Origin of the sequence: Streptomyces sp. NPDC001890, from assembly GCF_042891445.1 — a bacterium.
Lineage (GTDB): Bacteria > Actinomycetota > Actinomycetes > Streptomycetales > Streptomycetaceae > Streptomyces.
The window spans coordinates 57,672-172,139 of the sequence record NZ_JBIATE010000014.1; the positions used below are offsets into that span (position 1 = coordinate 57,672).

Sequence of the window (114,468 nt, forward strand, 5' to 3'; positions counted from 1 at the left end):
TTCCCCGGCATGCTCGCCAACGTCATCTCGGGCAGGATCGCCAACCGGCTCGATCTCGGCGGTGCCAACTACACCGTCGACGCCGCCTGCGCCTCGTCACTGGCAGCGGTGGACGTCGCCTGCAAGGAGCTGACCGGCGGCACCTCCGACGTGGTGCTGTGCGGCGGCGCCGACCTGCACAACGGCATCAACGACTACGTCCTGTTCTCCTCCGTGCACGCCCTGTCCCCCACCGGCCGCTCACGTGCCTTCGACGGCTCGGCGGACGGCATCGCGCTCGGCGAGGGCATAGCCTGCGTCGTCCTCAAGCGGCTCGCCGACGCCGAGCGGGACGGCGACCGGATCTACGGCGTCGTCAAGGGCCTGGGCTCCTCCAGCGACGGCCGCGCGCTCGGTCTGACCGCGCCCGGGCCCGAGGGCCAGCGCTCGGCGCTGGAACGCGCCTATCGCAACGCCGGCGTCTCACCGGCGGACGTCGGTCTCGTCGAGGCGCACGGCACCGGGACGGTCGTCGGTGACCGCACCGAACTGCGCATCCTCAGCGAGGTGTTCACCGAGTCCGGGGCGGAACCGGGCGGCTGCGCACTCGGCTCGGTGAAGTCGCAGATCGGCCACACCAAGTGCGCCGCCGGTCTCGCCGGAATGATCAAAACGCTGCTGGCCCTGTACACCGGCGTCCGGCCGCCCACCCTGCACGTCGACGATCCCAACCCGGCCTGGGAAGCGGACAGCAGCCCCTTCGCCTTCCACACCGAGGCCCGGCCATGGGCGGCGCCCGCGCAGGAACGGATCGCCGGAGTGAGCGCGTTCGGCTTCGGCGGGACCAACTTCCACGTGGTGCTGGCCGCCCACGCCGGCGGCGTACCGCCCGTGCGGGGACTGGACGTCTGGCCCGCCGAACTGTTCGTGTTCCGCGGCCGGGACGAGGCCGCGACCCGCCGGGCGATGGAGGAGCTCCTCACCATCGCCCAGCCCCAGGGCCGGCCGTGGCGGCTACAGGACGTCGCGCTGAGCGCGGCCCGGCGGGCGGACGCGAGCGGGGACCCGGCCCGGGTCGCCATCGTGGCGACGGACGTGGACGACCTGGTCGAGAAGGTGCGGCAGATCCTGGCCGATCCCACCGCGCACACCCCGGCACGCGGCATCCACCGGGCCGGCACCGGCGACCCGGACGGCGCCAAGGTGGCCTTCCTCTTCCCCGGCCAGGGCAGCCAGCGCACCGGCATGCTGGCCGACCTGTTCGTCGCCTTCCCCGAGCTGCGCCCCTATCTGGAACTCGCCCGCGCCCACGCCGACACCCTGTATCCGCCCGCAGCCTTCGACGACACCGTACGAGAGAGGCAGCGGGCCGCGCTGACCGACACCCGCGTGGCACAGCCCGCCCTCGGCGTCACGGGACTCGCCGCGCACGCCGTGCTCACCGCGGCCGGCGTGCAGCCGGACATGGCCGCCGGACACAGCTACGGCGAGCTGGTGGCCCTGTGCGCGGCCGGCGCGATGACCCCCGAGACGCTGCTGGAACTGAGTACGGAGCGAGCCGCGGCGATCCTTCGGGCCGCGCGGTCCGCCCAGGGAGACGGGGAAGATCCCGGCACCATGGCCGCGGTCTCGGCCGGCGCCGAGGACGTGGCGCAGGCGCTCAGGGCGGCGTCCGCCCCGGACAGTGTTGTCGTCGCCAACCGCAACTCGCCCGGCCAGACGGTGATCTCGGGACCGACGGAGGCCGTCACCGAGGCCGTCCGGCTGCTGCGCGAGGCCGGCCACGGTGCCAAGCGCATCCCCGTGGCCTGCGCCTTCCACAGCCCGCTGGTCGCCGCCGCCTGTGACCGGTTCGCCGAGGCGCTCGCGGCCCGGCCGGTGCACGCGCCCGAATTCCCGGTGTGGTCCAACCGCACGGCCACCCCGTACGCCGCCGACGGTGACGCGGTGCGGGCCGGACTCGCCGCCCAGATCGGTGCCCCGGTCGCCTTCGCCGAGCAGATCGAGGCGATGTACGAGGCCGGGGCACGCATCTTCGTCGAAGCCGGCCCCGGCTCGGTCCTGACCCGGCTGGTCGGGCAGATCCTCGGCGACCGCCCGCACCGCACGGTGGCCTGCGAACCACGGCCGGGCAGCGGCCTGCGCGGCTGGCTCGACGCCCTGGCCGAGCTCGCCGTCGCGGGGCTGCCGGTGCGCGCCGGGTGGCTGCTGCGCGGCCGGAACGCGGTGGACGCGGCACGGACCCCGGCGCCGAAGGTCCCCGGATGGACGGTCGACGGACAACTGGTCCGCACCGCCGACGGCGCCCTCCTCACCGGTGCGCTCGCACCGGCCCGACGAGTCACACAGACCCTGGAGACGACTGTGACGACGAACTCCCCGCACGGCGCACCGTCCGACCAGGACACCCTCATCTCCGAATTCCTGCGCACCAGCCGCGAGATGATCGCCGCCCAACGGGACGTGCTGCTCACCTACCTCGGATCCGCCCCGGGCGCGCGGCCCGCCCCGTCCCCGACGGCCCCGCAGGTGATCCAGGCCGTGCCGCAACTCGCCCCGGCGCAGCCGCCGATGAAGGACCCGGAGCGGGACGCACCGTCCACCGCCATGGAGCCGGCGGCCGCGCAGCACGCCGGGGCGGCCGATGTCCAGCGGCTCGTGCTGGAGATCATCAGCGAGCGCACCGGCTATCCCGTGGACATGATCGAGCCCGACCTCGACCTGGAGGCGGACCTCAGCATCGACTCCATCAAGCGGGCGGAGATCGCGGGCGAACTGGCCCGGCGCCTGGGTGCCGGGGCCGGTACCGACCTCGCCGCGCTGGACGACGACGCGCTGGAGGAGCTGGCGAAGGCGCGGACGGCCGCCGCGGTGACCGACTGGCTGACCGCCCGGATGAGCGGACCGGCCGAGCGGACCGGCGCCCCGGCGGCGGTGGAGCCCGGACCGGACGCGGCGGTGGAACCCGGACCGGACGGGATCACCGTCGAGCCGCCCGGACGGCACCTCCTGCGCCCGGTCCTCCTCGACGAGCGGGACGACGCCGGCACCGACCCGTCGTCCGTTCTCGCGGGCACCCGCTGGATCCTGCTCGGCGACACCCCCGAGGTCGCCGCCCGCCTGGCGTCCCACGGCGCCGAAGTCTCCGCTCGGGCGCAGGACCACGTACTGACGGAGACCGACGGCCCGGTGGACGGCGTGCTGTGGTCAGGGGCGCTCGCGGGCACCGACGACACGCCCCTGCTGCCCGCCTCGTTCCCCGTGCTGAAGGCCGCCCTGGCACGCGCCCCGCGCTGGCTGCTGGCCGTCCGGCCCGCCGACGGCGAGGCGCCCGACCCCCGGACCGCTGGGCTGCGGGGCCTGTTCCGGACCGCGGCGCACGAGTTTCCACGGACGGTGGCCCGGATCGTCGAGGTCGCCGACTCCGCACCGCCCGCGCTCGCGGACGCCGTGATCGCCGAGACCGTCGCGTCGGACCGGACACCGGTCGTGCTGCGGACGGCGGCAGGCCGGCACGGCTTCGAACTGGTGGCGGCGCCGCTCGGCGTGCTCGGCAGCACGGGCGCCGGACCGGCCGGGGCGGGCGCCCCGGAAGCCACCGCCCTCGGCCTGGACCAGGACTCGGTGGTACTGCTGGCAGGAGGGGCACGAGGTATCACCGCACAGTTCGCCGCCGTGCTCGCCGGCGCCGCCCGCTGCCGCCTGGAACTCCTCGGCCGTACGCCCGCCCCGGACGGTCCGGAGGCCCCGGACACCGCGTCCGCGCGTACCCCGGCCGAGCTGCGCGCCGCGCTCGCCGCCCGCGGCGGAATGAAGCCGGCCGAGATCAACCGCTCCGCCGAACTGCTGCTCGCCCAGCGGGAGATCACGTCCACCCTGACCGAGATCACCGCATCGGGCGGCCGGGCCCGCTACCGGTCGGTCGACTTCCGCGAGCCGGACGCGGTACTGCAGGCGGTGAAGGAGATCCATGCCGAGCACGGCCGGCTCGACGGCGTGGTGCACGCGGCCGGGGTGATCGAGGACCGGCTCATCGCCGAGAAGAGCACGGAGTCCTTCCGACGCGTCTACGCGACCAAGGCGACCGGCGCCGACGCCCTGCTCACCGCATTGGAGGAACTGCCCGCACCGCCCGCGTTCACCGTGCTGTTCGGCTCGATCTCGGCCGTCCTGGGCAATCGCGGCCAGGTGGACTACGCGGCCGCCAACGACGCGCTGGAGACCCTCGGCGCGGCCTTCGCCGCCCGCACCGGACGACGCGCGGTGACCGTGCACTGGGGCCCCTGGGCGCCCTCGGCCGGTCACAGCGGCATGATCGGGGCCGAGCTGGCCCGGGAGTACGCCCGCCGCGGCATCCGGCTCATCGACCCGGAGGAGGGGACCGCGGCGCTGCTGCGGGAGCTCGCCTGGGGCGAGGAGTCCGCCACCGCCGTCGTCTACACCGCCTCGGGCTGGTGACGGTCGTGACGGCGCCGCCCCGACACGGTCGTGGCACGCAGGCCATGGCCGCACGACAAGTGCCGGTGGCCATCGTCGGGATGGCGGTGCTGCTGCCGGGCGCCGCGGACCTGGACGCCTACTGGCGCAACCTGCGCGACGGCGTGGACGCGATCGGCGCGGTACCGGAAGGGCGTTGGGACGCCGAGTACTACCACCCGGGCACCGCCTCCGACCCGGCCGTCGCGCACCGGGTCTACGCCCGCCGGGGCGGGTTCGTGGACGGACTCGCGCAGGTGGAGGTCACCCGGTTCGGGATCATGCCGAACTCGGTGGCCGGTACCGAGCCCGACCAGCTCATCGCCCTGCACGTGGCCTCGGCCGCCCTCGACGACGCGGGGGGCACGGACCGCCTCCCCGACCGGGGACGGGTCGGCATCGTCCTGGGCAGGGGCGGCTATCTCACGCCCGGCCTCGTCCGGCTCGACCAGCGGGTCCGCACGGCCGGCCAACTGGTCCGCACCCTGGCGGAGTTGCTCCCGGACCTGACGGGGGACCAACTCGCAGGAGTGCGCCAGGCATTCACCGAGCGTCTCGGCCCGGACAGTCCCGAGTCCGCGATCGGGCTGGTGCCCAATCTCGCCGCCTCCCGGGTCGCCAACCGGCTCGATCTGCGCGGCCCCGCGTACACGGTGGACGCCGCCTGCGCCTCCTCACTGGTCGCCGTGGACCAGGCCGTGGGCGAACTCGCCTCCGGACGGTGCGACGTGATGCTCGCCGGCGGCGTCCACCACTGCCACGACATCACGCTGTGGAGCGTCTTCTCCCAGCTGCGCGCGCTCTCCCCGAGCCAGCGCATCCGGCCCTTCCACCGGGACGCCGACGGCATCCTGATCGGCGAGGGGACGGGCGTCGTCGTCCTCAAGCGGCTGACCGACGCCGAGCGTGCCGGAGACCGGATCTACGCAGTGGTCCGGGGCACCGGAGTGGCGAGCGACGGACGGGCGGCCGGTCTCATGAACCCCGAGCCCGGTGGTCAGGCGCAGGCGGTGCGGCAGGCATGGCGGGCGGCCGGACTCGACCCCGCCGAGCCGGGCTCGGTCGGCCTGCTGGAGGCGCACGGCACCGCGACCCCGGCAGGCGACAGCGCCGAACTCACCACGCTCGCCGAGGTGTTCGGCCCCGGAGACGGTGACGCGGTGCTGGGATCGGTCAAGTCGATGATCGGGCATGCCATGCCGGCCGCCGGAGTCGCCGGACTAGTCAAGGCCGCACTCGCCCTCCACCACCGCACACTCCTTCCGACCCTGCACTGCGAGGAACCGCACCCCGCCCTGGCCCGCACCCGGTTCCGTACCCTGGAGAAGGCCGCCGACTGGGAGACCACCGCGCGCGGGCCCGTGCGCCGGGCCGCCGTCAACGCGTTCGGCTTCGGCGGGATCAACGCGCACGTGGTGCTGGAGGAGGCCCCGGGCGACCACGGGTTCCGCGCGAGCGCACCGGCCCGGCCGGTCGCCGAGGTCACCGAGCCCGAGCATGTCCTGCTGCTCGCCGCCGACTCCCCGGCACACCTCGCCGCCCTGCTCGACGCCGACGACGACACCGTACGGGCGGCCGGTCTCGCACCCGGCCACCCGCACCCGGAGGCGGGCCCCGCCCGTCTCGGCATCGTCGGACCGAACGCCAAACGGCTCGCGCTGGCCCGCCGCGCGATCGCCCGGCAGCGGGGCTGGCACGGACGCAGCGACGTCTGGTTCCGGCCCAGCCCCCTCCTGGGCGCCGGCCACGGCCGACTGGCCTTCCTGTTCCCGGGCCTGGAGGGCGAGTTCACCCCGCAGGTCGACGACGTCGCCGCCCATTTCGGTCTGCCTGCCCCCACGGTCGACGGAAACCGGACCGCAGACGTGGGCCGGCACGGTTTCGGCGTGGTCGCCGTCGGCCGCCTCCTCGACGCGGCGCTGCGCCGCAGCGGGATCGTGCCGGACGCGGTCGCCGGACACAGCGTCGGCGAGTGGACGGCCATGGCGGCGGCCGGGTTGTACGCCGGGGACGAGGTCGACGCGTTCATGGCCGCCTTCGACCCCGACTCGGTGACGGTCCCCGGACTCGCCTTCGGTGCGATCGGCGCCGCCGCCGAGCACGTCCTGGCCGCCCTGCGCGACGAGGGAGGCAACCGGGCGGGCCTGGTCCTCTCCCACGACAACGCCCCCGGTCAGTCGATGGTGTGCGGTCCGCAGGCGGCGGTCGAGGACTTCGTACGGGCACGTCGCGCCCAGGGCGTCCTCAGCCAGGTCCTGCCGTTCCGCTCGGGCTTCCACACGCCGATGCTTCGCCCCCACATCGGACGGATCGAGGAGGCCGCCCGCCGGTTCCGGCTGCATCCGCCGCACACCCCGCTCTGGTCGGGCACGACCGCCGCGCCGTTCCCCGAGGACGAGGCGGGGATCCGGGCTCTCTTCGTCCGGCATCTGCTGGAACCCGTGCGGTTCCGGCAGCTGACCGAGGCCCTGGACGCGGCCGGCCACCAGGTGTTCGTCCAGGTCGGCCCGGGTCAGCTCGGCTCCCTGGTGAGCGACACCCTGGGCGGTCGCGACCACCTGGTGGTCGCCGCCAACTCACCCCACCGCACCGGCCTCGCCCAGTTGCGCCGGGTGGCCACCGCGTTGTGGACGGCGGGCGCGACGGTGGCGCCCTCCTTACGCCCCGTCGAAGCGGCGACCACACGTCGACGGCCGTCGGTGCGGCTGGACTTGAGCGGTGCTCTGGTGTCCCTCCCGGCCCAGCGGCTCCCCGAACTGCGCGCCGGGCTGCGGGCGTCCTCGCGTGCGGCGGCCCCGGCCGGCCCGTCGCCGCTGGACGCCCTCGCCGAGAGCTCCCCGGTGGCCGCCGAACTGAGCGCCCTGCTGAGCGAGACCGCGGACACGGCCCTCGCCCTCATGTCCGCGCGGACGGGGACACCTGCGTCCGACCCGTCCGCCGGGCCGCGGTACACCACCGTCCGTGTCTCGCCCGACACCATGCCCTACCTCCTGGACCACTGCTTCTTCCCCCAGCGGCCCGGCTGGCCCGAAGTCGCCGACCGGTGGCCGGTCGTCCCGGCCACGACGATCGTGCAGCACATCGTGGACGCCGCGCGGGAGACGGTCCCCGGCGGGCTGCCGGTCGCCGTGCACGGCGCGCGGTTCGAGGAGTGGCTCACCGCCACCCCGGCCGTCGACGTGCCCGTGACCGTGGAGCCGAAGGGACCGGGCCTTCGCGCCGTCTCCTTCGGCCCGCGGGCCCGCGCCACGGTGGAGCTGGCCGCCGCGTACCCCACCCCGTCCCCGGCCCCATGGGCCACCGATCCCGGCACCGAGCACGCCCCCGACCACACCGCTGCCCAGCTCTACACCGAGCGCTGGATGTTCCACGGTCCGGCCTTCCAGGGCGTCAGCGAACTCATCGCGATCGGCGACCGCCATGTGCGCGGACGCCTCACCACCCCTTCCGCGCCCGGCGCGCTGCTGGACAACGTCGGCCAGCTTCTCGGCTACTGGATCATGGCGACCCGTTCCGAGCGCACCGTCGTGTTCCCGGTCGGGATGCGGGAGATGCGGTTCTACGGGCCGCATCCGGCGCCGGGCACCGAGGTGGAATGCCTGGTGCGCGTCACCTCGCTCACCGACGCCTCTCTGGAGGCCGACGTACAGCTGAGGGCCGGGGACACCGTGTGGGCGGAGCTGTACGGCTGGCAGGACCGCCGCTTCGACAACGACCCGCAGACCCGTCCCGTCGAGCGCTTCCCGGAACGCAACACCCTGTCCGAGCCGCGCCCCGGCGGCTGGCGGCTGCTGCACGAGCGGTGGCCGGACCTGGCGTCCCGGGAGCTGATCATGCGCAACTCCCTGGGCGGTGCGGAGCGCGCGGAGTACGCGCACCACGCGCCGCGCGGGCGCCGGCAGTGGCTGCTCGGGCGCATCGCGGTCAAGGACGCGGTGCGGCAGTGGCTGTGGGACCACGGCGAAGGCCCCGTCTTCCCGGCGGAACTGCGGGTGCACAACGACGAAACGGGCCGTCCGTACGTCACCGGCGTGCACGGACGGACCCTGCCCCCGCTGGACGTCTCGCTGGCCCACTGCGCGGAGGCAGCCGTCGCGATCGTCCGGCCGCACCGGACCGGCCCCGGCCCCGGCATCGACATCGAGGAGGTCACCGATCGCACCCCGCAGGCCCTCGCCGCCGCCCTCGACGCGGACGAGCTGCGGCTGCTGCGCCGCCTGTCGGCCGGCACCGGCGAGAGCGAGGCCCTGTGGTTCACCCGCTTCTGGGCTGCCAAGGAGTCCGTCGCCAAGGCGGAGGGCACCGGATTCGGCGGCCGTCCGCGGGACTTCACCGTGCTCGACGCGACCCCGGCCGGCGACCGGATGGCCGTCGCGGGCCGCCTGGAAGGCGCCTACACCGTGCACTGCGTGCCGGCCACCAACCCGCCCCGGCTGCCGGAGCGCGCGTACGCGGTGGCATGGACGACGGGAAACCCGACCGCTAAGGAGTACGACGTCCGATGAATGCTCCCACCCCCCACACCCCTGTCACCGCTGACGAGGAGTCCGTACTCGCCGACCTCACCGGCATGCTGGCGCGGCTCCTGGAGGACGAGTACGGCCTGGACGACGTCGAGATCGGCATGAGGACGACCTTCAACCGTGACCTGGAGCTGGAGAGCATCGACCTCGTCACCCTGGCCGGGCTGCTCCAGGAGCGGTACGGAGACCGGGTCAACTTCGCGGAGTTCCTGGCCGGTATGGAGTTCGACGAGATCATCGAACTGACCGTCGGACGGCTGGTCGAGTACGTCGTGACCAGCCTGAAGGCCGGGGAGGCGAGCTGAGCCATGGTGATGGTCGACACCGGCGCCGTCCGGTTGCACGTCCAGCGGATCGGTCCCCGGGAGGGCCGGCCGGCCACCGCCACCGTAGTGCTGGTGCACGGTCTGCTCACCGACAGCCTGGCCAGCTACTACTTCACCGTCGCACCCGCGTTCGCGGCCGCCGGTCTCGATGTCGTCATGTACGACCTGCGCGGCCACGGGCGCAGCGAACGCCCCGCCGAGGGCTACACGGTCGAGCACAACATCGACGACCTGGAGGCGCTGCTCGACCGGCTGGCGTTGACCGGTCCGGTGCATCTGGTCGGCAACTCCTTCGGCGGCACGATCGCTTTCGGCTTCGCGGCCCGGTGCCCCGAGCGGACGGCGAGCGTCAGCCTCATCGAGTCCGAACCTGCCACCGCCGCCTGGGCCGAGAAGCTGGGAGACATCCTGGACCGCGTCGTCACCCAGCTCGCCCACAACGAGCCCGACGCGATCGCCTGGATCAACACCCACCGCGGGCACAACACCGCGCGCCTGGCCAAGGGCGCGGCCCGACTGGCCCGCGACACCACCCTCGGCCGGGACATCCCGGCCAGCCGCGTCCTGACGGCCGGCCAGATCGCGGCAGTGCGCTGTCCGGTGCTCGGCCTGTACGGCGGCGACTCCGATCTCGCCGAACTCGCTCCCTGGCTCGCGTCGACGCTTCCGGACTGCCGGACCGTGGTGATCCCGGGGCACGAGCACTCGGTCCTGGTGGAGGACTCCGGGACGGTCGGCCGGCACATCCTGGCACGCGTCGAGGAGGCCGGCCGCACCGCCGGGCGGGTGGCGGCGGAGGTGGCCGGGTGAGCCGCTTCCTCTTCGTCGTCCCGCCCCTGGTCGGGCACATCAACCCGACCGTCGGTGTCGCCGCCGAACTCGTCGCGGCAGGACACGCGGTGGCCTGGGTGTGTCCCGATCCGGCGCTGGTCGGCCGGCTCGCGGGCCCCGGGGCCGGGCCCGTCATGGCGTGCGCCGGGGCACCCCGGGGCGAGCGGCCGACCGGGCTGCGCGGTCCGGAGGCGCTGAAGTTCCTCTGGGAACGGTATCTGCTGCCACTGGCCGAGTCGATGGCCCCGGGGGTCCGGGCCGCCGTGGAAGCGTTCCGGCCGGACGTCGTCGTCGCCGACCAGCAGGCATTCGCGGGTGCGCTGACCGCGGAACGGCTGGGCCTGCCGTGGGCGACCTCGGCGACCACGTCGGCCGAGTTCACCGACCCCCTCGCCGGGCTTCCCAAGGTCGCCCAGTGGCTGCGGCAGCGGCTGGCCGTGCTCAGGGAGGCCGTCGGGGACCCGGCGGGCACGGCCGACCCCCGCTTCTCACCGCATCTCGTCCTCGCTTTCAGCACACCGGAACTGGCGGGTTCGGCGCACGACGGGATCTGCTGGGTCGGTCCGTCGATCACGGCGCGTCCTCCCTCCGCCGGCTTCCCGTGGGAACGGCTCGACGCCGGCCGCACCACCGTCCTGGTCACCCTGGGCACGGCGAACACCGACGCCGGCGGCCGCTTCCTCGACGTGTGCCGGAGCGCGCTGCGCGAGCGGGCCGACCGGGTACAGGCGGTGATCGTCGATCCTGGTGGCGTGCTCCCGCCGCGGGACGGCGACAAGGATGTGCTGATCGTGCCCTCCGTGCCGCAACTCGCCCTCCTGGAAAGGGGGGTTGGCGCAGTCGTCTGCCATGCCGGCCACAACAGTGTGTGCGAGGCCCTGTGGCACGGGGTTCCCCTCGTGGTGGCTCCCATCCGAGATGACCAGCCGGTGGTGGCCGGACAGGTCGTGGACGCCGGAGCAGGGGTACGGGTGCGGTTCGGGCGGGTCACCGTCCAGAAACTGGCCTCGGCGGTCGACTCCGTCCTGGACGACACCGCATACCGCGACGGGGCCCACCGGATCCGTGCGGCGTTCCGTTCCGCGGGCGGGGCCCGTGCCGCCGCGCGCCACCTCGGTGATCTCGCCGTGCGCCGGACGAGCAGTGCCGCGGCCCGGGAAGGCTCCGCCACATCCACCCGGGCGGCCACGACTGCGACCGACACTCTCACGCACCGCGAATCAGCCGGTGCGACCCCACGACGTACGGGAACAGCCAGGGAGTCCAGATGAGCGAAGACACCGAGTCCGCTGACCGGATCGCCCGGCTGCGGCCCGCCTATCAGGCGGACATCGCGGCCGGCTGGGAGCGCTTCTTCGAGCCGCGCCGCACCGACTGCCCATGGTGCGGCGCACAGGAGCTGACCACCCGGCTGCGCACCACCGACCTGCTCCAGCACAAGCCGGGCCGTTTCGTTCTCGACCGCTGCGAGGGCTGCGGTCACACCTTCCAGAACCCTCGGCTCAACGCGCAGGGACTGGACTTCTACTACCGGGACTTCTACGACGGGCTCGGCGAGAAGCAACTCGGTGACACCTTCGGGGGCCGTACCAAGATGTACCGGGGGCGTGCGGAGTCGATGCTGCCGTACGACTCCGCCCCGAAGCGATGGCTGGACGTCGGGACCGGACACGGCCACTTCTGCGCGGCCGCGCGGGCGGTGCTGCCCCACACCGTGTTCGACGGGCTCGACTTCACCGACGGCGTCGAACTGGCCGAGCGGGAGGGCCGGGTGGACCGTGGCCACCGGGGCAGTTTTCCCGACCTCGCACCCGAACTGGTCAGCCACTACGACGTGGTGAGCATGTTCCACTACCTGGAGCACAGCACCGAGCCCGAGCGTGAACTGCGCGCCGCACGGGAGACGGTACGGCCCGGCGGGCATCTCCTCATCGAGGTGCCGGACCCCGAGAGCCGCTACGGGAGGCTGCTGGGCCGTTGGTGGCTGCCCTGGCTCCAGCCCCAGCACCTGCACTTCGTCCCGGTGGCCAATCTGCGGGAACGGCTCACGGAAATGGGCTTCACCGTGGTCGCCGAACAGCATGCCGAGCCGCACGACCCGGTCGACCTGCTGGCCGCCGTGTGGCTGGTGCTGAACCATGTGGCCCCGCGCGACGATGCGCCGTGGCTGCCCGAGCCACCGAGCCGGCTGCGCCGCCTGCTGCGCGGGGCGCTGCTGGTCGCGGGCATTCCGGCGCTGGTGGTGGGCACCCTGCTCGACCGGTTCGCGGTGCGGCCGCTGTCGTACCGGCTCCGGGTGTCGAACGCGTACCGGATCGTGGCCCGGCGCGACTGACGGGCAAGGCGAGGTGCCGCCCGGCGCCGGCTGCTCGGCGCGGGTTCCCCGCGCCATCGGCTCCGGGCAGCAGGCCCGCATCAGGGCCGGGCGTCAAACGGCCTGCGGGGCGACGGCCATGTTCTGGCCGGCCACGATGCGCCAGCCGTCCGCCTGCTCGGCGATCACGTAGAGCGTCGCCCCCCACGGACCGTCGACAGGATTGCCTGTGCTGTCGGTGGGCGCCTGCACCACGTTCACCGCGATCACGTCGGGGGCTATCTCCAACATCTTGACCACGTCGTACCGGGCGAAGGAGTCGCGCAGGAAGCTCTTCAGCGCCGGAGCGCTGAACTCGGCGATGGCTTCCCTGCCGTCAAGACGCGTGCCCCTCGCGTTGGTCCAGGAGGCGTGTTCGGTGTACTGCTCGCCCAGCGCAACCGGGTCCTTCGCGTTGAAGGCCCTCTCCAGGCGCTTCACCACACCGGTCACCGCACTCCGGGTCTCCGGTGAAATCGTCCCCACGACAAGAATGTCGATCGTCATGACAGTGCCCTTCTTCGTGCCGAATCGCTGAGGTGGTGGCTGCGAACGCCGCCGTCGTCCACCCCACGACATCAACCGCGATCGAGGTCAAGCCCGGCGATCAGCCTTCCGGGCACTGCTGTTCGGGCAGGTGATAGACGGCGAGGGCCGCGGTGTCGTCGTGGAGGTGGTTGCCGCTGTAGCCGAGGAGATCCTGGTGCAGGCGGTCGAGGAGTTCCCGGGGCTGGAGAGGGCCCCAGGACTGGACACGCCGGCGCAGGGGGTAGAAGGCTCCGGTGCGGTCGCGTGCTTCGGTGACGCCGTCGGTGTAGAGCAGCAACTGGTCGCCCGGACCGAACGGGTACTCATCGACCCGGTAGGCCTCTGTGAGGTGCATGCCCAGGTTGAGGGGCGGTGCGGGGTCGGCCGTCTCCAGTTCGGTGACGCCGTCGGAGCGGATGAGGAGGGGTGGGGGGTGGCCGCAGTTGACGATGCGGACCACGGGACGGCTGGGGATCTCCGCGAAGACAGCGGTGACGAAGCGCTCGCCCACGTCGCTTCCGGCCAGGTGGGCGGCCCTGCGATTCATGCTGGTCTCCGCCCGGCGGGCAACGGCGGCGAGGTCGGGTTCGTCGTGGGCGGCCTCGCGGAACGCGCCGAGGAGAGTGGCGGCCGTCTCGACGGCGGGGAGTCCCTTGCCGCGGACGTCGCCGATGACGATGCGCAGTCCGTACGTGGTGGGGACGGCCTCGTACAGGTCACCGCCGATGCGTGCTTCCGCAGCGGCGGACAGGTAGAGGTCTTCCACCAGAAGTGGGCCGATGCGGTGCGGGACCGGGCTCAGCAGGACATGCTGCGCGATCTCGGCCACGAAGCGCACGTTGGCGAGGGTGCGTTCCCGGCGCACGCGGTGGGCAGCCAGGAATGTTCCGAGGACGCCGACCACGGCGGTGCTCAGGTAGGTGGCCACGTAGTGGCGCTCCCACATGTAGCTCACCTGGCGGCCCGCGCAGCAAGGGGTGCCGGCCAGGACTCCTTCGAGGGCGATCGTGAACACGGTGATGCCGACGACGACAGCGGGGCCGTGGGCGAAGGCTGCGATCACGGGAAGGGCGATGAGCAGGAAGCTCACCGGCCACTGCACGGGCGTGAGGGGTTCGAGCACCAGGATGCCCGCGACATAGCAGGCCGGCAGCCACCGCATCCACGCGGGCGCGGGCGGCACCTGCGGGCCCCCACCGTCGGGCGGCGTCGCCCGGCCACTCGCCGCCCCGGGGCGGCCCGGCCACCTCACTGCTCATCCCGTCGCGGAGCGAGCGGCACGAGCGCGGACGCCGTCCAGCCGGAGGACGAAGCCGCCGTACGCGCCCGCATGTGGGCGTTGCTCCTGTCGGCTCCACTCGAACAGCCTGTACACGCGGGACTCCTGGCACCTGAGGTGGGCAAGACGTCCATCCTGCGGCCCCGCAACGTTCCGGGCCGACCATTGCTCCAGCCAATGGCATGTCAGGCCCTTCGCGCGGGGGCCTCCGCGCCCTTCGTCGAGCCCGAGGTGATCACGCGGCGGTTGCCTCGGGCAGGCGTGTTTCCCAGAAGGTGCCATTGAGGCAGGGCGCCGTATGCGTGGGCTGCCGGCCGTGCTGCCCGGTCGGCTGGTCGCCCGCTTCTGGGAGGCAGGTCCCTCCGGCCGGACCCGTTCGGGCCTGTCACGGCCTGCTGACATGGTTGAACTGCCCTGTGCCGACGAGGAGATGGACGTGCACACGTCTTGACTGGTGGCCGCTGCCGCACGCACCGTTGCGGGGCAGTTCCTTCCAAGGGGGGTACGTGAACAGCAAGTGGCTCGGTGCGTGTACGGGGCTGGCCCTCTTCGCCGTGGTGGGCGCCCTGCCGGCGCCCGCTTCCTCCGAGCCTCGGCCGGGGCCGACGCATGCCCTGCCGCTGGGCGCCGCCGGCTTGGCCGAGACCCGTAGCACGCGGACGTTGCAGCCCGGTGTCACTCTCACGCGGATCGTGCGCGGTGCCGACGCCCCGGCGCTCGCGTGGACGGTCGAGGTCTCCATACCCGGCGGCGTCACCTCGCCGGACCCCGACGCGCCGCCTACGGCGCTGAAGGACCGGGCGAGCGCCGACGAGCTGGCTGCTGACCTGAAGGAGGACGGTTTCGATGCCCGGGTCGAGGAGGTCACGACTCCGGCGGTCGCCGACTACGCCGGTGGAACGCTGGGATGGCGGGTCCGGGTCGGGCGGTTCGACTCGCAGTCCGCCGGGATGTCGGAGCGCACCAGGCTGAGAGGTGGCGGGTACGCAGGGTCCGTCGTGTACACCGGCTGGGACGGAAGCCCGGCGGACCGTGGCCCGTGGCGGATCGACGTGCTCACCATCGACCCGGCCCGGTTCCGCGGCGGGCTCAAGGCATCGTACGGTTCCGATCTGGAAAACCGCGAGAAGACCAGCGAGCTGGCAGTCGCTGCCGGTGCGACCGCGGCGGTCAACGGCGGGTTCTTCGTCCTCGACCCGAACGCCGGAGCCCCGGGCGATCCGGCCGGCATCGGCGTCTACGACGGCCGGCTGCTGAGCGAGCCGGTGAACGGGCGCCCCGGCCTGGTGATGCGAGACTCCGGCCGGCACAGCGCGGTTGCCCGGCTCAGCTGGAAGGGACGGGTGGTCGGCCGGGACGCGTCACAACCCCTGGACGGCGTCGACCGCGTACCGGGCTTGATCAGGAACTGTGGCGGCACCGCCGACGACGATCCGACCTCGCTGCCCCTGCACGACGTGACCTGCACCGACCGCGACGAACTCGTGGCGTTCACGGCGGATTACGGACGGCGGACACCACAGGGCGACGGCCTGGAGGCCGTACTGGACGCCCGTGGACGGGTCCTCGAACTCCGCTCACCGCGTGGCGGACCGCTACCGGCCGGTGGCAGCTCCGTGCAGGCGACCGGCACACGCGTCGCCGAGCTGGCCGACCTGACGCAGGTCGGCCGACCTCTGCGCATGGAGGGGACGTTGCGGGACGGCAGCGGTCGCAAGGTCTCCCCGTCACCGGCCACCAGCATCCTCAACGGCGGTCCCGAACTGGTCCGCGACGGGCGGCTGCATGTCACGCCTGCCACCGACGGAATGGTGCAGCCCGGCAACGCGAGCTTCTACTACGGCTGGGTGCACAAGCGCAATCCACGCACGCTCGCCGGGGTGGACACCGCCGGCAGGACCGTGTTCGTCACTGCCGACGGACGCAGCACGGCTGCGCTCGGGCTGAGCATTCCCGAGAGCGCCGCCGTGGCCAGGGCACTCGGCCTGCGCGACGCGGTCAATCTCGACGGCGGCGGGTCGACCACGATGGTGGCCGACGGAGAAGTGATCAACACGCCGTCCGACGCGACCGGTGAACGCCCCGTCGGGGACGCACTGTTGATCCTGCCGGAGCGAGGCTGACCCGGCTCGAACCGAGAACACCGGAGCCAGATACCACCGACCGACGGGAGCCGCCATGACCGCCATCCCGCTCCACCGATTCCGCCTCCTGCTCGTCCTTCTCACGCTGCTGTCGGCCCTCGCATCGACTCCGCCGGCGCACGCCACCGCGTCGACGGTGTCACCTGCCTGGCAGGCCGGTGGGCCGGGTGTCCCGCCCCGGGGTGCGGAGGTCGTCGCGGTCACCCGGGTCGCCGACCGGCAGGTCGACCTGTCCGTGCGTTCACCGGCCCTCGGAGGGCGGACGGTGAATGTACGTCTGCTCACGCCCGATGGCTGGGACCCGGGCGACCGGAGCCGGCACTGGCCGACGCTCTGGCTGCTGCACGGCTGCTGCGGGGACTACACGTCGTGGACCGCTCGGACCGACATCGCCCGGACCGACAGCCTGCGTGACGTCCTCGTGGTCATGCCGGAGGCCGGCTGGAACGGCTGGTACAGCGACTGGTGGAACTACGGCCGGGGCGGTGATCCGGCGTGGGAGACCTTCCACACCAAGGAACTTCGCCTGCTCCTCGAGCACGGCTGGGGGGCGAGCGGGAACCGCGTCGTGGCGGGACTTTCGATGGGCGGCCAGGGAGCTCTGCTGTATGCCGCCCGGCACCCCGGAATGTTCAAGGCGGTCGCGGCCTACTCCGGTTCCGTGCACCCTTTGCTCAACGACGAGTCCACCAACCGCATCATGGGGTTCTTCGCCGGTCAGGGCAACGACCCGCTGAGGGTCTGGGGCGACCCCGTCGCACAACGTGACGTCTGGGCGGCCCACGATCCGTTCCACCTGACCACACGCCTCAGGTCGATCCCCGTCTACCTTTCGTGCGGTGACGGCACCACCGGCCCCTTGGACCCGCCGGGCAGCACGAGCGCACTCGAGGCGGATTTCAACCGGCAGAACCAGGCCCTCGCGAGCGAACTCGAACGCACGGGCGCGAAACATGTCACGACCAACTTCTACGGACCGGGGACCCACGGCTGGCCGTACTGGCAGCGTGAGTTGCACTCCTCGCTACCGATGCTGCTCCAGGCCATGAGGACCGACGGCTGAACGGCCGGGCGCCGACAGCACGGATCACACCCCGGGCCGGAGCCTGTGAGGTTCGGCCCGGCCTCAGCCCGCGGAGCGGCCGGACATCCCGGCGCTCGTGTACACGCGGCTCGCGAACTCGGCGATCTGTTCGTCGCTCAGATTCTTCGCAAGATTCGCCTCCGTGATCATGCCGATCAAACGGTGGCCGCCCTGCACGTCGATCACCGGCAACCGCTTGATCTGGTGTTCCTCCATCGTTCTCAGGACATCGCTCGCGTCCGCCTGGGCATCGATCCAGTGCACCTTGGCCATGAGTGATCCGGCCTGCACGGTCGCCGGGTCGATACCCTCGGCGCAACACTTGACGACGATGTCACGGTCGGTGATCAAGCCTGTGAGCCTGTTGTTGTCGCCGCAGATGGGCAGGCAACCGACGTTCAGATCGCGCATCATCTTTGCCGCGTCGAACAGCGACTGGTGTGCGCCGACGCACTGCACGCCGGCGGACATGATGTCTCGCGCTCGCAGTTTCGCACCCATGTCTTCCTCCCGTTCCGACTGTGTTGCCTCCTCCGTCATCGATCACAACACGAATGACCCAGCACCGCTCCTCAAAAGCGTCGGCGATACAGGGATCCCGAGCGTTGCGCCCGGCCGACGGCCCTACCGTGTTGTCGGCGGAGGGGCGGCGACCCAGGAATGGGCGGTCTCCTTGTCGGAGTCGAGCACGTTCTCACCGTAGAGATCCTGCAGCCAGTTGGTCTGGTAGATGGTGTCGAGATAGCGCTCGCCGAGGTCCGGGGCGACGGCCACTGCGGTGAGTTCGCTCGCGTCGTTCCGGGTCAACCACTCCGTTGCGCCACTGATCACCGTGCCGGTGGAGCCGCCGAACAGGAATCCGCGCCTGGCCAGCCGATGGCAGGCACGTATGGTGTCCGCCTCCTCGACAAGGATGACCTCGTCGACATAGGACTCGTCGAGCAGCGGCGGGCGCATGCTCATGCCCAGGCCGGGAATCATCCGGGGTCCCGGCGAACCGCCGAAGGACACCGAGCCGACGCTGTCCACCGCGATGATCTGCACCGGCCGGTGCCATCCCCGGAAGTAGCGCGCGCAGCCCATCAGGGTCCCGGTGGTGCCGGCTCCGACGAACAGCACGTCCAGCCGCGGGAACTGCCGGGCGACCTCCGGCGCGGTCGTACGGTAGTGCGCCTTCCAGTTGCTCGGATTGGTGTACTGGCTGAGCCACACATATCGGTCGTCGGAGGCGCACAGCTCGCGGAGGTAGTCGAGCCGCGCGCCGAGAAAGCCGGAGTCCGGTCGCGGTTCGGCGAGCACGTGCACCTTGCTGCCCAACGCCTCCATCATCATTCTGTTCGACAGATTGCCGCGGGAGTCCGTCACGCACAGGAACTGGTAGCCCTTGCTCGCCGCAATCACGCTCAGCGCCACGCCGAGGTTTCCGGACGAGGACTCGACCAGGATCGATTCCGGTGTCAGGATTCCGTCGCGCTCAGCAGCTTCCACCATCGCGGTCGCGGCCTTCAGCTTGATCGAGCCGGCGAAGTTGAAGCCCTCACACTTCAGGAAGAGCGAATGTCCGAAGATCGACTGGAGGTCGACATAGAGATCCTCTTCGTTGAAGCCGTAGGGAGTGGATATGACGGGCACCATGGTCTCCTCTGTCTGGAGCAGAGCAGTTTCGGAGTCATCCGGCAGGGGGCGGGCTCCTCGCCGGAGCGGGCGAGACCCTGTCGCCGACCGGCGGGACGGGGCCCTGCCTCAGCGGCCGCTGTCTCGTGCGTCAGGAGCTGCTGCGACGTGACCGGTGTTCTCTTCCGGGATCAGCCTCGAAGGAGCCCTCCTGCGCTCTCGGCCGGCTCATCCGTACCGGCTCATTTCGTGGAAGAAGTCGTCGACGACGTGCAACTCTCCGGAGCGGGCCACTTCGGTGTACACGTACTTGCCCACCGCCAGGTCGAGCACCCCGAGGCCGAAGGGCGAGAACACCACCGGCCGGTCGGCCGGCACCTTTACCCGTCCGGCCATCACGTCGTCCAATGTGCCGTGAAGGAAGTCCCGGTTGCCCGTGAGCTGCTCGGCCAGATGCGGGGACGTGTCGGCCTTGAGGCAGTGCTCGACGTCATCGACGATGTTGGTCGAGGCGAGCAGGATCTCCGGCGCGAGGTCGCGCAGCGACACATGCAGCACCAGCGGATTGTGCGCGAACCATGACAGATCGCTGACGTGCGGTTGACCGGCGACCGTGGCGAAGACGACCAGGTCGCTGTTCCGGATCAACTGCTCGGCGCTGTCGTGCACGGTGATCCGGCCGACGGTGTTCGACTGCTCCAGGTAGCAGCGGAAGCCTGCCGCGCTCTCGGCGGACAGGTCGTGTACGCCGACCTCGTCGAACGACCAGCCGGTACCGGCCAGGAAGCTGTGGATGTAGCGGGCGATCAAACCCACCCCGAAGAACCCGACACGCGTCGGTCGCGGCCGGTCGCGGCTGAGCCAGTCGGCCGCTGAGGCCGCCGACGCGGCCGTCCGGGTGGCGCTGATGATCGAACTCTCCAGACAGGCGAACGGGTAGCCCGTGTCGGGGTCGTTGAGGATCAGCACCGCCGATGCCCTTGGGATGCCTGCCGTCACATTGCCCGGGAAGCTGGAGATCCACTTCAGGCCGTCCACCCGTGCCTTTCCGCCGATCGAGGCGGGCAGCGCGATGATCCGGGAGGACGGACGGTCGGGGAACCGGAGGAAGTACGACGGCGGGTTCACCGAATCACCGGCGCCGTGCAACCGGTAGGTGGCCTCGACCAGCTCCGTGATCCGCTTCTCGCATCCGTGCAGCGTGCGCTGGACCTGGGCACCGGAGATCACCGCGAACGGTGGAGCGGTGGTCGGTGCGACCGCTACGGGCCCTCTCGCGCCGGAATCGACAGTGGTCATCGCGTGGTCACCTCCACGGTCGGCGAGCAGTCGTCCAGACGCACCGGATCGGCCATGGCGACGAGCACCTCACGCGGCCCCTCGAAGGGCTCCCTGCTGTGTGCGGTGCGGATGTTGTCGACGACCATCAGGTCGCCGGCCTGCCACGATTCGCGTACGGTGTTCGCCTCGTAGACGCTGTTGATCAGCTGTACGACGTCCTCGCCGATCGGGTCGCCGTTGCCGTAGCGGGTGTTGAACGGCAGCCCGTCGGCGCCGTAGACGTCCACCAGGTACTCGTGCACCTCGGGGGCCATCGTCCACTGGTTGAGGAACGCGATCTGGTTGAACCAGCAGCGTCGGCCGGTGACCGGGTGGCGCACCACGGCGCTGCGGTGCTGCCTGGTACGCAGTCCACCGTCGGGCTGCCACTCGAACGTGATCGCGTTCGCGCGGCAGTAGCGCTCGACGGCACTCCGGTCCTCGGTGCCGAAGGCCTCGGCGACGGACGCGCCGATCTCGTCGTTGTAGCTGCGGGTGAGCAGCCAGCCCTCGCGCTCGAACCGCTCGGTCAACTCGGCGGGCAGCGCGTCGAGCACGGTCGGTGAGTCGGCCACCGCGGTCGCCCCGCCGTCGGTGGGCGCGCTGAGACAGGCGAACATCATCAGGCCGGGGAACTCAAGCGTGTAGCTCAGTTCGTGATGCATGCACATGGGCTGGTTCGGCGGCCACTTCGATGAGGAGTACACCCCGCCGGAGTAGGCCCGCCGGGGCGCGAAGGCCTCCTGCTCGGTCATCAGACCGGTGGCCAGCTTCGCGAAGACGGCCGCGGTCTCGGCCGCGTCACGCAGCCCGAGGCCACGCACCAGGACCGAACCGTGTTCGGCGACGGCTGCGCGCAGCGTCTCCCGGTGCTCGGCCGCCCAGGCCGGTGCGTCACCGGTGACCTCGGCCCTCAGCCGCGGGGGTCTGCCGGATTCCAGTTCCACGTCGACCAGCGAAGTCGTGGATGTGGACGACATCTCGATCTCCTTTCAATTGCTGTTCAGGAAGCAGCGAACAACTCGGCGGACTGCAGAACAGCCTTGGCTGCCTCGGCCGGACGGGTACGCAGGAAGTAGTGGCCGCCGTCGGCGAGCTCGTGCAGGTCGACCTGTTCCGCCAGGAGCTGCCAGTCGAGGTACCGGCGCGGGTACTCCGCCGTGATCGGGTCGTCCGAGGCGACGACCACGGTGACCGGCACGGACAGCTTCTGCGCGGGCGGGCTCTCCAGGGCATCGATGAAGTAGCGGTGAGCGGCCACGCAGTCGTGCCGGTAGGCGGCACCGACCTGCTCGGCGTGCTGTGGACCCAGCTCACCGAGTGCGCTGCCGCCGCCCGTGCTCAGGTCCGTGGAGATCTCGGCGTCGCACCGCCCTGTCAGCTCGGCGACGGTGGCGCGCCGCTCGTCGGCGTCACCGAGCAGCTGCGCGCCGAGGAACACCCGTCGTACGTCCACCCCGTGCTCCCGCAGCTTTCTGGCAGTTTCCACGGCCAACGCGGCTCCCGAGGAGTGGCCCCACAGCAGGACCCTGGTCAGACCACGTCCGGAGATCTCGTCGACGACCTGCTCGACCACCTGCGTCATCGGCGCGAGCGGCTCGCTCTCGGCGGCCACGTCGTGACCGGGCAGCTCGACGGCGTAGACCGCCGGTCCACCGTCCGGAAGTGCCCTGGCCATCGGTTGGAAGTTCACCGCGTTGCCGCCGGCGGGGGGGAAGCACACCAGGGCCGTGGTCTGCGGACCGTCCGATGCCGACAGCGGCTGAAGCAGCCCGGCACGCCGCCCGGCCCTGCCGTCGACCAGCCCGGCCAGATCGGCGAGGACCGGGTGACGGGTGACATCCTTGAGGGACACCGCGCGGCCCAGGACGATGGCCAGCTTCACTGCCGACAGCGACGTACCGCCCCGGTCGAAGAAGTGGTCCCGCCGCCCGATCTGGTCCTGCGGGATGCCGAGCACCTTCGCCCATGCGGCCGCCAGCTGCTTCTCGGCCGGCGATTGCGGCGCGCGGAAGTCGTCCCGGACGACATCGAGCTCTCCGGCGAGTGCCTGCAGAGTCCTTCTGTCGATCTTGCTGTTGGCCGTCAGCGGCAGAGTCTCCCGCCAGTGAAAGGCGGACGGGACCATGTACGCGGGCAGCGACTCACCGAGCCGGTCCAGCACCACGTCCACCTCAAGTGGCTGCTCACCGGAGTAGAACGCCACCAGGTGCTTGCTCTGGTCGGCCCGCTCGGTGACCACGACCGCACCGTCACGAACACCGGGCACCTGCAACAAGGCGTTCTCGATCTCACCGATCTCGATCCGGAAGCCACGGATCTTCACCTGGGTGTCGCGGCGGCCGAGGAACTCCAGCTTCCCCCCGGGCGCCCAGCGGCCGTAGTCGCCGCCCCGGTAGAGCCGGGCGCCCTCACGGTGCGGATCGGCCAGGTAGGCCTGCCGGGTGAGCTCGGGGTCGTTGACGTACCCGCGGCCGACGCAGACGCCGGAGAAGACGATCAGACCGGGGGCTCCGAGCGGCACCGGGATCAGGTGCTCGTCGACGACGTAGACGTGCACGTTGTTGACCGCGGAACCCAGCAGGACCCGGTCTCCGTCGGGCGCGCGGTCCATGACCTCGTGGTTGGTGTCGTCCGAGGTCTCGGTCAGCCCGTAGGCGTTGACCAGCTTGATCCCGGGCTGGGCGGCGAACCAGCGCTGCACGAGCTCCTTCTTCAGGGCCTCGCCCGTGACCGACACGCACCGCAGGTCCGGAAGCTCGCGGGGGTGCTGATTCAGCCAGGACACCACCACGTCCAGATAGGCGGGTACGACCTGGAGGACGGCGACCCGTCCGTCGATGATCCTGTCGACGAACCGCTCGATGTTCAGGATCACTTCCTGCTCCACCAGCAGGGTCCGTCCCCCGACCAGGAGCGCGGACATCAGCTGCCAGAGCGAGATGTCGAAGCATTGGGGTGCGGTCTGGGCGACCACCTGTCCCTCGCTGATCTCCAGGTCGTCGATCTTGGCGTAGAGGTGGTTCAGCATGCCCGCGTGCTCGCACATCGCGCCCTTGGGCGCACCTGTGGAGCCGGAGGTGAAGTAGATGTAGGCGAGCTGGTCCGGTGCGACGTGGACGGCCAGATCACCGTCGGCATGGTCTTCCTCGTAGGCTGCGCCGACGAAGAGCTTCTGGACTTCGGGCAGTGGGCCGAGGGCCTGGTCGAGTGTGGCGGTGCTGCCGGGCTCGGTCAGCACCAGCTCGCACGCGGCACGGGAGAGCATGGTCGCGAGCCGGTCGGCCGGGAAATGCGGCTCGATGGGCAGGTACACGCCGCCGGCCTTGAAGACCGCGAGGACGGCGACCATCCAGTCGAGGTTGCGCTCGGTCACCACCGCGACAACGCCCTCGGGGCGCAGCCCCCGCGCCAGCAGGGCTCGTCCCACCCGGTTGGCGCGCGCGTTGAGTTCCCGGTACGTCAGTCGCTGCTCCCCGTGCACCGCGGCGACGGCGTCCGGGTGTGACGCCACTTGCTGCTCGAACAGTTCGTGGAACCGGAGGTTGGGCAGTTCCCGGTGCGGACCGGCGAGTTCTTCGAGCTGGAAGTGGAGTTCCTCGGGGGAGAGCAGGCTCTGCCGCTCGTGCTCCGCGTCCGGATCGGCGGCGATCAACGCGAGTGCGGTGAGGTGGTAACCGGCGATCCTGACGGCGCAGTCCTCGTCGAGTGCGTCGGTGCGATACCGCAGCCGCAGGGCAAGGCGGCCGCCGCGTCGCGCGAACCCCACCCGCAGCACGGTGTCACCGGTGACTTCGCCGCCCATGCCGTGCGGATCGAGAACGACCTCCATCGACGGCTCGGCCAGGCCCAGTTCGCACCTGAGCTCATCGACCGGGAAGTCCTGGTGCGACAGCAGATCCGACGCGACCCGATGCGCGTCCAGCAGCAGCGTCCGCCACGAGCCGGGCTCGGTCGTCAGCCGGCAGAGCAGCGGCCGGCCGCCCCCCGCACCGATATATCCGGTCGCGACCTCGTGCTCGCCGGAGAGCGCGGCGAGTACCTTGGCGTGTGCTGCCAGCAGTACCGAGTCGAGCGGCACCGCCAGGTCCCCGGCCAGCCGGCCCAACGCCGCCACGACGTCGTCCGGGACCGGCGCCTCGTGTTCGCCGACGCCCTTCACCGGATTGAGCGTCCACCGCGGGATTTCGGTGAGTCCACCGGCGACGAGCACATCGCGCCAGAATTCCCGGTCGGCCTTCACTTGCGTTCCCATCTGGCCGTCTCTCTCCATTCGCCTCAGCTACCGTGCTTTGCCGCGCCGACAAGGGCCGAGCTGCTACTCCTTCCGCGTCAGCGCCTCGGGCTGATGGGGGGCGTCTCGCATCTCCGCGGCGGGGTTTCCTCCCCAGCGTGCGTGCGGGGGGACCTCCTCGCCCTTCATCAGGAAGGAGTCGGGTGCGAGCACCGCGTCGGCGCCCATCGTCACGCCGTAGTGGACGTGGGCTCCCACACCGACGGTGCAGCCGGCACCGAGGGTGCTGCGATCGGACTTGAAGGTGCCGTCCTCCTGCGAGTGGCACTGGATCTTGCTTCCGGCATTGAGCGTGCAGTCGTCTCCGACGGTGGTGAGCGTCCGCTCCGTCATGTAGCAGCCGTCGTCGAATACTCTGCTGCCGATCCGAACCCCCAGCATGCGCCAGATCACGTTCTTGAATGGCGTTCCGTTGAAGATGTTGAGGTAGGTGTCCGGCACCTTCCAGAGGCGCTCGTGCCACCAGAAGTAGGGCTCGTAGATGGAGCACACCTGCGGTTGCAGCCTACGGAATGCCGCGATGCCGCGCTCCACCAGTACGAAGTAGACAGCGGTGAATCCGAGACTGAACACCAGGAACGCGGCGATCATCACATGCCCGAAGGCGTCGTACAGTTCGGCGTTCGCCAGGCCGAAAACCGTGAGCACGAAGAGGTGCAGCCACCGCACGAGGAGGAAGAAGATCATCGAGCGGATGTTGTAGCGGTTCTTCGCAGCGAGGCTGCGGCGCAACTCGTCGCCGGTGCGCAGATGGTCGAACCGGGAATCGCGCTCGACCGACCGGGGAATCTCGAAGCACGGCGAGCCGAGCAGTCCCACCCCCTCGCGCACCTCGCCTTCGAGCGGAACCATCACCTTCGTCGCGAGGAGACAGTTCTCACCCGTTCTGGCCCCCGAGGGATAGGCGATGTTGTTCCCGAGGAAGTTGTTTGAGCCGATCGAGGCCCGGGACACCCGGAAGGACGTGCTCGAATAGTCGGCGTTGACGACGGAGAGCCCGTCGGCGACCATCGTCCCGCTCCCGACCGAGCACAGAAACGGGGTTTCGTGCTGCACTTCTGTGCCGAAGTTCGACCCGGTCTGCTCGACCCGGGACAAGTCGTATCCGATGCCGCGCAAATAGTGGACGATGTAGGAGCTGTCACCGAACAGCCATGTGAAGAACTTGATGTTGGTCATGCGCCCGATCGCCCGGTGCACCGAGTAGTGAAACCCGTACAGCGGATAGACCTTGTTCGGCTTGACGACCAGGTTCAGCAGGCGCGGAACGGTGAACATCACTGCCAGGCCCACGACGACGAAGCCGAAGAACAGCAGCAGGGAAAGTACCAGCGCGTCGATGTAGAGATCCGGCGACGTGAGCCCTTCCGTGCCCGGCTCCAGCCGGTCGTGCAGCGCCGGAACGAGGGCAACCAGCATGTACACGCCCCCGACGGCCAGTGGCACGTAGAGGAAGAACAACTGAAGCACGGTGACGAGACCGAAGCCGATCCGGCGCAGCGTGCCGCATTCGGCCGGCTCGATCCTCAGGTAGTCGTGCTGTGTGGGCTGTGCCGGGGACCCGTGCCAGCGCTGACCGCCCGGGACCGTTTGGCCGCTGTACAGCGTGGACGTGTGGCCGAGTTGAGCCCCGTCGCCCATCGACACGTCGATGTCGAGCACGGTCTTCTCGCCGATGAACACGTCCCGGCCCAGGGTGACCCGGCCGGTCTGGATACGGCCGGCGTGCGCCCGGTAGCAGAGGAAGAACGAGTCCTTGCGGATCACCGTGCCGGCGCCGACGGTGAGCAGGTCGGGGCAGACCGGAACGTTGCGGGAGAGGATCGTGACCCCTTTGCCGATCCGTGCGCCCAGCGCCCGCAGGTACAGCACGTACAAGGGGTTGCCGACGAAGAAGATCATCGGGTTGGCGTGGATCAGCACCTTGACGGTCCAGAAGCGCAGATAGGTCAGACCCCAGACCGGGAACTCGCATGGTTTGAACCGACCGATGAGGAGCCATTTGGCCGCGACGGGGAAGGTGCACAGAGCGACGAAGCCGACGCCTCCGAAGACGAACGAGCGCAGATAGACATCGATCACACCCGATCCGGCGGAGACCCATGCATAGCCCCGGTCGGCGACAAGTCCGGCGAGGAAGGAGTACCCCAGGAAAAGCAGGAACTGCAGGATTCCGCAGAGGGTGTAACGCACCGTGCGGGCCGGCGCCACCACCGCGGTCGGCACCGGGATCGACGGCTCGACGGGCGCGGCATTCGCGAGCCCCGTCGCCAGGCTCCGGATCGTCGGGTGCCGGTAGATGTCCTTGATCGACGCCGAGGGGAGGTCCGCCCGCTTCCTGACTCGTGCGCAGAAATGGGCCATGACCAATGAGTTGGCGCCGAGGTCATCGAAGAAGTGGCTGTCGACAGACACCCGTTCGACGCACATGACCTCAGCCAGCACTCCGGCGAGGTTCTTCTCGATGCCGGTCTCCGGGCCGTTGTACTTGCGCGTATCGACTGCGGATTCACCCGGCCCGGGAGTCAGGACGTCGAGGGGTTTGTCCTCCATGCGAGCTCCTTGAGGAACTGTTCGAGCGCCGCTCTCCTTGCGGTCGGCGCCCTGTACTCGCGTTTTCGATGGCCGGAGCGAGTGGTCCGGAAGCCACGGCATCGGGATCTGTTCTCCACATCCCGATCCGCTGCCACAGTCTTAGCCGTTCATCATCGGGCTGCCACTCGAACTCGCTCGCTTCGCTGCGGCCCGGGGCATCGCAGCTGTGAGGCGGTGGAGCGACGTCCGTGCGCTTCGCAGTGGTCGCACGGTGGCACACACGGCCGCAACCGTCCGATGCCACTCAATCAGCGAGATGCGCTCGCCCGCCAGCGGAGTGATCGTGGTCATGCTCCGCGATCACTCACCCTTTGGTGTCATGACGAAGTGAACGTGCCGGGCGGACCGCAGTCCGACGAACCGCCGCTGTGGCCACACGTACCGTCCACGTACCAGCGTTGTCCGACGGCATGCTGCGCGAGCAGATCGGCCGGTTCGGCATTGCGCCGGACGGCCGACTGCTCCGAGGCGAGACCGATGGCCATGTCGGCACCGCCGGTCACGGCAGAACGTGGGTGCGGGCGTGCGAGGGCGGACCACACCCATCGTCTGATCGGGATTCCGCGAGGCAGCGGGGGAGACCGTGAGGAGTCACCGGCGAGGGCTCAGTACTCCAGCAGGGGACTCGAACAGGGATTCGAGATGAAGGTGCCGGGACTGTCCCGGGGATACACGCACCGTGGGCCGAGCATCCGATCATTGTGGCGCGGCAGGTCTCTCCGGGGACCGGAACCGGAACCAGGACCGGAACCGGGAGCGGCCGGTTCGGCAGTGAGGGTTCATCGGGTGGGCGCCGGCCGCTGGTGCGCCAGGGCCCGCGCCACCAGAGCGGCGGGCTCGGGGCGCGCCTGCAATGCCTTCAGGATCAGCAGCCACCACCGGTGCAGCCGGCCGGGGAGGTCCTCGTGCTCCGTCATCTCCTCGGTGAGGTCGTACAGCCCGAAGAAGGCGCACACCAAGGTCGTGGCGGTACTCGACGGCTCGACCTCGTGGGCCAGTTCGCCCTGGGCGCCGGCCTCGGCCAGAAGGCGCGTGACAGCACTCGTCCAGGCGGCGAAGGGAGTGGGTATGGCGACGTCGATGGTGCGGCGCTCAGCCCACAGACGCGCGCCGGCCCGGGCCATGACGTCGTCGCGCAACGCATCGGCGATGTCGAAGCTGAGGGCGATCAGCTTCTCCAGTGGGGGGATCCCGGGGGCGGCGTAGCGGTCGGCCAGCAACGGCCAGGATGCGAACTGTTCCCGCACGACCGCCAGCGCGAGTCTCTCCTTGCTCGAGTAGTGGAAGTAGACGGCTCCGCTGGTGCGCCCCGAAAGTTCGCTGATCTCATTGATGCTGGTCCGTGCATACCCCTGTTCAACGAAAAGGTGTGCTGCGGCTTCCAGTAGAGACCTTCGGGTCGCGCGCGCCCTGTCCTGCATGCGTGTTCCACTTTCGCTCGTCTGTACCTATTTTTTTAATCCGGGAAAGTCGTGCGCCGTGGCGCATTGAAGGCGCCCCGTGCCGTTAATGCGTGGAGATTATTATTGTTCTTGGGCTGTAAGTAGGCGTCGTCAATGGCGGAAATTCGCGCTTCGCCGGTGTTGTCGAGCGCGGTCACCGGTCTCCGGGGTTCGGTGTCTTCGACCAACTCAACTGTATTTCAACGGTGTTGGAGGAGAGGGAAGCCTCGTTCGCCGGTTGCTGACTGTCGCGCGCGCTTCGCGAGTACTTGGAAATGAGCGTGCCGTCAAACACTCGAAATGATGATTGCGTGCGTTCGATCGGAAAATTATCGTAGTCATCACGATGTTTTTCGGGTCATCCGGAGAGACCGGACGATGTCCATCGCCGGCGGGCCCGGAGGCGAAGCATCGGCCTTCACGCGTGGTCGATCGGGGCTCGTTCGACAGCGCACCTTCTGCGGCCGAGCAAGCCTCTCCGCAGTCCCCTGCTTCTTACTGCGAGCACTGGCGACGCGGGACGGCGCGCTCTTCGAGAACGGCAGGCAAATGACATCTCGTCGCATCTTCACTTGGTCCCCGGCTGCCATCGTCTTCGACTGTGACGGAACCCTGGTGGATACCGAACGGCACTGGCAGGACGCGCGCATCCGCGTCTTCGGAGAGTTCGGGCTGAAGCCCCGCCCCGGCTTCGCCGAGCGGGCGAAGGGCGTGCACTACACCGAGTGCGGCAGCCTCATGGCCGGAGAGGCCGGGAAGCCCCAGCTCGCCGACGACATGACGCACTCTCTCCTGAGACACTTCATGGCGCTCGTCGCCGAAGACCCCGTGACCATGCCGGGTGCGGTGGCACTGGTCCGCCTCGCCGCCCGCAATCTCCCGCTCGCGGTCGCCAGCAACTGCCCATTGGAGGTGGTCGAGTCCAGCCTCGCCCGAGTCGGCCTGCTCGGCTGCTTCGCCCATGTCGTCGTCGCGGGTGACGGACTGCTGCCGAAACCCCATCCCGACGTCTACGCCACCGCGGTCCGTCTGTGCGGCGTGCGGCCGGAGGACGCGATGGCTGTGGAGGACTCGGTCACCGGCGTCGAGTCGGCCCGGAGAGCAGGCATGCGCGTGCTCGGCGTAGGACCTCGGCCGGCCGGGGAGGGTGCTGAGCGGGCCGACCTGTGGCTGCGCACTCTGGCTGATCCGGAGCTCCAGGCATGGGCCCATACCTGGGCGGATGGGACCGCCGCCTGAGGGCTGTCCCTTAGTCGGCACGCCAGGGCGGCTTTCAGGAGGATGCGGCCGGCGCCGCGCAGGATGTGCTCGGTGACTTCCACCGTTCGGTCCGCGCCTGGTCCGAAGCCCCCGAGAGGTCGGATGGTGATGCGCGGCACCCCCCGGGTGCGCGGGGTGACTCCTGTGCAGGGTTGCCTGGAGGGCAACGAAGCCTCCAGGCAACCGAGTTCACCCTCTAGAAGAACCCAAGCCTCTTCGGGCTGTACGAACAAAGAATGTTCTTCGTCTGCTGGTAGTGCTCCAGCATCATCTTGTGGTTCTCGCGGCCGATCCCGGACTGCTTGTAGCCGCCGAAGGCCGCGTGTGCCGGGTACGCGTGGTAGCAGTTCGTCCAGACCCGGCCCGCCTGGATGGCGCGGCCCGCCCGGTACGCGGTGTTCATGTCGCGGGTCCATACGCCGGCCCCGAGACCGTACAGCGTGTCGTTCGCGGTCCCGATCGCGTCGTCGAAGTCGGAGAAGGACGTGACCGCCACGACCGGACCGAAGATCTCCTCCTGGAAGACCCGCATCCGGTTGTCGCCCTCGAAGATGGTGGGCTGGATGTAGAAACCGCCCGCGAGCTCCCCGTCGTACTCGATCCGCTCACCGCCCGTGAGGACCTTCGCGCCCTCCTGCCGGCCGATGTCCAGGTAGGAGAGGATCTTCTTCAGCTGCTCGTCGGAGGCCTGTGCGCCGATCATCGTGTCCGTGTCCAGCGGGTGTCCGGGCACGATCAGTTCGGTGCGGGCGATGCCCGCTTCCAGGAACTCGCCGTACACCCCGCGCTGGATGAGGGCTCGCGACGGACAGGTGCAGACCTCGCCCTGGTTGAGGGCGAACATGGTGAAGCCTTCGAGGGCCTTGTCACGGAAGTCGTCGTCCGCGTTCCACACGTCGTCGAAGAAGATGTTGGGCGACTTGCCGCCGAGCTCCAGGGTCACCGGCCTGAGGTTCTCGGAGGCGTACTGCATGATCAGCCGCCCCGTCGTGGTCTCACCGGTGAAGGCGACCTTCGCGACCCGCGGGCTGGAGGCGAGGGGCTTGCCGGCCTCTGTTCCGAAGCCGTTCACGATGTTGACGACGCCGGGCGGCAACAGGTCGGCGACCAGCTTCAGCCATACGTGGATGGAGGCCGGGGTCTGTTCGGCCGGCTTCAGGACCACCGCGTTGCCGGCCGCGAGCGCCGGGGCCAGCTTCCAGGTGGCCATCAGGATCGGGAAGTTCCACGGGATGATCTGTGCGACGACGCCGAGCGGCTCATGGAAGTGGTACGCGACCGTGTCCTCGTCGATCTCGCTCAGCGAACCCTCCTGGGCGCGCAACGCACCGGCGAAGTAGCGGAAGTGGTCGATGGCGAGGGGAATGTCGGCGGCCAGCGTCTCGCGCACCGGCTTGCCGTTGTCCCAGCTCTCGGCGACCGCGAGCTCCTCCAGATGGGCCTCCATCCGGTCGGCGATCCGGTTGAGCACCCCCGCGCGGTCGCCGGCCGCCGTGGCTCCCCAGGCCGGCGCCGCGGCGTGTGCCGCGTCCAGGGCCAGTTCGACGTCCTCGGCCGTGCCACGGGCGATCTCGGTGAAGGAGCGGCCGTCGACCGGGCTGGGGTTCTCGAAGTACTGACCACGGACGGGCGGTACGTAGGCGCCGCCGATCCAGTGGTCGTAGCGGGACTCGTACGAGACGATGGCGCCCTCGGCACCCGGCGCGGCGTAACGGGTCATCTCTGCGGCCTCCCGGTCCGGTGCCGCCCGCCATCGGGCGGCCCTCGGCGCGAGGGTAGGCAGCGGTACGTTGCAACCCCGTTGCACAGGGTGCGCGCGGCAGCGGCTACCGCTGCTCGGCGTCCAGCGCCCGGACCCTGGCGAGCAGGGCCGGGCGCTGTCCGGCGGGAACGGCCGCGGCCAGTGCCTCCCACACCGGGAGGTCGTCCTCGCCCCAAGGGCTGTACGCCCAGTCGGCCAGCAGCCCCGGGTCCCGGCGTGCGATGAGTGCCGCCCGCACCTGCTCGTCGAGCCGGCGCCGCAGCCGGACGACGGAAGGCGCCCGCGAGCCCGGCAGCAGCGGGCCCGCGTACGCCGCGAGCGCCGCGGCCACCGCCCCCGACGCCAGTCGGCGCGCCACCGTGTCGAAATCGGCGTCGACCGGGACCGAGAGCCGGTACGGGCGGGAGAGGAGCAGCTCCGGACCGAGCAGCCGCCGCAGCCTGGAGAGTTCGGCCCGCAGCGTCACCGGGGTCACCGACTCGTCCTCGTACAGCTCGACGAGGAGTTCGTCGCCGCCCAGGCCCTCGGGGCGGCGGGCCAGCGTCGCCAGGATCTCGCTGTGTCGTCTGCTGAGCCGGATCCTGCGGCCCCCCGCCACCAGCAGCGCCTCGTCCCGGCCGAGTGCGCTGAGTCGCACGGTCCCGGCGGCCGGTGCGGGGGCGAGCAGTGCGAGGTGCGACTCGGCGGCGCGGGCCACCGCCTGTACGAACGCCAGGCTGTGCGGATGGGCGAGCCGGTCCCCGCCGGTGATGTCCACGGCACCCAGTACCCGTCCGGTGTGCGGGTCGTGCAGCGGTGCCGCCGCGCAGGTCCACTGCTGGACCGGCCGCAGGAAGTGCTCGGCGGCGAAGACCTGCACGGGGCGGTCCACGGCAATGGCCGTACCCGGCGCGTTCGTCCCGGCCGCCGACTCGGACCAGCGGGCGCCCTCCACGAAGTTCATCCGGCCCGCGGCCCGCCGGGTCACCGCGGGGCCTTCGACCCACAACAGCCTGCCGTGCGCGTCGCACACGGCGAGGAGATGCTCCCCGTCCGTCGCGTAGGCGCCCATCAGTTCACGGATCACCGGCATGGCCCGGGCCAGCGGATGGCCGTCCCGGTACGGTCCGAGGTCGTCCGGGCCCAGCTCGACCAGGGCCGCACCGTCCGGGCTGACCCTGGCCCGCGCCGAACGCCGCCACGACTCACCGACGACCGGTCGGACCGGCCGCTCCAGCCGGCCCGCCGAGGTGAACACCTCGTGTGCGCGGCGCAGCTGGCCGATCCGCGCACCCGGGTCCGTACCGGCGGCCAGCGCCACCCAGGGATCCGTCAACTCACCCTCCCGTCCAGGGGCTTCCCGCGCACCCATCGTCGTCGCAGCGGGCCGTTGCGACAACCGCGATGGGGCGAGCGATCGGACCGGGTGGCGAAGGCGGGTCAGCTCGCCGAGTACAGATTGACGAGCCGGATGTACCGCACCCAGTCCCAGTTGGGGCCGGGATCGGTGTGGTCGGTGCCGGGGACCTGGGCGTGGGCGAGGATGTGCGCGCGGTCCTTGGGGATGTTGTAGCGGTCGCAGACCGAAGCCGTCAGCAGCGCGGACTTCTCGTACATGGCGTTGGTGAAGTACGAGGGCTGGTCCACCCAGCCCTCGTGCTCGATCCCGATGCTGCGCGTGTTGTAGTCCCAGTTGCCCGCGTGCCAGGCGATGTTCTTCTCCCGGACGCACTGGGCGACATAGCCGTCGGCCGAGCGCACCAGATAGTGCGCGGAGACCTGCTTCGCCGGATTCTGGAAGATCCCGATCGTGTCCGGGTACGTCTCCTGTGTCACATGGATGATCACGTACTGGACCGGATAGGCCGAAGGGCGGCTCGACGCCGTGTAGTTGGACGTGGAGGCGGGCGTCCAGTGGGCGAGCGGATAGTCCGTGTCGCCCGCCGTCGTGACGGCCATGGCGCGGGTGGAGGCCGGGATCAGGGCGGCGGCCGCCGTCGCGGCGGCGCCCTGGAGGATCCTTCTACGATGCATGAACACTCCTGTGTGTGGGGGGGGCGGGGATGTGAGGAAGAACGGGGACGGGAGGGCGGGTGGTCAGGGGCTGGCCAGCAGGGTCGCGGTCTCCCGCAGATGGCGGTGGAGGCCGCGATGGGGGTCGCCCGCCGGCAGCCATTCCTTGCGGATCTTCGCCACGCAGGTGTAGTTGGTGTCGCACACATTGGCCAGCGGCGCCTCACCGGCCTGGCTGACCAGCTGGTAGGCGTCGAGTTCGGACAGGCCGTAGTCGCGCGCGAGCCACTGCACCAGGTCCAACTGGGAGATCCGGAAGGCGTCTTCGAGCGGGCGGGCGGAGCCGGTCGACATCAGATGGGTGTCGGACTCGATGCGCGGCCACGGCGTCGTGACGCCCTTCAGCAGCTCGACGAGCACCACCGTGTTCATCGCGCACTCCACGGCGACCCCACAGGTCTCGCCCTCGCCCTGACGGGCATGGCCGTCGCCCAGGCTGAGCAGCGCCCCTTCGACGTTGACGCCCAGGTAGCAGGTGACGCCCGCCCGCATCTCGGGCGTGTCCATGTTCCCGCCGTGCGCGTCCGGCACCAGCGCGGACCGTACCTCCAGGTTGGCCGGGGCCACCCCGACCGTGCCGTGCATCGGATCCATCGGCAGTTCCACCTGGATGTCGCTGTCCCGGGCGCTGAACAGACAGGTGCGGCGCGCCCGGTCGAGCTGCCACATCCACACCACCTCGGGCAGCGGCGCCTGCAAGGACGCGGTGGTGTGGGTGGAGGTGAGCGCCCCGAAGAGCGGAACGGTTGTCGAAGCAGCCCAGTCCCTGGCGGGTTCGACGGAGACGAAGTGCACCGCGACGGTGTCGCCGGGCTCCGCGCCCACCACGTGGAAGGGGCCGGTCTGCGGGTTCAGGAAGGGGAACTCGCAGACCTCGGAGACCAGGTCCTTCTCGGAGCGGACCCGCCCGGCGAAGCAGTCCTCCGTGTACACGTCGAGGAACGTCCCCGGCTCGATGCGGGCGACCGGAGCCGCTCCGCCGAAGGTCCAGGCATACTCGCCCTCCTCGGGGCGGACGGTCAGGATACGGGGGTCGCTCATGTCTGCACTGCTCCTGTCTCTGCATCTGCCCTGGCTCCCGCGGGTGGCGCCGGGGTGTCGTCGAGATGGATCCGTCCGGTCCGTGCCACCCGCTCCGGATGCCTGCGCAGCAGCACCACGAGGACAACGATCCCGATCAGCATCCAGACACCGACGACCGGACCGGCGTACGAGACGGGCGCACTGAGTTCGGAGACGAAGTCGAACGCCGGGATCCCGGCGGCCGTCAGCAGGGCGGGGACGAACGCCGCGATGCCCAGCACCGGGAACAGGAGATGGAGGACGGGGTTGAACGCGTCGCGACGCCTTCGCAGGAAGTATCCGGTGCAGGACAGATTCACGACGATGTACACACCGATGATCACCGTGACGATCACGGTGGCCAGCAGCGCGAACGCGGTCACCGGGTCATAGGCGAACCCCAGTCCGAGCGCCGCGCCGACCGCGATCACGAACTGCACGGCCACGCCGACGACGGGGGAGCGGAACCGTGGATGGAGCCTCGCGAACGCCTGCGGGAACACGCCGATACGGCCGAGGGCGAACGCCGTCCGGGTCGACACGTTGGCACACGCGTTGGCGTTGGCCACGGTCGAGTTGACCACGGCGAGGAAGAGCAGTACCCAGAACAGCCCGAACGAGGCGCGGGCCACACCTTCCCACGAGGCCGCCCCCGATCCGCCGAAACCGGCGAACCGGTCGGGCCCGAAGTACACCGACATCGCATACGTGGTCAGGACGTACACCAGGCCGATGGAGAGCGCCGCACCGAGCACCGCACGCCGCATGGTGCGCCGGGGGTCCCGGGTCTCCTCGGCGAGCGGCGCCGCCGCCTCGAAGCCCGCGAAGGCGAGCACGGTGTAGACCGAACCGGCGAAGATCCCGCTGATGCCGCCGTATCCGTCGGCGGTGTGCGAAGTGCCGAACACCGAAAGGGTGTTGTCCGCACCGGCCTGCCCGATGAGGAGCACGGCGAAGGCGACGAAGACGAGCACCTCGAAGATGCCGAGCACGGTGCCGAACCGGGCGGAGGCCCGTACGCCGGAATACCCGGCGAGCGCGATGATCAACGCGCCGAGCAGCGACCACGGCCACCACAGGTCCGCCGGGTAGGACGACCATTCCTGGTGCAGCGTCCCCGCCGTCGTGAAGCCGAGCTGGAGCAGCAGCAGCGCGGGGACCAGCGCTTCGACGAAGACGTAGCCCCAGCCGACGAGGAACCCGATGGCCGGGTGCAGCCCCTGCGCGGAGTAGGTGGCGACGGAACCGGCGGCCGGCAGCCGACGGGCCAGCTCGGCGACGCACGAGGCGGTGAACAGGCAGGCGACCAGGGCCACCAGCACGGACAGCGGGAGGCTGCCGCCCGCGAAAGCGGCCCCGGCCGGAATCGACGCGGTGATGGCCGCGGCGGGTGCCATCGCCGTGACGCTCTGGAAGAGGACCTCGCGCAGCCCGATGGCGTCGCGCAGGAGCCCGCTGTCCGATTCCCCCGACATTCCGCGGCCCCCTTGGTGTCCGATGACCGGAAGGTGGTGTCCGATGTACGGCCGAGTGTCTCGCGCGCCCTACCGTACGGGCGCCGCGCGGGTGGCGAAAGACGGCGGGGCGGAAATGGCCTCTGTGGACCGGGGGGAGCGCCGGAATCCACGTCGATGTCGGTACGGGCGCGGCCACTTGGGATCAGTGGCCGCGCCGGAAGAGGATGTGAGGGCGAAGTCCCTTGCGGGCGGGCCGGGTTGACGATTCCGGCTCTCGGTAGACAGGTGCTGCGGAGTGCCGGGGCGCGGGTCAGCCGTGCAGCGGGCGGGCCAGCTCCAGTTCCGTCACCGACGTCTCGATGCCGCTGTCGACCAGCCGGCCGTTCGCGTCGAACGCCTCGGCACCGTCGGTCATCCCGAAGTCGTTGTCGTTGATGAGCACGAGCGTGTCCCGGCCCGTCACCGCGACGCCTTCGATCTTCCCGGGCACGCCCGGGACCTTGCCCAGGTCGACGACCAGGCTCTTGGGGAGCACCGGCACACCCGATGCCGAGGGGTCGGTGAGTTCCTCGTACGAGGGGGACGTCGTCGGGTCGTCCCAGGCGGATCCCAGGATTCCGGAGCCGTGCGGGAGCGTCACCCGGTGCAGCCGGGCCGCCTTGTCCGTGCGCTCCTCGATCAGCAGCTCGTGCCGGCCGAGCGCGACGACCGAGGAGATCTTCAGCTCGGAGGTGTCGTCCTCGCCCGGGTCCACGACATCCACCGCGTCGAACCGGTAGGCGTATTCCGCGGTGACCGCGCGCTTCTTCGTCGAGAAGCGCAGCAGCCGCACATTGCGCGAGACCTCGCCCGCGTCCTGGCCCGGCAGCGAGAGCGGGCTCTGCACAGCGAGCACCAGATCGCCGCCCGGGAGGAGGGCCAGCCCCTCGAAACCGCGGTTGATCCTGCGGTGCAGAAGCACGCCGGGCAGCGCCTCCACCACCGGATAGTCGGTGCCCGTCAGGCCGAGGCCCTCCGGCACGTAGCGGGCGAGCACCCGGCCGCGCGCGGACACATGCACCAGGGAGGGGCCGTACTCGTCGACGAGCCAGAAGCTGCCGTCGGCGGCCCGGACGATGCCCTCGGTGTCCAGACCGTTCGGGTCGTACCCGAGCGGCGTCCTCGCGTCGTAGGTGTACGGGGCCTCGTCACGGCCCGGCTGGTTCGGCAGACCCGTGACCGCGGCTCCGGACCGGGTGGTGATCGGGATGGCCCGGAGGACCTGGACGCGCTTCCCGCTGACCCGCACCTTGACGATCGCCGGGTCGAACCCCGGAACCGGGAAGGTGCGCCGCTTCTTCCCGTCGACCTTGATCTGCCCGTTGGGCCCGCGGTCGGTGACGGTCCAGAACTCGCCCCGGCGGCCCGCCGGAAAGATGTCGCTGCCGATGCCGCCGAGCCGCACCCCGCGGTCGTCCGTGACCGTCCCCGGCAGCAGCCCGTTGCTGAAGCCGGCCAGTGGAACGTCGCCGAGCACGGCGGTGCCGGTGACGCGTGCCGTGCGCTCCGGACGCTGGTGCCGGTCCTGCGCGCCGGTTGCCGTTCCGGTCGCGATCACCGTACCGAGCAGGGCGAGCGGCAGGCCGACGGCCAGGGAACGACGGACAACGCGCGCGGACATGGGGCCTCCTGGTGCATGGGCAGCTCTGACGGCCGTCAGGTTCCGTCCTCGCCCTCAACACGCGGTGACATCCAGTTGAACGCACGGGCAGAACGCGGCGACGGGAGGGGGAGGGGGCGGAACGGAGCACCGGTCGCCCCGCCCCCGTTCTGCTTTCGCCTCGCTCGGTCCCGCCCGTTGCCTCGCGCGGTCCCGCCCGTTGCCGATCAGCCTCGCCCGTTGCCGATCGGCCTCGCCGGCCGTACGAGCGGGGCTCAGTCCTCCGAGACGCCCGAGCCGGCCAGCGCGGCCGCCGGGTCGTCGTCCGCCGGACCGGCCGGGACCCAGCGCCCGCCCTCCTTGCGGTACGGCCACCAGCGCCCGTCGCGTCCGTACCGGAGCTGCGCGCCACCCTCCACCGCGGTCCAGCGATTGCCCGCAGACCGCAGCCGGGGCCGCTCGCCCTCCTCCCACGCCTCGGCGAGCCGGGCCCGCGCCCTGGCCAGATGCTCCGGATCGGGTGTCCACTCCTCTTCGAGCACGGCCAGCGCCGCCGCCCCGCCGTACCGCCAGGCCCGCACCGCCGCGTCGAGCTCCGCCCCTCGCCGCCCCGAACCGGCCGCCAGCCGATTCACGATCCAGGGCTCGGGCCGGGCCTCCGCGGCCAGCCGCAAGGCATCCTGATGCGCGGTCAGCCCGAGCGGCAGCGGCTGCTGTTCATGGCCGGGCGAGAGCGCGTCGGCCAGCATCCGGTGGGCGCGTGCCGCAGCGTCCGTCGCCAGCATCTCCAGTGCCGCCGGATCGATACCGGCCTGCGGTTCGGTCTCCGCGTCCAGGGACGGCGCCGATCCCGGTTCCGCGGGCAGCGGAGGGGGATCGGGCAACGGGGGCAGGATGTCCCGGGCGGCGAACGCCTCGTCCGCCCGTACACCCCATTCGTCGGCCTTCGCCGCCGCGGTCTCCGTCCCGTCGGCCGGACCGGACACCCCGTGCCCCTCGGCGCGGGCCGCTATCCGCACCTGGAGCTCGTCCAGCAGCCGCCGCTCACCGCGCCCCCGCATCAGCAGCAGAACGAACGGGTCCTGATCCAGGAGCCGCGCCACCTGGTAGCACAGCGCAGCCGTGTGCGGACAGTGGTCCCACGCGTCACAGGTGCACTCCGGGTCCAGATCGCCGATCCCCGGCAGCAGCTCCACCCCGGCCGCCGCCGCGTCCTCCACCAGGTGCGGCGGCATCTCCCGGTCCAGCAGCGCCGCGATGTGCCCGGCCCGCTCGACGGCCATTTCGAGGAACCGCTCCCAGTCCGCCTCGGTCAACTCCTGGAGCAGTACGTCGCTGCGGTACGTGGACGAGTCCCCGTCGCGGACCACCGCGGTGATCCGGCCGGGCCGCACGGAGACCGCACCGACCCGGCCCTCGCGGGCGAACCTGCGCCCCTTCTTCAGCTGCTGGCCGTCCAGCGCGGTGTCCTCCAGGGCCTTCAGCCATGCCTGGCCCCACCAGGACCGTGCGAAACCGCGGCCGTGCGCGGGAGGGAGGGCGGCGAAGGTCCGTTCCTGACTCGGAGCGGCTTGGCCCCGGCCGTCGCTCTCGTACTCGCCGCCGTCGTAGCGGTCGCTGCCGTACTCGTGTCCGTCGCTCATCGTGCGCCCCCTCGCAACTCCACCAGATCGGCCAGTTCCGCATCGGTCAGTTCGGTCAGCGCTGCCTCGCCGGAGCCGAGCACCGCGTCCGCGAGCCCCTGCTTGCGGGCCAGCATGCCGGCGATCCGGTCCTCGATGGTGCCCTCGGCGATCAGCCGGTGCACCTGCACCGGCTGGGTCTGGCCGATCCGGTACGCGCGGTCGGTGGCCTGGGCCTCGACCGCCGGGTTCCACCAGCGGTCGAAGTGCACGACATGACCGGCCCGGGTGAGATTGAGCCCCGTGCCGGCCGCCTTCAACGACAGCAGGAAGACCGGGGCCTCGCCCGCCTGGAAGCGGTTGACCATTGCCTCGCGCTCCGCGACGGGCGTCCCGCCGTGCAGGAACTGCGTGCGCACCCCACGTGCCGCCAGGTGCTCTTCGAGCAGCCGGGCCATCTGCACGTACTGGGTGAACACCAGCACGCTCGCCTCCTCCGCCAGGATCGTGTCGAGCAGCTCGTCCAGCAGCTCGACCTTTCCCGAACGGTCCGCGATCCGGGGCTCGTTCTCCTTCAGATACTGCGCCGGGTGGTTGCAGATCTGCTTCAGCGCCGTCAGCAGCTTGACGACGAGACCGCGTCGGGCGAAGCCGTCGGCGCCGGAGATGGCTTCCAGCGTCTCGCGCACCACCGCTTCGTACAGCCCGGTCTGTTCCGCCGTCAGGGACACCGTGCGGTCCGTCTCGGTCTTCGGCGGCAGCTCCGGTGCGATGCCCGGATCGGATTTGCGCCGTCGCAGCAGGAACGGCCGCACCAGAGCCGCGAGCCGCTCGGCAGCCGCCGGATCCCCGCCTTCCGCGGTCCGCGCGTAGCGGGTACGGAAGGTGCTGAGCCGGCCCAGCAGACCCGGCGTCGTCCAGTCGAGGATCGCCCACAGCTCGGAGAGGTTGTTCTCCACCGGAGTGCCGGTGAGCGCCACCCTGGCCCGTCCGCCGATCGTCCGCAGCTGCTTGGCCGTCGCCGAGTACGGGTTCTTCACGTGCTGGGCCTCGTCGGCGACCACCAGACCCCACCGGATCCCGGCGAGCTTCGCCGCGTCGAGCCGCATGGTGCCGTACGTGGTGAGCACGAACTCGCCGTCGGCCGGCTCGGCGAGGCTGCGCGATCCGCCGTGGAAGCGGCGCACCGGCGTACCCGGCGCGAACTTCTCGATCTCCCGCTGCCAGTTCCCCATGAGGGAGGTCGGGCAGACCACCAGCGTCGGCCCGACGGCCGATTCGATGCTCTGGCGGTGCAGATGCAGCGCGATCAGCGTGATGGTCTTGCCGAGCCCCATGTCGTCGGCGAGGCAGCCGCCGAGACCGAGCGAGGTCATGGTGTGCAACCAGTTCAGACCGCGCAGCTGATAGTCGCGCAAGGTGGCGTCGAGCGCCTCGGGCGGGCCGACCGGCTGCGGCTCGCCCTGCTGCCCGGCCGCCTCCGGGTCGGCCAGCCGACGGCGCAACTGCTCCAGCCAGCCGGTGGCCCGGACCTCGACCCGCCGGCCGTCGACCTCGGTGGAACCGGTCAGGACCGCGCCCAGCGCATCGATCGGTGTGACCTTGCGGTCCCGGGTCTCACGGGCCCGCCGGGCCTCCTCGGGGTCGATCAGCACCCACTGGTCCCGCAACCGCACCACCGGCCGATTGGCCTCGGCAAGGCGGTCCAGCTCGGCGCGGCTGAGCCTCTGGTCACCCAGCGCGAACCACCAGTCGAACGCCAGCAGCGCATCGGCCGACAGGAGCGGCGGGGCCTCGGAGCCGGTACGGGCGACCCCCTCGCGCTCCTCGTCGTTCTCCTCGCCGTCGGGCGGACCGATCACCGCGCGGGCGGTGAGTTTGCGGGCCAGCTCCTTGGGCCAGTGCACCTGGACCCCGGTTGCGGCCAGTGCCCGTCCGGCCGGGCCGAGGAGTTCGGCGAGTTCGTCGTCGTCCGGCTCGACGGAGTCGGGCACCGCGGCGGACAACAGCGGAGACAGCGGTGGCCAGGCACGGGCCGCCCGGCGCAGCGCCGGCAGGACGTCCATCCGGGCACGCGGCCCGAACGCCGCGGCGGTGTCCGCGCCGCCCGCCCAGACCTCGGCCGCGTCGGCGACCAGTGTCGGATCGCTGACACTGTGGACCTGGAGGACCGCCCGGAAGGAGGGACCGGCGGACGGCTCGCCGTCCTTGTCCGGAGCGGTGAGCCCGGACGCCTCCACCCGCAGCGAGAGCCGGACACCCGCGTCGTGCCCGGCCGCGACGTCGGTGACCCAGGCCCGATGGCCGGGCAGATGCTGCGGTTCATCGACGGTGAAGGCCCGGCCGCCGCCTGCGATCGACGCGGCGGGAGTGCGGGGCAGGCCGTCCGCCACCGCGTCGAGGAACGCGCGCAGCAGCCGCTCGGGCTCGGGCAGCAGTACGGGCTCCGCGGCCCCGTCGAGCGGCACCGCGTGGGCGAGGGGTGGCATCGAGGCGGCGAGCGTGCGGATCCGTGACTGGTCCTCCGCGGTCAGCGGACCGGCCCGCCAGGCATCGTGATCCGTGGCGCTGAGCCCCGGCAGCAGCAGGCCCCGGGCGGCGAGTTGGAGTGCGAGGAGGGCGGCCGCACCCCAGAAGGCCGCCGCGTCGGAGGCATGCGCAGAGGAGCGTGCGCGCGTCAGCACGGGCAGCGCGTCGCGGACCGGAAGCAACCGTGCCGGTACAACGTACACTCGCGCGTCGGCGCCGACGACGGCCAGTTCCTCCACGGATCCGGGACCGTCGGGCGGGCTGCTGCCGTCCGGGTACCAGAAGGCGAAGCGGCCGGTACGGGAGGGATCCCCGGGCAGGAAGACCACGGAGCAGGCGGAGAGTGCGGAGATCTCGGTGAGCGTTGCCGCAGGGAGTCTTTGCACAGTGATGCCGAATTCCTCAAATTTGACTAGTGGGGGTCGGGTCGCCGAGGGTACCCCACCGGTGCCATGGGTCGTGAGCGGATTCTTCGTGATCCAGGACACATCTTGATCCGCCGGGGCGCCGGGCCGTGCGTGAGCCAGGGGGCATGGTGCACCCCTGGGTGTGGTCAGCACCCCCGTCGGGGGAGGGGGTATACCCCCGGAGATCCCGGGTGGTGGCGCCATGGTTGCCGGACACCCGGCCGCCCTACGTTTCTACAGGTCAGCGCAGCTTTCCAGAGACCGGAGACGTCATGCCCCAGGCCACAGCCACCGCAGCGGAGGGTACCCGTGACGGTGCGGACAGCGCGGGAGGTGCCGCCGGAGCCGCAGCCGGAGCGCGAGTCGGAGTTGGAACCGGAACCGGAACCGTTCCGGTTCAGGGAAGCGACTTCGCGCCCCTGCTGCGGGCCGTGAAGGGGCAGGGCCTCCTGGAGCGGCGAACCGGGTGGTACGCCGCAGGCATCGTCGTCAATCTGGTCGCCCTGGGCGCCGTGATCACCGGCATGGTCCTCCTCGGCGACACCTGGTGGACCCTGCTCCTCGCGCTGCCGCTCGCGATCTTCTGGTCGCGCACCGCGTTCGTCGGGCACGACGCCGGGCACGCCCAGATAACCGGCGGCCGCGGCGCGGGCCGGGCCATCGGTCTCGTGCACGCCAACCTGCTGCTCGGCATGAACGAGGCGTGGTGGAACGACAAGCACGTACGCCATCACGCCAATCCCAACCACATCGACAAGGACCCGGACGTCGGCGTCGGCGCCCTCGTCTGGACGCAGAAGCAGGCGGCCCAGCGTGAGGGCTTCGCCCGCTGGCTCACCCGGAACCAGGCCCGGCTCTTCTTCCCGATGCTGCTCCTGGAAGGCATCGCGCTGAAGATCTCCGGATTCCAGTACCTGCGAAAGCAGCCCGCCCGGGAACGAGCCCTCTCGGCGCTGCTCCTGGTCGCCCACCTGGGCCTCTACGCAACGCTGCTGCTCACCGTGATGTCCCCGGGCAAGGCCATCGCCTTCGCGCTCGTCCACCACGCGCTGTTCGGGCTCCACCTGGGCATGGCCTTCGCTCCGAACCACAAGGGAATGGAGATGCCGGACCCCGACGGCGAACGCTGGGGCCACCTCCAGCGCCAGGTCCTCACCTCGCGGAACGTACGCGGCGGCATCCTCACCGACTGGTTCCTCGGCGGGCTCAACTACCAGATCGAGCACCACCTCTTCCCGAGCATGCCCCGGCCGCACCTGCGCCTGGCGCAGCCCATGGTGCGCGCCCACTGCGCATCACTGGGGATGCCGTACGCGGAGACCGGACTGATCGAGTCCTATCGGCAGGCACTGCACCACATGCATGAGGTCGGCGAGCCCCTGAGATGAGTTCTTGACCTGCTGGAACCGATGGGCCCGGACACGCGTTCTCACAACAGGAGCGGCTCCGGGCCGCGAAGGAGGCGTGGGCGATGTCGAACAGCGCGAAGATCGCCATCGGGGGAGTGGTCGTAGCGGTCATCCTGATGCCGTTCATCGGCTTCTGGCTGTCGTTGCTCGTCCTGATCGGAGTTCCGGCCGTTGCGTATCTGCTGCTGGACCCCAGTCAGCGACGCAGGCTCCGCAGGATCACCCGCAAGGAAATAGGCCGCTGAGGCGGCAGGGCACCGAGGGGTCCGACCGTCGGTGCCCCTGCCGAGCCCGCGGAACGGATCTCAGGCCGGCCGTACCGCGAGCGCGTCCAGAGCTTTCAGGAGCCCCGGCAGTTCGGGACCGCGCCCGACCGGCAGCACCTCTCCCGGCTCCTCGTCCAGCAGGATGAACGCGATGTCGTCGGTCCGGGCGACGAGGGACCAGCCGGGGCCGTCGGCGCGCAGCATCCGTGCGTCGCCCGTGGCGAAGGAGGACCTGACACGGCCGGGTGGCGGCGGGGTGTCGACGTAGGCGTGTGCCTCGGCGAGCGCCCGCCGCACACCGGGGTGCACTCCCGAAGGTGCTTGCGTGGGTGGGCTCGCGGCACTGTCGTCGGGCCCGCCGCTCCCGGATCCGGATTCGGCGCCCACCTCACCCTGAACCTCTGCTTCAGGGTGAGGGTCGGGTTCGGATCCGGACCTGGACCCGGGTTCGGATCCGGACTCGGACCCGGCCTCGGCGGCGGCCTCGGCTCCAGGCGTGGCTCCGGTCGTGCCCTCGCTCCCGGTCCCCGCCTCGGCCCTCGGGCTCTCCGCGCCCGGCGGGCTGGTGAAGGCGGTCTCGTCATCGATCTGCTCGCGCCACGCGCTCCACCGGTGCGCTATCTCGTCCGCGCCCATACGTCGCTGGGCCGGTCCCCACGACTCGGTGTCGGGCGGGGCCAGCGGCGCCGGCTCGGTGCCCTCGGCCTCCGGATCCGGCAGCGGATCGTGCGGCGCGGCCACGCCCGGAGCGGCGACCGCCACCGGGAGAGGCCAGCCCGGCAGCGCGCAGACCACCGAACGGTCGTCGGGAGAGAGGTCGTACTCCATGCCGCAGTCCCAGGCCGCGATCGCGACGGCCACCAGCGATACGTCATCGACGACCACGGTCCACCGCGCGCCACTGCCGTCCTGGCCGAGAACCAGCCCGTATCCCTCGGCGTACGGTTCGAGGGCGAGCGTCGCGCATGCGGCCGGGTAGTCGTCGGCGAGGACGCTCGGGAACTGCGCCGGTGTCAGCAGCACGGCGGTCAGCACATACAGCGCGTCGTCGTCGGCGACCGTGTCGTTCGGCGCAGTCACGGCGCTCTCCTCGTCCGTCGTCGTTGTCCGTCGGCGCACCTTAACGAGTGAGTAACCCACTCGTCGAGGCCCTGACAAGGCAGGATGTCGGGCCCGCGCGCGGCCGGACGGCGCCCGTCATTGCACGGGCAGCCCCAGCAGGGTTCGGGCCACGGTCTCGGGCGATTCGCCGCGCTCGCGGGCCAGCGCGATGACGGCTCGGCAGGCCAGTTCACTGACGCCGAAGGAGAGCGCCTCGGGTGACACCCAGCCACTCGCCTCGTCGATCCGTGGCTGATCCTCCTCCACGGATGCCGAGACGAAGGTGGCGGCCGCCTCGAAGAGGTTGTGCTGCTTGCGCCGGTCCTCCTTGGAGGGCGCTGCGGGCCGGTCCTCCTTCCGGTCGGAGGTGACGACCTTCCGCAGGCTGCCGATTATGTCGATCATGGGGACCGCCTTCCCGAGGAACTCTGAGTGCGTGACATGCCGTACCTGTTTGCGGTGTTCCCCGTCGACGTAGGGTTGGACCTTCGGCGCCGATACAAGGGGGCAGTGCGGTGAAGCGGTACGACCGACTGAGGGAGATCCAGCGTCTCGATCCGGAGCGGGACTTCCTTCGAATCTACCGGATCACGGCCACCTACGAGTTTCCCTGGGACATCACCAGAGCGCTCGAACTGGCCCTGTACCGCACCTATGCCGTACCCAGTATCGGCCGACTCCTCGCTCGGACCGCCGAGCTGACCGACCGTTCGCAGAAGCGGTACGACGACACCGCGCTGCTCCTCGACACCGTTCTGGAACACGGCTTCGAGAGCGATGCGGGGCGTACGGCACTCCGCCGGATCAACCAGATGCACCGCAGCTACGACATCAGCAACGACGACATGCGTTATGTGCTGTGCACCTTCGTCGTCACCCCGAAGCGCTGGCTCGACTCCTACGGCTGGCGCCGGCTCTCCGATCACGAACTGCGGGCGTTCGCCGCCTACTACCGGGTCCTGGGCGCGCACATGGGCATCAAGGAACTGCCGCAGACGTACGAGGAGTTCGAGCGCACCCTCGACGCCTACGAGGCCGAACACTTCGGCTGGGACGAAGGGGGACGCAGCGTCTCCGACGCCACGCTGGACCTGATGAGCTCCTGGTACCCGCGCCCGCTGGCCCCCGTCGCGCGGAAGTTCGCCCTCGCGCTGCTCGACGACTCCCTGCTGCGCGCCTTCCGGTACGAACGCCCCGGCGCAGCGGCCCGCAAGCTCACGCACGGTGCGCTGCGGCTGAGGGCGCGCGCGGTGCGTCTCCTGTCGCCGCGTTCCACCCCGCACTACGCCCGGCAGAACCCGGAGATCAAGGGATATCCGGACGGCTACGAGGTCTCCGGGCTGGGGACGTTCCCGGTCCCGGGCGTCGGAGGCTGCCCGATCCCGCACAACCGGCGTTCCGACGCGCCGGTGGAGTGAACCGCCCGTACGGCCTTCTCCAGCATCGCCAACGTCAGGTCCACGCCCACGACCGTGCCCCGCGGCCCGACCGCCGCCCGCAGGGCGGGAAGCGCCCGTCCCGTGCCGCAGCCGGCGTCGAGCACCGCGTCGCCCGGGTGCAGCGAGAGGGCGCCGACGGCCGCGTCGTAGGCGGGCCCGTCGTCCGGGAAGCGGGCGTCCCAGCCCGCCGCGCGGGCTGCGAAGAACTCCTGGACGTGTGTGTGGTCATCGGTCATACAGACATGATCGCGTAGTTGCCGATGGAGCGAAACGGAGCGAAACGTCGGGAAATGAGGTGGGTGTTCGAGCTCTGGCCGATCGTTCGGCAACCTCTCTCTGTCATATTCCGGCAGTTTCGAAATGCGCCCCTGGCGCGCGCCTCCATCGCGGCTAGCGTCCCCGGTCCATGGGACACCTGGACCACGCCTCCTTCGGCTGGCTGACACCCGCGCTGTCGTACGTCATGGCGTGCGTCGGCGCGGCTCTCGGCCTGAGCTGCACCGTGCGCGCTCTCGACTCGACCGGCCGTTCGCGCCGCAACTGGCTGATCACGGCTGCGTCCGCCATCGGCTCGGGCATCTGGACCATGCACTTCGTCGCGATGCTCGGATTCGGAGTGAGCGGAACGGACATCCGCTACGACGTACCCTTGACCCTCCTCAGTCTGCTCGGCGCCATGGTGGTGGTCGGCGGCGGTGTCTTCGCCGTCGGCTACGGCCGCGACCGGACCAGGGCACTGCTGCTCGGCGGGCTCGCCACCGGACTCGGCGTCGCCAGCATGCACTACCTCGGCATGGCGGCACTTCGTCTGCACGGCACGGTCCACTACGACCCGCTGCGGGTCGCGCTCTCCGTCGCCATCGCGGTCGCGGCGGCGACCGCGGCGCTGTGGGCCGCACTCAACATCAAGTCGTCCCGGGCCGTCGCGCCGGCCTCCCTCGTCATGGGCGCCGCGGTCAGCAGCATGCACTACACCGGAATGTTCGCGGTCTCCGTACGGGTCGCACCCTCCGGGGAGGGCCTGCCCGGCGCCACCACCATGCAGTTCATCTTCCCCCTGGCCGTAGGACTCGGCTCGTACCTCTTCCTGACCTCGGCATTCGTCGCACTTTCTCCGACCGCCGGGGAGCGCGCCGCCTACGCCTTCGCCGAACGCACCGAAACACCCGCTGACCCGGACCCCATCACTGCCCCACAGGGCTTCACCGGGCGCGGCGCCACCTTCCGGTCACGGCGCGGCGGCCTCGGGGCCCCTGAAAACTCGCCCGCATCCCGGCCCGTCTCCAGCCCTTGGGACCGGCGTACCACCCGCCCCTGAAATCGGCGTACCGCCCGCCCCTGGAACCGGCGTCATCCGTCGCCCGGAAACCGCGACACACCCAGCACCCACACTCGGAACGAGGAGGCCATGCGCCCACCCCGCACGACCCCGGAACCCGGTGAGCCGGCCACTGCCCAGCCACCGCGAGGCCGCCGCGCACACGCGGGCCCACCGGCCGACGAGAGCACCGAGCACGACCTGCGGCCGCTGCGGACACCGGCCCCGCCCGCGCCGCGAGACCGGTGGACCCTGCGCCCCAGGACCGTACGCGCGAAGATCATCTCGTTGCTGATGGTGCCCGTGGTCTCGCTGCTCGCCCTGTGGGGATTCGCCACCGTCACCACCGCCCAGGACGTGGCACGCCTGCGCCGGCTGGAGCAGGTCGACGACGAGGTCCGGGCCCCCATCTCCACCGCGGTCGCGGCGCTCCAGAGCGAACGCCGGGAAGCCGTGCTCCAGAGCGCCGCGCCCAGCAGCGCCCAGGCCGCACTGCTGGAACGCCGGGTCCGACGCACCGACCAGGCACTCGCAGCCCTGAGGCTCGACAGCGGCCACACCATCGCCGACACCGGCAACGTCCCGTCCGAGGTCGCCGACCGGCTCGACGGCTTCCTCGGCCTCACCCGGAACCTGCGCACCGTTGGACGAGCCGACGGACAGGCCGACGGCGCCGCGAGCGACGCGAGCGCCGTGTACGACCGGTACACCGAAGCCGTCGCCGCGGCCCTGGGAGTCTCCGGCGCACTCACCGCGGTCCAGGACGACGCCGGCGGCTCCGACGCCCGCGTGCCGCTCGAACTGGCGCGCGCCGACGAGATGCTGGCCCGTGAGGACGCCCTGCTGACCGCCGCCGCCCGCACCGGAACGCTCAAGGGCACCCAACTGCGCCTGTTCACCGGCGCGGTGGAGACCCGCAGAAACCTCACCGAGACCGCGGGAACGGACCTCCCCGCCCCCGAACGCGCCGCCTGGCAGCGCCTCACCACAGGCCCCGCCCACCGGCAGGTCCGGGCCGCCGAGGACAAGGTGCTCGCCGCATCCGCCGGACGCGGGGCCGCGCGGGCCGTACCGGCCGACGACTGGGAACGGGCGGTCGAACGAGTCCGGACCGAGGCCCGCACCCTTCAGATCACCGCCGCCCAGAACACCGCAGGTCGCTCGACCCCGCTCGCCCGAGGACTGTTCACCCCGTCCGGAGCCGCCGTCCTGTTCGGCTGCGTAGCCGTCACGGCCTCCCTGGTGATCTCTGTACGCATCGGCCGGGCGCTCGTCGTCGAACTCGTCGGCCTCCGCAACGGCGCCCTGGAGATCGCCCGCCGCAAGCTGCCCCGGGCCATGCAACGACTGCGCTCAGGTCAGGAGCTCGACATCGGCGCCGAGGCCCCGCAGGGCCCGGCCGCCCACGACGAGATCGCCCAGGTCGCCGAGGCCCTCGGCACGGTGCACCGGGCGGCCCTCGGCGCAGCCGTCGAACGGGCCGAACTCGCCGACGGCATCTCCGGAGTCTTCGTCAACCTGGCCCGGCGCAGCCAGGTGCTGGTCCACCGCCAGCTCAACCTGCTCGACACCATGGAACGCCGCGCCGACGACCCCGACGAGCTGAGCGATCTCTTCCGGCTGGACCACCTCACCACCAGGATGAGGCGGCACGCCGAGAGCCTGATCATCCTGTCCGGCGCGGCACCGGGGCGCGCCTGGCGGATGCCCGTACCGCTGACCGACGTCGTACGGGCCGCCGTGTCCGAGATCGAGGACTACGCCCGGACCGAGATACGGCAGCTTCCCGACGCCGCCGTGCAGGGCACAGCCGTGGCCGACCTCACCCATCTGCTCGCCGAACTCATCGAGAACGCCGCACAGTTCTCACCGCCCCACACCAAGGTACGCATCAGCGGCGAACCCGTGGGCAACGGCTACGCCCTGGAGATCGAGGACCGAGGTCTCGGCATGGGCGAGGAACTGCTCGGCGTGGCGAACCGACGCATCGAGCAGGCCGAGGCGCTCGATCTCTTCGACAGCGACCGGCTCGGACTCTTCGTCGTCAGCAGGCTCGCCGTGCGGCACCACATCAAGGTCCAGTTGCGTACGTCCGCGTACGGCGGCACGACCGCGGTGGTGCTGCTGCCCACCGCACTGCTGCAGAGCGCGCTGCCGCCCGCCGGGCGCCCGCCCGCCGGAGACCCGGACGCCGAGCGGAACGCCATGGGCCGACGCGAAGACGCCCACGACCGTCCGCCCTTCGGTCCCGGCACAGGCTCCCCCACGAGCCCTGGCGCCCGTGCCGCCCGGCCGACGACCACCGCCTTTCCACCACCGGCGCATGCACCCGCGCTCGACGCCGCTCGCGATCCGGGGTCCCTCTCCGGCCCCGCCACCGCCACCGTCACCGCGCTGCGCAGCCGTCCTGGTCGAGCGGACCAGCCCTCCGGTGCCCTGTCCCGCACGGAACCGCCGCCCGACGAGGACACGCTGCCGCGCCGGGTACGGCAGGCCAGTCTCGTTCCGCAGCTCCGCGAAGAACCCCGTCCCGGCGAACCACCGCCCGGCGAGGACCCTGACGGCATCGTCCGGCCTCCGCGCCTCACCCCCGAGCAGGCCAGGGAGCGGATGACCGCCTACCGCAACGGGTGGTTGCGCGGCGGCGGAACGGTTCCCGGCACGTCCGCGCCCCGGCCCGATGCCACAGACCCGCGTCCACGCACCGAAGGAGACCCTGAATGATCGCGAACGAGAGGGGCACCGGGCGCCATGCCTCCGGCGAACTCGACTGGCTGCTGGACGACCTGGTGAACCGGGTCGGCGAGGTCCGGCACGCTGTCGTGCTCTCCAACGACGGCCTTGCCGTGGGCGCCTCCAACGCGCTCAGCCGGGAGGACGCCGATCATCTCGCCGCGGTGGCCTCCGGATTCCACAGCCTCGCCAAGGGCGCGGGTCGCCACTTCGAGGCCGGGGACGTACGACAGACCATGGTCGAGATGGACGAGGGTTTCCTGTTCGTGGCGGCGGCCGGCGACGGATCGTGCCTCGCCGTGCTCAGTACGGCCTTCGCCGATATCGGCCTGGTCGCCTACGAGATGGCCCGGCTCGTCAAACGCGTCGGCGAGCATCTCCGTACCCCGGCGCGGTTCGCCGCACCCCCGCCGACGGCCGGCTGAGCGGGCGGAGGAGGCCGTGCCCATGAACGATGACGGCCCGGGAGACACCCCGCTGCTTCAGGGATCCTGCCTGCTTCCGGGCAGCCAGTGGTACGACGCCGAGGCCGGCCCACTGGTGCGTCCGTACGCGGTGACGGGCGGCCGGACCGAACCGGGCCCCAGCGGGGTGCGGTTCGACCTGATCGCGCTCGTCACCCTCGACGACAACGCACCGACCGACCCACCGGAGGGGCGCCATCTCGGCCCCGAACACCGGGCCCTGCTCACGCTCTGCCGGTCGCGAACCCAGTCCGTCGCGGAACTCTCGGCCGATGCGGACCTTCCCGTGGGCGTCGTCCGCGTACTCCTCGGCGACCTGCTGGAAGCGGGCCGCGTACGCGTCAGCCGTCCCGTTCCGCCCGCGCAGTTGCCCGACGAGCACATCCTGCGTGAGGTGATCAACGGCTTGCGGGCCCTGTAGAAGCGCACCGAGCCGCCGGGTCGCCGAGCGGGCGGGCCGCACGGGCCCTGCCACCCGCTCCGGCGGAGGGGGAGCAGAGCCCGTGCCCGTTGTACGCGGGGTTTCGCCCGGGTCAGACGTTGACGCCGTAGTCGGAAGCGATGCCGGCCAGGCCCGAGGCGTAACCCTGGCCGACCGCGCGGAACTTCCACTCCGCACCGTGCCGGTACAGCTCGCCGAAGACCATGGCGGTCTCCGTCGACGCGTCCTCACTGAGGTCGTAACGGGCCAGCTCGACGCCGTTCGCCCGGTTCACCACGCGGATGAACGCGTTGCGGACCTGGCCGAAGCTCTGCCCACGGCTCTGCGCGTCATGTATGGAGACCGGAAAGACGATCTTGGCCACGTCCGACGGGACGGCCGACAGGTCCACATTGATGGACTCGTCGTCGCCGTCGCCCTCACCGGTCAGGTTGTCGCCGGTGTGCTGGACCGAACCGTCCGGGCTCGTCAGGTTGTTGTAGAAGACGAAGTGCAGATCGGAGAGGACCTTGCCCGCGTCCGAGCACAGCAGCGCGCTCGCGTCCAGGTCGTGGTCCGCGCCCGTCGTCGTCCGTACGTCCCAGCCCAGGCCGACCGTCACTGCGGTCAGGCCGGGTGCCTCCTTCGACAAGGAGACGTTGCCGCCCTTGGCCAGGGTCACACCCATGAACATCCTCCATTGATCCAGTGGTCCAGCGGTTCGGCGAACGGCGCTGCTGCGGCCGCCCCCTGGTCAACGACGGCGCCGTGACCATGGTTCCCTCGCTTGCGCAAGCCTTGAAGTGAACGTCCGCGTGACGTGCCGTACGTTGGTGGCTCGGTGCCCTAGGCGGGTGGGTCGGCACGGGGTACCTGTACATCGGTCTCCTTCATGGCCTTCGCCTCACTCTTCAGGATCCGCATGGATTTTCCCAGGGCTCGGGCCGCGTCCGGCAGCTTCTTCGAACCGAACAGGACGATCACCACGATCGCCAGGATCAACAGATGCCAGGGTTCGAGGCCGTTGCGCAACATGTATGTCCCGCCCTTCCTTTCGGTGTTCTGGCCGGAGTTTTCGCCCGGAGTTCGCGGACAGTGCTTCAAGCTGGCTGTAGGCAGGTCCGATGATCCGCCCGGACATCAATACTTGCTACATTGCGCAACTGTACAACCATGGGGTGGTGGAGCACGTCTTCCCCCATGGGAACCGGACGGACGGGGTGGCCGATGACGGGAAGTCGTAATGCGGGAGCGGGCAGGGGAAGGGCCGCCCGCCTGCGCCGGACAGCCGTGTTCGGGCTGTCGTTCCTCGTCCTGCTGGTCGCGGGCGTCGGGTGGGGCTACCTCAAACTCGGCGGCAGCATCGACACCTTCAGCGCGGACGGCATCTCCGACGACCGGCCGCCCGGTTCCTCACAGGGGCAGAACGTCCTGGTCATCGGATCGGACTCGCGCTCGGGCGACAACAGCGGACTCGGCGGCGGCACCGGCGCCGTGGGGCGCTCGGACACCGCGTTCCTCCTCCATGTGTACGGCGACCACGAGCACGCGGTCGCCGTGTCCATTCCGCGTGATGCGCTGGTCGACATCCCGGCCTGCAAGGGGCCCGGCGGCCAGTGGACCGCCCCCCAGCACGACGTGATGTTCAACGGGGCGTTCTCGGTGGGGGAGACGGCCGAAGGGAACCCGGCCTGCACCCAGAACACCGTCGAACACCTCACCGGCCTGCGCGTCGACCACACCGTCGTCATCGACTTCGCCGGATTCTCCGCGCTGACCTCGGCCGTCGGCGGCGTCCCGGTCTGTTTGCCCCAGGACATCTACCAGCGCGACCTCAGCCCGAAGCGCACCACCCGAGGGGAAAAAATCTTCACGAAGGGCCCGCAGACCGTCTCCGGTCAGCAGGCACTCGACTACGTCCGGCTGCGGCACGGCATCGGCGACGGCTCGGACATAGGGCGTATCAAACGGCAGCAGGCCTTCGTCGCCTCCCTCATCAAGAGGGTCAAGTCCCGGGGAATGAACCCCACCACGCTCCTTCCCCTGGCCAACGCGGCCACCGACGCGATGACCGTCGACCCCGGGCTCGGATCGGCCGACCGGCTGCTGTCGTTCGCCCTGTCGATGAAGAAGGTCGACCTGCACAACACCAAGTTCGTGACCGTGCCCTGGCGTTACGAGGGGGCCCGCGTCGCGATCGTCGAGCCGGACGCGGACGCGCTCTGGGCCGCGCTCAAGGCCGACCGCACGGTCGACGGCAGGGACGCCAGCGGCAAGGGACCGGGCAGGTCCTCGGACAGGGGCGACGGGAAGGACAGCCGCCCGGCGTCGCCTGCGGCGGACGCTCCGGTCTCCGGCAAGGGAATCAGCGTCGCCGTCTACAACGGAACCACGGTCCAGGGACTCGCCGCCCAGGCTGCCGAGTTCCTGCGCTCCCGGGACTTCACCGTCACCACCACGGCCACCGCGAGCAGCCAGGACCACACCTCGACCGTGATCGAGTACGGGCCCGGACTGCGGAACGAGGCGGAAACCACCGCGCGGCTCTTCGCGGGGGCACGGACGACGGCGTCCGGCACCGCAGGAATCCAGGTGGTCCTGGGCAGTTCCTACGCGCGGAACCCCTCGGCCTCACCCGGGGCGCCGACCTCCTCCACCCTTCCGTCCCACGTCGCCGACGAGGCCCGGTCGGCCGACGACGACCCGTGCGCGGACCTCTCGTACGGCTGACCGGCCATCAGGAGCGCGACGGCGTGGCTCAGCGCGACGGCCCGGCCGTCCGGAGCTGCAACGCCGGGTGACGGGGGGCCGCGAAGCCGTACGACTCGTACAGCGCGGCCCCGTCCTCGGTGGCGTTCAGATTGATCACCGTGACCCCGGCCTCCTCGCGGAACCAGGTGAGCAGGGCGTCGAGGCAGATCCGGGCATGACCCCGACGGCGCCGTCGGGGGTCGGTGCTGACATTGGAGACGTGCCCCTGCAGACCGCTCGGGTTCGCCGGGCCGGGGGCGTGCTCGTCGCACGTCCCGACCGCACTGGCGACGACGCCGAGCACCGGATCGTCGACCAGGAACGCGGCGAACAGGTCCGGCCGGCGCAGCCGCTCGGCGAACCACTGCGCGGAGGCCGCCCGCCACGGCGCGTCCGGGCCGCCCGTCTCCACCCCCATCCCGTCCAGCATCAGCCCGCGCAGCCGGACCAACGCGGGCACGTCGTCGAGCGTGGCCCGACGGGCACGCGCCACCGGCACACCGTGGAGACCGTTACCGGTACCGGTACCGGTACTGGTACCGGACTCGATGCCGGGCCCGGGACGGTAGGGGTGCGACGGGGTCACGACCGGCTCCACTTCTGCTCGTAGCGGGTCCGGGCAGCCCGCAAGCCGTATGAGTACAGCGCCAGCACCGTCGCCAGCAACAGGTAATAGAGCGGCGGCAGCGCGCTCATGCCCAGCAGCCCGCCGAGCGGGGTGAGCGGCAGCAGCAGGCCCACCACGGCGAGACCGCACGCGGCCACCCGCAGCGGACCGCCGCCGTGACCGCCGACAACCCGCCCGCCCGTCCGGAGCAGCAGCATCACCAGGGCCTGGGTCAGCAGGTTCTCGGTGAACCATCCCGAGTGGAAGGCCTCCTGCCCGCCCGACGTCGCGGAACCGTGCAGGGCGACGGCCAGCACGGTGAACGTCGCCAGGTCGGCGGTGGCGTTCAGCAGACCGAAGCCCGTGATGAAGTGGAGGAAGTCGCGAGGACGCAGCGCCGTGGGCCAACGCAGCACCTCGGACGCGGGCCGGTCGTAGGTGAACGCGAGCTGCGCCGCGTCGAAGCACAGATTCTGCACCAGGACCTGTGCCGGAAGCATCGGCAGGAACGGCAGCATCAGCCCCGCGGCGAGCATCGCGATGACGTTGCCGAGGTTCGACGAGAGCGTGATGCGCAGATACGTGGCGATGTTCCCGCTGGAGTGGCGGCCCGCGGTGATCGCGTGATCGATGGCCGCGAGGTCCTTTTCGGCGAGGACCACGTCCGCGGTCTCCCGCGCCACGTCGACCGCGTTGCGCGGACAGATGCCGACGTCCGCAGTGTGCATCGCGGGGAGGTCGTTGACCCCGTCACCGAGGAACCCCGTGGTCCGCCCGGCGGCGCGCAACGCCGACACGATCCGGGCCTTGTGTTCCGGCGTGCAGCGGGCGAAGACCGTGACCCCGTCGGCGGCCTCCGCGAGCCTCTCGTCCGACAGCGCGTCGATCCGCTCCGCGGACATGACCTCGCCCGGATCGAGTCCGAGATCCCGGCAGGTGCGGGCGACGGTGCCAGGAGCGTCACCGGTGAGGACCTTGACGGTGATGCCCCGGTCGTCGAGCGCTTCCAGGGCGTCCGACGCGCTCGGTGTGAGCGCGTCCCGCAGAGTGACGAAGCCGAGGAACGTCAGCCCCCTCTCGTCGGCCGTGGAGTACGCACGCTGCCGGGCCGGGCGCTCGGTGCGGGCCACGGCGATCAACCGTAGACCGCCCGCGGTCTCACGGGCGGCGAGTTCGCCCAGCCGGATCCGTTCGGCCTCCTCCAGCGAGCACCGTTCGAGCACCGCCTCGACGGCCCCCTTGGTCACGAGAGTGTGGACGCCGAGCCTGCCGGGGCGGCGGACGACCGCGGTGGCGAGGCGGCGCACCGGATCGAACGGAAGCGCGGCGACGCCCTCGTACGCGGACAGTGGCTCCTCCCGCTGCTCGGCCGCGTCGAGGACCGCCTCGTCCAGTGCGTCGGGGGCGGGCAGATCGGCCAGCTGGAGCGTCCACAGCGCGTTGACCGCGGCCCAGTGCAGTGCCTCGGGATCGGAGCGGCCCGACATGTCCAGCGAACTGTCGACGACCGGCCGGTCCTGGGTGAGGGTTCCGGTCTTGTCCACGCACAGCACATCGATCGCGCCGAGGTCGTGCAGTGCGGGCAGCCGTTTGACGATCACCCCATGGTCCCTGGCGAGCAGCGAAGCACCCCTGGCCAGTGCCGTCGTGACGATCACCGGCAGCATCTCCGGAGTCAGCCCGACGGCCACCGCGACGGCGAACGGCAGCGTCTCCAGACCGCGGCCGCGCAGCGCCGCGTTGGCCATGAGCACCAGGGGCGGGGTGAGCAGCATGAAGCGGATCAGCGTCCAGGAGATCCCGTGCACCGAACGGTCGAAGGCACTGGTCCCGCGGCGGCGGGCCGAACCGTCGTACGCGGTGGCGAACCGCGTCTGCGCACCCGTCGCCGTCACCACCGCCGTACCGCTGCCGGAGGCCACGCTGCTGCCCTGGAAACACAGCTCCGGCCGGGCGAACGGCCCTTCCCCGGCGTCGCCTCCGGGGCCGGCGGCGGCGCGGAGCCGGGACGGCGTGTCCACGGGGCGCTTGGCGACCGGCACCGACTCGCCGGTGAGTGCCGACTGATGAACGGTCAGGCCGCTCGCACGCAGCAGCCGCACATCGGCGGGTACGAGATCGCCCGGACCGAGCCGGATCACATCACCCGGCACCAGCTCCCCGACCGGAAGCTCACGGGCCCGCGGCGCGGCATCCGGCCCCGAGCGGCGCAGTACGGTCGCGGTGGTCGCCACCAGCTCCCGCAGCGCGGCCGTGGACCGGTCCGCCCGGTGCTCCTCCGCGGAACGCAGCAGACAGCTGACCACCACGAGCGCCAGCGTCACGCACGCCGTGCCCCATGAGGCCACCGCTGCCGAGACCAGGCCCAGACACAGGAGGACCGAGGTGAACGGGTCGCGCAGACTGCGCAGGAAACGGCGGGACCAGGAGACCGGGCGCCAGGCCGGCAGCGTGTTCTCGCCGTACCGCGCCAGCCGTTCCCCGGCCTGCTGCTCAAGCAGCCCCCTCGGTCCGCTGTCCAGCGAGCGCAGCACCTGCAAGGAGGTCGGTGCGGCAGCCGTGGAGGCGTCGGCACGGTCATCGGGAGCGGCGCCCCGCCCGGCCTTCGCACCGGCTATCGGTACGACGACGGCGGAGGGCGCATCGAGGCCGTCGGTGCTGCCGGGACCTGCGGCGGCACTGCCCTCAGGCACCGAGCCCACGGAGGCGTGAGGGCTTTGCGGGCGTGTGTCCGGCACGCTCCGCGAGCTGGCCGACCATCAGCCGGACGACGGTCACCACATCGGGATCGTCGACCAGATACACCTGCCGGCGGCCTTCGCGCCGGGACCGCACGAGACCCGCCAGCTTGAGCTTTGTCAGGTGCTGGCTCACCGAGGGAAGGGTGCCGCCCACCCGGTCCGCGAGCCCGGTCACATCGCTCTCGCCCTGGGACAGGGCCCATACGATGTGCAGCCGCGCCGGCGTCGCCAGGAGGCCGAAGGCCGCCGCGGCCTCCATCAGTACCTCCGCGGGCGGATCCTCGAAACCGCCGTCGGCAGCTCTCGACACTCTTGCTCTCCCTGTCCGCGTGGCCCGATTCCTCGTACCCGATTCCTCACACCCGAAGCCTTCAGTGTAGGCGCCGGACGTCCGCCGCCCGCGGGCCCCTGAGCGGACGGACCGGGAGCGGCGGGCATCGCCCCGGTGATCGGGGGACATGGCCGGGGGAGAGGTGCCGGATGGCGGACCGATCCGATTGTGAGCCGATCCGGGCAGCGAAATGATCCGGACTTGTCACATCACCAAGAAATCGAACTCACCCCGTGGCGAGGGTTCTTCTTTGCCATGCTGTCGGCCTGCGCAGGCGGGAACTGGGTGTGCGATGGCCGGAGAACCTGGCATCCGAGTGCCCTGAGACGGATCCGACCTGCGCATTCGATGCCCAGCGACGCACTGGTGAGAGAAGTGATCGATGCCTTCCGAGCACGTTGACAACACACACGGGGAGACGGTCGGGGAGGCCGCGGGGGCCGATGCCCTCGCGCTGAAGATATTGGTCGCCGGAGGCTTCGGCGTCGGGAAGACCACACTGGTCGGTGCCGTCAGTGAGATCCGGCCACTGCGGACGGAGGAATTTCTCAGCGAGGCGGGGCAGTCGGTCGACGACACGGACGGGGTCGATCAGAAGACCACCACCACCGTCGCCATGGACTTCGGACGGATCACCATCAGGTCCGGCCTCTCGCTCTATCTTTTCGGTACGCCGGGACAGGACCGCTTCTGGTTCCTGTGGGACGAACTCTCCCAGGGGGCGCTCGGTGCCGTCGTCCTGGCCGATACCCGTCGACTGGAGGACTGCTTCCCGGCCGTCGACTACTTCGAGCACCGCCGCATTCCCTTCGTCGTCGCGGTCAACCGCTTCGCCGGCGCCCGCGCGTACGGCGAGCACGAGGTGTCCCGCGCTCTCGACCTCGACCTCGGCACACCCGTCGTCCTGTGCGATGCGCGCGACCGGGAGTCCGGCAAGGAGGTGCTGATCCGCATGGTCGAGTACGCAGGCAGGATGCACACCGCCCGGCTCCTCGACTCGGTGAGCTGACCCTCCCCGGGCGCTCGTCCGCCGCGTGATCCGGGGCCGGGACCAAGCCACATGGCGAAGGAATGCTTGCCCCTGCGTGACCTGTGCGCAAGGCTTACGGCAACGGGGCACGGGGAACGTATGAGCGGGGAGGAGCGGGGAATGGCGCTGGACAGGGGACTCGACTGGCTCCTTGACGACCTGACGAACAGGGTCGAGTACATACGGCACGCACTGGTGCTGTCGAACGACGGGCTGGTGACGGGGGCGAGTACGGGCCTGGCCCGTGAGGACGCCGAGCATCTCGCCGCGGTCGCGTCCGGGCTGCACAGCCTGGCCCGTGGGTCGGGGCGCCACTTCCGGGCAGGGAAGGCCCGGCAGACCATGGTGGAGTTCGACGAGGCACTGCTCTTTGTGACGGCGGCAGGGGACGGCAGCTGCCTGTGTGTGCTGAGCGAGGCCGAGGCCGATGTCGGCCAGGTCGCCTACGAGATGACGTTGCTGGTCAACCGGGTCGGTGAGCATCTCGGGGTCGCCGCACGGCAGTCGGCGGGCGAAGAGGCCGACCGCCGCTGACCGGGGCGAGGGGGCTCTGATTCCGGCGGCGGCAGCTCTGATCGCAGCGGGGGCTCTGATCGGGGCGCAGGAGTTATCCACAGGTCGGGCGGGCGAAATCTCTTCCGGGTTACGGTGCTCACAGAGAGTGACCGAGCCTCGCGGGGGAGAGTGTCATGACTGTTGCCGAAGACGTGTGCACGGAGACCACCGGTGTGCCTGCGGAGACCATGCCTGCCGCAGGCACGGTGGCGGTGGGCGCAGCCGCCCAGGAACTCCGGTTGAAGCGCGGCGAGTTCGCGATCGCCGTGCATCTGGGGCTGATCCGCCTGACGGTGCCGCGGGACGGCGGGCGGCCGAGAGTCGGGTGCGAAGAGATCGGGCGGCTCCGGTCGCAGGACGGGTTCCCGGAGGAGCTCCGCGAAAGAGTGCGCACGGTCGGGACGGCGAAGGGGGCTCAGCAGCTCGGGATCAGCCCGGACCGCTTCACCAAACTCGCCCGTGCGGGATGCTTCACGCCGGTCACCTTCTACCTCAACCGGTACCGGGCAATCGTCTGGCTCTATCTCGCCGATGAACTCACGGGGTTCGCCGCCCGCGAATCACAGCTCCTGACCGGCAGGAGTCCGGCCTGGCTGCGTGACCGTCTGCAGGGAGGCGCCGACTGCCGTGCGGTCAACTGGCGCTCGCGCCGGGTCGAACGGCTGCTGAGCCTCATGGAGGATCCATGGGCCCGAGTGGCCGTGCTCGCCGACACGCTGGACCCGGTGCAGTTGGCGGAAGTGGTCGACGACCCGTACGAACGCGCGTACCTCGCCAGGATGCGATCCGGCCCGGCCTTCGGGCCGACCGGGCCGGTCTGGGCGCGGGAGACCACAGCGCGTCTGATGCAGGCCGATGAACCCGACGAGATGTTGTGGCGGCGGGTGAGCCTGATCACGGAGCTGGACAACGCCCGGGAGGCTCGGCAGGCGCCCCGTCCGGGCGGCGACCGGCGCGCCTTCCCCTGTCCGGGAGCCGAGCATGAGCCCGCGCCGGATTCCCGAGCCGATCCGGAACGCGGTCCGGAGTCCGCCGCAGTCCCCGCGCCCCCTCCTGCCACCTCATCGATCCCGGGCGCGACTCCGAGCCCGACTCCGGGCCGGGCCTGGGGTTCGATCCACGGTCCGAGCCCGACCCCAGGGCCGGGTCCGGCGCCCAGTCTTGTTCGGACGCCGGCGGACACATCGGAGCCCGCGGTCGGTCTGCTCGCCCGGATCGGTCTGCGCAGGCGTACGGCCAGGGCTGCGAAACGTCGGCCATCCCCACCGGGACGTGCGCCGTTGGGCGGATGACGAGGAGGAATCGCGCCCACCGCGACCGATGGGGAGACCAGCCGAGCGCGACCGGTGGAGAGCCGGCGGACGGAGGAAAACAGCTCGCGGAAGAAGCGCGGCACCGGGCATTCTGTACCCCATGCTGATCAAGGAAGCCACCACCGAGGACTGGCCCGCCATCTGGCCGTTCTTCCACGAAATCGTTGCCGCGGGGGAGACCTTCACCTACCCGCTCGATCTCGGCGAGGAGGACGCCCGCTCCTGGTGGCTCCTGGAGTCCCCCAACCGTACGGTCGTCGCGGTCGACGACGACGGGACGGTCCTCGGCACGGCCAAGATGAACAACAACCACATGGGCAATGGCTCGCACATCGCCAGTGCCAGTTACATGGTCGATCCCAAGCACGCGGGGCAGGGCGTCGGCCGGGCCTTGTGCGAATACACCCTGGAGTGGGCTCGCACGTCGGGGTTCAGGGCGATGCAGTTCAACGCGGTGGTGGAGACGAACGTCCACGCCGTCGCGCTCTACCGTTCGCTCGGATTCGAGATCCTCGGGACCCTCCCGGAAGGGTTCAACCACCCGGAACGGGGCTTGGTCGGGCTACACATCATGCACCGCCGCCTCTGACAACGGCATCGCCGCTCACGCCGCTCTCCTCGCTCCTCCGCCCGCGGTGTGCCCGCCATGTCCGAACCCGTGGTGGTGCGTGAGCAGTTGGTGTCACAGGTGCTTCGTGGGGCGGGTGCGTGGAGTGTCGGCGGGGGCAGTGCTCTGCGCCCCGCCGCCACTCGGGCGATGACCCTCATGCGGAGGAAGAACCCATGACCATACTCAGGAGATCGCTGCGCGCCGCAAGAACGCTCGCGGCCGCCACGGTTGTCGGCCTGACCGGCGCGGTGCTCTCCGCCGGCCCGGCCGCAGCTCACACCCCCACCTGGGCCGTGACCTGTTCAGAGGTGAGCCTGGACCTGACCGCCTACAACAGCAACGTCACCAACCAGGTGACCGTCACTGTCGACGGCAAGGACCTCCTGCCCACCGAGACCTTCGGCAAGGAGTTCCACAAGAAGCTGGAGCTGCCCGCGCACGACAAGGAACTCACGGTCCACCTCGGCGTCAAGGCCGGCGACGGCGACAATTTCTCGCGCGACGAGACCAAGAAGGCGCCGGTGTGCGAGGACGCCGGCACCCCGCCGCCCACACCGTCCGAGGGCACGCCGTCCCCGTCTCCGTCCACCGAGGCACCGGACGCGAGTGCCACACCCAGTGAGGCGCCTTCGACGTCCGCGCCCGCCGCGGCCTCCCCGAGTCCCAGTTCGCCGGACCTGGCCGAGACGGGTTCCTCGTCCGCCGCTCCCGTCATCGCCGGAGCGGCCGTGGCCGTCCTGCCGGCGGGCGGCGGCATCATGTGGTCCGTGCGCAAGCGCCGTACCGCACAGCACTGACGTATGAGCCGGCGGTCCTGACACGGGCTGTGCCGGGACCACCGGTCGAGGCGGCCCCGCCGCACGCCCCGGGCGTGCGGTGCCACATTCTCCGAAACGCCGTCACACCTGCGGCGTGGCCGACGGGGGAGTGGCGACGGCCGGCACCGAGGGCCCCATCTCGCACCAGACCGCCTTGCCCTCGCCGCGGGGCTCGATGCCCCAGCGAGTGGCTACGGCGTCCAGGAGCAGCAGACCCCGCCCCGAGGTCGCGGTTTCGCCCGGACTGCGCCGCCTCGGCCAGGCGCTGGAGCGGTCCTGTACGGAGAGACGGATGCGCCGTACGGGCTCCGGCAGCACCTCCAGGGTGAGGACCGCGCCGCCTTCCGTGTGCAGCAGGACATTCACCAGGAGCTCGCCCGTCACCAGCTCGGCGTCGTCGGCGAGTTCGGCCATGTCCCAGTCGGTCAGGGCTTGACGCACGATGTTGCGGGCGTCGGACAGCCCTTCCGGGTCCGCCTGGTGTATGTACTGGTGCAGCCGCGGAGCCCGCGGCGAACCGGGGTCCGGACTGCGCCGAAGCACCAGCAGCGCGACATCGTCCCCGGAACCCCAACGCTCCCAGAGCCGGTCCGACAGATGGTCGGCCAGCGCCTGGGCACTCTCCGGCCCCGTGCTCACCTCATTGATCAGTGCCTGGAGCCCCGCGTCGATGTCGGCACCGGGCTCTTCCACCAGCCCATCGGTGTACAGGACCAGTGTCTCGCCCGGTACCAGGTCGAGGCGGGTCTCCGGGAACTCCTCGTCCTCGAAATCGGTCGAGATGCCCAGTGGGAGACCGCCGCGCACCTGGGGGCTGCCGACCCGGCCGTCCATGTGCCGGATCAGCGGGCCGAGATGCCCGGCCCGAACCACGCGCACGGACCCCGACGCGAGATCGACCTGGGCGTACGTACACGTCGCGAAGCGGTCCGTGTCCAGCTCGGCGAGGAAGCGCGACGCCCGGGCCAGCACCGTCGACGGAGGGTGCCCCTCGGCGGCGTACGCGCGCAGGGCTATGCGCAACTGGCCCATGATGGCCGCGGCGTGCGTGTCATGGCCCTGTACGTCACCGACCACGATCCCGAACCGGTTCTTGGGCAACGCGATCACGTCGTACCAGTCACCACCGACCTGACGTCCGCTCCAGGCGGAGTGGTAGCGCACGGCGATCTCGCCGCCCTCGATCTCCTGGATCCGCCGCGGCAGCATCGCGGCCTGGAGACCGGTGGCGAATTCTCGCTCCTCGTCGAAGAGCTTCGCGCGCTGGAGGGACTGGGCCACGATCGCGGCCAGTCCCAGACACAGATTCCGCTCGTCCGCGTTGAAGGACGTGTTCTCGCGGTAGAACAGCGCCAGCGTGCCGAGGGAACGCGCCTGGGCGACCAGGGGCAGGTAGGCGGCGGCCCGGAATTTCAGCCGGTCGGCACAGGGAGCCAGCACGGGGTAGCGATGCGTGAGAGCCGAGACCGAGGTCAGGAACCGGGGCCGGCCGCTGAGCACGGTGTCCGCCAGCGGGAACCGCCGGTCCAGCCCGGCCTCCCCGAACCCGTCGATCGCCTCCACCGAGTCGCCGCTCAGCGCGATGACACTCAGCGTGGTGTTCTCGACCAGGCCGAGCGCGAGTCCGTCCGCCCCGAGCCGGGCGAGCCCGCCGGGTCCGGTGAGCGCCGCGGTCACGTCATCGACGGTCACCGCACGTGACAGCGCGCTCGTTGTTCGTTCAACGATGCTGGTCTGTCGCTGCCGCCGCTTTTCCAGATCGAGCACGAAGGCCGAATGGGTGACTTCCGCCGTGGCGTCCTGCACCACCCCGACGATCCGGTGCGCCCGGCCGTCGTCGCTGCGCAGTATGCGTGCCTGGATGTGGGTCCACTGGTCCCGGCCGTCGATCACCGGCACCCGGAAATGAACGCTGTACGAGCTGCGACCGCTCTTGATCGCCTCGTCGATCGCCACCTGGAGACGGGTCCGTTCCGACCGTTCGAGCCGTTCCAGGACCGTCTCGGGCCGTGAGTCGAAGGTCTGTGGATCCAGGCCGAAGACCAGCAGTCCGGCATCGTCCATGTCGAGCGTCCCGGCTTCCACGTCCCACTCGAAACTGCCGGTCCGATTCATGGCAAGCCGCTGAGCCGTCGCGATCTCGCCGTTGTGCGTCTTCTCGATCAGCGGGCGAGGCGGGACGGACGTACTCGGTTGCTGCACGTGATCGGTCATTCCTGCTCCGGAAGTCGCCGGGCGGGGCTGACGGGCGGCGCGGCCCGAACTGGGTCACTCAATTGTCGAACCGCTTCCGGCAGCTTGCCACAGCGGAAACCCGGCGAAATCCGGCCGGACGAGAAGGACCGGGCGGGCCAGGGACCCTGCTGTCCCGGCACCGGACCCGCCCCGCAGAATGGCAGCGGAAGATCGTCCGCGATCGGCGGTCGACACGGCACGAGGGCTGACCGGAGCGCATTCATGAACCACGAAGAACCCGTCCTGCTGCACACCGAAGGGCGCGTCCGGCACATCACGCTCAACCGCCCACGCGCCCTCAACGCGCTGAATCACGCCATGGTCGCCCGCGTCACCGAAGCACTCGTCGACGCCGAGCACGACGAGTCCGTCACCGCGGTCCTGATCACCGGCGCGGGCGAGCGCGGCCTCTGTGCGGGCGGCGACATCCGGTCCATCTACGAGGACGCCCGGGCCGGTGGCAGCGCATCACTGGACTTCTGGCGGGACGAGTACCGGCTCAACGCCCGTATCGCCCGATTCCCCAAGCCCTACGTCGCGATCATGGACGGCATCGTGATGGGCGGAGGCGTCGGCGTCTCCGCCCACGGCGACATCCGTGTCGTCACCGAACGCTCGCGCGTCGCCATGCCCGAGACCGGCATCGGATTCGTCCCCGACGTGGGCGGCACGCATCTGCTCGGTGCGGCGCCCGGTGAGCTCGGCACCCACCTGGCACTCACCGCGGAAGCGGTCGGAGCGGGGGACGCGCTGCTGTGCGGGCTCGCCGACCACTTCGTACCGTCACAGCGCCTCGCCGAACTCACCGCGGACCTCGCCGGCTGCGGCACGGCCGCCGAGATCGAGGGGACGGTGCGGCACCACGCCTCACCCGCACCGGAGGGCGAACTCGCCGCGCACCGCGAGTGGATCGACTCCTGTTACCGGGCGGCCTCGGTGGAGGAGATCATCGACCGGCTCGACAGCAGTGGCATCCCCGCCGCCAAGCAGGCCGCCGAGACCATCCTGACCAAGTCGCCCACCTCGCTCAAGGTGACCCTCTCCGCGCTGCGCAGGGCACGCCGGCTCGGCAGCCTGGAGGCGGTGCTCGACCAGGAGTATCGGACTTCGTGCACCGCCTTCACCAGGCCGGACTTCGTGGAGGGCGTGCGGGCCCAGATCGTCGACAAGGACCGCGATCCGCACTGGAGCCCGGCGGACCTCGCCGAGGTGACCGACGCCGACGTGGCGCTCTTCTTCGCCCCGCTCGGCGACCGCGAACTCGGCCTGGCCGCCGTTTCCGGGACCGCGGACTGAGACGCGGCCGGCGGGGCGGGAGACCAGGTACGGGAATCAGAGGTCGTTCGGCCCGTCGACCGTGCGGAACGGGACGCCGAGCAGATCGGCCGCGGCCTTGAGGTCCTTGGCGCGGTGGCCGGTGCACAGCGTCCAGTGATGACCGATGCCGGTCGCCGACCAGGCATCGGTCCATTCACCGGGATCGAAGCCGAAGTCGACCCGTGAGGTCGTGTTGCCGATCTCCAGCAACGGCCCGGGCACGACCCGGCCCTCGGAGGCGACGAAGACGAAGGTTCCGTCGGCTTCCTGGCCGATGCCGAACGTGGTGACCGGGCCATGCCGGACGTCGAATTCCACGCTCACCCCCCAGCCTCGCTTGCCGTGGTAGACACCCAGCCCGCGCAGCAGCGGATCCTTGGCGCTGATGGCGAGGTGGGCGGGGCCGTCATGGCCCATCTCCACGACCCGGTCCCGGAAATTGAGGGCCTGGAGCTCGGTGAAGGAGCCACCGGCACCGATGGTGTCCGCGATCAGCATGGCGAGGCTGGTGCGCAGTTCGTACTCACCGGCCATCGGGATGCCACGTGCGGTCAGCAGCGACGCGCCGAGGATCAGGCCGGCGCCGAGCCGTTCGTGGATCTCCCCCTCCAGACCGCGGTGGTAGTAGGCGAGACTGTCGAGTGCGAAGTCCTCGACGAGCCGGTCCAGCCCGACCGAGACCCGGGCGGCCCACGCGAGATCGCCCTCGTCGACGGAGTCGTCGAGAGTGAAGACCTTACGGGCGAGCGCCACGCGTTCGGCGGCCGCCTCGTCCGTCACGGCGGCCACCCGGACCCGCAGGTCGTCGAGTTCGAGAACCTCGACATGCCCGCCGAACTGGGTGGAGACCAGCGTCAGGTCGGTGGAGACATCGAGCATGCCGGGGTAGAGGTGACCCATCAGACCGTGCCGGCCGTGGCGCAGCGCGCCTCGGACCTGCGCGGCACGGATCCAGCGACGGATCCGGTTCCACGCGTTCTCGTCGCGCAAATGGCCCGAGACGGAGCGGAAGGGGATGCCGGCACGCCGGAACACATTGGCGACCTCCGGCAGCGGGCACTGCCCGCAGTACGCCAGCCACTTGCCCGTATCGGTGTCGGGGTGGTCCATCGCCTCGGTCGGCTGGAGGTCGATGACCAGTACCGGAGCGTGGGCGCGCTGGGCGATCGGCAGGACCATCGAGGCGGTCAGATACGTCGTCAGAAACGTCACGACGATGTCGCAGTCGGCCGAGCGCAGCCGTTGTGCGGCCTGCGCCGCCTCCTGCGGATCGGAGATGAAACCGGCGTCCACGACCTCGCAGCCCATCTCCTCGAACCGCCCGGTCACGAAGCGGGCCGACTCCCGCAGCCGGTCGAGCAGACCGGGGAACTGCGGCCAGTACGCACCGAGTCCGCCGGACACCAGACCGATCCTGGTACGGCGGCGCGTGGTGCGGGTGAGCACACTGTCGAGCGCGCCGGGCGAGACCTCCGTCATGAGCTTCCTTCCTTCGGTTCTGTCGAGGACCGGACGGACTCAGGCCGTGCCAGCCGCGCGGCGGCCCGGTCCCAGGCCCGCTGGTCCCCCTGCGGGGCGTAGTGGCGCAATTCCTGTGTCCGTGCCACCAGTTGTCGCATGTCCGTGAGGCCACCCACCAGACCCCGGGCACGCGCCTGCACCAGGATGTTGCCGAGCGCGGTCGCCTCGGCCGGGCCGGCCGTGACGGGAAGGCCCGTGGCGTCCGCGGTCCACTGGCACAGGAGCTCATTGCGCGAACCCCCGCCGACCACATGGATCCGGCTCAGCTCCCGCCCCGCGAGACCGGCTGCCTCCCGCAGCGTCCTGCGATGGGCCAGCGCCAGGCTCTCCAGCACGCACCGGACATAGCCACCGGGGCTGCCGGGCGGCACCTGCCCGGTCCGTACGAGTTGGGCGTCGATCCGCGACGGCATGTCACCCGGTGCGAGGAACGCCTCGTCGTCGGGATCGATCACCGCGGCGAACGGCCGGGCACGGGCCGCCGCCGCGAGCAACGCGGACGGACCAGGATCCTCGCCCCGCCGGTCCCAGGTACGTCGGCACTCCTCCAGCAGCCACATCCCCATGATGTTGCGGAGATAGCGGACGGTGCCGTCCACCCCGCGCTCGTTGGTGAAGTTCGCCGCACGGGACTCCTCCGTCAGTACCGGAGCCGGCAGTTCGAGCCCGGCGAGCGACCACGTCCCGCAGGATACATAGGCGAACCCGGGCTCGGTCGCTGGCACCGCCGCGACCGCCGACGCCGTGTCGTGCGAGGCGACGGCCGTCACCGGCGTGCCGGCCGGCAGACCTGTGTACTCGACGACGTGCGACAGGATCGTCCCCGCCGGATCACCCGGCTCACGCAGCGGCGGGAACATGGAACGCTCCAGGCCCAGCCTGCCGATCAGCGCATCGGACCAGTCGCCGGCCGAAGCGTCGAACAGACCGGTCGTCGACGCATTGGTGATCTCCGCACCCACCGAGCCCGTCAGCCAGTGGGTCAACAGATCCGGCATCAGCAGTAACGTCCGCGCCGTACCCCACTGGGCACTCGTTTGGTGTGCGGCCAGCTGGAACACGGTGTTGAACGGCAGATGCTGCAACCCGCCGACGGCATACAGCTCCTGCGCCCCGCACACCGCCAGCACCTGTTCGGCCGCCCTTGCGTTCCGGCCGTCGCGGTAGTGGAAGGGAAGCCCGAGCATGGCCCCGTCGGCATCGAGAAGGCCGTAGTCGACCGCCCACGTATCGATGCCGATCGACGCGACCGGACCGCCGCGCGCAGCGGTCCGCAGCCCGTCCAGCATGCCCCGGTACAGCGCGAGCACGTCCCACCGCAGCCCGTCCGGCAGCCGGACCGGCGCATTGGCGAACCGGTGCACCTCGGTCAGCCGGAGCTCCTCCGGCCCCGCCAGGCCGGTGATCACCCGGCCGCTGGTGGCACCGAGGTCCACGGCGGCGAAGGCCGCGTCGCTGCGTGACATCGCGGACATCGCCCCTCAATCGGTCATCGGAGGAAGGCCGCGGCCACGCCGGCGTCGACGGGAACATGCAGCCCGGTCGTGTGCGTGAGGTCACCGCCGGTCAGCGCGAAGACGGCGTTGGCCACATGCTCCGGGAGCACCTCGCGCTTGAGCAGCGTCCGCTGGGCGTAGAACTCGCCCAGCTTCTCCTCCTCGATGCCGTACGTCGCCGCACGCTGGGCGCCCCAGCCGCCCGCGAAGATCCCCGAACCCCGCACCACGCCGTCGGGGTTGACGCCGTTGACGCGGATACCGTGCTCACCCAGCTCGGCCGCCAGCAGCCGCACCTGGTGCGCCTGATCGGCCTTGGTGGCCGAATAGGCGATGTTGTTCGGACCCGCGAACACCGCGTTCTTCGACGTGATGTAGACGATGTCGCCGCCGAGGTTCTGCGTCCGCATCATCCGGGCGGCCTCGCGCGAGACCAGGAACGAACCGCGCGCCATGATGTCGTGCTGCAGATCCCAGTCCGCGGCCGTCGTCTCCAGCAGCGGCTTGGAGATGGAGATCCCGGCGTTGTTCACCACGAGATCCACACCGCCGAACGCCAGCGCGGCGGCCCGGAAGGCGTCGGTGATCTGCTCCTCACTGGTGACATCGGCCGTCACGGCGACGGCTTTGTCCGGCCCGCCGAGTTCCCGCGCCACCGAGGCGGCGTTCGCCGTGTCGATGTCCGCGACGACGACACAGGCCCCCTCCGCGACCAGCCGGTGCGCGATGGCCTTGCCGATGCCGGACCCCGCGCCCGTGACCAGCGCCACCTGGGTGGCCAGCGGCTTGGCCCCCGGCATCCGGCGCAGTTTGGCCTCCTCCAGCTCCCAGTACTCGATCCGGAACTTCTCGGACTCCTCGATGGGTGCGTAGGAGGAGACGGCCTCGGCACCGCGCATCACATTGATGGCGTTGAGGTAGAACTCCCCGGCGACCCTGGCCGTCTGCTTGTCCTTGCCGAAGGAGAACATGCCTACCCCGGGCACCAGCACGATCGCCGGGTCCGCACCGCGCATCGCGGGGGAGTCGGGCGAGGCATGATGTTCGTAGTACGCGCGATACGCCTCCCGGTACTCCCCGTGCAGCTCCTTCAGCCGCGCCGCCGCCTCGTCCAGCGGGGCGTCCGAGGGCAGGTCGAGGACCAGTGGCCTGACCTTCGTACGGAGGAAGTGGTCCGGGCAGGAGGTGCCCAGAGCGGCGAGCCGTGGGTGTTCGGTCCGGGCGAGGAAGTCCAGCACCGGCCCGGTGTCGGTGAAGTGGCCCACCTGCGGACGGTCGGTGGAGGCCAGTCCGCGGATCAGCGGGGCGAGGGCGGCGGCCCGCTCGCGGCGCCGCTCCTCGGGAAGAGGCTCCCGGCCCGCCCATTCGGGGCCGAAGGGTTCGGCCCCACCGCGTTCCTGGAGGAAGGTCTCGGCGGTGCGGATCATCCAGAGCGCATTGCGCTCGCACTCCTCGGACGTCCCGCCCCAGGCCGTGATGCCGTGCCCGCCGAGGATCACCCCGACGGCCCGCGGGTTGGCCTCCTTGACCGCCGCGATGTCCAGACCGAGCTGGAAGCCCGGCCTGCGCCAGCCCACCCAGGCCACCTTTTCGCCGAAACACTCCGCGGTCAGCTTCTCGCCCTCGGCGGCGCACGCCAGCGCGATCCCGGAGTCCGGATGGAGATGGTCGACGTGAGCGGCCTCGACCAGGGCATGCATCGCCGTGTCGATGGACGGTGCTGCACCGCCCTTGCCGTGCAGGCAGTAGTCGAAGGCCGGCACCATCTCGTCCTCGCGCTCCACCCCCGGGTACACGTCCTTGAGCGCGCGTACCCGGTCCAGGCGGAGCACGGCGAGCCCGGCCTCGGTGAGCGTGCCGAGATCGCCACCGGAACCCTTGACCCACAGCAGTTCGGTGTCGCCTCCGGTGACCGGGTCGATGCCGGTGGCTTTGGCCGATGCGTTGCCACCGGCGTAGTTGGTGTTCCGGGCGTCGGAACCGATCCGGTGGGCGCGTTCCAGGAGCGCGGCGACTTCAACATGCGTCGCGGAGGCCATGAGTTTCCTTCGTGGTCGGAGGTCCGTCTGAACCGGCGGTTGGTCGTACGGGGAAGCGGCGGACGGGCTCATGCGCCCCAGCCGGCCTGCTCGCCACCGACCCGGGCGGCGGCGATCCGCTCCTGGTTGCCCGAGGCCAGATAGGCGGCGAACGGATCCCTCGCCAGCCCGAGTTCCGCACGCACCTCGGCCAGCAGCGGACGGACATCGGTGTTGAACGCGTCCATCAGGGCGCCGTTCGCGGCCAGTACGTCGCCGGACCGCTGCGCGGCGCTCAGCGCCTCCATGTCGACGAGCAGGGCCTTGGCGGTCGCCTCCTGCACATTGGCGACCGACCGGATCACGGCGGGGATCTTCGCCTCGATGTTGTGGCACTGGTCGAGCATGAAGTTGACATTCGTCTCGGGCTCCAGGCCACCGTTCCTGACCACTTCGTGCATGATCCGGAACAACTGGAACGGGTCGGCGGCCCCGGCCATCAGATCGTCGTCCGCGTAGAACCGCGAGTTGAAGTCGAACGCGCCGAGCTTTCCCCCGCGCAGCAAGGAGGCCACGATGAACTCGATGTTGGTGCCGGGTGCGTGGTGCCCGGTGTCCACGACCACCTGGGCTTTCGGGCCGAGCCTCAGGCAGTGCGCGTACGCCGTACCCCAGTCGGGAACGTCGGTCGCGTAGAACGCGGGCTCGAAGAGCTTGTACTCCAGCAGCATCCGCTGGTCGTCGCCCAGCCGCTCGTACACCTCGGCCAGCGCCTCGGCGAGCCGGTCCTGACGGGCCGTGATGTCGTCCTGCCCGGGGTAGTTCGTGCCGTCGGAGAACCAGAGCTTGAGATCGGGGGACCCCGTCTCGTCCATGATGCCGACGCACTCCAGCAGATGGTCGATGGCCTTTCGGCGCACCTTCGGGTCGGGATGGGTGACCGAACCGAGCTTGTAGTCGTCGTCCTGGAAGACGTTGGAGTTGATCGCCCCGATCCGCAGCCCGAGACCCTCGGCGTGCCGGGTGAGCGCGGTGTAGTCCTCGACCTTGTCCCACGGAATGTGCAGGGACACCTTCGGTGCCACACCCGTGAACGCGTGCACCTGGGCCGCGTCCTCCATCTTCTCGAAGGGGTCGCGCGGAACACCCGGTTGCGCGAACACCTTGAATCGCGTCCCGGAGTTCCCGTACCCCCATGAGGGCGTCTCGATGACCTGGGACTTCAGAGCTGCCTTGACGGCCGACACATCAGACATGAACACCTCGTAGCGGAGTCATCCGGCGACCGGAGACCATCCGGGCGTGTGAATCGTTTCATCCGTTCGTACGCTAGGTTTGTCACGAGCCTCCAGTCAAGGAGCCGGGCGGGTTCTCCTGGCGTGTTGAATCAATTCATCGTGCAGTGCTCCGGCCGGCGCGGACCTGCCCCACCTCCCCGGCCTGACCGGCCCGTTCGGTGCGTGGTGACGCCCGGAGAGCGAGGCTCAGCGACCGCCGCCGGACAGGCTCGGCCGCAGCGAGCCCACGAGGTCGAAGAACCGGGACTCGTTGCCGCAGAGGCCGGCCCGCTGAAGCGCGCTGTCGGCCTCGGCGATCGGCGAGGCGAGCAACGGCACGTACAACGGGCCGTCTTCGGGATCCGCGAGCGCGGCGCGAGTGGCCTCCAGCAGTCGGACATACGCCTGGGCCGCGGCGAGTTCGTCATTGCGCATCTCAGCATCTCCCGGTCAGAGGTGTCGGACTCACCAGCATCCACCATGGGTCTGACAACGCCCGCCGACGGCGACGCGGGAGCGCCCGTCATCCGCCGCCCGGTCTCCTCGCGCCGGCCGGTGGTTCGACCTCAAGGAATCTTCGGCGCCGCGCTCCTCGGTACAACAGCACCGTCCAGCCCAACTCCCGCAGCACCACCGCGCACCGGGCCAGTTCCTCCTCCTCCGAACGGGCCGCCCCGCTGCCGGGCGGACCGAGCCACTCGACGCGCACACCACCCGGTGCCTCGCCCCGCTCCAAGCGGTAACCGGTCGCCGTTCGCAGGCCCGATCCGTCGACGGCCGAGGGGGCCAGCCCCGATGCCTCAAGCACGATGGCGACCGCCCTCACCGGCTGGAGCGTCTCCCATCGCGCGGGTACCCCCTGCGGATCGGCATGTCCGGTGTTCGTCAGCCGACGGATCTGCAGCATTCCTTCGAACGCCGTCCGCACGGAAGCGGTGCGTCCCGCGTCCGGCACCGCAGCCGTCCGGCCGTCCCCGGTGGCAGGTTCGAACCCGGCCCCGTCCTCGGTCCTCATCGGCGTCCCCCTTCGGCTGTTCCGTACTGCTGCCAGTGTGCGTCGCGCCACTGACAGCGGCTCGGGCGCGGGCCCCGGCCGCACCGCCGGCCGCCGGAACCGCCGTTGTCCTCGCGCCCGATGCCCGGGGTCAGGTCCGCGGCACTTCCCCTTCCCCGGTGAGCGGCGACCCACCCCGGCCGAGCACCTTGCCGGGGTTGAGGATGCCGTGCGGGTCCAGCGCCGCCTTCACCGCGTGATGCATGCCCAGCACCGCGGGACCCAGCTCCTTGTTCATGCCGCGCATCTTCAGCAGCCCCACCCCGTGCTCGCCCGTCACCGTGCCACCGAGGGCGATCGCGTCGTCGAGGATGTCCTCGAAGGCCGACTGGGCGCGGGCTCGCGCGGCTTCGTCGCCGGGCGTCGTGATGATGAGCGGATGCAGGTTCCCGTCCCCGGCATGGGCGATGTTGGCCACCAGAATGTCGTGCCGGGACGCCGTCCGCTCGATCCGGGCCAGCATCTCGGGCACCGCGGTCCGCGGTACGCACACGTCCTCGGTCAGGACCGGACCGAGTCGTTCCAGCGCCGGATAGGCCAGCCGGCGTGCCTGGAACAGCGCGTCGGCCTCCTGCTGGTCCGTGGAGACCGCGGCCCAGGTCGCCCCCGCCCGCTCGAAGCACTCCCGCACCAGCTCGGCCTCCGAGTCACCCTCGGCTCCCGGCGTGTCGACGCGGCCGAGCAGCACCACGTCCGCGTCGGCGGAGAGCCCCATCTTCTTCCAGGCGTCGACGGCGGCCAGGCAGTGACGGTCGACCAGTTCGAGCGCCGAGGGGATCACGCCCGACGCGGTCACGGCGCTCACCGCCTCACCGGCGGCGACCACCGAGGAGAAATACCCGGCCACGGTCCGTTCCTGCGGCCGCGCCGGGCGCAGCCGCACCGTGATCTCCGTGATCACTCCCAGGGTGCCCTCGGACCCGACCATCAGCCCGGCCAGGTCGTACCCCGCCACGCCCTTCGCGGTCCGCCGGCCGAGCGGGACGACCTCGCCGAGCCCGTTGACCACTTCGAGGCCGAGCACGTAGTCGCGCGTCACGCCGTACTTGACGCAGCACATCCCCCCGGCGTTCGTCGCGACGTTCCCGCCGATCGTCGACCACGGAGAGCTCGCCGGATCCGGCGGATACCAGAGCCCGTGCTCCGCGCACGCCGCCCGCAGATCGTCGTTGACCACTCCAGGCTGGACGACGGCCAGCCGCTCCGCCGCGTCGATGCGGACGATGCGTTTCATGTCCTCGAAGGACAGGACGATCGCCCCGTCCACAGCGTTCGCACCTCCTGACAGGCCGGTGCCCGCGCCGCGCGGAACGAGCGGGATGCGGTGGGTCAGGCAGTGCCGGACCACATCCCGGACCTCTTCGGTGCTCTGCGGACGCACCACGGCCAGGGGCGTTCCGTACGGGGCCCACTCGGCCTCGTCGTGCTGATACCGGGCGAGGCCGGCCGGATCGGTGAGTACCCGTCGGGCCGGGATGTCGTCGACTGGTGCGTTCGCCACGTCCGTGGCCACCTCCCACTACAAAGATGTACTGACCATCATCATTGCGCGCACAGTCCAGGAGCGGACCGGAGCCCCCTGGTCCCGGGCGTGGGAAAGCTGATGGACGGGAGTGAGGGGTGGTGCCCCGCAGTCACCGGCCCGCGATCGATCCATCCGGGCGATGATCATGAAATTGACGCGAACGGGTGACGGATTTCGATAGGGTCGACCGTCCGACAGTTCCATACCCGGAGGATCCACGAACCGTGCCCGACAACGCCGTAGGCCCCGGCACCGACCGTGCCTCGCTGCGCGCCGACTGCGCGAACTGCTTCGGGCTGTGCTGCGTGGCACTCACCCTGACGCGGTCCGCGGACTTCGCGATCGACAAGGACGCCGGGAAGCCCTGCCGGAACCTCCAGGAGGACTTCCGCTGCGGCATCCACACCGAGCTGCGCACCCGGGGCTTTCCCGGCTGCACCGTGTACGACTGCTTCGGGGCGGGCCAGAAGGTCTCCGGCGAGACCTTCGACGGGCAGGACTGGCGCAGTGCCCCGCGGACCGCCCAGCAGATGTTCCAGGTGTTCCCGGTCATGCGGCAGCTCCATGAACTGCTCTGGTACCTCACGGAAGCGCTGTCCCTGGAACCGGCGAGGCCCCTCCACCACGAGATCCGGCGCGCCCTCGACGAGACGGAACGCCTCACGCATCTCCCGGCGGACGCGTTCCGTGAACTGGACGTGGCCGGGCACCGCGACGTCGTGGCCGAACTGCTGCTCCGGGCCGGCGCGCTGGTACGGGCGACGGCACCGCGGAAGAAGAAGCGCGACCACCGGGGCGCCGACCTCATCGGAGCCAGGCTCGGGGGAGCCGATCTGCGGGGCGCCGACCTGCGCGGCGCGTATCTGATAGCAGCCGATCTCACCGGTGCCGATCTGCGCCTGGCCGACCTGATCGGCGCCGACTTCCGGGACGCGGACCTGTCCGGAGCCGACCTCACATCGAGCCTCTTCCTCACCCAGGCCCAGCTCAACGCGGCCAAGGGCGACGCGGCGACGAAGCTCCCGCCGTCCCTCGGCCGCCCCGCGCACTGGAACCGGTGAACCCGGGCCCGGAGGCGACCGCCGACGGACGGCCCGGTCCACGCCCCTGACGGCGGTGGACCGCCCCTGACGCACCGTGCCGAATCGGCCGGTGTGTCAGGGCACTGCGGACGTGCCCGGTTCGTTGCACAGTGTGGCGTACCCGGAACGCCGCAGACGACCGGACCGAGGAGTCCCGCACATGCCCAGCAGTACCGACCGCAGCCGCACCGAACCGAATCGCACGGACGGGAACCGCACCCGTCTCGTCGAGCGCCTCATGGAGCAGTTCCCGCACGTGCCCCGGGAAGCCGTCATCAAGGAGGACCTGCTGCGCGGCGGCCTGGCGTTCGACGAGTCCGCGCTCAGTGACAACGAGGGCGGTGACGTCAAGCCGAAGTCCTACTTCATCTTCTCCTTCGACCACGGCACCCTGCCCGAGCTCGGCGCGGCCGCCCTGCGCCGCCCACCGGAGGAGATCGTCCTCACCGGAGGTCCGTACGACCTGCGCAGGACCGTCGTGTCCGTCCGGGTCAACCCGGCGTCCCCGTACCGTGTCGCGGCAGACGGCGACGGTGTGCTCGGCCTCTATCTCGACGGCCGGCGGATCTCCGACGTGGGCCTCCCGCCCATGCCGGACTACTACCGGCACACCCTGGAGAACGGCAAGTCCGTGATGGAGGTGGCGCCCACCATCCAGTGGGGATACCTCATCTATCTGACGGTCTTCCGGGTCTGCCAGTACTTCGGGGCGAAGGAGGAGTGCCAGTACTGCGACATCAACCACAACTGGCGCCAGCACAAGGCGGCGGGACGCCCGTACACCGGGGTGAAGCCGGTCGAGGAGGTCCTGGAAGCGCTCGCCATCATCGACAAGTACGACACGGCGAAGACCTCCACCGCCTACACCCTCACCGGTGGCGCCATCACCTCCCACATCGGCGGCCGCGACGAGGCCGATTTCTACGGCCAGTACGCCAAGGCCATCGAGGAGCGCTTCCCCGGTCGCTGGATCGGCAAGGTCGTCGCCCAGGCCCTGCCCAAGGCCGACGTGCAGCGGTTCCACGACTACGGCGTGCAGATCTACCACCCCAACTACGAGGTGTGGGACCGCCGGTTGTTCGAGCTCTACTGCCCGGGCAAGGAGCGCTACGTCGGGCGTGACGAGTGGCACCGCCGTATCCTGGACTCCGCCGAGGTCTTCGGCCCCCGCAATGTCATCCCCAACTTCGTGGCGGGCGTGGAGATGGCCGAGCCCTTCGGCTTCACCACGGTGGACGAAGCCATCGCCTCGACCACCGAGGGGCTGCGGTTCTTCATGTCGCACGGCATCACCCCCCGGTTCACCACCTGGTGCCCGGAGCCGACCACCCCGCTCGGCAAGACCAATCCGGACGGGGCGCCGCTCGAATACCACATCCGGCTGCTGGACGCCTATCGCGCCACCATGGAGGAGTACGGTCTCAGCTCGCCCCCCGGCTACGGCCCGCCCGGCCCCGGACGCGCGGTCTTCTCCGTCAGCTCGTTCATGGACAGTCTTCCGGCCCGCCCGGACGACGCCCTCTAGTTCAGGTCCGGCTCTAGTTCAGGTCCGGCCGCCGGGCTCGGCGGCCGCCCGTTCACGCACGACGCGCGCGAACCCCCGCACCGGGCCGCCGTCCGTGCCGTCGACCCGGGCGAGTACGAAGCCCATGGCGACGGAGCGCCGGGGCGGCGAGGGCGACCCGACGTTCCCCGGCGCTCGGTGAACGTCAGGCGCGCCACTCGGCGGTGCGCTCGAGGGACGCCTCGGCGAGTGCCTTGCGAATGGCCGCCACGTCGCCCTGATGACCGTAAACAGGCGTACCGGGCTGCTGACGCCAGGACTCGTCGAGGCCCCCCGCGTCCACGGTGTCGAAACCCAGCTCGTCGATGAGATCGCGCACGACCTGCTTGGCCGCCGCGTCGTCACCGGCCACCGGAAGCGCCTGACGGCCGGGGCTTCCCGCGGGGAGCCCGTTGGAGAGGATGTCCTGGGCGTACGTCCCGTTGAACGCCTTGATCACCGGGTGGCCGATCTGCTCCTCGGTCCACCGGCTCTCGGGCTTGCCGTCCTCGATCGCGGCGATGCGGCCGTCGCGCTGCTGCGGGTAGTAGTTGCCCGTGTCGATGACCGCGACCCCGTCCGCGGCACCGTCGATCAACCCGGTGGGCAGGTCGGGGACGGCCTTGAGCGGAACGGTGACGACAACGACCTGGGCTCCTCGGGCCGCCTGAGAGGCGTTGACCGCCGTGGCTCCGGTCTCGTCGGCGAGCGCGGCGAGCGTCTGCGGGCCACGCGAATTGGCGATGGACACCTCGTGGCCGAGTGCGGTGAGGCGCCGGGCGAGGTTTCCGCCGATGTTGCCCGCTCCGATGATGCCGATCTTCATGGATCCGACCTTCCGACGGCGACTGCGGTACGTGATGTGGTCTCGCGGGTTCATCAACTACCCGGTTCCGGGTCGTATTCCTGGCAATGGCAAAACGATTCGCCCGTTCATCCGAAGGATGGGAACTACCGGCTGCGGGCACCTAGCAGGAAGACGACCGAAGCGCTCATCCCACGTGAAGGCGGTGCCCATGCTCCATGGCGTCGACGTCAGCTCCCATCAGTCGTCCTTCGACACGGACGGACTGGACTTCGTCTTCATCAAGGCCACCGAGGGCCGTTCGTACATCAATCCGCATCTGTCGGCGCAGGTGAAACGCGCGAGGGACGCGGAGTGCGTGGTCGGCTTCTACCACTTCCTCTGGCCGGGGAACATCACGGCCCAGGCCGAGTACTTCGTGAGCAAGGCCCCGGAGAAGGCGGGCGATCTGCTCGCCGTGGACTGGGAGGAGAACGGCGAGGGCACCCGGGCCGGCAACGCGGAGAAGGACCGATTCATCCGTGAGGTCAAGCGCCTGCGGCCGCACCACAAGGTCCTGCTGTACTGCAACCGCTACTTCTGGCTGAACCACGACACCACTTCGTACGCGGGCGACGGTCTCTGGATCGCCGACTACGTGACCGCCGGGAAGCCCAGGATCAAAGCCTCCTGGCGTATCCATCAGTACACCGACCACCCGCTCGACAAGGACGTCGCCGACTTCTCCTCACGGACCGCCATGCGCAACTGGGCCCGGGGCTAGCCGCCGCGGGACCGGACGCGTCGGCGGTGCGGCCCCGACCGGGAGGGGAGCGACCGGGCCGTGGCGTCGGCCGGCGCCTGCGTCGGCCCCGCTCACCAACAGGTGCCGGTGCCGGCAGCCGGGGCGTGCGCCGACGAGTGGGTGAATACCCATGACGGGCGCTTGCCCGAGCTTGCCTAAGATGGCTGTCGATGAGCGCGACCCCGCCCAGCCTCCTGGGACTCACCACATACCTGTTGTCCAAGACCGGCAAAGCGGCGCGGAGCCGGCTGGCGGCGCGACTGGCCGAGCGCGACATGCGGCTCTGGCACCTGGCCGTGCTGTCGGCGCTCATCGACTTCGGCCCCCATGCGCAACGGGAACTGGCATCGCGGCTCGGGATCGACCGCAGCGACATCGTCAAGATCGTGGACGATCTCGCGCTGGCCGGTCTCGTCGACCGGGCCCGGGACGCCGGGGACCGCCGCCGGGTGACCGTCACACCCACCCCGGCCGGCCGCGCGGTGCTCGCAGAGCTCCAGGACGATGCGCTGAGCGTGCAGAAGACACTGCTCGCCCCCCTGACCGCACGCGAACAAGCCCAACTGGCAGCGCTGTTGAGGCGTGTCCACGCCCATGTCCACGACGTGCCCGAAGCGTCCAGGGCAGGTCGCTGACCGATTCGCCGGGCCCGGTGCGGCACACTTCTCGGGTGACCACAGCCGCGGCTCAGCCGCCTCGCGACCGCGCGCTCGGGCGCGGAATCACCACCCTCATTCCGCAGGCCGCCACGGCCACCCCGGCCGAACAGGCAGCGGCCGTGCTGACGGCGATGCAGAGCGTTCCGGTACGCGTGGGCGTCCTCCAGGCGGCCGTGGTGCTCCTGGAGGAGCGAGTGCGCGCGACGGAGGACGAGGCGGAACGCGCGGCCGCCGCGACGACGGTCGCCATGCTGCGCAGCGCGATCGGCCGGGCCGGCTGACGAGGCCGGGTCCGGCGGAGTCGACACGTACAAGGCCGGGTCCGGCCCGGGGAGCTGGTCGGTGTGGACGGAGCCGGGCCCGGGAACGGATCAGTTCAGTTCGTCGAGGGCTCGGTCGCAGGCCTCGGGATGGTTCCGCCAGTACTGCCAACTACGCTCGTGGGCCAGGACACTGGCGAGTGCCTCCGCCGGACCGAGACGCCGAGGCCCGGCGATCTCACGGACGACCACGACAGCCGCCTTCAGCCCGTCCCACCCGCCCTCGTCCAGAAACCCGAGTACGGAGGCAGGGTCGTCGGCGGCTGTGGCGCGCGTGGACTCCACCAGCGGTTGCAGCCACCGGGCCCACTGCCGGTACCGGTCCGATACGTCCGAGTCCGCTCCGTCCGGTCGCTCCGCCGCCTCCAGCAGCGGCGCCAGCGCCCGCGTGAGGCGTTCGCAGTAGCTCATCGCGCTCTCCGTGACCCACGGGTGTTCGGCGGTGAAGTACTCCCAATCGGTCACCCCCAACTCGTGGAGCCACCAGGCGCCGACGGGCCGCAGTCCCTCGGTCCCGCCGAGAACGAAGGCTTCCCGTACCAGTTCGTAACTGGGCAGGGTGCGTTCCGCGAGCAGCACGGCGTCGTACAGATCCTTGCCCTGCGGATACGCGTCGGTGATCAGCCACAGCAACTTCCAGGCGAGTGACAGCTCGGGCGACACCGCCTGCATCCGGCAACCCGGCCCGTCCCCCAGTGGCTGGAGCTCGGTGAGCACGGCGGGAGAGGGCAGGGCCTCGTTGAACACCACGTCGAGCTGTACGGTCCCGCCGGGCACTCCGTCCGCCGTCCACGGCAGCAGCATGCGCCGGCCCGGAACCCGGTCGTACGTCCAGATGTCCTCGGTCACCAGGCCCGCCGCGTCGATCCGTACCGAGCCATGGGCGGCGGCCGCAGCTGCCGCGTCCCGGGCGATCGCGTCGAAGAGACCCGTGACACGCGGGTCGTCCATGCCCCAGTTCCGGGGCACGAAGAGGAAGTCCAGATCTCCCGGATCACGGGCGGCTTCCCCGAACCACGTTGCCATCAACACGCTGCCACGCAGCACCAGATGGTCACCCCACGGGCCGTCCGCGATGGACGCGAGCACCGTGTCCAGTACGGTACGCCGCGCCCGGTGCCAGGCCCGCCCCACCTCTTTCCGGTCATCGCCGAAGACCGGCTCCCCGGACCGGTAGGCGTTGGCGAAGTGCTTCAGAGCGGGCTCGAAGACCAGTGGGTGATCCATGCCGTCCGGTGCGGGCAGCAAGGTGTCGGGAAGGTCCGATTTGCGCCGCGTCTCCTCGTCGAGGGGTGCATGCGGGACTTGCGGGGTCCCCGTCCCCAACCTGCGCCAGGCAGCGGATCCGTCGGCGGAAGAGGTCATGGTGAGGCTCCTGCGGGAGAGTGCGCTGCTGTTCGCGAGGCATGCGGTGGACGCGAGGCGTCGGGCACGCTCGATCATCCGACGCGAGCATAGGCGCCCGCGCCGGGATCGAGAGCGGCGGGTCCGGCTCCGTTGGCCAGGAGCGTCCGCAACGGCAAGAGCCTGTCGTCCAACGATCCAGGGGCGTTCATCCGTTCATCCATTGGCATGGACCTGATAGTGGTGCTGCGTTACAGTCCGTTGCGGCACACTCTGAGAGCGCTCTCAGATCTGAGCTCTCGGACGCCTGCTGTTCCTCCCCACGATTCCGGAACAACAGAAGGGCCACTGCCTTGAGACGCATGAAAGCGCTGCGAACGAGCCTGGCTGCCGCACTGGTGGTCGGAGCCTGGGCGACTGCGGGGCTTGCCTCCGGCCCGGCATCCGCCGCCACCGTGGACTCGCCACCCTCGACACCCCGTTCCACGACCGGTGAAGCGCCGGCGTCCACCGGACTGCTCGCCGCCATGCGGAGGGACCTCGGCCTGACGGAAAGCCAGGCCGGAGCGCGGCTGGCCGCGGAGAAGACCGCAACCGCCCTGCAGGGCAAGGTGCGACGGGCCGCCGGTTCCTCCTATTCCGGTTCCTGGTTCGATCCGGCCACGGGCAGGCTCGCGGTGGCGGTGACCGATGGCCGGAAGTCGGCCGCCGTACGCGCCTTGGGAGCATCCGTCCGGCTGGTGCGCCACAGCGCGCGGCAGCTCGACGCGGTCAAGGCCCGGATCGACGGGCTGGCGGCTCCGGCAGGTGTCAGCGGCTGGCACGTGGACCCGAAGGCAAACCGGGTCGTCATCGACCTGGTTGCTTCGGCAGCGCATGACAACGATGTCCGCACCTTCGTCGAACGGGCCCGCGAGGTCGGCCCCGTACTGGTGAAGCAGACTCCCGAAGGGCCCAGAACCTTCGCTGCCGGAACCGTGGGCGGCGATCCCTACTACACGGGCAACGTCCGGTGTTCCATCGGCTTCTCCGTGCACGGTGGATTCGTCACGGCAGGCCATTGCGGACAGGCGGGTGCAGCGGTCAGCGGATGGGACCGGTCGGCCATCGGCAACTTCCAGGGGTCGTCCTTCCCCGGTGACGACTACGCCTGGGTCGGCGTCGGCAACGGCTGGTGGACCGTCCCCGTCGTACTCGGCTGGGGCACCGTCTCGGACCAGTTGGTACGGGGTTCCGCAGAGGCACCCATCGGCGCCTCGATATGCCGCTCCGGCTCCACGAGCCACTGGCACTGTGGCAGCGTGCTGGCCACGAACGAGACGGTCAACTACAGCCAGGGCGCGGTTCACCAGATGACCAGAACGAGCGTCTGTGCCGAGCCGGGAGATTCGGGCGGATCGTTCATCAGCGGGGACCAGGCCCAGGGAGTCACGTCCGGCGGCTGGGGCAACTGCACCAGCGGCGGGGAGACCTGGCACCAGCCGATCAACGAGATCCTGAACCGGTACGGGCTGACACTGCACACGGCCTGACGCCACGCAGGGCGGGTTCGACCCGGCCGCCCGAATCCCGCATCGAGGGCCTGCCGCGCGGCACGAGAGGTACTCGCTCGGACGCGGCGGGCCCTTCCCTTCACGACTTCACCCGGGACGACCGGCCGACCGGAACCCTCATGGTCTTCTCCTGGTTCTGCACCGAGCGACAGTCCACACCGAGGTGGAGGCCGTCGGGATAGCCCGGGTCGGTGTTCCATCCACCGGTGTCGTTGCGGAACCGGACCTGGCGCACCCGCGGATGCCGGGCCAGCCGCGCCCCGATCCCGGCAACGGCCTCAAGGGCCCGAGGCCCGAGCCGGGGACAGATCACGGTTACGTCCAGATCGCGCCGGACCATCAGGCCGAGGGAGTTACGACCTTGGGGGAAATTGAGGTCGGGGCGTGTTGGCCTGGCGGTTTGGCTGGTGGGTGATCAGCAGGCCGTGGTGCGGACGGGCACCAGTTCGGTGCTCGCCCGGCGGCGGGTGGCTCGTCGGGCTGCGCGGTCGGATACCAGGCCGGCGATGGCGAGGTGGGTCTGCGCGTAGTCCTCTCGGCGTCGGGTGTAGCGCTGGAGTGGGTGCCACTGCTTGTACTCGGCGTTGGTGTGCTCCACCACGATCCGGGCCGATGACTGTCGGCGTCGTGTCTCACGCCAGGCATGCTTGTCGCCGTCGGGGGCGTCCTCCCAATCCGGTCTCACCGCTAGCGTCCCGCCTCGTGGCTACCGGACAAGCCGCCGCCGTGCCCGCTCAGACAGGCAGCAGCTTGTGGATTCCTGTGGTTCAGGCAGCAGAACTGCGGTTGCGCACTCCCTCAGCTCTGCGGCGCCCACCCACCTGGCCGCGTTCAGCAAGTTCAACGAGTGGAGGTTTGAAGGGCAGTCCGCTTGAGGACCTTGGGATGCGGCTGGTAGACGCCAGGCGGGGCGAATGTACCGAGTGCTTGGTGTATTTCCGAGCATGAGGCGTTGCGCTCGGCCCGGTTGAGAGCCAGGAGGGTGAAGGTCGCCAAGGGCGGACGGGTGGCGATCTTCTTGGCCGGAAGACTGGTTATGTCAATTTCGCCCGGGGCGCGGAAGCGGCAGAAAAGAGTGACGGAGTACGGAGCCGAGCCGACCGAGACCAGGACGCGTTCAAACTCGCGCCAGGGTAGTTCGGCAGTGTCATGGCCGCGCCGGAGGGCGACTCCATTGCGGCCGACGCTCAGTTCGGAGGCCTCCCGGAAGGGGCGACAGGCCGCCCAGAAGTAGACGGTGACGGGCACTGCGAAGGTGAGGTAAACGGCCAGGACGACGACCCAGTTGGCAACCACGTCGATGCCCCGGGTGATGGCCACGCCCAGGGGTATCGTCCCGAGCACCGCCAACCACATGAAGGCGTCGAACAAGCGCCGCAACCGTATCTCCCGGAAGCGGGCCCCACCGCCGTCGACAAGCTCCAGCGGCGTATCGGCGTGAGCCTCCTCGACGCCCGCCCTCGCGGAGGTCTCCGGTCCTGCCCCGCCAGCCGCGTCAACGTTGCGCGTATACGCGACCGTGGGCAGCGGCGTGGGAACAGGCTCGGTCGGGTGTTCACCATCCGTGAGCAGGGCGACCAGCGCTCCTGGCGAAGGTCTGCGTGCCGGGTCCTTCGCGAGGCACAGCGCAATTGCGTGGCGCAGTTCGTATGGAACGGCTGACAGGTCCGGCTCTTCGCTGACGACCCGGTAGAGCAGAGCGACGGGTGTACCGGCGCCGAAGGGCTCGGTGCCGGTGGCGGCGTACGCAAGGACCGCCCCCAGGGAGAAGATGTCGCTGGCCGTGCCGACCTTCGCGCCGGTGGCTTGCTCGGGCGACATAAAGCCGGGGGTGCCGATGACCACGCCTGTGTGGGTGAGGGCTGTGCTTGCGCCGGAGCCTTCCAGGGCCTTGGAGATGCCGAAATCGATGACGCGCGGGCCGGTATCCGCCAGCAGAACGTTGGAGGGTTTTAGGTCGCGATGGACCAGGCCCAGCGCGTGGATCGAGGCCAGTGCCTCCGCCAGTCCGACACCGAGATCACGTACCTCGGCCGCTGAGAATGGGCCGTCGTCGGCGATTCTGCGCTGCAGGGAGGGCCCGGGGATGTACTCGCTCGCGATCCACGGTTCGGGGGCGCCGGGGTCCGCTTCCACTACAGCTGCTGTCCAGAAACCTCCGACCCTCATCGCCAGCTCGGCCTCCCGCCGGAAGCGCGCACGGAATCCGGGGTCGTCAGCAATCTCGTCCCTGACCACCTTGACTGCAACCCTGCGGCCCGAGGGAGACCTGCCGAGATAGACACGGCCCATTCCGCCACTGCCGAGTCTGCCGAGGAGCCTGTACGGGCCGACGCTCCGGGGATCGCTCGGTCCGAGTCCATCCAAGGCCGCGCCCCTCCTAGCTCCGCTGAACTCCGAGGATATTCATAGGCCTTCAGTTAGGAAAGGCCGACGTGCAATCGCGGCCACCCTTCAACTCGGCGAACCGGTAGTGTGAGCACGGCCTCTGGCGGCAGGGCAACCAGGCTGCGGACGTCATCGGGGACGGTCCGAGCCATGGACGGAACATGGTGCAGGCTAAAGACCTTGGGGGAAATGCGGGCTCGGGTTCGGCCGTGGCATGAGAAGGGCCGTACAGGTTCCTGAGGTTGAACTCGTGATGTCGTCGTTGCTCCGGCGGGTCTGATGGTCAGGCCGGTCTCTGCGAGGCAGCCGTCTATGAGGTTGCTGCGGTACTGGATGTGCCGCAGGCCGCGTCGGATGCGCTGGACGAGGTGTTCGGGGGTGCTGAAGGCGACGTTGGAGAGCCAGCCGCGTCGCAGAAGGGACCAGATCCCTTCGACGGGGTTGAGGTCGGGTGCGTAGGGCGGCAGGTAGTAGATGGTCAGCCAGTCCCGGGCTTCCGCCCATTCCCGCAGTCCGGCGGCCTTGTGCACGTTCAGGTTGTCCCAGATGAGCACGATGGGGCCGCCGAGCTGCTGATGGGCTGCGATCAGCAGGTCCCGGTAGTCGCGCCAGGAGAAGCTCTTGCGTCCGTCGCGTCGGCCGTCGTCCCGGCGGGGCCGGTAGATCAGCCTGGACCGTTGGCCGGGTTTGTAGCAGGTCAGCGCGGCGATGGATATCCGTCTGCGGGAACGGCCGCGGACCCTGACCACCGGGGTCCGGCCGCGCTGCGACCAGGTCTTCGCCTGCGGCGGCGTCATGGAGAATCCGGCTTCGTCCTCGAAGACGAGCCAGGCTCCACTCACCGCCGCGAGTCTTCCACGCAGGGCCACACATCCTTGACCCACCCGGCCACGGCCTCGTCGTCTCGCTCGATGGCGCGTCGGGCCGGGACCTGGCAGGACCAGCCATTGCGCACCAGCAGCTTGCGCACGCCCTGGATGGTGTAGGTCAGGTGGAAGCACCGGCCGATCACCGTCTTCACTCGGCTCAGGGTCCAGCGCTGGTCCTCCCAGCCGTGCGCGGCCGGGCCCTTGGCCAGCTCCGCCTCCAGTTGGGCGAACTGTTTCTGGCTCAGCCGCGGCAGTGACGCCGGCCCCTGCGACCGCAGGGATCGCGGACCGCCCTCGTCCCACATCTGCCGCCATCGCTGCACCGAGCGGACGCTGACCCGCAGGTCCTTGGCGATCGGCGAACTCGCCTCGCCCTGGGCGAACCTCTCAGCCGCCTTCAGCCGTAACTCCTCGCGGAACTGCTGGCGTTCGGGCGTCAGCCCGCCACCCTGTGAATACCGCATGCCCCGGTGATACCGCACGGGCGACCAGCCGTCAGCCCATACGACACCACGAGTTCAACCTCAGTAGGTGAGTTGTGAGATTGACCTGGGCCCGTACGGTCTGTACCCATCCTGCCCCGTCCGGGGTCTCCCGCGCACATTTCGGCGAGTTGCTCGAAGAACTCGCCCCGCGATGGGCGGCGGCACGGGAGTCCGTCCTGCACGAGATGCGAGGCGGGGCCCGCAAGCGGGCCGCCGGTGCGGGACGCAAACAGCGGCTGGTCTTCACCGACCGCCTCGCCGTCACCCTCGTCCACCTGCGGCTCGGGTTGCCACACGCGGCCCTGGCCCAACTGTTCGACGTGGACCGTTCCACTGTCTCCGCCGCAATCCGTGAGGTCAGGCCCCTGCTCGCCGCGCGGGGATTCGCCGTCCCCGACCGCCCCGGTCTGCGCATCCGCACCCTGGACGACTTGTTCGCCTACGCGGACGCCGAAGGCGTCGACATCAGGCTGGACGGCACGGAAGTCCAGGTCAGGCGCCCGCGCGCGGGCCGCCCCGGACGCAAGGCGTACGTCTCGGGCAAGAAGAAACAGAACACGATCAAAACCACCACGTTCAGCGACCACCAGGGACGCACCCTTTTCTCCGGCGTCGTCCGCCCAGGCCGCATGCACGACCAGACCGCCGTGCGTACCGAAGGCATCGCCGAACAGTTCCGCCTCCACCCCGACGTGCGCGCCGAGGTCGACTCCGGCTACCAGGGCCTGGCCAAGGAGTTCCCGTCCCGGATCAGCGCCCCGCCGAAGAAACCGGCCGAGGACGCCCCCGACGGCGACAAGCATGCCTGGCGTGAGACACGACGCCGACAGTCATCGGCCCGGATCGTGGTGGAGCACACCAACGCCGAGTACAAGCAGTGGCACCCACTCCAGCGCTACACCCGACGCCGAGAGGACTACGCGCAGACCCACCTCGCCATCGCCGGCCTGATATCCGACCGCGCAGCCCGACGAGCCACCCGCCGCCGGGCGAGCACCGAACTGGTGCCCGTCCGCACCACGGCCTGCTGATCACCCACCAGCCAAACCGCCAGGCCAACACGCCCCGACCTCAATTTCCCCCAAGGTCGTAACTCCCCACCCGTACCGGCCGGCCGACGACTGACAGCAGTTCGTCCAGCCGCAGATCGGCGCCGACCGCGTCCGCCGCGGACCGCAGCGCGTCCTGCTGCTGCAAAAGATGCTCACCCACGACCACTCGACCATTTTCGCAGAAGCCACTGTGCCGAACGGAAAAACCGGCGACCCGATGCGGCTGCTCGACTACGGTCGCCGGGGGAGGTGAACGCGTGTCCTGGCCATCTGTGATCATTCTCGTCCCTGCGGAGCGACGCCCGTCGTTCGAAGGGCGAATCCGTTCCCTGGGGCTCGTGCCGGATCCCGTGACGGGTGACGAGAGGCTGCACCGGCACGGGTACTCGTACTGCATCGACCGCTCGGGTGGGATCCTGGCGGACTATGAGCCGGAGGAGATCGAGCAGGTCATGGCCCGGATCGGGGAGCCGTACGCGGTCTACGTGTCGTGCGAGTCCATGGATGCGGCCCGGGTATTCCTCCGCGAGGTCCTGCCCGGTGTCGACGGCCTTGTCGACACCGATCACTACGACATCCTGCAGGCGGACGAGTTCCTCGCACTGATGGACCGTCACCCCGGATGGGACTGGCGTCGCCAGGCGAGTACGGACCTCCAGTAGATTGCTCAGCGGGGGTCGTTCAGCCAGTCACCAGGGATCAGATCGCGAATTCCGTTGATGCCCTCTTCCGTACGTCCGCGCGCCAGGACGACCATTCCACCGTCGTCACGCACCAGGACGTCATCCCCGAGGAACCAGCGGATGCCGGGTTCTGCCTCGCCGACGGGATAGGCAGGGAAAGGCAGTCGAGTGCAGAGCCGCTCCAGCGTTTCAATCCCCTGATCATCGAAGTCGTCCAGGAAATCACCGTACTCGTCGTCCGCCTGCAAGAACTCCGAGAGAACGATGTCGATGAAGGCCAGGGAGAGCCGCTCAAGCCACCCCTCCCATCGTTCGGCAGCTTTGTCGGCCAGATCGGCCCGGATGAATACGGCGGGATCTTCTTCGCCCAGCGCTTCCAGGAGAATTCCCCACGAGGCGGCACCCTGGTTCTCGTGCCGGAAGACCAGGGCTTCCTCGGAATCGTCCACATGGAGTTCGGACGGACTCAGCAGGACGTCATGATTTCTGGTCAGATCCCGACGGCGGCCGAACAGCAGGTAGCCATCACGAAGCGCCCGAGGCAGCCGGAATCCCAGCCTTTCCTCCGCTGCCGCGAGGTCGGCCTCGGTCCAGCCGTCGGCATCGCCGAGCGGAACCGACCAGTTCGCGGCGAACCCGCGGATGAACTGCCAAGCGCCACCGCGGCTCTCAGTGCCCGCGGCGAGGGATTGAACCATGTCGAACTCATGCGTCATACGGGGACGATATCGGCTCGGTCCGAGCGCACCGTACGTGCTGAAACCGCACCCCGGAAACCGTGCGGGGCCGACATCGATGCTGTCGCGTGATCGGTGCACGACCCGACCCGGAATCCGTGTTGCCGCATACGTGATCCTCCTTCGCGCCAGGCCGTCCTGCGAGAAGTCGCCGAAGAAACCGGGCTGTCGGACCTCGCGGTGGTCCGGCAGGTAGCCGTGGCGGACAAGCCCCACTCCGCCGTGGTCCAGACGTTCCGCCTCGTCGGCCGAGCACACCCTGACCGACTTCGGGGAACTGGTCGCCGGGGGAGGTTCGAGGACCGGGGCCGGGCCAGGGTGCGGGAGGGCTCAGGGAGCACTCGGGGGCCGCTCCGGGAAGTACCTGATGCCAGGAGGCGTGGCCGCCTGACAGCCTGCTGGACATGACTTCAACAGGCTTGACTCGAAGGACCCTTGTGGGCGCTGCCCTGTCGGGAACGGCAGCGCTGCTCGCCACCGCGGCGCTGCCCTCGCCCCGCGCCGACGCCTCGGCCGAGTCGCTCCCGCCACTGGACCCCACCGCCCTGCGGGCGGCGATCGACGACCTGGAGTACCCGCCGTCGACCGCGGCCCAGTTACGGGTCGGCGGCGCGGCCGGCCACTGGTACGGCACCTCGGGTGTGGCCGATGTCGGGACGCGGCGGCCGGTGAGGGCAAGGGACAAGTTCCGGATCGGCAGCATCACCAAGGTCTTCGTGGCCACGGTGCTGCTGCAACTGGTGGGGGAGTGCCGGGTCGAGCTGGACGCGCCGGTTGCGCGCCTCCTGCCGGGGTGGCTGCCGGAAGGCTTCTCGGGCGTCACTGTGGCCCATCTGCTCAACCACACGAGCGGCCTGCCCGACCACGTCGGCATCCCCGAGCCGGAGACCGCGGAGGAGGTCTTCCGTCACCGCTTCGACCACTGGACGCCGCGGGAGTGGGTGGCGACGGCGACGCACGGGCCACTGAAGTTCACCCCGGGCACTCGACAGGAGTATCGCGGCATCAACTACTCACTGGCCGCACTGATCATCGACACGGTGACCGGCCGTCCCTACCGGGAGGCGGTCGGGGCCCGCATTCTCCGCCCGCTCGGCCTGGAGCACACCGTCGTGCCCGGCGAAGACCCTCGCATCCACGGTCCCCACGTGCACGGCTACCTGACGATGGCCGGCGGCGGCCTGCGGGACATCACGACGTACGACCAGTCGTCCGCCCGGGGCGAAGGCGACATGATCTCCACCACGGGCGACATCGACCGCCTGCTCGTCGCGCTGTTCTCCGGCGAACTGCTTCCTCCGGATCTGCTCCGCCTGATGTTCACCCTGCCGCCGGCCGATGTGCGGATGCTCGACGGGTCTCCCGCCCGCTACAGCTCAGGGTTGCAGCAGGCCACCGTCAACGGCACCACGTTCTGGGGCAAGACCGGGGAGACGTACGGGTACAAGAATGCCGCCTTCTCCACTCGTGACCAGCGGCGCCGCTTCGTGCTCGCTCACCAGCCGACGACCCCGCGCAACGGCCAGGAGACCCAGATGGTCACCAGGGTCGCCGACCTGCTCACCCGAAACTCCTGAATCCTGACTCGTGACCCAGTACCGGTGTCAGGGACTTGACCCAGCACCGTCCGTATCCTCCCCCTCTGTATGGTCAGTTGATCAGGGGGCGTCAGCACACGGCAACCGTCCGGGAGTCTGCCGGTCCGGCGCACCGGCTTGATGTGCCGGAGCACATGAGGAGCTGTGATGGGCGTGGGATCGATACTTCGTCAGGCGCATGCCGAGGGCATGAGAGCCATTCCCGCCGGGGAGATCATTCTGCGCGACGAAGGCACTCGGACGGACTGGAAAGTGGAGGTCGGTGCCTTCCGGCTGGCGCCGTATCCCGTGACCCGCGAGCTGTACCACACGATTCGGGGCGAGGCGCCCGCGAGTTCGGCCGGTCCGCGTACACCCGTGACCGAGATCTCGTGGAACGAGGCTGTCCTGTTCTGCAACCTGCTCTCGCGGGAGTCCGGGCTCCGGCCCTGCTACTCGACGTGCGACGACCCCGACGGGCTGGACGTGGCCTGCGACTGGCGGGCCGACGGCTATCGACTCCCGTCCGAGGCGGAGTGGGAGTACGCCTGCAGAGCAGGAACCTCCGGCGTCCGCTACGGGGACCTGGACGAGATCGCCTGGCACGACGGGAACTCCGGCGGCGCGGTGCACGACGTCGCGACCAGGACGCCGAACGCCTGGGGCCTCCACGACATGATCGGCAACGTGTGGGAGTGGTGCTGGGACCTCTACGATCCCGAGGTGTACGGCCCGTACCGCGTATTCCGCGGCGGGGGCGGATTCGACCGGCCCCGAAGCTGCCGGGCGTCGTGCCGCCGCAAGAGCCATCCGACCTTCCGCATCGACGACCTGGGGTTCCGGCTCGCGCGAACGGTGTGATCCGGTGGGGAGGCATCCGGTATCCCCGTCGGGCTGCGACGGAGATCCTCTGTGACTCGGTGACTCGGTGACTCAGTGACTTGGCGACTGGGCGACTGGGCGACTGGGCGACTGGGTGTTTCGGTGGCTGGAGCGGGTGCTTCCGTTCCGCGTCCGTGTGTGTTTCGCCGTCAGATCGCGCCCGCAGTTCGGCCATGTCGGTGAGTCTCCGTAGAGTGCGTCGCGTGAGCGACATGTATGAGCTGGTGATATCGGTCGATCTGCGCGACGAGCTCTCCGAGCCGGAGCTGGCCGAACTGCGCTGGCACCTGGGAGTCGGGCCGCAGCCGGAGAACCTGTCGATCGTGACCGAGTTCCCGATCGTGGTGGAGGACGAGGCGGGCGAACCGGTGGTCGAGGACGAACCTCGTCCACTGCTGGCCGGCAGTGGGGCCGCCTGGCGGGTCGGCGGTGTGCTCGGCTCGGCGCTGGTCGGCCGTGCGGACCTGACGCGGAAGGGGTGGTCGCTGACCTCCCGGCAGGAAATCCACCCCGACGAATTCGAGAGGGTCGGCGAGCTGCTCCGTTGGCTCGCCGCCCGCGTGCACGACCCCCAGCGCCAGGTGGACGATGTCGTTTCGATCGGCCACTTGAGGTTCCACGAATCCTTGACGCCGGAAGCGATCGAGGCCGCGAACGGGGAGATCGTGTGGCCGGCCCAGTGGTCTGCTCCGTAAATCGCGTAGCCGTCCGCTGCCGGCCCGACATAGCTTTTCCTGCATGGCTGACGAGTGCTTCACCCATCCCCGGCTCGCCGCGATCTACGACGCGCTCGAAGCCGATCGGCGCGATCTGGACGCCTACGTCCGCCTCGCCGAGCGGATCGGGGCGCGCCGGGTCCTGGACATCGGCTGCGGCACAGGAGTGTTCGCCCTCCTGCTGGCCGACCGCGGCATCGAGGTCGTGGGTGTCGATCCGGCCACCGCGGCCATCGATGTGGCCCGGGGCAAGCCGGGCAGTGAACGGGTGCGCTGGATCTCCGGTGATGCGACAGCTCTTCCGCCCCTGCAGGTCGACCTCGTGACCATGACGGCGAACGTCGCCCAGGCCATCGTCGAACCACGGGAGTGGCGGACGACCCTGCAGAGGGCGTACGAAGCACTGCGGCCCGGCGGAACCCTTGTGTTCGAGACACGGGATCCGGCCAGGCGAGCCTGGGAGGAGTGGAATCGCGAGGCCTCGTACGGCGTGACCGGGATACCGGGAGTCGGTGGGGTCGAGAGCTGGGTCCAACTGCTCGAAGTGCGCGGACCGCTGGTGACCTTCCGTTGGACCTATGTGTTCGGCGCGGACGGGCAGGTACTGACATCGGATTCGACGTTGCGATTCCGCGAGCGGCGGGAGATCGAGACGGAGCTGGTCGCACAGGGCTTCGTGGTGCAGGACGTCCGCGACGCCCCTGACCGGCCGGGACGCGAGTTCGTCTTCCTCGCCCGGCGGCCCGGGGGCGATGGCTGACCGCCCGCGTACCGCGGAGGAGATCGCCGCGCTCGGAACACGACGGGGATTCCCGCTCCCTCCGAGGCGGGGCTCAATTCGGTTACGGCGGGTGTCGGGCCCGGGGCCACGGATGGTAGGCAGGGCGCGTGATCGATACGGGGGAGGACGACGCCCGATGAGGACGATGCGCCGGATCGCGCTGTACGCCGCGCTGCCGCTGGCTCTGCTGCTCGCGACCGGCTACGGCTGGTACCGGGTGAGCGACACCGGTAAACGGTGGCGGTACGAGGACCGGCTCGCCACGTACTGCGAGGGCCTGCTTCCGGTCGCCGAATCCGCCGCCCTGACCGCGTACTCCATCGATCCCGGGCTGCCGGGGGACCGTACGGGCGGTGCCGGTGACGACCGCTGGAGCGAGTGCGGAGTGGCGGACACCCGGCTGCTGGTCGCCCTGATCCCGTACGACGCCGTCCGTGACCGCAACCTCTCCGGTGAGCCGCTCTCGATGCTGCGCGACGGGAGTTCGGACCATCTGCCGGTAGCCATCGGCGGTGGCTGGCAGGGCCACACCGATTTCCGCGACACCGGCATCGTGCTCAACTGCACCGACCGGCCCGCCTCCCTCGTGGTGAGCGTGAGTGCCGACGAGTCGCATGAGAACGCCCGGGAGACCCGGCAGATCGCCCGGCTGGCCGCGGCCACTGCCGAGCGCGCGGCCAAGCAGTGGTCCTGCAACGCCCCGCACGGGGCCGGCGTGCCACCCATCCCTCTGCAAGCCGATCGCCCGGAGCCCGGTGACGCAACCGGCACCTGCGCAGGGGTACCCCTCCCGGGCGACGACTCCGTCGACTGGCACCGTGAGACCACCGCGGCCGGTGCCGCCCTGCTGGAGACCTGCGCACTCGGCGAGACGAAGGCGCGGGACGAGGAGCTCTACTGGTTCGGCGCCGCGTTCGGACCGTACGCGCAGCGCCTTCGGACCTCCGACGACGACCCCGGTGGCTACCGCGGCGACGCGGGCGCCGATCGCCACAGCGCCTGGGCGAGCGCCGAATGCGGCACGGGTCCGCGCGCACTCTTCACCGTCGACGACACCGAGTACGCGGCCCCGCCGCGCGGCTACCTCCGCACGGCGCTCCGCGCCTTTGCCGAGCGTGCGGCGCAACGCCATGGATGCACCGACTTGAGACTGCCCTCCTGACCGCGCGGAACCACGCCCGGGGACGGACGGCCCCGACGAGTCCGACGAACCCCGGGCGCTTCCCGAGGGTGACCTGATTTGGCCGTAGCATGTCAAGAATCATGGTGATGTGCCTTGTTGCTTCAAGGTCGTCGTGCCTCAATGGGGAAGGCGATCTCCCCTGACGGTTCGTCAGGGAATTGCTGCATTCCGGCGCGGCACGTCGATTCAACGCGCCGGCATTCCCCCCACATCGGTAGTCCCCCCACATGAAGGGCAACCACCATGAGGCATGGCATACGGCGACTCGGCTTCTGCTTCGCCCTCGCCGCCGGCACGCTCGCGCTGGCACCCACGGCTGAAGCGGTCACCCCCACCACCGCGACCATCAACTTCGACTGTGGCGTCTACGGCTCGGGCAGCGCGACTCTCACCGCCACCCAGAGCGGCACCACCGCGACCATCAACCTCTCGACGTCCGCCATCACGGCACCGATCAGTGTCGGAGCGAACTCCGTCAAGTCAACGCTCACACTCACCAACAAGGGCACGGGAACGGTGACGTTCACCGGCAACTCCAACCCCGCCATCCCGGCCGGAAGCCCGGTGTCGACGGGCCCGCTCAAGGGGACCGTGGCCGCGGGGGACAGCCTGGCGGCCAAGTCCCTCAAGGTCGTGGTCTTCGGCATCACCGCGACCTGCAACGCGACGTCCGCCCAGTCTCCCGGACCGTTCGTGTTCTGAGTGGGCTTCCTCGCGCCGAGTGAAGTACCGGGCTGAAACGGCTACGGTGCGGTCGGCCCGTGTCCCCGCCTGCGGGCGGGGACACGGGCCGACCGTGCGATCGCGGAGCGGGCGCCCAGCCCTTGGGGGAGGGAGCCCGGACGTGCCCGAAAGGGCGCTGCGGCCACGCCACCTGGCCGGCCCGGTCGCCGAGCCGCCCCGTCGGGTCATGCGGCCGCCCGGGAGCCCGAGTCGCCCGCCTTCCCCCCGTCCGCGTCATGGTGGATCGGCGTCCGCGATCCGGTCAGTGGAACACCCGTCCCGCCACGGCGCGCCGCGACGATCTCCGCCGCGATGGACAACGCGGTCTCCTCGGGGGTACGGGCGCCGAGGTCGAGGCCGATCGGGGAGCGCAGACGGGCCAGCTCCTCGTTGGTGACGCCCGCTTCGCGCAGGCGGCGGTCGCGGTCCTCGTGGGTGCGGCGCGAGCCCATCGCGCCGACGAACGCGACCGGCAGCCGCAAGGCCGTCTCCAGGAGAGGGACGTCGAACTTGGCGTCATGGGTGAGCACGCACAGGACGGTTCGTGCGTCGGTCGTGGTGCGCCGGAGATAGCGGTGCGGCCAGTCGACCACCAGCTCGTCGGCCTCGGGGAAGCGGACCCGAGTGGCGAAGACCGGCCGGGCGTCGCACACGGTCACGTGGTAGCCGAGGAACTTGCCGACCCGGACCAGCGCCGTCGCGAAGTCCACGGCGCCGAACACGATCATCCGGGGCGGCGGCACCCTCGACTCCACGAACAGCGTCACGCCGCCCGGACAGCGCGACCCGTCCTCCGCGACGTCGACGGTGCCGGTGCGGCCGGTGTCCAGCATCGCGCGGGCCTCCTCCGCCGCCGTCCGGTCCAGTTCCGCCGCTCCGCCGAGGCCGCCCTCGTACGATCCGTCCGGGCGGACGAGCAGCGCCCGCCCGAGCAGTTCCGCCGGGCCCCGGGCCACCCGGACGAGTGCCGCGGCCTCGCCCCGGTCCGCGGCCGACACCCCCGCCCGGAACACCGGTGCGTCGGCGCGCACCGGTGTGACCAGGATGTCGATGACGCCGCCGCAGGTGAGCCCCACCGCGAAGGCGTCCTCGTCGTCGTACCCGAAACGTTCGCGTACCGTGCGCCCGTCCTGGAGCGCCCGGACGCACAAGTCGTACACGGCGCCTTCCACACAACCGCCGGAGACGGAACCGATGACGGTGCCCGCACCGTCGACGGCCAGGGCGGCGCCGGGACCGCGTGGCGCGCTGCCGCTGACGGCCACGACCGTGGCGACGGCGAAGTCCCGGCCCTCCTCGAACCACCGGCTCAGCCCCTCGGCGATGTCAAGCACCCCGGGCTCCCCCCTCCGCCCGGCCGCCCCGTGCACCGTCCGCCGCACGAAGGAAGCGGTCCGGACGGATCGGCAGCTCCCGGTGGCGTACGCCGGTCGCGTGCCACACCGCGTTGGCGATCGCGGCGGCGACGCCCACGATGCCGATCTCGCCGATGCCCTTGATGCCGATCGGATCGTCCGGGACCGGGTCGTCCACCCAGTCGGCCTCGATGAGCGGCACGTCGGCGTGCGCGGCGAAGTGGTAGCCGGCGAGGTCGGCGCCGACATGGCCGCCCGAGGCCCGGTCCCTGATCGCCTCCTCGTGGAGAGCCATCGAAAGCCCCCAGGTCATTCCGCCGATGAACTGGCTGCGGGCGGTGAGCGGATTGACGATGGTGCCCGCGGCGAAGATGCCGAGCAGCCGTCGTACGCGCACCTCACCGGTGTCCACATCCACCGCTGCCTCCGCGAACTGCGCACCGAAGGAGTGACGTTCCTTCTTGCTGAGCGCGCCGATGGCCTCGGCGGTGTTCGACCGGGCTGTGATTCCCTCCGGCGGAATGCCGCCGCCCAGCGCCAGGCGTTCGCGCAGTTCGTCCGCGGCGATCGTCACCGCCCACGCCCAGGAGCGCGTCCCCATCGAGCCGCCGGCGATCATCGCCGGGCCGAGGTCGCTGTCCGCGATGCGTACCCGGACGGATCGCGGATCGGCTCCCAGTGTGTCCGCGGCGACCAGGGCCATCGCGGTCCGTGCCCCGGTCCCGACATCCGCCGCGTTGATCCGTACGGTGAAGGTGCCGTCCGGTTCGGCGGTCACGGCCGCGGTGGACGGCCCGACCCCCGAGGGGTAGGTCGCCGCCGCCGTTCCCGTCCCCACCAGCCAGCGTCCCTCACGACGCAGACCGGGACGCGGATCACGGTCCGCCCAGCCGAACCGGCGGGCGCCCTCCTCGAAACAGGCGAGCACATTGCGGCTGCTGAACGGCAGCCCGGACACCGGACCCGTCTCGGGTTCGTTGCGCGCGCGGAGCGCGATCGGGTCCACACCGCACTTCTCGGCCAGCTCGTCGAGAGCCGATTCGAGGGCGAAGGACCCGGGCGCCTCGCCCGGCGCGCGCATCCACGTGGGGGTCGGCACGTCGAGCCGCACGAGCCGGTGAAGGGTGCGATGCGCATCGGCGTCGTACAGTACACGCCCCAGGACGGCGCTCGACTCGATGAACTCGTGCACGGTCGACGTGAGGCTCTGCGCCTGGTGGTCGAACGCCCGCAGCCGGCCGTCGGCGTCGGCGCCGAGCCGGATCCGCTGCGCCGTGGGGCTGCGGTAGCCGATCAGGGAGAACATCTGGCGGCGGGTCAGCACGACGCGGACCGGGCGGTGCAGAACGGTCGTGGCCATCACGGCGGCCACTTGATGCGGGCTCAGCCCCTTCGATCCGAAGGCGCCGCCGACGTGCTCCGACCGTACCCGTACGGACGCCGGGTCGAGGGAGAAGAGCTGCGCCAGCTCGCTCGCCACCCAGCTGCTGCCCTGGTTGGAGTCGACGACATCGAGCCGGCCGCCGTCCCAGCGGGCCGTGGCCGCGTGCGGCTCCATCGGATTGTGGTGCTCCTCCGGAGTGGTGTACTCCGAGTCCACGACGACGGCGGAGGCGGCGAGTCGGGCCTCGACGTCCCCCTTCTCCGTCTGGGGCTGCACCATCGGGGTGGCCTCGGGCGTGTAGGCATCCGGGCGGCCGGCGTGGAACGACACATCGTGCGGTTCCACGTCGTACTCGACCACCAGGGCCTCGGCGGCCTCCCTGGCCTGTTCGGACGTCTCGGCCACCACCAGCGCCACCGGCCAGCCCGCGAAGGGCACCCGGTCGTGCTGGAAGATCCCGATGACCGGGTTCGGCCGCCCCAGCATGCCCATGTACTCGATGTCGACGCGCGGCGCGTTCTTGTGGTGCAGCACGGTCAGAACGCCGGGCATGGCCAGGACGGGGCCGTCCTCCACCGAGCGGATCCGGCCGCGGGCCACGGTCGACAGCACCAGCCAGCCGTGGGCCAGTTCGGTGAAGGGGACCTCCCCGGCGTAGCGGGCCGCCCCGGTCACCTTGTCACGGCCCTCCACCCGGGTACGGGCGGAGCCGATGGCGCCGGTCCCGGCGGCGACCCCGGTCGTCGTGGTCATCGGGAGACCTCCTCGGTGAGCTCGGTCAGCACGGCCACGATGAGATTGCGCATCAGGGTCACCTTGTATCCGTTCTCGGGAAGGGCCTCGGCGGCCGCCAGTTCGGCATCCGCTGCAGCGGCGAACGCCTCCGCGCCCGCCGGTCCGCCGATGAGCACGCGCTCGGCGGACCGGGCCCGCCACGGCCTCGAAGCGACGGCCCCGAGCGCGAGACGTACTTCGCGTACGACCCCGTCCCGGACATCGAGCGCGCCGGCCACCGAGCCGATCGCGAAGGCGAACGAGGCGCGTTCGCGCACCTTCCGGTACCGCGAGCGGGCGGCGACCGGCGCGGGCGGCAGAGTGATGCCGGTGATCAGCGCGCCGGGCGGGAGGGCGGTCTCGACATGAGGCGTGTCGCCCACTGGCGGATAGAACGCGTCGATCGGCAACTCGCCCGGCCCGTCGGCCGTTTCGTACGAGATGACGGCGTCGAAGGCGGCGAGGGCGACCGCCATGTCCGAGGGATGGGTGGCGATGCAGTGCTCGGACGCGCCGAGGATCGCGTGGTTGTGGTGCTCACCGTCGACGGCGGGACAACCGCTCCCGGGAGAACGCTTGTTGCACGGCCTGCTGATGTCGGTGAAGTAGCCGCAACGGGTCCGCTGGAGCAGATTCCCGCCGACCGTGGCCATGTTGCGCAGCTGCCCCGAGGCACCTGCCAGCACGGCCTGCGCCAGGGCAGGGTAGTGGCGCCGTACGTCGGGGTGGGCCGCGAGATCGCTGTTGGTGACGGTCGCCCCGATCCGCAGCCCTCCGGCGACATCGAACTCGATCCTGTCGAGCGGGAGTTCTCGTACGTCGACGAGGAGCGCGGGCCGTTCCACGCCGGTCTTCATCAGATCCACGAGATTGGTGCCGCCGCCGAGGAACCGGGCGTCGGGGGCGGACCCGATCAGAGCGACCGCTCCGGAGACGTCAAAGGCTCGTTCGTAACCGAATTCCCTCACGCCACTGCCTCCTTGCCCTGCACCTCGGCTGCCTGCGCCACTGCCTGAACGATCGACACATAGGCGCCGCAGCGGCACAGATTGCCGCTCATGCGCTCGCGGATCTCGTCGGCGCTGAGCGCGGGAACCCCTGCTTCCGGGCGGACATCGTCGGTCGCCGCGCTCGGCCAGCCCGCCGCGTGTTCCTCGATCACCGCGATGGCCGAACAGATCTGACCGGGTGTGCAATAGCCACACTGATAGCCGTCGAGGTCGAGAAAGGCCTGCTGCACCGGATGGAGCCGCTCGCCATCGGCCACGCCCTCGATGGTGGTGATCGCCCGCCCCTCGGCCGCGACCGCGAGCTGAAGGCAGGAAACCGCCCGGCGCCCATCGAGCAGTACCGTGCAGGCACCGCATTGGCCCTGGTCGCAGCCCTTCTTGGAGCCGGTCAGGTCGAGGTGCTCACGCAGGGCGTCGAGCAGGGTGGTGCGATGGTCGACGGGCAGTGTGTACTTCTCGCCATTGATGTTCAGAGTGATGGCACTGGACGTCGATGAAGTCATGATCAGCCTTCTTTCGCGTTGCTGATGCGCGTCGAACGAGACGATCCCGGTGGACATTACGGGAGGGAGCGGGCGATGAGGACGAATGAACCGTTGACGGTGGGCGCAGGTCAGCCACACCGGCCGGATCTGCCGCTAAGGTGAGTCCAAGCGGACAGTTGTCCACTTGTCGTCGAACCTAGCGGACAGCTGTCCGCTCAGCAAGGCCGGACTCGGCTGCCCCTTCCGGGAGGAGGAGGAATGCGGGACGAGGTACGGGACGAGACATACGACTCGGTACCGGACGGGAAGGTCACGGCTCTGCGCCCGGACGCGCAACGCAACCGTGAGCGCATCCTTGAAGTCGCCCTGGCAGAGCTGACGCGGGCGGCGGACGCCCCGTTGAGCACCATCGCGAAGAAGGCGTGCGTCGGACAGGGGACCTTCTACCGCAACTTCCCGAACCGCGAGGCCCTCGTCCTGGAGGTCTACCGCTTCGAGATGCAGCAGGTCGCGGACACCGCGGCCCAATTGCTCAGCACTCGCGCACCCGACCGGGCTCTGAGGGAGTGGATGGACCGTCTCGCCCAGTACGCCATGGCCAAGGCAGGTCTGGCCGACGCGTTGCGCAAGTCCACCAGCAACTGCGGCAGCAGCCTGGCCCAGTTGGGGCACGGCCCGGTGACCAGGGCGGTCGCACTGCTGCTGAGCGCGAACGAGGAGGCCGGCACCATCCGACCGGGTCTGACTCCGGACGACTTCGTGCTCGCCATCGCCGGGCTCTGGCAGATCGACCCGCACAGCGACTGGCAGCCGCGTGCCACGCGCCTCCTGGACCTGGTGATGGACGGCCTGCAGGCAGGGGCCCCCGGAGCGGAGGGGCGCGCGGCGGGCGGGACGGAAGCGGGCGGATCCGGGCGGGCGGCCCGGGCGACGGACTGACCGAACCGGCCGGATTCCGTTCGCTCGTTCAACGCCCGGAATTCCGTACGCGGCCGGTGCGTAGGGTGAGGGGATGATCGAGGTACCGGAGACGTTCGCGAGGAGCACGATCGAGCGCGAGGGCGAGCCCGGGGCGGCGTGGCTCGCCGGGCTGCCCAGGATCGTGGAGGAGCTGTTGGGGCGCTGGGAATGTGTGCCGGACGGCGAGGTCATGCATGGGGGCGTCGGGATCATTGTGCCGGTGCGACGGCCGGCTGAGGGGGCGGCCGTGATGAAGGTGTCCTTCCCCCACCCCGGCAACGTCCACGAACCGGACGCGTTCGTGGCCTGGGGCGGACGCGGCGCCGTGCTGCTGCATGCTCGCGACGACGAGCACTTCGCGATGCTGCTGGAGCGAGCCCGGCCGTCGACCCTGGCGGAGCTCGATGACGAGGGCGAGGTGGCGGGAGTCGCGGGGCGGATCAGCCGTGCGCTGGCCGTCCCCGCGCCCTGTGGACTTCCGAGGCTGCGGGAGCAGGCCGATGCCTGGGAGGCCGGACTCCGCCGGGACGCCCAGGAGTTGACGCACCCACTGCCCCGGTACGTGGTGGACGCGGCCGTGGCGACCGTCCAGGAGCTGGGCCGCGATCAGCCGGACACCCTCGTCCACGGCGACCTGCACGCCCGCAACATCCTGCGCGCCGACCGTGAGCCGTGGCTGGCGGTCGACCCCAAGGGGTACGCGGGCGACCCCGCGTACGACGGCGGGACCCTGCTCAAGACGCGGGCACTGACGCTCGTCGAAGCGAACGACCTGCGGAAGGCGCTGTTCCACACCCTGCACGTCTTCGCCGAGGCAGCCGAAGTCGATCGCGAACGCGTCCGGCGCTGGGCCCAGTTCCATGCCGTCCAGGCTTCGTTCTGGGGTCGCCGCCACGGATTTCACAGGGCGCGGAAAGGGGCAGGACCGGACCGGCTCACACAGGTCCTCGACTCCCTGGCGGAGCTGCTCGTCGACCGCGCATAGCCCGATATCGAGGGTGACGGGTCGTCGACTCGTTAACTTTGGTTGCAAACTCCCCTTCTGGTAACTAAAGTTGTCACCATGACACCGCCTGAGATCACCGCCGCGGAAGAGGCAGCCCTCGACAAGGCGCTTCTGGACGCCCTCGACCCACTCGCCTCGGCGATGCGTGCGCGGGCGACCGGACTTCCTGAAGAACGCATGTGGGATGCCGACCCCATCGACGTCACACTCTCGATCCTCACCGCCTGGAAGGTGGTGGACGCGGAGGTCAAGCGATTGACGGCAATCGCGGCGAGAACCGCGGGCTCCTATGGTGCGAGCTACGAGCAGTTGGGTACTGCTTGGGGCATCACCCGGCAGGGCGCCCGAAAGAAGTGGCCCGAAGCGATCGGAAGGCCGACCTCCGGGGCGACGGGGACGAGCGTCATCGAACTGTGCGGCGGCAGCGCCGAAGTGTCCCGGGATCCGTCATCGGGCGGCTGGAAATGGTCCGGACGGGGGGCCGACGGTGCCTGTGGCGAGGCGGGCGGCACCTCGCGCTACGCGACGAAGGAGGAGGCTGCCGCCCACGCGGGCGCCTTCCTGAAGGAGCATGCCGCCGACGGGAGATAGGCGCGGCGGGCGCTCATGAGGTTCGTGCCGGGCCTGTCAGTGGTGTGGTGCATGATCGGCGTGTTGGCTCTTCGAGGAGATGGGGCACCATGCCGATCACAAACCAGAAGGTGACTGAACACACCTTTCTGCAGCCGCTGTACGCGGACGACTACTTTCCGGATCACGTCCTGGACAAGGGCACGGCGATTCTGCTGAACCTGTGCGAGCGGATCGAGGCGGAGCACCCTGCGGATCTCCAGACCCTGTACGCGCTCACGGAGGCGGCGACGGAGCAGTTCAATCTGCTGGAGGCCGAGTTCGAGGCGGCAGGCAGCGAGATCGAGACCGTCGCGCGTGAGGAGATAGCCGAGGGCTTCTGGTTCGTGGCGTCGGCCTACGGATTCCCGGACGCAGACGTGGAGGAGCTGATCGCCGTCAGGGACTGGTGAGTCGGTGAGCGGTGGGCGATGAACGGACGGTCGGGGCGACGCGCCTCGTCGGGCCATGGCACGCCGCGAGAGGCAGGTCGACGCCCTCGCGCCGCGAACCTGGCCGACGCAAGCCCGATGACGAGGAACACCGTGTGACCGTCTTCGTCGGCGGATATGGTCATGTTTCATTCCGGGCAAGGGAAGTGATCATGACAGGACGTGCCCTTCCGCCTCGTGTGGTGGCTGCAGAACGGGTCGCCTCCGAGGCGGGATTCAAGAAGAGTTGCATCCCGGAGGTGGGCCGGCTCCTCAGGCTGGCAGCTGCTTCGAAACCCGACGGGGTCATCGCGGAGAGCGGCACCGGATCCGGAGTGGGAACTGCCTGGCTGCACAGTGGTCTTGGCGCTGCCGCACGCCTGGTCACCGTGGAGCGCGATGAGGACCTGGCCCGCCGTGCGGCCGCCGTCTTCGCGGACGACACGCGCGTCAGCGTTCTCATGGGGGATTGGCGGCTGCTTGAGCAGCACGCCCCCTTTGACGTCTTCTTCTGCGACGGCGGGGGCAAGCGTGATGACCCGCAGCGGGTCGTCGAGCAGCTCGCTCCGGGTGGCCTCCTCATCCTGGACGACTTCACCCCCTCGCCCCATTGGCCGCCTCGTTTCGAGGGTGAAGTGGATGAACTTCGCCTGTTCTACCTCACTCATCCCGACCTGGACGCCACCGAGGTGCTCACAACACCAGGGAGTTCAGTGGTTGTCGGCACGCGCCGCGCGTAGCGATGAAGAGAAGCGAGGTCTTGCCTACTCGGTCTCGCCCGACTGCTCGCCGGAGCGGGAGCGTCGGTGGGCTGAGACTCGTTCGCGGGTTGCACACCGGCGGGAGCAGTAGCGGCGTTCCGGGCCGCTGCCCTGCGTGACGAAAACGTTCCGACAGCTGGACGATGCGCAGATCCTGCCGGGCGGGCGTTGGTGGTCCCAGACGAGAACAGCCAGGGCCATGCAGGACGAGGCGAGGAGCCATTCGTCCCAGGGGGCGTCGTCCGTGTCGTCGAGATGGGGGTGCCAGGGGGAGCTGCCGCCGTGCGAAGTGAGGCGGAGAGGTCCGGTGTGTTCCTCCAGGAGCCGATTGAGGCGGGCGGCCGCTCCGTCGGCGGTCTCGGCGCTGAAGACTTCCCGCAGTGCGGCGGCAGCCGCACGCATCGCGGCGACATCGCCAGTGGTGAGCTCTATGTCACCCACCTCGCCGTATGAGCGGAGCACGTCGGCGACGTCGCCCGGTTCGGGGCGGTCGGTATCGAGAACGTTGATCAGGGCAGCGGTCCGCCGAGCCACGGCCCGTACGGAGTGCCGGGTGGACCAGTCGTCGGTAGGGGAGGACACCCTGGCAATGTAACGCATGTTGTCTGGTTCTGAGTTACCCCCGTAACGTGTTGCCCATGGAATCGCGTTACTCGCTCCGTTCCTACCTCGGCGGAGCAGCGGCGGCTCGGGCCGGGGACGAGATGTCAGGACCGGCGCTGATGCTGGCCGGGTTCACGCTGGCCGGATCGACCACCGACGCTTCGTCGCTGCTTGCGGGCATCACGATCTCCGCCGCCGTAGGAGGGCCGCTGCTCGGGGCGCTCCTCGACAGAGCGGAGCGACCGGGCCGGCTGCTGGCCGGCGCCCTTGGCCTGTACGCGGCCGGCCTGGGAGCGATCCTCGTGGGGCTCGGCCGTCTACCGTTCACCGTCACCATCCTGATCGCAGTTCTGACGGGGCTGCTGGGGCCGGCCCTGTCGGGCGGATGGACGGCCCAGCTCCCTCGGGTGGTCCCGGGTGACGGGCTGCCCCGTGCGAACGCGCTCGATGCCATGATGTTCAGTGCGGCGAGTCTGGCCGGTCCGGCTCTCGCGGGCGGCCTGGCGGAGGTACAGGGGGCGCCGACGGCCGTAGTGGTCTCCGTAGGACTCATCGTTTCGGCGCTGCCCGGCGCCTGGTTCCTTCCGGCCCGTCACAGTCGGGGGCGAGGCACTCGGAAGACTTCGGTGATCAGTGACCTCGCTGCCGGAATCCGGGTCGTCACGGGGAAGCCGCCGCTGGCCCGGGCGACCCTCACCTCGGTCGTCTCCTGCGTGGCGCAAGGCATGTTGATGGCCTGCACGGTGCTCCTCGGTGAGCGTGTCCTGGGCGGAGCCGGTCGCGGCGCGATGCTGCTCTCCTGCGCGGCGGTCTCCGCCCTCGTCGCCAACGCCGTACTTGCGAGGTTTCCGCGCTCACTCGCCCCCGACACGATCATCTGGGCCAGTGCCCTTGTCCAGGCTGCCGCGTTGGCCCTGGCCACGGCGGAGCGACCAGCGCCGGTGATCGTGGCCGTACTGCTGATCGGGATCGGTGAAGGCCCCCAGCTCGCCGCCTTGTTCGCGATCCGTCACCGGGAAGCGCCGGACCACCTGCGTGGCCAGATCTTCACCACCGGCGCAAGCTTGAAGATCACCGGGTTCGCCCTGGGAGCTTCGGTCGCCGGGCCGGTCGCGAGCTGGTCCCTTCGAGGTGCCCTGACCCTCGCGGCGAGTGTGGCGGCCCTTGCGGCACTGGCCTTTTTCGTCATCCCGTCGCGCAGCGACGTCGGTCCGGCGGCCCCGCCGGTGACCCGGTGATCGTTCTCCTGCCCGCCACCAGTGGGCTGGTGGCGGGGGCGCGGCGCACCCCTCGTACCGGCCGTCACCCGGGAAGATCGCCGAGTGTCCCGGGACCGGTCGGGCAGACGGCCGAGACCCTCGGACGCGCTTGGCTAACAGCGCGCCACGACAAGCAGGTTGGTGACTTTCTCCATCGGCACGACGACGGCTTTCACCGTTCCGCCCACTTGGATCCGCACCTTTCCGCCATCAGCGCTCTTCAGCTTCCCGCACGTCGATGTCCCGTCATGCTTGACCTTCACGTACGCCGCCGGATCCGAGCCCGCTTCCGGGGCCCACCAGGTCGCGGTGATGCCCAGGAGGAAGCACACCAGCGCTGCGGCGACGATGGTCCGGCCCCGCCTCAGCCGGGCCGCTGCGGCGTCGGCCAGGGCGATCTGGTAGGCCGCGACCGATGCGTGGCGGCGGTGGATGTCCGCCAGCGTCACCATGCCCTCCCGGGTGCCGGCCTGCGCCGCGAGGGCCTGCCACAGTCCCGCCAGGGAGAGGGCGATGCCGCCGCCGATGAGGAGGGTGACCGCGATGCGCCAGTCGGTGGTGAGCTGGGCCGTCGTGTCGCGGCCCTTGAGTACGGCTCCGGCGGTGACCAGCGTGACGAAGGCGGCAAGGCCGTTGCGCCAGGCCTCCGCGTTGGCGCGCACCGCCGGCAGCGAGGCTTCGGCCAGCGCGGAGAATCGGTCGCGCTCGGTCAGATCCGTGGGCGTCGGCGGGCGCGCCGGCTTGCGGGGCCTCAGGGGCGTCCCGGTCATGACTGTCCGCCGGCCGGATCCGGAGCGGGGTCGGCGGTCAGCTCGATACGGAAGCTGACACCGCAGCCGCCCACGGCGTTCGGCTCCGTGGCCTCGGATGCTTCGGCAGGGTGCGTGGTCCCGCACGAGCAGGTGACGTCCAGAACGACCAGGTCGCCGTGACCGTACGTGCGAGCAGGCTCCACCAGCCCCGTGCCGCCGGCTCCCTGGACACCCGTACGGCTTCCGCCGATCCCGCTGGTGACCGCCGTCAGCGGACGGCGGTCGGTGAAGTGGTGCGCACAGCGCGGGCACGTACCTTCGACAACGGCCGAGGAGACGTTGTCACTCGTCATCACCACCGCTGCGAGGGCACCCGACTCCAGCAACTCGAAGGCGACCTCCGTCCAGTGGTAGTCCGAGGTCTGTTCATAGGGGATCGGGGGCTGGGGCTGATGGGGCATGGTCACCTCTGTGGACGGAACCGCGAATTTCGTCTGCGGAGCGGGTCAGGATCCGAAGTGGGCGTACGACGCCCAGCTCACGGGTTCGGTGGGATCGCTGTCGCGCAGTGCGCGAACGGCTCGGTGAAGTGCGACGGCGGGCTCCGTACCGCTGTCGGTCGACGTCAACTCCTTGTAGAAGTGGTCCGACACGACCGCGGCCGAGGCGTCACCCACCGGCCAGCTGGTGGCGACGATGTGCCGGAATCCGGTCAGCTGCATCGCCGCCGCGAGGTGGATCGCCTCGTCCGCGAGCTCGGGTACACCCGTGGCGGTCTGGCATGCCGACAGGTACGCCAGCTCGGCGTGGGCGAGGTCCAGGTCCGCGATGTCCGCGATCGACAGCGGACCGTCGCCGAGGCTGAAGGCGCTCGCCGCCGGATCGGAGGGGTCCTGGGCCGCGTGGCAGGCGAAGTGGATCCGGTCGCAGTGCGGGAGCTCGTCGAGGACGGCCCGCCGGGTCGCGGCCGTCCCGACCAGGCTCACTACCTCGGTCGCGTTCGCCACGTACTGCCGCAGGCCGGCCAGCTCGTCGGCGACCGCCGGCAACGCGGGCAGCCCGGGGGTCTCCGGCAATGCGATCGCCAGGTGCCGCCGCACCGCGGGCTCCGAGCGCCGTACCCGGCTCCGGGACAGCGCGGCCAGCGTCGGCGTGTAGGAGGAGACCACCAGGTCCGCGGTCCACACACCGCCGGAGCCCGTTGCCGACCCGTGGCGGGGATGGTGGCCCGCGGCGTGCAGCGGCAGCATGCTGAGCAACCCCACCGGACACCACCACAGACGTGGCGGCGCAGCGGCCGTCCGACCGGAACGCGGATGAGCGGCGTGCCCGAGCCGAGCCAGGATCGGCTCCACGATGCTGTCCCACAGCCAGCCGAGGACGTCGTGGCCGACGTGCCGGGCCCGCTCGCGGGCCAGGAACGGCACGTTCGGCTCGGTCTGGGTTTCGGTGGCGGACAGCAGGTCCGAGACCTTGCCGGACACATCGCGGATCGAGACCGAGGGGAGCGCCACCACCTCGGGCGCAGGCGTGTCATGGCGGACGATCAGTGCATGACATCCGTAGCGGCTGACATTCACGACGACCACCGGACCGTCCGTGGCCGCGTTCTTCAACTCGGTGTACGGCGTGGGCCCGAGGAAGTGCTCGAACCCTTCGACCTGGCGGACCCGCTCGACCGTCTCGTCCCATTCCCGGGCGAGATCCCGGCGGCGCTCGCCGGCCTCCGCGGAGAACCGCGCCCCCCGACCCCTGCCGGCCGGACCGATCAGCTGGTGCGGCTCGCCCACTGGAGAGAACTCGTCGGCGGAGGAGAACCCGCCGATGGAGGAGAGCTCGCCGGGGAAGCGCTCGCCCGCGGGCGAGAAGGTGTCGAGCCGGGCACGCAGTGCGGTGAGCCGCGTGGCCAGCTCGGGGTGGGAGCCGGCCAGTTCGCTGAGGTCACTGCGGAGGTGCAGTGCCTGAGTCCAGATGACCGACCTGCTCTGTTCGAGCATTTCGACCGCGGTCGAAAGCTGCCCGGCGGCCACGGCGGCCCCCGCGGCCTCGGAGGCGAGCCCCGACCACCCGCGAAGGGTGTCGCTGCGCACCCCGGCCCGCATCCCGTGCCAGGCGACGGTGGGCAGGCGCCGGACCGCGAGCCCGTAGTCCACGACCGCCCCCTCGATGTCGCCCTCCCGCGCCGCGAGCCGGGCGGCGCGGACCGCACACCGCATGGCCATGTCCGGGTCGCCGTACGGATCCCGGGCGGCCTCGCGCCAGCACGACAGGGTGGATTCCAGATCGGCGCGGTTCCCGGCGACGCCGTGGCGCTGCTCCAGGATCCTCCCCAGTGACCACAGCCATTCGCCCCGGCGGGCGTCTCCCGCCCCCGTGACCTCGACGGCTCGCCTCGCGGTGGCGACCGCCTGGTCCAGCAAGGCCGCGTCCCGTCCGGTCCGGGCGGCCGTCGTCAGTGCCACGGCGCGGTTCCGGAGTATGAGGCCGTAATCGGAGGAGCCGGGGTGGACCGCGTCGATCATCCGCTTGCTCACCCGCAGCATCTCCGCGACATCCGCGGGGTCGGGAGCACCGGAGAGATCGACCCGCATGCGCAGCAGCCAGGAGAGGGTGGACAGCGGCCTGCTGACGAAATCCCCGTGCTCCGGGAAATCCTGCTCCGCCTCGGCGGCCAGGGCGATCGCCTCGTCCAGGACAGCGCGGTCACCGGTCCGGTGGAAGACCTGAGAGAGCGCGTTCGCCAGTCCGACGGCGGCGATCGACCGCAGCACAGGATCCCGGGCCGCATCCTGGAGCGAGGTCCGGAGGGCTTCGACCGCCGCATGCATGTCCAGGTCGTCGCCGAGGTGTGCGTACCGGACCCGCAGCGCCATCCCCAGACTGTAGAAGTCCCGGGCGCGCGACGAGGCGCCGGACGACCGTGCACCTGCCACTTCGCGCAGCTCGATCACGGACCGGTCGAAGTCCGCCGACGACCCGGTGAGCACGGCCCGCACCTGGACGAAGACGGCGTGGTTGTGGAGTACGGACGGGCGTCCGCGGTCGCCGTCGGGGAGTTCCGCAAGTGCCGTCCCCAGGGTCGAGATCGCCTCGTCGAGGTCGGTGGCATCGCCGGTCTTCTCGTAGCGGGCGAACAGTGCCGACGCGAGGCGGGAAAGCACGGAGACGGACCGGTTCTCGTCCGCGGCGTCGAGCTCCGCCGCCTCCCGCCCGGCGGCCACCGCCGCGTCCAGGTCAGCCGGGTCCATCGTGTAGTGGAACCGCCATTCGAGGACCTTGGCCAGTTCGCTCAGACTCGCCGGCCGGCAGTCCGGTGCCGGAAGACCGCCGGACACCGCGTCGCGGATCACGGCGACGACGCGCTCCAGGTCGTCCGGGTTGCGGCGATCGTCGTAACGGAGCCGAAGAGCGAGCGTCAGCTTCGGCAGATGGTCCGCCCGGTCATCAGCGGTGGGGAGCACGGTACGGAACGCCTGCTCATGGGCCTCGATCGCGGCATCGAGGTCGCTTGCGTCGCCGTCCCTCAGGAACCTGCTGACCAAGGTGTCCCCGAGGTTCGACAGGTAGGTGCTGTACTGCGGATCGTCCGGTTCCGCAGTGGCGACCATGTCCCTCAGCACATCGATGGCTTCGGCGCCGTCCGCCGCGGAGCCCGTGACCCGGAACCGGATGGCGAGCGCCATCGCGAGGCAGCCCCGACGGATCTCGCGGTCGGTTTCATCGGCTGCGGTCCGTGGCGCGAGCAGTCCGGCCAGGTCGACGAGGGTGTCCATGGCGTCGAGTTCGGCTGTACTGCGCGACCGCATGGAGAACCGGGCGTTGTCGAGTTCGAGCCCGATGTTGACCGAGCGATCGGCCTCGTCGGTCCGGTTGTCGAGGCCGACGGCGACCCGTAACAGCGTCCCGGCCATCTGCCCGAACGCGGGACGCGCGGTGGCGAGGCACGCCCGGGCGGCATCGAACACCCGGTCCAGGTCGGCCCGGTCCCCGGAGTGCTCGAAGCGCCTCTGAAGGGCGTCCAGTCTGCCGGCGAGTCGCAGACCTCGCTCCGCATGGCCGGCCGGCGTCGCTGCGGTGACGGCCGACCAGAGGCCGATCGCTTCGTCCAGATACGGCAGTTCACGTCCGCTGTCGTAACAGGCGATGGCCGCGTTCAGGAGGTTCGAGTACGTGATGATCCCGTCCTCGCCCTCGTCCAGGGAGGTCGACGCGACCGCGAGACGCCCGACGCGCACCGACTCCCACAGATCTGCGACGTCCCCACCGTGTTCGAACCTGCGGCGCAGCCGATAGCAGAGATCGGACTGGGCCCGGACCCGCGAGGCACTGCCCTCCGGCGCCTCGCGGACCGCGGCCTCGCACGTACGGACGCTCTCCTCCAGATCGGCCGGGTCGCCCGTGCTGTCGAACCGGCGGTGCAGGGCGTCGCCGAGGTCCACGAGGAAGTCTGCTCTCCGGGCGTCGTCCCCCGGAATCCCGCCGAGCGTCGTCCGCCAAAGGACGACCGCTTCGTCGAGATCGGCCCGCTCCCCGGACTTCGCGTGCCGGGCCCGGAGACTCTTGTCGAGCGCCGTGAGAACGGACCCGTAGTCCGTGTCGGAACTGTCGGCCGTGACGCAGGCGAGCCGTCCCCACCGCACGGCCGCGTCGAAGTCGGCGATGGAGTCCGTCGCCTCGGCCAGATGCCGGTGCGACCGCCCGAGCCGCTGATACCGCAGCCAGAGGAACTGGTCGCCGGGCGGTGTGCCGGCGACCGAATCCTCCAGGGCCCGGATGGCCTCTTCGAGGCATGCCCGGTCGCCGGTCCGTTCGTGCACGACCAGCAGCGAATCGGCCAGCAGTGACTGCCTGCGTGCCCGGTCCCTGCCCGGCGACGAGAGGCCGACGGCCTCCCGGCGGGCCACCACGACGTTCCGTGCGTCCGCCACGTCCCCGGACGCCCGATGACGCTCGTGGTACGCCCGCCCCAGCCGCCCGAGGGCGAGTATCCGGCCCGCGGGGTCCTCGGGCGCTGTGCGAAGAGCCCACAGAATGCGATCGATCGCCAGGTCGAGAGGACCGAGGCCGGTGCCGTCCGAGAGGGAGAGCAACCTGTCGGCGGACTCGACCGCCCAGCGCAGGCGGTGGGTTCCGTCCGTCGCGAGGATCCCGACCGGTTCCGCCACATCGGCGGGGACCAGTTCCGGCGCGGTCCGACGCAGCCCGAGGAAGAACCCGATGGCGTTGTCGGCTTCGACCTGCCCGGCGGTGGTACCGGACACCACGCCTCGCCAGAAGCGGAACAGGGCCGACTCCGCCGCCGCCGTCATGTTGAGTTCCGGCTCCCCGCCACGGCCGACGCGGACCGCGGCGGCCATGGCCGCCGCGTGCTCGTCCTCCGCCTGCGGATCGGTCAGGTGCCGAGGGTCCCCCGACTCCCGGAAGAGGCTGATTCTTTGGCGGATGGCCGAGGCCGGGTCCGGCACGGAACGGGACGCTGGATCCTCTGACATCGCTTCAGGCTACTGAAAACACACTCTCAAGTACTTCGGTCCGACAATTTCGTGATCACGGGATGGGGTCGCCACCTGCCGCGGACCTGGCAGCGGACCCGTGGGAGGGCGCAGAGAGCCGCCCGATCTCCGAGGCGTCACTCCTGCTCGTGGCACCGACGGGCGAGATGGACCGTGACGTCGGCGGTGATCTCGACCGTCTCAGGCAGAACCTGCATGATCTGGCTGAATGCCTGCTTCCGCTCCACGGCCGACAGTACCCCGCCCCCGACCGCAGGGGCCCCGGACACCTCGTTCCGGCAGTGCGGCCGGTCAGGGCCCGCTGACGATGCCGTCCCATGGAGCCCGGTTGTCAGAGGTGGATGCGAGACTGCTCGGCATGATCGAACCCAATCCGAAAGCAGACCTGCTCCGCTACCTGCAAGACGGGCGTGACGCCCTGCTGTGGAAGCTCAATGGGCTCTCGGAATACGAGATCCGTCGCCCGCTGACCCCCACGGGCACGAACCTGTTGGGGCTGGTCAAGCATGTCGCCGGCGTGGAACTGGGGTACTTCGGCGACACGTTCGGGCGGCCGTTCTTCAATGAGGAGCCGCCGTCGTGGTGGTACACGCAGGACGCGGAACCCAACTCGGACATGTGGGCCACGGCAGACGAGTCGCGCGAAGACATAGTCGGCCTGTATCACCAGGCGTGGGAGCACTCCGACCGCACGATCGAGGCGCTGGCACTCGACGCGATCGGTCACGTCCCGTGGTGGCCGAGTGAACGACGCGAGGTGACACTGCACCACATCCTGGTGCGCGTGATCGCCGATACCCAGCGGCACGCCGGCCACGCCGACATCGTGCGCGAGCTCATCGACGGAAGTGTCGGCCACACGCAGGGCAAGGACAGCCTGCCACCGGGCGATCAGGCATGGTGGGCGAACCACCGGCGCCGGCTGGAGGACGTGGCACGAGAAGCCGGCGACAGCTGACTCGCCCCTGCTTCACCGTGCGCGGTGCATCACAGGGCAAGTCGGTGCCCCGGACGACGGAGGAGATCGCAGGAGGTCAGAGGAGGCCGAGCCAGTAGCGGCACGCCGAGGCGAAGGGTTCGACGCTGTTCCCCTCGCGACGGCAGACCTCCATCAACCACTCGCACGTCTGCCGGGCCTTGCTGATGAGACCTGCGGGATAGCCGTAGCTCACTCGATGTTCGGCGAACTCGTCCTCGTCCTCGACATGGGCTTCGCCGCCACGGGTCCGCACGACATCGAGATCGAGGTCCACGATGCGCAGGACGGCCCCGTTCGGGCTCCACTCGGGCGCCGTGCACACGTCGCAGTAGATCTCGGGGCCCGGGTCCGAGCAGAACGTGGCTGTCCACCACTCACCGCGAGGTACCAACGTCACGTAGGAGAACCGGCTTGTCCAGCCGCCCTCGGCCGAACAGACGGGGACACCCTGCGCCGTGCCCAACCACACCCCGTGCTCGTCTTCACCCAGCCGGACAGCGGTCCACCGCGCGCTCAGGCTGCCGTCGTATTTCCGGATGTCGACCAGCACGGAGGTGCACTTTGCCATCACACCAAGAGGCTTCCCCGACAGCGCTGTCGAAATGCCGGCGGGCTGCTTTCCGGCCCGGCGGACGGGGCGCTCATTCCCCTCCCACGCTGAACAGGGCATCACGCGCCGTGGCCACGTCGGGGTCGGTCCAGCCCCTGACCGCGACCCGTGCCTCCTCGCCGGGGAGAAGTGTGATCAAGCCGCGGTCCGCCACGGCGTCGGGCCCCAGCCGGTCGGGCTGGAGCAGGAGATCGCGCACCAGCGTCCGGGCCGTGACGACGATGTCGACTGCGTCGGGTACGCTCCCGGCTCCCGCACCGGCTTCGATGCCGGTTTCCGGATCGAGACGGACGTCGTACTGCGGCACCGGGTAGGCGAACTCCTTGTCGAGCACGGGGAAATACACCGCCCGGAGTCCATCGGCATCGGCCACCAGGAATTCCCTGGAGGAGCCCTCTTCCGGCAGCAACGGGCTCGTCACCGTCAGTCTGGTGACCGTCCGCGGGCCCGCCTCAAGCTCCACCGACGCCTCGTGCAACACGGTTCCCTCCACGTCGAGCCGACGCAGGTGGACCGTCGTGCGCCAGTCGGAGCCGGACTGATTGTCGAGGGCGAGTACGGGACCGTCATCTGTCGGGACGAGGGAGAGCAGCCGGTCCGCGTAGAGCCGCCGCAGCTCGTGGTACAGCGGCTTGAGACGGCCGTCGCCGTCGATGGCCGCCCACGAGCTGACCGGCCAGCAGTCGTTGAGCTGCCAGAGAACGGTGCCCGCACACACCGGCCAACTCGCCCGCCAGTGCTCGATGCCCGCGGCGACGGCGCGTGCCTGGACGACCTGTGCCAGGAAGTGCCACCGGTCGAAGTTCCCTTCGGGCAGGCCGAAGTGACGCTCGATGCCCCGGTTCAGTTTGCTGTTGCCGTCCTGTGCCTTCTGGTGGTGCAG

95 protein-coding genes and 2 pseudogenes (2 of these 97 running past the window's edge) are annotated in these 114,468 nt (G+C 70.4%); 44 read left to right on the plus strand and 53 right to left on the minus strand.

Going from position 1 to position 114,468, the window contains the following annotated elements:
• The 6 genes in view from ACFYY1_RS27965 to ACFYY1_RS27990 are tightly spaced (at most 44 nt apart) and all read left to right on the plus strand, a layout consistent with a single transcriptional unit that may run on beyond the window.
• Window positions 1-4,437, plus strand: the 3' portion of a protein-coding gene (locus tag ACFYY1_RS27965) for an SDR family oxidoreductase (RefSeq protein ID WP_388590744.1). It extends 2,484 nt beyond the left edge of the window; the window shows 4,437 of its 6,921 coding nt (coding positions 2,485-6,921); its start codon lies off the left edge, out of view; its stop codon occupies window positions 4,435-4,437.
• Window positions 4,438-4,481: 44 nt separating this feature from the next.
• Window positions 4,482-8,960 (plus strand): beta-ketoacyl synthase N-terminal-like domain-containing protein, encoded by a 4,479-nt coding sequence (locus ACFYY1_RS27970; protein ID WP_388590534.1) that lies wholly within the window; start codon window positions 4,482-4,484, stop codon window positions 8,958-8,960.
• Complete coding sequence (locus tag ACFYY1_RS27975) at window positions 8,957-9,283, plus strand: acyl carrier protein (RefSeq protein WP_266727011.1); 327 nt, start codon at window positions 8,957-8,959, stop codon at window positions 9,281-9,283. The genes ACFYY1_RS27970 and ACFYY1_RS27975 overlap by 4 nt, the downstream gene beginning before the upstream one ends.
• 3 nt (window positions 9,284-9,286) lie before the next feature.
• Window positions 9,287-10,114: an alpha/beta fold hydrolase gene (locus tag ACFYY1_RS27980; RefSeq protein ID WP_388590535.1), complete on the plus strand. Its 828-nt coding sequence runs from the start codon at window positions 9,287-9,289 to the stop codon at window positions 10,112-10,114.
• Window positions 10,111-11,406: a glycosyltransferase gene (locus ACFYY1_RS27985; RefSeq protein WP_388590536.1), complete on the plus strand. Its 1,296-nt coding sequence runs from the start codon at window positions 10,111-10,113 to the stop codon at window positions 11,404-11,406. Before ACFYY1_RS27980 ends, ACFYY1_RS27985 begins: the two co-directional genes overlap by 4 nt.
• Window positions 11,403-12,470 carry a class I SAM-dependent methyltransferase gene (locus tag ACFYY1_RS27990; RefSeq protein WP_388590538.1) on the plus strand — a complete coding sequence of 356 codons (1,068 nt, stop codon included), beginning with the start codon at window positions 11,403-11,405 and terminating at the stop codon, window positions 12,468-12,470. Before ACFYY1_RS27985 ends, ACFYY1_RS27990 begins: the two co-directional genes overlap by 4 nt.
• 93 nt (window positions 12,471-12,563) lie before the next feature.
• Here ACFYY1_RS27990 and ACFYY1_RS27995 read toward each other — a convergent pair whose 3' ends face one another.
• Both ACFYY1_RS27995 and ACFYY1_RS28000 read right to left on the minus strand, forming a co-directional pair.
• Window positions 12,564-12,995, minus strand: a complete 432-nt coding sequence (locus tag ACFYY1_RS27995; protein WP_388590539.1) for an SgcJ/EcaC family oxidoreductase — start codon at window positions 12,993-12,995, stop codon at window positions 12,564-12,566.
• 100 nt (window positions 12,996-13,095) lie between these two features.
• Window positions 13,096-14,199, minus strand: a complete 1,104-nt coding sequence (locus ACFYY1_RS28000) for a PP2C family protein-serine/threonine phosphatase (RefSeq protein WP_388590541.1) — start codon at window positions 14,197-14,199, stop codon at window positions 13,096-13,098.
• Window positions 14,200-14,801: 602 nt separating this feature from the next.
• On the opposite strand from ACFYY1_RS28000, the gene ACFYY1_RS28005 reads away from it, so the two are divergent.
• Together ACFYY1_RS28005 and ACFYY1_RS28010 are read left to right on the plus strand one after the other, a co-directional pair.
• Window positions 14,802-16,418 (plus strand): phosphodiester glycosidase family protein, encoded by a 1,617-nt coding sequence (locus ACFYY1_RS28005; RefSeq protein WP_388590543.1) that lies wholly within the window; start codon window positions 14,802-14,804, stop codon window positions 16,416-16,418.
• Window positions 16,419-16,473: 55 nt separating this feature from the next.
• Window positions 16,474-17,502 (plus strand): alpha/beta hydrolase, encoded by a 1,029-nt coding sequence (locus ACFYY1_RS28010; RefSeq protein WP_388590545.1) that lies wholly within the window; start codon window positions 16,474-16,476, stop codon window positions 17,500-17,502.
• A 63-nt stretch (window positions 17,503-17,565) separates the two neighbouring features.
• On the opposite strand, the gene ACFYY1_RS28015 is transcribed toward ACFYY1_RS28010, so the two are convergent.
• The 8 genes from ACFYY1_RS28015 to ACFYY1_RS28050 all read right to left on the minus strand — a co-directional run bounded on the left by ACFYY1_RS28015 (window position 17,566) and on the right by ACFYY1_RS28050 (window position 28,767).
• A complete protein-coding gene (locus tag ACFYY1_RS28015; protein ID WP_388590547.1) occupies window positions 17,566-18,024 on the minus strand; it encodes a CBS domain-containing protein in 459 nt (152 codons plus the stop codon).
• 123 nt (window positions 18,025-18,147) lie between these two features.
• Entirely contained in the window at window positions 18,148-19,155 is a 1,008-nt protein-coding gene (sbnA, locus tag ACFYY1_RS28020; protein ID WP_388590746.1) for a 2,3-diaminopropionate biosynthesis protein SbnA, read from the minus strand.
• Window positions 19,156-19,365: 210 nt separating this feature from the next.
• A complete protein-coding gene (gene sbnB / locus ACFYY1_RS28025) occupies window positions 19,366-20,436 on the minus strand; it encodes a 2,3-diaminopropionate biosynthesis protein SbnB (RefSeq protein ID WP_388590548.1) in 1,071 nt (356 codons plus the stop codon).
• The gene (locus ACFYY1_RS28030; RefSeq protein WP_388590549.1) at window positions 20,433-21,437 is read right to left on the minus strand and encodes a TauD/TfdA family dioxygenase; all 1,005 of its coding nucleotides are present in this window, start codon (window positions 21,435-21,437) and stop codon (window positions 20,433-20,435) included. The genes sbnB and ACFYY1_RS28030 overlap by 4 nt, the downstream gene beginning before the upstream one ends.
• A gap of 23 nt (window positions 21,438-21,460) precedes the next feature.
• Window positions 21,461-24,712, minus strand: a complete 3,252-nt coding sequence (locus tag ACFYY1_RS28035) for an amino acid adenylation domain-containing protein (RefSeq protein ID WP_388590551.1) — start codon at window positions 24,710-24,712, stop codon at window positions 21,461-21,463.
• Window positions 24,713-24,775: 63 nt separating this feature from the next.
• Window positions 24,776-27,304 carry a Pls/PosA family non-ribosomal peptide synthetase gene (locus tag ACFYY1_RS28040; RefSeq protein WP_388590553.1) on the minus strand — a complete coding sequence of 843 codons (2,529 nt, stop codon included), beginning with the start codon at window positions 27,302-27,304 and terminating at the stop codon, window positions 24,776-24,778.
• A 359-nt stretch (window positions 27,305-27,663) separates the two neighbouring features.
• Window positions 27,664-27,831 (minus strand): hypothetical protein, encoded by a 168-nt coding sequence (locus ACFYY1_RS28045; protein WP_388590554.1) that lies wholly within the window; start codon window positions 27,829-27,831, stop codon window positions 27,664-27,666.
• A 294-nt stretch (window positions 27,832-28,125) separates the two neighbouring features.
• Window positions 28,126-28,767, minus strand: coding sequence for a ScbR family autoregulator-binding transcription factor (locus ACFYY1_RS28050; RefSeq protein ID WP_388590556.1), 642 nt, complete (start codon window positions 28,765-28,767; stop codon window positions 28,126-28,128).
• A gap of 570 nt (window positions 28,768-29,337) precedes the next feature.
• Between ACFYY1_RS28050 and ACFYY1_RS28055 the strand changes: the two genes are divergently transcribed.
• Complete coding sequence (locus ACFYY1_RS28055; RefSeq protein ID WP_388590558.1) at window positions 29,338-30,027, plus strand: HAD family hydrolase; 690 nt, start codon at window positions 29,338-29,340, stop codon at window positions 30,025-30,027.
• A 217-nt stretch (window positions 30,028-30,244) separates the two neighbouring features.
• Here ACFYY1_RS28055 and ACFYY1_RS28060 read toward each other — a convergent pair whose 3' ends face one another.
• The 8 genes from ACFYY1_RS28060 to ACFYY1_RS28095 all read right to left on the minus strand — a co-directional run bounded on the left by ACFYY1_RS28060 (window position 30,245) and on the right by ACFYY1_RS28095 (window position 42,557).
• On the minus strand, window positions 30,245-31,768 hold the full coding sequence (locus ACFYY1_RS28060; protein ID WP_388590559.1) for an aldehyde dehydrogenase family protein: 1,524 nt from the start codon (window positions 31,766-31,768) through the stop codon (window positions 30,245-30,247).
• A 106-nt stretch (window positions 31,769-31,874) separates the two neighbouring features.
• On the minus strand, window positions 31,875-33,125 hold the full coding sequence (locus ACFYY1_RS28065) for a GAF domain-containing protein (protein ID WP_388590561.1): 1,251 nt from the start codon (window positions 33,123-33,125) through the stop codon (window positions 31,875-31,877).
• A 104-nt stretch (window positions 33,126-33,229) separates the two neighbouring features.
• A complete protein-coding gene (locus ACFYY1_RS28070; RefSeq protein WP_388590562.1) occupies window positions 33,230-33,823 on the minus strand; it encodes an N-acetylmuramoyl-L-alanine amidase in 594 nt (197 codons plus the stop codon).
• A gap of 63 nt (window positions 33,824-33,886) precedes the next feature.
• Window positions 33,887-34,903, minus strand: a complete 1,017-nt coding sequence (locus ACFYY1_RS28075) for an acetamidase/formamidase family protein (protein WP_388590563.1) — start codon at window positions 34,901-34,903, stop codon at window positions 33,887-33,889.
• Window positions 34,900-36,399, minus strand: coding sequence for an APC family permease (locus ACFYY1_RS28080; RefSeq protein ID WP_388590564.1), 1,500 nt, complete (start codon window positions 36,397-36,399; stop codon window positions 34,900-34,902). The genes ACFYY1_RS28075 and ACFYY1_RS28080 overlap by 4 nt, the downstream gene beginning before the upstream one ends.
• A 292-nt stretch (window positions 36,400-36,691) precedes the next feature.
• Window positions 36,692-38,041: an esterase-like activity of phytase family protein gene (locus tag ACFYY1_RS28085; RefSeq protein ID WP_388590565.1), complete on the minus strand. Its 1,350-nt coding sequence runs from the start codon at window positions 38,039-38,041 to the stop codon at window positions 36,692-36,694.
• Window positions 38,042-38,295: 254 nt separating this feature from the next.
• Window positions 38,296-39,663 carry an SWF or SNF family helicase gene (locus tag ACFYY1_RS28090; RefSeq protein ID WP_388590566.1) on the minus strand — a complete coding sequence of 456 codons (1,368 nt, stop codon included), beginning with the start codon at window positions 39,661-39,663 and terminating at the stop codon, window positions 38,296-38,298.
• Window positions 39,660-42,557 carry a DEAD/DEAH box helicase gene (locus ACFYY1_RS28095; RefSeq protein WP_388590567.1) on the minus strand — a complete coding sequence of 966 codons (2,898 nt, stop codon included), beginning with the start codon at window positions 42,555-42,557 and terminating at the stop codon, window positions 39,660-39,662. Before ACFYY1_RS28095 ends, ACFYY1_RS28090 begins: the two co-directional genes overlap by 4 nt.
• A gap of 293 nt (window positions 42,558-42,850) precedes the next feature.
• Between ACFYY1_RS28095 and ACFYY1_RS28100 the strand changes: the two genes are divergently transcribed.
• Both ACFYY1_RS28100 and ACFYY1_RS28105 read left to right on the plus strand, forming a co-directional pair.
• The gene (locus tag ACFYY1_RS28100) at window positions 42,851-43,966 is read left to right on the plus strand and encodes a fatty acid desaturase family protein (protein WP_388590568.1); all 1,116 of its coding nucleotides are present in this window, start codon (window positions 42,851-42,853) and stop codon (window positions 43,964-43,966) included.
• Window positions 43,967-44,049: 83 nt separating this feature from the next.
• Window positions 44,050-44,232, plus strand: a complete 183-nt coding sequence (locus ACFYY1_RS28105) for a hypothetical protein (RefSeq protein WP_148832927.1) — start codon at window positions 44,050-44,052, stop codon at window positions 44,230-44,232.
• Between the two features lie 60 nt (window positions 44,233-44,292).
• Here ACFYY1_RS28105 and ACFYY1_RS28110 read toward each other — a convergent pair whose 3' ends face one another.
• Window positions 44,293-45,333 carry a hypothetical protein gene (locus ACFYY1_RS28110; RefSeq protein ID WP_388590570.1) on the minus strand — a complete coding sequence of 347 codons (1,041 nt, stop codon included), beginning with the start codon at window positions 45,331-45,333 and terminating at the stop codon, window positions 44,293-44,295.
• 117 nt (window positions 45,334-45,450) lie between these two features.
• On the minus strand, window positions 45,451-45,759 hold the full coding sequence (locus ACFYY1_RS28115; RefSeq protein WP_388590571.1) for a hypothetical protein: 309 nt from the start codon (window positions 45,757-45,759) through the stop codon (window positions 45,451-45,453).
• A gap of 110 nt (window positions 45,760-45,869) precedes the next feature.
• Between ACFYY1_RS28115 and ACFYY1_RS28120 the strand changes: the two genes are divergently transcribed.
• Window positions 45,870-46,772, plus strand: coding sequence for an oxygenase MpaB family protein (locus ACFYY1_RS28120; protein WP_388590573.1), 903 nt, complete (start codon window positions 45,870-45,872; stop codon window positions 46,770-46,772).
• Window positions 46,773-46,774: 2 nt separating this feature from the next.
• Here the strand turns inward: ACFYY1_RS28120 and ACFYY1_RS28125 are convergent.
• Window positions 46,775-47,029, minus strand: a pseudogene (locus tag ACFYY1_RS28125) (class I SAM-dependent methyltransferase); the annotation flags it as partial.
• A 170-nt stretch (window positions 47,030-47,199) separates the two neighbouring features.
• Between ACFYY1_RS28125 and ACFYY1_RS28130 the strand changes: the two are divergent.
• From ACFYY1_RS28130 to ACFYY1_RS28145, 4 genes are all read left to right on the plus strand, one after another.
• A complete protein-coding gene (locus ACFYY1_RS28130; RefSeq protein ID WP_388590574.1) occupies window positions 47,200-48,111 on the plus strand; it encodes an MHYT domain-containing protein in 912 nt (303 codons plus the stop codon).
• Window positions 48,112-48,201: 90 nt separating this feature from the next.
• Window positions 48,202-50,835: a nitrate- and nitrite sensing domain-containing protein gene (locus tag ACFYY1_RS28135; protein ID WP_388590575.1), complete on the plus strand. Its 2,634-nt coding sequence runs from the start codon at window positions 48,202-48,204 to the stop codon at window positions 50,833-50,835.
• Entirely contained in the window at window positions 50,832-51,269 is a 438-nt protein-coding gene (locus ACFYY1_RS28140) for a roadblock/LC7 domain-containing protein (RefSeq protein WP_388590576.1), read from the plus strand. Before ACFYY1_RS28135 ends, ACFYY1_RS28140 begins: the two co-directional genes overlap by 4 nt.
• A gap of 22 nt (window positions 51,270-51,291) precedes the next feature.
• A complete protein-coding gene (locus ACFYY1_RS28145; protein WP_388590578.1) occupies window positions 51,292-51,729 on the plus strand; it encodes a DUF742 domain-containing protein in 438 nt (145 codons plus the stop codon).
• Window positions 51,730-51,841: 112 nt separating this feature from the next.
• Here ACFYY1_RS28145 and ACFYY1_RS28150 read toward each other — a convergent pair whose 3' ends face one another.
• Together ACFYY1_RS28150 and tatA are read right to left on the minus strand one after the other, a co-directional pair.
• Window positions 51,842-52,417 carry a TerD family protein gene (locus ACFYY1_RS28150; protein WP_388590580.1) on the minus strand — a complete coding sequence of 192 codons (576 nt, stop codon included), beginning with the start codon at window positions 52,415-52,417 and terminating at the stop codon, window positions 51,842-51,844.
• Between the two features lie 158 nt (window positions 52,418-52,575).
• Window positions 52,576-52,764, minus strand: coding sequence for a Sec-independent protein translocase subunit TatA (tatA, locus tag ACFYY1_RS28155; RefSeq protein WP_388590581.1), 189 nt, complete (start codon window positions 52,762-52,764; stop codon window positions 52,576-52,578).
• 192 nt (window positions 52,765-52,956) lie between these two features.
• Between tatA and ACFYY1_RS28160 the strand changes: the two genes are divergently transcribed.
• Entirely contained in the window at window positions 52,957-54,459 is a 1,503-nt protein-coding gene (locus ACFYY1_RS28160) for an LCP family protein (RefSeq protein ID WP_388590583.1), read from the plus strand.
• A 28-nt stretch (window positions 54,460-54,487) separates the two neighbouring features.
• Here the strand turns inward: ACFYY1_RS28160 and ACFYY1_RS28165 are convergent, their stop codons facing one another.
• The 3 genes from ACFYY1_RS28165 to ACFYY1_RS28175 all read right to left on the minus strand — a co-directional run bounded on the left by ACFYY1_RS28165 (window position 54,488) and on the right by ACFYY1_RS28175 (window position 58,087).
• Window positions 54,488-54,973 carry a GNAT family N-acetyltransferase gene (locus ACFYY1_RS28165; protein WP_388590584.1) on the minus strand — a complete coding sequence of 162 codons (486 nt, stop codon included), beginning with the start codon at window positions 54,971-54,973 and terminating at the stop codon, window positions 54,488-54,490.
• A gap of 89 nt (window positions 54,974-55,062) precedes the next feature.
• The gene (gene mgtA, locus ACFYY1_RS28170) at window positions 55,063-57,789 is read right to left on the minus strand and encodes a magnesium-translocating P-type ATPase (RefSeq protein WP_388590586.1); all 2,727 of its coding nucleotides are present in this window, start codon (window positions 57,787-57,789) and stop codon (window positions 55,063-55,065) included.
• Window positions 57,773-58,087, minus strand: coding sequence for an ArsR/SmtB family transcription factor (locus ACFYY1_RS28175; RefSeq protein WP_388590747.1), 315 nt, complete (start codon window positions 58,085-58,087; stop codon window positions 57,773-57,775). The genes mgtA and ACFYY1_RS28175 overlap by 17 nt, the downstream gene beginning before the upstream one ends.
• A 454-nt stretch (window positions 58,088-58,541) precedes the next feature.
• On the opposite strand from ACFYY1_RS28175, the gene ACFYY1_RS28180 reads away from it, so the two are divergent.
• From ACFYY1_RS28180 to ACFYY1_RS28200, 5 genes are all read left to right on the plus strand, one after another.
• The gene (locus tag ACFYY1_RS28180; protein ID WP_388590588.1) at window positions 58,542-59,168 is read left to right on the plus strand and encodes an ATP/GTP-binding protein; all 627 of its coding nucleotides are present in this window, start codon (window positions 58,542-58,544) and stop codon (window positions 59,166-59,168) included.
• A gap of 141 nt (window positions 59,169-59,309) precedes the next feature.
• On the plus strand, window positions 59,310-59,723 hold the full coding sequence (locus tag ACFYY1_RS28185) for a roadblock/LC7 domain-containing protein (protein ID WP_388590590.1): 414 nt from the start codon (window positions 59,310-59,312) through the stop codon (window positions 59,721-59,723).
• A gap of 155 nt (window positions 59,724-59,878) precedes the next feature.
• Window positions 59,879-61,036, plus strand: a complete 1,158-nt coding sequence (locus ACFYY1_RS28190) for a DUF6397 family protein (protein WP_388590592.1) — start codon at window positions 59,879-59,881, stop codon at window positions 61,034-61,036.
• A gap of 121 nt (window positions 61,037-61,157) precedes the next feature.
• The gene (locus tag ACFYY1_RS28195; RefSeq protein ID WP_388590594.1) at window positions 61,158-61,646 is read left to right on the plus strand and encodes a GNAT family N-acetyltransferase; all 489 of its coding nucleotides are present in this window, start codon (window positions 61,158-61,160) and stop codon (window positions 61,644-61,646) included.
• A gap of 194 nt (window positions 61,647-61,840) precedes the next feature.
• Window positions 61,841-62,464: an LAETG motif-containing sortase-dependent surface protein gene (locus tag ACFYY1_RS28200; protein ID WP_388590596.1), complete on the plus strand. Its 624-nt coding sequence runs from the start codon at window positions 61,841-61,843 to the stop codon at window positions 62,462-62,464.
• 102 nt (window positions 62,465-62,566) lie between these two features.
• Here ACFYY1_RS28200 and ACFYY1_RS28205 read toward each other — a convergent pair whose 3' ends face one another.
• The gene (locus tag ACFYY1_RS28205) at window positions 62,567-64,699 is read right to left on the minus strand and encodes a SpoIIE family protein phosphatase (protein ID WP_388590597.1); all 2,133 of its coding nucleotides are present in this window, start codon (window positions 64,697-64,699) and stop codon (window positions 62,567-62,569) included.
• Window positions 64,700-64,942: 243 nt separating this feature from the next.
• Between ACFYY1_RS28205 and ACFYY1_RS28210 the strand changes: the two genes are divergently transcribed.
• Window positions 64,943-66,016 carry an enoyl-CoA hydratase/isomerase family protein gene (locus ACFYY1_RS28210; protein WP_388590599.1) on the plus strand — a complete coding sequence of 358 codons (1,074 nt, stop codon included), beginning with the start codon at window positions 64,943-64,945 and terminating at the stop codon, window positions 66,014-66,016.
• Window positions 66,017-66,052: 36 nt separating this feature from the next.
• Here the strand turns inward: ACFYY1_RS28210 and ACFYY1_RS28215 are convergent, their stop codons facing one another.
• The 7 genes from ACFYY1_RS28215 to ACFYY1_RS28245 form a co-directional block, all read right to left on the minus strand.
• Window positions 66,053-67,516 carry an arabinose isomerase gene (locus ACFYY1_RS28215; protein ID WP_388590600.1) on the minus strand — a complete coding sequence of 488 codons (1,464 nt, stop codon included), beginning with the start codon at window positions 67,514-67,516 and terminating at the stop codon, window positions 66,053-66,055.
• A complete protein-coding gene (locus ACFYY1_RS28220; protein ID WP_388590601.1) occupies window positions 67,513-69,033 on the minus strand; it encodes a rhamnulokinase family protein in 1,521 nt (506 codons plus the stop codon). The genes ACFYY1_RS28215 and ACFYY1_RS28220 overlap by 4 nt, the downstream gene beginning before the upstream one ends.
• Window positions 69,034-69,047: 14 nt before the next feature.
• Window positions 69,048-71,093 (minus strand): bifunctional aldolase/short-chain dehydrogenase, encoded by a 2,046-nt coding sequence (locus ACFYY1_RS28225; protein ID WP_388590603.1) that lies wholly within the window; start codon window positions 71,091-71,093, stop codon window positions 69,048-69,050.
• A 68-nt stretch (window positions 71,094-71,161) separates the two neighbouring features.
• On the minus strand, window positions 71,162-72,328 hold the full coding sequence (gene rhaI / locus ACFYY1_RS28230; protein WP_388590605.1) for an L-rhamnose isomerase: 1,167 nt from the start codon (window positions 72,326-72,328) through the stop codon (window positions 71,162-71,164).
• A 228-nt stretch (window positions 72,329-72,556) separates the two neighbouring features.
• On the minus strand, window positions 72,557-72,784 hold the full coding sequence (locus tag ACFYY1_RS28235; RefSeq protein WP_388590607.1) for a hypothetical protein: 228 nt from the start codon (window positions 72,782-72,784) through the stop codon (window positions 72,557-72,559).
• 88 nt (window positions 72,785-72,872) lie between these two features.
• Window positions 72,873-73,364 carry a hypothetical protein gene (locus ACFYY1_RS28240; protein ID WP_388590608.1) on the minus strand — a complete coding sequence of 164 codons (492 nt, stop codon included), beginning with the start codon at window positions 73,362-73,364 and terminating at the stop codon, window positions 72,873-72,875.
• 130 nt (window positions 73,365-73,494) lie between these two features.
• Window positions 73,495-74,904, minus strand: coding sequence for an FAD-binding oxidoreductase (locus tag ACFYY1_RS28245; protein ID WP_388590610.1), 1,410 nt, complete (start codon window positions 74,902-74,904; stop codon window positions 73,495-73,497).
• 248 nt (window positions 74,905-75,152) lie between these two features.
• Between ACFYY1_RS28245 and ACFYY1_RS28250 the strand changes: the two genes are divergently transcribed.
• On the plus strand, window positions 75,153-75,989 hold the full coding sequence (locus tag ACFYY1_RS28250; RefSeq protein WP_388590612.1) for a pentapeptide repeat-containing protein: 837 nt from the start codon (window positions 75,153-75,155) through the stop codon (window positions 75,987-75,989).
• Between the two features lie 181 nt (window positions 75,990-76,170).
• Complete coding sequence (locus ACFYY1_RS28255; RefSeq protein WP_351262652.1) at window positions 76,171-77,535, plus strand: radical SAM protein; 1,365 nt, start codon at window positions 76,171-76,173, stop codon at window positions 77,533-77,535.
• 184 nt (window positions 77,536-77,719) lie between these two features.
• On the opposite strand, the gene ACFYY1_RS28260 is transcribed toward ACFYY1_RS28255, so the two are convergent.
• On the minus strand, window positions 77,720-78,433 hold the full coding sequence (locus tag ACFYY1_RS28260) for an NADPH-dependent F420 reductase (RefSeq protein WP_388590614.1): 714 nt from the start codon (window positions 78,431-78,433) through the stop codon (window positions 77,720-77,722).
• 136 nt (window positions 78,434-78,569) lie between these two features.
• Between ACFYY1_RS28260 and ACFYY1_RS28265 the strand changes: the two genes are divergently transcribed.
• The 3 genes from ACFYY1_RS28265 (at window position 78,570) to ACFYY1_RS28275 (ending at window position 80,082) form a co-directional block, all read left to right on the plus strand.
• A complete protein-coding gene (locus ACFYY1_RS28265) occupies window positions 78,570-79,121 on the plus strand; it encodes a glycoside hydrolase family 25 protein (RefSeq protein WP_358943208.1) in 552 nt (183 codons plus the stop codon).
• Between the two features lie 191 nt (window positions 79,122-79,312).
• On the plus strand, window positions 79,313-79,777 hold the full coding sequence (locus tag ACFYY1_RS28270; RefSeq protein ID WP_388590615.1) for a MarR family winged helix-turn-helix transcriptional regulator: 465 nt from the start codon (window positions 79,313-79,315) through the stop codon (window positions 79,775-79,777).
• A gap of 35 nt (window positions 79,778-79,812) precedes the next feature.
• Window positions 79,813-80,082, plus strand: coding sequence for a hypothetical protein (locus ACFYY1_RS28275; protein ID WP_388590617.1), 270 nt, complete (start codon window positions 79,813-79,815; stop codon window positions 80,080-80,082).
• A 90-nt stretch (window positions 80,083-80,172) separates the two neighbouring features.
• On the opposite strand, the gene ACFYY1_RS28280 is transcribed toward ACFYY1_RS28275, so the two are convergent.
• Complete coding sequence (locus tag ACFYY1_RS28280) at window positions 80,173-81,486, minus strand: nucleotidyl transferase AbiEii/AbiGii toxin family protein (protein WP_388590619.1); 1,314 nt, start codon at window positions 81,484-81,486, stop codon at window positions 80,173-80,175.
• 341 nt (window positions 81,487-81,827) lie between these two features.
• Between ACFYY1_RS28280 and ACFYY1_RS28285 the strand changes: the two genes are divergently transcribed.
• The gene (locus ACFYY1_RS28285) at window positions 81,828-82,997 is read left to right on the plus strand and encodes a S1 family peptidase (RefSeq protein WP_388590621.1); all 1,170 of its coding nucleotides are present in this window, start codon (window positions 81,828-81,830) and stop codon (window positions 82,995-82,997) included.
• A gap of 100 nt (window positions 82,998-83,097) precedes the next feature.
• Here the strand turns inward: ACFYY1_RS28285 and ACFYY1_RS28290 are convergent, their stop codons facing one another.
• From ACFYY1_RS28290 to ACFYY1_RS28310, 5 genes and pseudogenes are all read right to left on the minus strand, one after another.
• Entirely contained in the window at window positions 83,098-83,358 is a 261-nt protein-coding gene (locus ACFYY1_RS28290; RefSeq protein ID WP_388590623.1) for a hypothetical protein, read from the minus strand.
• A gap of 75 nt (window positions 83,359-83,433) precedes the next feature.
• Entirely contained in the window at window positions 83,434-83,703 is a 270-nt protein-coding gene (locus ACFYY1_RS28295; protein WP_388590624.1) for a hypothetical protein, read from the minus strand.
• 155 nt (window positions 83,704-83,858) lie between these two features.
• A complete protein-coding gene (locus ACFYY1_RS28300) occupies window positions 83,859-85,385 on the minus strand; it encodes a serine/threonine-protein kinase (protein ID WP_388590625.1) in 1,527 nt (508 codons plus the stop codon).
• Window positions 85,386-85,675: 290 nt separating this feature from the next.
• A pseudogene (locus ACFYY1_RS28305) lies at window positions 85,676-86,203 on the minus strand (transposase); the annotation flags it as partial.
• A gap of 41 nt (window positions 86,204-86,244) precedes the next feature.
• Entirely contained in the window at window positions 86,245-86,739 is a 495-nt protein-coding gene (locus ACFYY1_RS28310) for a transposase (protein ID WP_388590626.1), read from the minus strand.
• Between the two features lie 74 nt (window positions 86,740-86,813).
• Between ACFYY1_RS28310 and ACFYY1_RS28315 the strand changes: the two genes are divergently transcribed.
• Window positions 86,814-87,791 (plus strand): transposase family protein, encoded by a 978-nt coding sequence (locus ACFYY1_RS28315; protein WP_388590627.1) that lies wholly within the window; start codon window positions 86,814-86,816, stop codon window positions 87,789-87,791.
• Window positions 87,792-87,831: 40 nt separating this feature from the next.
• Here ACFYY1_RS28315 and ACFYY1_RS28320 read toward each other — a convergent pair whose 3' ends face one another.
• Window positions 87,832-87,972: a hypothetical protein gene (locus tag ACFYY1_RS28320; RefSeq protein WP_388590628.1), complete on the minus strand. Its 141-nt coding sequence runs from the start codon at window positions 87,970-87,972 to the stop codon at window positions 87,832-87,834.
• Window positions 87,973-88,150: 178 nt separating this feature from the next.
• Between ACFYY1_RS28320 and ACFYY1_RS28325 the strand changes: the two genes are divergently transcribed.
• Complete coding sequence (locus tag ACFYY1_RS28325) at window positions 88,151-88,474, plus strand: hypothetical protein (RefSeq protein WP_388590630.1); 324 nt, start codon at window positions 88,151-88,153, stop codon at window positions 88,472-88,474.
• A 5-nt stretch (window positions 88,475-88,479) separates the two neighbouring features.
• On the opposite strand, the gene ACFYY1_RS28330 is transcribed toward ACFYY1_RS28325, so the two are convergent.
• The gene (locus tag ACFYY1_RS28330) at window positions 88,480-89,211 is read right to left on the minus strand and encodes an SMI1/KNR4 family protein (protein WP_388590631.1); all 732 of its coding nucleotides are present in this window, start codon (window positions 89,209-89,211) and stop codon (window positions 88,480-88,482) included.
• A gap of 425 nt (window positions 89,212-89,636) precedes the next feature.
• Here ACFYY1_RS28330 and ACFYY1_RS28335 point away from each other — a divergent pair, with 425 nt between their 5' ends.
• The 6 genes from ACFYY1_RS28335 to ACFYY1_RS28360 all read left to right on the plus strand — a co-directional run bounded on the left by ACFYY1_RS28335 (window position 89,637) and on the right by ACFYY1_RS28360 (window position 95,073).
• Complete coding sequence (locus ACFYY1_RS28335) at window positions 89,637-90,809, plus strand: serine hydrolase domain-containing protein (protein ID WP_388590633.1); 1,173 nt, start codon at window positions 89,637-89,639, stop codon at window positions 90,807-90,809.
• Window positions 90,810-91,019: 210 nt separating this feature from the next.
• Window positions 91,020-91,670 carry a formylglycine-generating enzyme family protein gene (locus ACFYY1_RS28340; RefSeq protein ID WP_388590634.1) on the plus strand — a complete coding sequence of 217 codons (651 nt, stop codon included), beginning with the start codon at window positions 91,020-91,022 and terminating at the stop codon, window positions 91,668-91,670.
• 233 nt (window positions 91,671-91,903) lie between these two features.
• Window positions 91,904-92,386 (plus strand): hypothetical protein, encoded by a 483-nt coding sequence (locus tag ACFYY1_RS28345; protein ID WP_388590749.1) that lies wholly within the window; start codon window positions 91,904-91,906, stop codon window positions 92,384-92,386.
• A gap of 43 nt (window positions 92,387-92,429) precedes the next feature.
• A complete protein-coding gene (locus ACFYY1_RS28350; RefSeq protein ID WP_388590636.1) occupies window positions 92,430-93,167 on the plus strand; it encodes a class I SAM-dependent methyltransferase in 738 nt (245 codons plus the stop codon).
• 157 nt (window positions 93,168-93,324) lie between these two features.
• The gene (locus ACFYY1_RS28355) at window positions 93,325-94,350 is read left to right on the plus strand and encodes a hypothetical protein (protein ID WP_388590638.1); all 1,026 of its coding nucleotides are present in this window, start codon (window positions 93,325-93,327) and stop codon (window positions 94,348-94,350) included.
• Window positions 94,351-94,614: 264 nt separating this feature from the next.
• Complete coding sequence (locus ACFYY1_RS28360) at window positions 94,615-95,073, plus strand: hypothetical protein (protein WP_388590639.1); 459 nt, start codon at window positions 94,615-94,617, stop codon at window positions 95,071-95,073.
• 206 nt (window positions 95,074-95,279) lie between these two features.
• Here ACFYY1_RS28360 and ACFYY1_RS28365 read toward each other — a convergent pair whose 3' ends face one another.
• From ACFYY1_RS28365 to ACFYY1_RS28380, 4 genes are read right to left on the minus strand one after another with little or no spacing between them, the layout of a single operon-like run.
• Entirely contained in the window at window positions 95,280-96,428 is a 1,149-nt protein-coding gene (locus ACFYY1_RS28365; RefSeq protein ID WP_388590640.1) for an XdhC family protein, read from the minus strand.
• Window positions 96,421-98,586, minus strand: coding sequence for a xanthine dehydrogenase family protein molybdopterin-binding subunit (locus tag ACFYY1_RS28370; RefSeq protein WP_388590642.1), 2,166 nt, complete (start codon window positions 98,584-98,586; stop codon window positions 96,421-96,423). The genes ACFYY1_RS28365 and ACFYY1_RS28370 overlap by 8 nt, the downstream gene beginning before the upstream one ends.
• Window positions 98,583-99,575, minus strand: a complete 993-nt coding sequence (locus tag ACFYY1_RS28375) for an FAD binding domain-containing protein (protein WP_388590644.1) — start codon at window positions 99,573-99,575, stop codon at window positions 98,583-98,585. Before ACFYY1_RS28375 ends, ACFYY1_RS28370 begins: the two co-directional genes overlap by 4 nt.
• Window positions 99,572-100,120 (minus strand): (2Fe-2S)-binding protein, encoded by a 549-nt coding sequence (locus tag ACFYY1_RS28380; RefSeq protein ID WP_388590751.1) that lies wholly within the window; start codon window positions 100,118-100,120, stop codon window positions 99,572-99,574. Before ACFYY1_RS28380 ends, ACFYY1_RS28375 begins: the two co-directional genes overlap by 4 nt.
• Window positions 100,121-100,360: 240 nt before the next feature.
• Between ACFYY1_RS28380 and ACFYY1_RS28385 the strand changes: the two genes are divergently transcribed.
• The 5 genes from ACFYY1_RS28385 (at window position 100,361) to ACFYY1_RS28405 (ending at window position 103,848) form a co-directional block, all read left to right on the plus strand.
• Complete coding sequence (locus ACFYY1_RS28385) at window positions 100,361-101,041, plus strand: TetR/AcrR family transcriptional regulator (protein ID WP_388590646.1); 681 nt, start codon at window positions 100,361-100,363, stop codon at window positions 101,039-101,041.
• A 73-nt stretch (window positions 101,042-101,114) separates the two neighbouring features.
• Window positions 101,115-102,047, plus strand: coding sequence for an aminoglycoside phosphotransferase family protein (locus ACFYY1_RS28390; protein WP_388590648.1), 933 nt, complete (start codon window positions 101,115-101,117; stop codon window positions 102,045-102,047).
• Between the two features lie 78 nt (window positions 102,048-102,125).
• A complete protein-coding gene (locus ACFYY1_RS28395; RefSeq protein ID WP_388590650.1) occupies window positions 102,126-102,659 on the plus strand; it encodes a hypothetical protein in 534 nt (177 codons plus the stop codon).
• A gap of 89 nt (window positions 102,660-102,748) precedes the next feature.
• The gene (locus tag ACFYY1_RS28400; protein WP_388590652.1) at window positions 102,749-103,090 is read left to right on the plus strand and encodes a DUF5713 family protein; all 342 of its coding nucleotides are present in this window, start codon (window positions 102,749-102,751) and stop codon (window positions 103,088-103,090) included.
• Between the two features lie 191 nt (window positions 103,091-103,281).
• Entirely contained in the window at window positions 103,282-103,848 is a 567-nt protein-coding gene (locus tag ACFYY1_RS28405; RefSeq protein WP_388590752.1) for an O-methyltransferase, read from the plus strand.
• Between the two features lie 24 nt (window positions 103,849-103,872).
• Here ACFYY1_RS28405 and ACFYY1_RS28410 read toward each other — a convergent pair whose 3' ends face one another.
• Window positions 103,873-104,469 carry a CGNR zinc finger domain-containing protein gene (locus ACFYY1_RS28410; protein WP_388590654.1) on the minus strand — a complete coding sequence of 199 codons (597 nt, stop codon included), beginning with the start codon at window positions 104,467-104,469 and terminating at the stop codon, window positions 103,873-103,875.
• A gap of 38 nt (window positions 104,470-104,507) precedes the next feature.
• Here ACFYY1_RS28410 and ACFYY1_RS28415 point away from each other — a divergent pair, with 38 nt between their 5' ends.
• Complete coding sequence (locus ACFYY1_RS28415) at window positions 104,508-105,710, plus strand: MFS transporter (protein WP_388590656.1); 1,203 nt, start codon at window positions 104,508-104,510, stop codon at window positions 105,708-105,710.
• Between the two features lie 134 nt (window positions 105,711-105,844).
• Here ACFYY1_RS28415 and ACFYY1_RS28420 read toward each other — a convergent pair whose 3' ends face one another.
• From ACFYY1_RS28420 to ACFYY1_RS28430, 3 genes are read right to left on the minus strand one after another with little or no spacing between them, the layout of a single operon-like run.
• Complete coding sequence (locus ACFYY1_RS28420; protein WP_388590657.1) at window positions 105,845-106,501, minus strand: hypothetical protein; 657 nt, start codon at window positions 106,499-106,501, stop codon at window positions 105,845-105,847.
• Window positions 106,498-106,944, minus strand: coding sequence for a hypothetical protein (locus ACFYY1_RS28425; protein WP_388590658.1), 447 nt, complete (start codon window positions 106,942-106,944; stop codon window positions 106,498-106,500). The genes ACFYY1_RS28420 and ACFYY1_RS28425 overlap by 4 nt, the downstream gene beginning before the upstream one ends.
• A 45-nt stretch (window positions 106,945-106,989) precedes the next feature.
• Complete coding sequence (locus tag ACFYY1_RS28430) at window positions 106,990-111,975, minus strand: CHAT domain-containing protein (RefSeq protein WP_388590659.1); 4,986 nt, start codon at window positions 111,973-111,975, stop codon at window positions 106,990-106,992.
• Between the two features lie 379 nt (window positions 111,976-112,354).
• Here ACFYY1_RS28430 and ACFYY1_RS28435 point away from each other — a divergent pair, with 379 nt between their 5' ends.
• Complete coding sequence (locus ACFYY1_RS28435; RefSeq protein ID WP_388590661.1) at window positions 112,355-112,954, plus strand: DinB family protein; 600 nt, start codon at window positions 112,355-112,357, stop codon at window positions 112,952-112,954.
• A gap of 76 nt (window positions 112,955-113,030) precedes the next feature.
• Here the strand turns inward: ACFYY1_RS28435 and ACFYY1_RS28440 are convergent, their stop codons facing one another.
• A complete protein-coding gene (locus ACFYY1_RS28440; protein ID WP_388590753.1) occupies window positions 113,031-113,543 on the minus strand; it encodes a DUF402 domain-containing protein in 513 nt (170 codons plus the stop codon).
• 73 nt (window positions 113,544-113,616) lie between these two features.
• Window positions 113,617-114,468: the 3' portion of a glycoside hydrolase family 2 protein gene (locus ACFYY1_RS28445; protein WP_388590663.1), read on the minus strand. Its footprint extends 1,578 nt past the window's final position; the window shows 852 of its 2,430 coding nt (coding positions 1,579-2,430); its start codon lies beyond the right edge, outside the window; the stop codon is at window positions 113,617-113,619.

What these genes read in the sequence shown, in the direction of transcription:
- ACFYY1_RS27970 (WP_388590534.1), top strand. Translation starts at nt 4,482, where the DNA reads ATGGCCGCACGACAAGTGCCGGTGGCCATCGTCGGGATGGCGGTGCTG.
- ACFYY1_RS27975 (WP_266727011.1), top strand. Translation starts at nt 8,957, where the DNA reads ATGAATGCTCCCACCCCCCACACCCCTGTCACCGCTGACGAGGAGTCC.
- ACFYY1_RS27980 (WP_388590535.1), top strand. Translation starts at nt 9,287, where the DNA reads ATGGTGATGGTCGACACCGGCGCCGTCCGGTTGCACGTCCAGCGGATC.
- ACFYY1_RS27990 (WP_388590538.1), top strand. Translation starts at nt 11,403, where the DNA reads ATGAGCGAAGACACCGAGTCCGCTGACCGGATCGCCCGGCTGCGGCCC.
- ACFYY1_RS27995 (WP_388590539.1), bottom strand. Translation starts at nt 12,995, where the DNA reads ATGACGATCGACATTCTTGTCGTGGGGACGATTTCACCGGAGACCCGG.
- ACFYY1_RS28010 (WP_388590545.1), top strand. Translation starts at nt 16,474, where the DNA reads ATGACCGCCATCCCGCTCCACCGATTCCGCCTCCTGCTCGTCCTTCTC.
- ACFYY1_RS28015 (WP_388590547.1), bottom strand. Translation starts at nt 18,024, where the DNA reads ATGGGTGCGAAACTGCGAGCGCGAGACATCATGTCCGCCGGCGTGCAG.
- sbnB (WP_388590548.1), bottom strand. Translation starts at nt 20,436, where the DNA reads ATGACCACTGTCGATTCCGGCGCGAGAGGGCCCGTAGCGGTCGCACCG.
- ACFYY1_RS28030 (WP_388590549.1), bottom strand. Translation starts at nt 21,437, where the DNA reads ATGTCGTCCACATCCACGACTTCGCTGGTCGACGTGGAACTGGAATCC.
- ACFYY1_RS28035 (WP_388590551.1), bottom strand. Translation starts at nt 24,712, where the DNA reads ATGGGAACGCAAGTGAAGGCCGACCGGGAATTCTGGCGCGATGTGCTC.
- ACFYY1_RS28040 (WP_388590553.1), bottom strand. Translation starts at nt 27,304, where the DNA reads ATGGAGGACAAACCCCTCGACGTCCTGACTCCCGGGCCGGGTGAATCC.
- ACFYY1_RS28045 (WP_388590554.1), bottom strand. Translation starts at nt 27,831, where the DNA reads ATGGCCATCGGTCTCGCCTCGGAGCAGTCGGCCGTCCGGCGCAATGCC.
- ACFYY1_RS28050 (WP_388590556.1), bottom strand. Translation starts at nt 28,767, where the DNA reads ATGCAGGACAGGGCGCGCGCGACCCGAAGGTCTCTACTGGAAGCCGCA.
- ACFYY1_RS28055 (WP_388590558.1), top strand. Translation starts at nt 29,338, where the DNA reads ATGACATCTCGTCGCATCTTCACTTGGTCCCCGGCTGCCATCGTCTTC.
- ACFYY1_RS28060 (WP_388590559.1), bottom strand. Translation starts at nt 31,768, where the DNA reads ATGACCCGTTACGCCGCGCCGGGTGCCGAGGGCGCCATCGTCTCGTAC.
- ACFYY1_RS28070 (WP_388590562.1), bottom strand. Translation starts at nt 33,823, where the DNA reads ATGCATCGTAGAAGGATCCTCCAGGGCGCCGCCGCGACGGCGGCCGCC.
- ACFYY1_RS28075 (WP_388590563.1), bottom strand. Translation starts at nt 34,903, where the DNA reads ATGAGCGACCCCCGTATCCTGACCGTCCGCCCCGAGGAGGGCGAGTAT.
- ACFYY1_RS28080 (WP_388590564.1), bottom strand. Translation starts at nt 36,399, where the DNA reads ATGTCGGGGGAATCGGACAGCGGGCTCCTGCGCGACGCCATCGGGCTG.
- ACFYY1_RS28085 (WP_388590565.1), bottom strand. Translation starts at nt 38,041, where the DNA reads ATGTCCGCGCGCGTTGTCCGTCGTTCCCTGGCCGTCGGCCTGCCGCTC.
- ACFYY1_RS28090 (WP_388590566.1), bottom strand. Translation starts at nt 39,663, where the DNA reads ATGAGCGACGGACACGAGTACGGCAGCGACCGCTACGACGGCGGCGAG.
- ACFYY1_RS28100 (WP_388590568.1), top strand. Translation starts at nt 42,851, where the DNA reads ATGCCCCAGGCCACAGCCACCGCAGCGGAGGGTACCCGTGACGGTGCG.
- ACFYY1_RS28105 (WP_148832927.1), top strand. Translation starts at nt 44,050, where the DNA reads ATGTCGAACAGCGCGAAGATCGCCATCGGGGGAGTGGTCGTAGCGGTC.
- ACFYY1_RS28115 (WP_388590571.1), bottom strand. Translation starts at nt 45,759, where the DNA reads ATGATCGACATAATCGGCAGCCTGCGGAAGGTCGTCACCTCCGACCGG.
- ACFYY1_RS28130 (WP_388590574.1), top strand. Translation starts at nt 47,200, where the DNA reads ATGGGACACCTGGACCACGCCTCCTTCGGCTGGCTGACACCCGCGCTG.
- ACFYY1_RS28135 (WP_388590575.1), top strand. Translation starts at nt 48,202, where the DNA reads ATGCGCCCACCCCGCACGACCCCGGAACCCGGTGAGCCGGCCACTGCC.
- ACFYY1_RS28140 (WP_388590576.1), top strand. Translation starts at nt 50,832, where the DNA reads ATGATCGCGAACGAGAGGGGCACCGGGCGCCATGCCTCCGGCGAACTC.
- ACFYY1_RS28145 (WP_388590578.1), top strand. Translation starts at nt 51,292, where the DNA reads ATGAACGATGACGGCCCGGGAGACACCCCGCTGCTTCAGGGATCCTGC.
- ACFYY1_RS28150 (WP_388590580.1), bottom strand. Translation starts at nt 52,417, where the DNA reads ATGGGTGTGACCCTGGCCAAGGGCGGCAACGTCTCCTTGTCGAAGGAG.
- tatA (WP_388590581.1), bottom strand. Translation starts at nt 52,764, where the DNA reads ATGTTGCGCAACGGCCTCGAACCCTGGCATCTGTTGATCCTGGCGATC.
- ACFYY1_RS28160 (WP_388590583.1), top strand. Translation starts at nt 52,957, where the DNA reads ATGACGGGAAGTCGTAATGCGGGAGCGGGCAGGGGAAGGGCCGCCCGC.
- ACFYY1_RS28175 (WP_388590747.1), bottom strand. Translation starts at nt 58,087, where the DNA reads ATGGAGGCCGCGGCGGCCTTCGGCCTCCTGGCGACGCCGGCGCGGCTG.
- ACFYY1_RS28180 (WP_388590588.1), top strand. Translation starts at nt 58,542, where the DNA reads ATGCCTTCCGAGCACGTTGACAACACACACGGGGAGACGGTCGGGGAG.
- ACFYY1_RS28185 (WP_388590590.1), top strand. Translation starts at nt 59,310, where the DNA reads ATGGCGCTGGACAGGGGACTCGACTGGCTCCTTGACGACCTGACGAAC.
- ACFYY1_RS28190 (WP_388590592.1), top strand. Translation starts at nt 59,879, where the DNA reads ATGACTGTTGCCGAAGACGTGTGCACGGAGACCACCGGTGTGCCTGCG.
- ACFYY1_RS28195 (WP_388590594.1), top strand. Translation starts at nt 61,158, where the DNA reads ATGCTGATCAAGGAAGCCACCACCGAGGACTGGCCCGCCATCTGGCCG.
- ACFYY1_RS28200 (WP_388590596.1), top strand. Translation starts at nt 61,841, where the DNA reads ATGACCATACTCAGGAGATCGCTGCGCGCCGCAAGAACGCTCGCGGCC.
- ACFYY1_RS28205 (WP_388590597.1), bottom strand. Translation starts at nt 64,699, where the DNA reads ATGACCGATCACGTGCAGCAACCGAGTACGTCCGTCCCGCCTCGCCCG.
- ACFYY1_RS28210 (WP_388590599.1), top strand. Translation starts at nt 64,943, where the DNA reads ATGAACCACGAAGAACCCGTCCTGCTGCACACCGAAGGGCGCGTCCGG.
- ACFYY1_RS28215 (WP_388590600.1), bottom strand. Translation starts at nt 67,516, where the DNA reads ATGACGGAGGTCTCGCCCGGCGCGCTCGACAGTGTGCTCACCCGCACC.
- ACFYY1_RS28220 (WP_388590601.1), bottom strand. Translation starts at nt 69,033, where the DNA reads ATGTCCGCGATGTCACGCAGCGACGCGGCCTTCGCCGCCGTGGACCTC.
- ACFYY1_RS28225 (WP_388590603.1), bottom strand. Translation starts at nt 71,093, where the DNA reads ATGGCCTCCGCGACGCATGTTGAAGTCGCCGCGCTCCTGGAACGCGCC.
- rhaI (WP_388590605.1), bottom strand. Translation starts at nt 72,328, where the DNA reads ATGTCTGATGTGTCGGCCGTCAAGGCAGCTCTGAAGTCCCAGGTCATC.
- ACFYY1_RS28235 (WP_388590607.1), bottom strand. Translation starts at nt 72,784, where the DNA reads ATGCGCAATGACGAACTCGCCGCGGCCCAGGCGTATGTCCGACTGCTG.
- ACFYY1_RS28240 (WP_388590608.1), bottom strand. Translation starts at nt 73,364, where the DNA reads ATGAGGACCGAGGACGGGGCCGGGTTCGAACCTGCCACCGGGGACGGC.
- ACFYY1_RS28255 (WP_351262652.1), top strand. Translation starts at nt 76,171, where the DNA reads ATGCCCAGCAGTACCGACCGCAGCCGCACCGAACCGAATCGCACGGAC.
- ACFYY1_RS28260 (WP_388590614.1), bottom strand. Translation starts at nt 78,433, where the DNA reads ATGAACCCGCGAGACCACATCACGTACCGCAGTCGCCGTCGGAAGGTC.
- ACFYY1_RS28265 (WP_358943208.1), top strand. Translation starts at nt 78,570, where the DNA reads ATGCTCCATGGCGTCGACGTCAGCTCCCATCAGTCGTCCTTCGACACG.
- ACFYY1_RS28270 (WP_388590615.1), top strand. Translation starts at nt 79,313, where the DNA reads ATGAGCGCGACCCCGCCCAGCCTCCTGGGACTCACCACATACCTGTTG.
- ACFYY1_RS28280 (WP_388590619.1), bottom strand. Translation starts at nt 81,486, where the DNA reads ATGACCTCTTCCGCCGACGGATCCGCTGCCTGGCGCAGGTTGGGGACG.
- ACFYY1_RS28285 (WP_388590621.1), top strand. Translation starts at nt 81,828, where the DNA reads ATGAAAGCGCTGCGAACGAGCCTGGCTGCCGCACTGGTGGTCGGAGCC.
- ACFYY1_RS28290 (WP_388590623.1), bottom strand. Translation starts at nt 83,358, where the DNA reads ATGGTCCGGCGCGATCTGGACGTAACCGTGATCTGTCCCCGGCTCGGG.
- ACFYY1_RS28310 (WP_388590626.1), bottom strand. Translation starts at nt 86,739, where the DNA reads ATGCGGTATTCACAGGGTGGCGGGCTGACGCCCGAACGCCAGCAGTTC.
- ACFYY1_RS28330 (WP_388590631.1), bottom strand. Translation starts at nt 89,211, where the DNA reads ATGACGCATGAGTTCGACATGGTTCAATCCCTCGCCGCGGGCACTGAG.
- ACFYY1_RS28335 (WP_388590633.1), top strand. Translation starts at nt 89,637, where the DNA reads ATGACTTCAACAGGCTTGACTCGAAGGACCCTTGTGGGCGCTGCCCTG.
- ACFYY1_RS28340 (WP_388590634.1), top strand. Translation starts at nt 91,020, where the DNA reads ATGAGAGCCATTCCCGCCGGGGAGATCATTCTGCGCGACGAAGGCACT.
- ACFYY1_RS28345 (WP_388590749.1), top strand. Translation starts at nt 91,904, where the DNA reads ATGTATGAGCTGGTGATATCGGTCGATCTGCGCGACGAGCTCTCCGAG.
- ACFYY1_RS28350 (WP_388590636.1), top strand. Translation starts at nt 92,430, where the DNA reads ATGGCTGACGAGTGCTTCACCCATCCCCGGCTCGCCGCGATCTACGAC.
- ACFYY1_RS28355 (WP_388590638.1), top strand. Translation starts at nt 93,325, where the DNA reads ATGAGGACGATGCGCCGGATCGCGCTGTACGCCGCGCTGCCGCTGGCT.
- ACFYY1_RS28360 (WP_388590639.1), top strand. Translation starts at nt 94,615, where the DNA reads ATGAGGCATGGCATACGGCGACTCGGCTTCTGCTTCGCCCTCGCCGCC.
- ACFYY1_RS28370 (WP_388590642.1), bottom strand. Translation starts at nt 98,586, where the DNA reads ATGACCACGACGACCGGGGTCGCCGCCGGGACCGGCGCCATCGGCTCC.
- ACFYY1_RS28380 (WP_388590751.1), bottom strand. Translation starts at nt 100,120, where the DNA reads ATGACTTCATCGACGTCCAGTGCCATCACTCTGAACATCAATGGCGAG.
- ACFYY1_RS28385 (WP_388590646.1), top strand. Translation starts at nt 100,361, where the DNA reads ATGCGGGACGAGGTACGGGACGAGACATACGACTCGGTACCGGACGGG.
- ACFYY1_RS28390 (WP_388590648.1), top strand. Translation starts at nt 101,115, where the DNA reads ATGATCGAGGTACCGGAGACGTTCGCGAGGAGCACGATCGAGCGCGAG.
- ACFYY1_RS28395 (WP_388590650.1), top strand. Translation starts at nt 102,126, where the DNA reads ATGACACCGCCTGAGATCACCGCCGCGGAAGAGGCAGCCCTCGACAAG.
- ACFYY1_RS28400 (WP_388590652.1), top strand. Translation starts at nt 102,749, where the DNA reads ATGCCGATCACAAACCAGAAGGTGACTGAACACACCTTTCTGCAGCCG.
- ACFYY1_RS28405 (WP_388590752.1), top strand. Translation starts at nt 103,282, where the DNA reads ATGACAGGACGTGCCCTTCCGCCTCGTGTGGTGGCTGCAGAACGGGTC.
- ACFYY1_RS28410 (WP_388590654.1), bottom strand. Translation starts at nt 104,469, where the DNA reads ATGCGTTACATTGCCAGGGTGTCCTCCCCTACCGACGACTGGTCCACC.
- ACFYY1_RS28415 (WP_388590656.1), top strand. Translation starts at nt 104,508, where the DNA reads ATGGAATCGCGTTACTCGCTCCGTTCCTACCTCGGCGGAGCAGCGGCG.
- ACFYY1_RS28420 (WP_388590657.1), bottom strand. Translation starts at nt 106,501, where the DNA reads ATGACCGGGACGCCCCTGAGGCCCCGCAAGCCGGCGCGCCCGCCGACG.
- ACFYY1_RS28425 (WP_388590658.1), bottom strand. Translation starts at nt 106,944, where the DNA reads ATGCCCCATCAGCCCCAGCCCCCGATCCCCTATGAACAGACCTCGGAC.
- ACFYY1_RS28430 (WP_388590659.1), bottom strand. Translation starts at nt 111,975, where the DNA reads ATGTCAGAGGATCCAGCGTCCCGTTCCGTGCCGGACCCGGCCTCGGCC.
- ACFYY1_RS28435 (WP_388590661.1), top strand. Translation starts at nt 112,355, where the DNA reads ATGATCGAACCCAATCCGAAAGCAGACCTGCTCCGCTACCTGCAAGAC.
- ACFYY1_RS28440 (WP_388590753.1), bottom strand. Translation starts at nt 113,543, where the DNA reads ATGGCAAAGTGCACCTCCGTGCTGGTCGACATCCGGAAATACGACGGC.